General features: G+C 44.6%; 115 protein-coding genes and 1 pseudogene. 49 read left to right on the top strand and 67 right to left on the bottom strand.

All coding sequences use genetic code 11. From position 1 onward, the window contains the following. Positions 1–79: 79 nt before the first annotated feature. The 4 genes from Q0307_RS03065 to Q0307_RS03050 form a co-directional block, all read right to left on the bottom strand. The gene (locus Q0307_RS03065; RefSeq protein ID WP_298656341.1) at positions 80–361 is read right to left on the bottom strand and encodes a hypothetical protein; all 282 of its coding nucleotides are present in this window, start codon (positions 359–361) and stop codon (positions 80–82) included. A gap of 191 nt (positions 362–552) precedes the next feature. Beyond that, the gene (locus Q0307_RS03060; RefSeq protein WP_298656338.1) at positions 553–918 is read right to left on the bottom strand and encodes a hypothetical protein; all 366 of its coding nucleotides are present in this window, start codon (positions 916–918) and stop codon (positions 553–555) included. Between the two features lie 410 nt (positions 919–1328). Continuing rightward, positions 1329–1937 (bottom strand): hypothetical protein, encoded by a 609-nt coding sequence (locus tag Q0307_RS03055; protein ID WP_298656310.1) that lies wholly within the window; start codon positions 1935–1937, stop codon positions 1329–1331. A 167-nt stretch (positions 1938–2104) separates the two neighbouring features. Continuing rightward, positions 2105–2734 (bottom strand): hypothetical protein, encoded by a 630-nt coding sequence (locus tag Q0307_RS03050; protein WP_298656307.1) that lies wholly within the window; start codon positions 2732–2734, stop codon positions 2105–2107. Between the two features lie 172 nt (positions 2735–2906). On the opposite strand from Q0307_RS03050, the gene Q0307_RS03045 reads away from it, so the two are divergent. Then, positions 2907–5663, top strand: coding sequence for an AAA family ATPase (locus Q0307_RS03045; protein ID WP_298656305.1), 2757 nt, complete (start codon positions 2907–2909; stop codon positions 5661–5663). A 54-nt stretch (positions 5664–5717) separates the two neighbouring features. Here the strand turns inward: Q0307_RS03045 and Q0307_RS03040 are convergent, their stop codons facing one another. Then, complete coding sequence (locus Q0307_RS03040; protein ID WP_298656302.1) at positions 5718–6500, bottom strand: hypothetical protein; 783 nt, start codon at positions 6498–6500, stop codon at positions 5718–5720. A gap of 163 nt (positions 6501–6663) precedes the next feature. On the opposite strand from Q0307_RS03040, the gene Q0307_RS03035 reads away from it, so the two are divergent. Continuing rightward, positions 6664–6927: a hypothetical protein gene (locus Q0307_RS03035; protein WP_298656300.1), complete on the top strand. Its 264-nt coding sequence runs from the start codon at positions 6664–6666 to the stop codon at positions 6925–6927. A 39-nt stretch (positions 6928–6966) separates the two neighbouring features. Here the strand turns inward: Q0307_RS03035 and Q0307_RS03030 are convergent. Together Q0307_RS03030 and Q0307_RS19015 are read right to left on the bottom strand one after the other, a co-directional pair. Further along, a pseudogene (locus Q0307_RS03030) lies at positions 6967–7122 on the bottom strand (LuxR C-terminal-related transcriptional regulator); the annotation flags it as partial. 39 nt (positions 7123–7161) lie between these two features. Then, positions 7162–7461: a response regulator gene (locus Q0307_RS19015; RefSeq protein ID WP_366936739.1), complete on the bottom strand. Its 300-nt coding sequence runs from the start codon at positions 7459–7461 to the stop codon at positions 7162–7164. A gap of 224 nt (positions 7462–7685) precedes the next feature. Here Q0307_RS19015 and Q0307_RS03025 point away from each other — a divergent pair, with 224 nt between their 5' ends. From Q0307_RS03025 to Q0307_RS03005, 5 genes are all read left to right on the top strand, one after another. Next, the gene (locus tag Q0307_RS03025) at positions 7686–8159 is read left to right on the top strand and encodes a DsrE family protein (RefSeq protein WP_298656297.1); all 474 of its coding nucleotides are present in this window, start codon (positions 7686–7688) and stop codon (positions 8157–8159) included. A 12-nt stretch (positions 8160–8171) separates the two neighbouring features. Then, complete coding sequence (locus Q0307_RS03020) at positions 8172–8426, top strand: hypothetical protein (protein WP_298656294.1); 255 nt, start codon at positions 8172–8174, stop codon at positions 8424–8426. Positions 8427–8480: 54 nt separating this feature from the next. Continuing rightward, a complete protein-coding gene (gene lpxL / locus Q0307_RS03015; protein WP_298656291.1) occupies positions 8481–9425 on the top strand; it encodes an LpxL/LpxP family Kdo(2)-lipid IV(A) lauroyl/palmitoleoyl acyltransferase in 945 nt (314 codons plus the stop codon). Between the two features lie 11 nt (positions 9426–9436). Beyond that, positions 9437–9928, top strand: a complete 492-nt coding sequence (locus Q0307_RS03010) for a peptidylprolyl isomerase (protein WP_298656288.1) — start codon at positions 9437–9439, stop codon at positions 9926–9928. Between the two features lie 166 nt (positions 9929–10094). Next, entirely contained in the window at positions 10095–10703 is a 609-nt protein-coding gene (locus Q0307_RS03005; protein WP_298656285.1) for a hypothetical protein, read from the top strand. 53 nt (positions 10704–10756) lie between these two features. Here Q0307_RS03005 and Q0307_RS03000 read toward each other — a convergent pair whose 3' ends face one another. Further along, complete coding sequence (locus Q0307_RS03000) at positions 10757–11779, bottom strand: hypothetical protein (RefSeq protein WP_298656282.1); 1023 nt, start codon at positions 11777–11779, stop codon at positions 10757–10759. Positions 11780–12082: 303 nt separating this feature from the next. On the opposite strand from Q0307_RS03000, the gene Q0307_RS02995 reads away from it, so the two are divergent. Next, positions 12083–13276, top strand: a complete 1194-nt coding sequence (locus Q0307_RS02995; RefSeq protein WP_298656279.1) for an ammonium transporter — start codon at positions 12083–12085, stop codon at positions 13274–13276. A gap of 57 nt (positions 13277–13333) precedes the next feature. Here Q0307_RS02995 and Q0307_RS02990 read toward each other — a convergent pair whose 3' ends face one another. The 3 genes from Q0307_RS02990 to rmuC form a co-directional block, all read right to left on the bottom strand. After that, positions 13334–14299: a hypothetical protein gene (locus tag Q0307_RS02990; RefSeq protein WP_298656277.1), complete on the bottom strand. Its 966-nt coding sequence runs from the start codon at positions 14297–14299 to the stop codon at positions 13334–13336. Positions 14300–14306: 7 nt separating this feature from the next. Continuing rightward, positions 14307–15299 (bottom strand): hypothetical protein, encoded by a 993-nt coding sequence (locus Q0307_RS02985; RefSeq protein ID WP_298656274.1) that lies wholly within the window; start codon positions 15297–15299, stop codon positions 14307–14309. A gap of 88 nt (positions 15300–15387) precedes the next feature. After that, complete coding sequence (gene rmuC, locus Q0307_RS02980; protein WP_298656271.1) at positions 15388–16707, bottom strand: DNA recombination protein RmuC; 1320 nt, start codon at positions 16705–16707, stop codon at positions 15388–15390. Between the two features lie 96 nt (positions 16708–16803). Here rmuC and Q0307_RS02975 point away from each other — a divergent pair, with 96 nt between their 5' ends. After that, positions 16804–17301 (top strand): TlpA disulfide reductase family protein, encoded by a 498-nt coding sequence (locus tag Q0307_RS02975; RefSeq protein WP_298656268.1) that lies wholly within the window; start codon positions 16804–16806, stop codon positions 17299–17301. A gap of 8 nt (positions 17302–17309) precedes the next feature. After that, a complete protein-coding gene (locus tag Q0307_RS02970; RefSeq protein WP_298656265.1) occupies positions 17310–17819 on the top strand; it encodes a TlpA disulfide reductase family protein in 510 nt (169 codons plus the stop codon). 22 nt (positions 17820–17841) lie between these two features. On the opposite strand, the gene minE is transcribed toward Q0307_RS02970, so the two are convergent. From minE to minC, 3 genes are all read right to left on the bottom strand, one after another. Further along, entirely contained in the window at positions 17842–18102 is a 261-nt protein-coding gene (gene minE, locus Q0307_RS02965; protein WP_298656262.1) for a cell division topological specificity factor MinE, read from the bottom strand. Between the two features lie 6 nt (positions 18103–18108). Then, positions 18109–18918, bottom strand: coding sequence for a septum site-determining protein MinD (minD, locus tag Q0307_RS02960; RefSeq protein ID WP_298656260.1), 810 nt, complete (start codon positions 18916–18918; stop codon positions 18109–18111). Between the two features lie 66 nt (positions 18919–18984). Further along, on the bottom strand, positions 18985–19692 hold the full coding sequence (minC, locus tag Q0307_RS02955; protein WP_298656257.1) for a septum site-determining protein MinC: 708 nt from the start codon (positions 19690–19692) through the stop codon (positions 18985–18987). A gap of 238 nt (positions 19693–19930) precedes the next feature. Here minC and Q0307_RS02950 point away from each other — a divergent pair, with 238 nt between their 5' ends. The 6 genes from Q0307_RS02950 to Q0307_RS02925 all read left to right on the top strand — a co-directional run bounded on the left by Q0307_RS02950 (position 19931) and on the right by Q0307_RS02925 (position 27728). Next, positions 19931–21196, top strand: a complete 1266-nt coding sequence (locus Q0307_RS02950) for a tetratricopeptide repeat protein (RefSeq protein ID WP_298656255.1) — start codon at positions 19931–19933, stop codon at positions 21194–21196. A 160-nt stretch (positions 21197–21356) separates the two neighbouring features. Then, positions 21357–24812: a transcription-repair coupling factor gene (mfd, locus tag Q0307_RS02945; RefSeq protein WP_298656252.1), complete on the top strand. Its 3456-nt coding sequence runs from the start codon at positions 21357–21359 to the stop codon at positions 24810–24812. Further along, entirely contained in the window at positions 24812–25099 is a 288-nt protein-coding gene (locus Q0307_RS02940; RefSeq protein WP_298656250.1) for a hypothetical protein, read from the top strand. The genes mfd and Q0307_RS02940 overlap by 1 nt, the downstream gene beginning before the upstream one ends. Before the next feature lie 145 nt (positions 25100–25244). Beyond that, positions 25245–26267: a hypothetical protein gene (locus Q0307_RS02935; RefSeq protein WP_298656247.1), complete on the top strand. Its 1023-nt coding sequence runs from the start codon at positions 25245–25247 to the stop codon at positions 26265–26267. Positions 26268–26312: 45 nt separating this feature from the next. Further along, positions 26313–27368, top strand: a complete 1056-nt coding sequence (locus Q0307_RS02930) for a hypothetical protein (RefSeq protein WP_298656244.1) — start codon at positions 26313–26315, stop codon at positions 27366–27368. A gap of 21 nt (positions 27369–27389) precedes the next feature. Then, positions 27390–27728, top strand: a complete 339-nt coding sequence (locus Q0307_RS02925) for an ATP-binding domain-containing protein (protein ID WP_298656241.1) — start codon at positions 27390–27392, stop codon at positions 27726–27728. A 138-nt stretch (positions 27729–27866) separates the two neighbouring features. On the opposite strand, the gene Q0307_RS02920 is transcribed toward Q0307_RS02925, so the two are convergent. Then, positions 27867–28709 (bottom strand): Rpn family recombination-promoting nuclease/putative transposase, encoded by an 843-nt coding sequence (locus Q0307_RS02920; RefSeq protein WP_298656239.1) that lies wholly within the window; start codon positions 28707–28709, stop codon positions 27867–27869. Between the two features lie 161 nt (positions 28710–28870). Continuing rightward, on the bottom strand, positions 28871–28999 hold the full coding sequence (locus Q0307_RS02915; protein WP_298656237.1) for a hypothetical protein: 129 nt from the start codon (positions 28997–28999) through the stop codon (positions 28871–28873). Positions 29000–29139: 140 nt separating this feature from the next. On the opposite strand from Q0307_RS02915, the gene Q0307_RS02910 reads away from it, so the two are divergent. Further along, positions 29140–29385 carry a DUF2281 domain-containing protein gene (locus Q0307_RS02910; protein WP_298656234.1) on the top strand — a complete coding sequence of 82 codons (246 nt, stop codon included), beginning with the start codon at positions 29140–29142 and terminating at the stop codon, positions 29383–29385. After that, positions 29382–29777 carry a type II toxin-antitoxin system VapC family toxin gene (locus Q0307_RS02905; protein ID WP_298656231.1) on the top strand — a complete coding sequence of 132 codons (396 nt, stop codon included), beginning with the start codon at positions 29382–29384 and terminating at the stop codon, positions 29775–29777. The genes Q0307_RS02910 and Q0307_RS02905 overlap by 4 nt, the downstream gene beginning before the upstream one ends. Here the strand turns inward: Q0307_RS02905 and Q0307_RS02900 are convergent. Then, positions 29774–29899, bottom strand: a complete 126-nt coding sequence (locus Q0307_RS02900) for a hypothetical protein (protein WP_298656228.1) — start codon at positions 29897–29899, stop codon at positions 29774–29776. The two genes, Q0307_RS02905 and Q0307_RS02900, sit on opposite strands and share 4 nt — an antisense overlap. A 343-nt stretch (positions 29900–30242) precedes the next feature. Here Q0307_RS02900 and Q0307_RS02895 point away from each other — a divergent pair, with 343 nt between their 5' ends. After that, on the top strand, positions 30243–30521 hold the full coding sequence (locus Q0307_RS02895; protein ID WP_298656225.1) for a type II toxin-antitoxin system Phd/YefM family antitoxin: 279 nt from the start codon (positions 30243–30245) through the stop codon (positions 30519–30521). A gap of 122 nt (positions 30522–30643) precedes the next feature. On the opposite strand, the gene guaD is transcribed toward Q0307_RS02895, so the two are convergent. Continuing rightward, the gene (gene guaD, locus Q0307_RS02890; protein ID WP_298656222.1) at positions 30644–31945 is read right to left on the bottom strand and encodes a guanine deaminase; all 1302 of its coding nucleotides are present in this window, start codon (positions 31943–31945) and stop codon (positions 30644–30646) included. A 137-nt stretch (positions 31946–32082) separates the two neighbouring features. Here guaD and Q0307_RS02885 point away from each other — a divergent pair, with 137 nt between their 5' ends. The 3 genes from Q0307_RS02885 to Q0307_RS02875 all read left to right on the top strand — a co-directional run bounded on the left by Q0307_RS02885 (position 32083) and on the right by Q0307_RS02875 (position 36880). Next, the gene (locus tag Q0307_RS02885) at positions 32083–35082 is read left to right on the top strand and encodes an NAD-glutamate dehydrogenase domain-containing protein (RefSeq protein WP_298656219.1); all 3000 of its coding nucleotides are present in this window, start codon (positions 32083–32085) and stop codon (positions 35080–35082) included. 165 nt (positions 35083–35247) lie between these two features. Continuing rightward, complete coding sequence (locus Q0307_RS02880) at positions 35248–35883, top strand: hypothetical protein (RefSeq protein WP_298656214.1); 636 nt, start codon at positions 35248–35250, stop codon at positions 35881–35883. A gap of 70 nt (positions 35884–35953) precedes the next feature. After that, positions 35954–36880 (top strand): AEC family transporter, encoded by a 927-nt coding sequence (locus tag Q0307_RS02875; RefSeq protein WP_298656206.1) that lies wholly within the window; start codon positions 35954–35956, stop codon positions 36878–36880. On the opposite strand, the gene Q0307_RS02870 is transcribed toward Q0307_RS02875, so the two are convergent. After that, a complete protein-coding gene (locus tag Q0307_RS02870) occupies positions 36877–37539 on the bottom strand; it encodes an SH3 domain-containing protein (RefSeq protein WP_298656200.1) in 663 nt (220 codons plus the stop codon). The genes Q0307_RS02875 and Q0307_RS02870 overlap by 4 nt on opposite strands. A 259-nt stretch (positions 37540–37798) precedes the next feature. Between Q0307_RS02870 and Q0307_RS02865 the strand changes: the two genes are divergently transcribed. Then, a complete protein-coding gene (locus Q0307_RS02865; RefSeq protein WP_298656197.1) occupies positions 37799–38899 on the top strand; it encodes a ferritin-like domain-containing protein in 1101 nt (366 codons plus the stop codon). Here the strand turns inward: Q0307_RS02865 and Q0307_RS02860 are convergent. Further along, positions 38896–39333, bottom strand: a complete 438-nt coding sequence (locus Q0307_RS02860) for an LEA type 2 family protein (RefSeq protein WP_298656194.1) — start codon at positions 39331–39333, stop codon at positions 38896–38898. The genes Q0307_RS02865 and Q0307_RS02860 overlap by 4 nt on opposite strands. 201 nt (positions 39334–39534) lie before the next feature. Here Q0307_RS02860 and Q0307_RS02855 point away from each other — a divergent pair, with 201 nt between their 5' ends. Then, positions 39535–40368: a transglutaminase family protein gene (locus Q0307_RS02855; protein ID WP_298656191.1), complete on the top strand. Its 834-nt coding sequence runs from the start codon at positions 39535–39537 to the stop codon at positions 40366–40368. A gap of 33 nt (positions 40369–40401) precedes the next feature. Here Q0307_RS02855 and Q0307_RS02850 read toward each other — a convergent pair whose 3' ends face one another. The 3 genes from Q0307_RS02850 to Q0307_RS02840 are packed head-to-tail and all read right to left on the bottom strand — an operon-like array spanning position 40402 to position 42390. Beyond that, positions 40402–40764, bottom strand: coding sequence for a HopJ type III effector protein (locus Q0307_RS02850; RefSeq protein WP_298656188.1), 363 nt, complete (start codon positions 40762–40764; stop codon positions 40402–40404). Positions 40765–40767: 3 nt separating this feature from the next. After that, on the bottom strand, positions 40768–41331 hold the full coding sequence (locus Q0307_RS02845) for a YqiA/YcfP family alpha/beta fold hydrolase (RefSeq protein ID WP_298656185.1): 564 nt from the start codon (positions 41329–41331) through the stop codon (positions 40768–40770). 12 nt (positions 41332–41343) lie between these two features. Further along, positions 41344–42390: an NADP(H)-dependent aldo-keto reductase gene (locus tag Q0307_RS02840; RefSeq protein WP_298656182.1), complete on the bottom strand. Its 1047-nt coding sequence runs from the start codon at positions 42388–42390 to the stop codon at positions 41344–41346. A 134-nt stretch (positions 42391–42524) separates the two neighbouring features. Between Q0307_RS02840 and Q0307_RS02835 the strand changes: the two genes are divergently transcribed. After that, positions 42525–43313 (top strand): alpha/beta fold hydrolase, encoded by a 789-nt coding sequence (locus Q0307_RS02835; RefSeq protein ID WP_298656179.1) that lies wholly within the window; start codon positions 42525–42527, stop codon positions 43311–43313. 82 nt (positions 43314–43395) lie between these two features. Next, complete coding sequence (locus tag Q0307_RS02830; protein ID WP_298656176.1) at positions 43396–44169, top strand: inositol monophosphatase family protein; 774 nt, start codon at positions 43396–43398, stop codon at positions 44167–44169. On the opposite strand, the gene Q0307_RS02825 is transcribed toward Q0307_RS02830, so the two are convergent. The 3 genes from Q0307_RS02825 to Q0307_RS02815 are packed head-to-tail and all read right to left on the bottom strand — an operon-like array spanning position 44166 to position 48701. After that, entirely contained in the window at positions 44166–45458 is a 1293-nt protein-coding gene (locus Q0307_RS02825) for a replication-associated recombination protein A (RefSeq protein WP_298656173.1), read from the bottom strand. The two genes, Q0307_RS02830 and Q0307_RS02825, sit on opposite strands and share 4 nt — an antisense overlap. Positions 45459–45464: 6 nt before the next feature. Next, on the bottom strand, positions 45465–46139 hold the full coding sequence (gene lolA, locus Q0307_RS02820; protein WP_298656170.1) for an outer membrane lipoprotein chaperone LolA: 675 nt from the start codon (positions 46137–46139) through the stop codon (positions 45465–45467). A gap of 27 nt (positions 46140–46166) precedes the next feature. Then, on the bottom strand, positions 46167–48701 hold the full coding sequence (locus Q0307_RS02815; protein WP_298656167.1) for a DNA translocase FtsK: 2535 nt from the start codon (positions 48699–48701) through the stop codon (positions 46167–46169). A 176-nt stretch (positions 48702–48877) separates the two neighbouring features. On the opposite strand from Q0307_RS02815, the gene trxB reads away from it, so the two are divergent. Further along, complete coding sequence (trxB, locus tag Q0307_RS02810; RefSeq protein WP_298656164.1) at positions 48878–49843, top strand: thioredoxin-disulfide reductase; 966 nt, start codon at positions 48878–48880, stop codon at positions 49841–49843. Positions 49844–49855: 12 nt separating this feature from the next. Continuing rightward, positions 49856–50602: a leucyl/phenylalanyl-tRNA--protein transferase gene (aat, locus tag Q0307_RS02805; protein WP_298656161.1), complete on the top strand. Its 747-nt coding sequence runs from the start codon at positions 49856–49858 to the stop codon at positions 50600–50602. 24 nt (positions 50603–50626) lie between these two features. Here the strand turns inward: aat and Q0307_RS02800 are convergent, their stop codons facing one another. Together Q0307_RS02800 and Q0307_RS02795 are read right to left on the bottom strand one after the other, a co-directional pair. Further along, positions 50627–51286, bottom strand: coding sequence for an HAD-IA family hydrolase (locus Q0307_RS02800; RefSeq protein WP_298656158.1), 660 nt, complete (start codon positions 51284–51286; stop codon positions 50627–50629). Then, positions 51283–52224, bottom strand: coding sequence for an RluA family pseudouridine synthase (locus tag Q0307_RS02795; protein WP_298656156.1), 942 nt, complete (start codon positions 52222–52224; stop codon positions 51283–51285). The genes Q0307_RS02800 and Q0307_RS02795 overlap by 4 nt, the downstream gene beginning before the upstream one ends. Positions 52225–52893: 669 nt before the next feature. Between Q0307_RS02795 and rne the strand changes: the two genes are divergently transcribed. Then, positions 52894–56106 (top strand): ribonuclease E, encoded by a 3213-nt coding sequence (gene rne, locus Q0307_RS02790; protein ID WP_298656154.1) that lies wholly within the window; start codon positions 52894–52896, stop codon positions 56104–56106. 18 nt (positions 56107–56124) lie between these two features. Here rne and Q0307_RS02785 read toward each other — a convergent pair whose 3' ends face one another. After that, positions 56125–56622: a low molecular weight protein-tyrosine-phosphatase gene (locus Q0307_RS02785; protein WP_298656152.1), complete on the bottom strand. Its 498-nt coding sequence runs from the start codon at positions 56620–56622 to the stop codon at positions 56125–56127. Between the two features lie 164 nt (positions 56623–56786). Next, positions 56787–57026, bottom strand: a complete 240-nt coding sequence (locus tag Q0307_RS02780; protein WP_298656149.1) for an EamA family transporter — start codon at positions 57024–57026, stop codon at positions 56787–56789. Between the two features lie 222 nt (positions 57027–57248). Between Q0307_RS02780 and Q0307_RS02775 the strand changes: the two genes are divergently transcribed. Both Q0307_RS02775 and Q0307_RS02770 read left to right on the top strand, forming a co-directional pair. Beyond that, positions 57249–58286 carry a hypothetical protein gene (locus Q0307_RS02775; protein ID WP_298656146.1) on the top strand — a complete coding sequence of 346 codons (1038 nt, stop codon included), beginning with the start codon at positions 57249–57251 and terminating at the stop codon, positions 58284–58286. A gap of 180 nt (positions 58287–58466) precedes the next feature. After that, a complete protein-coding gene (locus Q0307_RS02770; protein WP_298656143.1) occupies positions 58467–59543 on the top strand; it encodes an acyltransferase in 1077 nt (358 codons plus the stop codon). Here the strand turns inward: Q0307_RS02770 and scpB are convergent. The 5 genes from scpB to Q0307_RS02745 all read right to left on the bottom strand — a co-directional run bounded on the left by scpB (position 59510) and on the right by Q0307_RS02745 (position 63388). Beyond that, positions 59510–60040: an SMC-Scp complex subunit ScpB gene (gene scpB / locus Q0307_RS02765; RefSeq protein ID WP_298656140.1), complete on the bottom strand. Its 531-nt coding sequence runs from the start codon at positions 60038–60040 to the stop codon at positions 59510–59512. The genes Q0307_RS02770 and scpB overlap by 34 nt on opposite strands. Next, the gene (locus Q0307_RS02760) at positions 60037–60786 is read right to left on the bottom strand and encodes a ScpA family protein (protein ID WP_298656138.1); all 750 of its coding nucleotides are present in this window, start codon (positions 60784–60786) and stop codon (positions 60037–60039) included. Before Q0307_RS02760 ends, scpB begins: the two co-directional genes overlap by 4 nt. A 66-nt stretch (positions 60787–60852) precedes the next feature. Then, positions 60853–62073, bottom strand: a complete 1221-nt coding sequence (locus Q0307_RS02755) for a tryptophan--tRNA ligase (RefSeq protein ID WP_298656135.1) — start codon at positions 62071–62073, stop codon at positions 60853–60855. Positions 62074–62085: 12 nt separating this feature from the next. Further along, positions 62086–62760 (bottom strand): site-2 protease family protein, encoded by a 675-nt coding sequence (locus Q0307_RS02750; protein ID WP_298656132.1) that lies wholly within the window; start codon positions 62758–62760, stop codon positions 62086–62088. A gap of 1 nt (position 62761) precedes the next feature. Next, a complete protein-coding gene (locus Q0307_RS02745; protein ID WP_298656129.1) occupies positions 62762–63388 on the bottom strand; it encodes an L-threonylcarbamoyladenylate synthase in 627 nt (208 codons plus the stop codon). Positions 63389–63535: 147 nt separating this feature from the next. On the opposite strand from Q0307_RS02745, the gene Q0307_RS02740 reads away from it, so the two are divergent. The 6 genes from Q0307_RS02740 (at position 63536) to Q0307_RS02715 (ending at position 67798) form a co-directional block, all read left to right on the top strand. After that, entirely contained in the window at positions 63536–64159 is a 624-nt protein-coding gene (locus tag Q0307_RS02740; RefSeq protein ID WP_298656124.1) for a septation protein A, read from the top strand. A 1-nt stretch (position 64160) separates the two neighbouring features. Beyond that, positions 64161–64460: a YciI family protein gene (locus Q0307_RS02735; RefSeq protein ID WP_298656119.1), complete on the top strand. Its 300-nt coding sequence runs from the start codon at positions 64161–64163 to the stop codon at positions 64458–64460. A gap of 29 nt (positions 64461–64489) precedes the next feature. Further along, complete coding sequence (locus tag Q0307_RS02730) at positions 64490–65467, top strand: peptidylprolyl isomerase (RefSeq protein WP_298656114.1); 978 nt, start codon at positions 64490–64492, stop codon at positions 65465–65467. A 113-nt stretch (positions 65468–65580) separates the two neighbouring features. Then, positions 65581–66621, top strand: coding sequence for a folate-binding protein (locus Q0307_RS02725; RefSeq protein ID WP_298656111.1), 1041 nt, complete (start codon positions 65581–65583; stop codon positions 66619–66621). A 197-nt stretch (positions 66622–66818) separates the two neighbouring features. Further along, positions 66819–67199 (top strand): hypothetical protein, encoded by a 381-nt coding sequence (locus tag Q0307_RS02720; protein WP_298656107.1) that lies wholly within the window; start codon positions 66819–66821, stop codon positions 67197–67199. After that, positions 67199–67798, top strand: a complete 600-nt coding sequence (locus tag Q0307_RS02715; protein ID WP_298656103.1) for a hypothetical protein — start codon at positions 67199–67201, stop codon at positions 67796–67798. The genes Q0307_RS02720 and Q0307_RS02715 overlap by 1 nt, the downstream gene beginning before the upstream one ends. A 52-nt stretch (positions 67799–67850) precedes the next feature. Here Q0307_RS02715 and Q0307_RS02710 read toward each other — a convergent pair whose 3' ends face one another. Beyond that, entirely contained in the window at positions 67851–68891 is a 1041-nt protein-coding gene (locus tag Q0307_RS02710) for an isocitrate/isopropylmalate family dehydrogenase (protein WP_298656100.1), read from the bottom strand. A 253-nt stretch (positions 68892–69144) separates the two neighbouring features. Here Q0307_RS02710 and aceK point away from each other — a divergent pair, with 253 nt between their 5' ends. The 3 genes from aceK to Q0307_RS02695 all read left to right on the top strand — a co-directional run bounded on the left by aceK (position 69145) and on the right by Q0307_RS02695 (position 72961). Next, the gene (gene aceK, locus Q0307_RS02705) at positions 69145–70887 is read left to right on the top strand and encodes a bifunctional isocitrate dehydrogenase kinase/phosphatase (RefSeq protein WP_298656098.1); all 1743 of its coding nucleotides are present in this window, start codon (positions 69145–69147) and stop codon (positions 70885–70887) included. Between the two features lie 253 nt (positions 70888–71140). Next, positions 71141–72040: an AbiJ-NTD4 domain-containing protein gene (locus Q0307_RS02700; protein WP_298656096.1), complete on the top strand. Its 900-nt coding sequence runs from the start codon at positions 71141–71143 to the stop codon at positions 72038–72040. Positions 72041–72349: 309 nt separating this feature from the next. After that, entirely contained in the window at positions 72350–72961 is a 612-nt protein-coding gene (locus tag Q0307_RS02695; RefSeq protein WP_298656094.1) for an FxLYD domain-containing protein, read from the top strand. Positions 72962–73053: 92 nt separating this feature from the next. Here the strand turns inward: Q0307_RS02695 and Q0307_RS02690 are convergent, their stop codons facing one another. Both Q0307_RS02690 and Q0307_RS02685 read right to left on the bottom strand, forming a co-directional pair. Next, complete coding sequence (locus tag Q0307_RS02690; protein ID WP_298656091.1) at positions 73054–75060, bottom strand: hypothetical protein; 2007 nt, start codon at positions 75058–75060, stop codon at positions 73054–73056. A gap of 470 nt (positions 75061–75530) precedes the next feature. After that, positions 75531–76664, bottom strand: coding sequence for a hypothetical protein (locus Q0307_RS02685; RefSeq protein WP_298656088.1), 1134 nt, complete (start codon positions 76662–76664; stop codon positions 75531–75533). Positions 76665–76883: 219 nt separating this feature from the next. Between Q0307_RS02685 and Q0307_RS02680 the strand changes: the two genes are divergently transcribed. Continuing rightward, the gene (locus Q0307_RS02680; RefSeq protein WP_298656085.1) at positions 76884–77234 is read left to right on the top strand and encodes a LuxR C-terminal-related transcriptional regulator; all 351 of its coding nucleotides are present in this window, start codon (positions 76884–76886) and stop codon (positions 77232–77234) included. Between the two features lie 113 nt (positions 77235–77347). Here Q0307_RS02680 and Q0307_RS02675 read toward each other — a convergent pair whose 3' ends face one another. From Q0307_RS02675 to ileS, 7 genes are all read right to left on the bottom strand, one after another. Continuing rightward, positions 77348–78535, bottom strand: a complete 1188-nt coding sequence (locus Q0307_RS02675; RefSeq protein WP_298656082.1) for an ABC transporter substrate-binding protein — start codon at positions 78533–78535, stop codon at positions 77348–77350. A gap of 27 nt (positions 78536–78562) precedes the next feature. Next, a complete protein-coding gene (locus Q0307_RS02670) occupies positions 78563–79954 on the bottom strand; it encodes a branched-chain amino acid ABC transporter permease (protein ID WP_298656079.1) in 1392 nt (463 codons plus the stop codon). After that, positions 79951–80964 (bottom strand): branched-chain amino acid ABC transporter permease, encoded by a 1014-nt coding sequence (locus Q0307_RS02665; protein WP_298656075.1) that lies wholly within the window; start codon positions 80962–80964, stop codon positions 79951–79953. Before Q0307_RS02665 ends, Q0307_RS02670 begins: the two co-directional genes overlap by 4 nt. Before the next feature lie 2 nt (positions 80965–80966). Next, entirely contained in the window at positions 80967–81674 is a 708-nt protein-coding gene (locus Q0307_RS02660) for an ABC transporter ATP-binding protein (protein WP_298656072.1), read from the bottom strand. Beyond that, positions 81671–82465 (bottom strand): ABC transporter ATP-binding protein, encoded by a 795-nt coding sequence (locus Q0307_RS02655; RefSeq protein ID WP_298656068.1) that lies wholly within the window; start codon positions 82463–82465, stop codon positions 81671–81673. The genes Q0307_RS02660 and Q0307_RS02655 overlap by 4 nt, the downstream gene beginning before the upstream one ends. 175 nt (positions 82466–82640) lie before the next feature. Further along, positions 82641–83171, bottom strand: a complete 531-nt coding sequence (gene lspA / locus Q0307_RS02650) for a signal peptidase II (RefSeq protein ID WP_298656400.1) — start codon at positions 83169–83171, stop codon at positions 82641–82643. Then, positions 83164–85971: an isoleucine--tRNA ligase gene (ileS, locus tag Q0307_RS02645; RefSeq protein ID WP_298656065.1), complete on the bottom strand. Its 2808-nt coding sequence runs from the start codon at positions 85969–85971 to the stop codon at positions 83164–83166. Before ileS ends, lspA begins: the two co-directional genes overlap by 8 nt. A 210-nt stretch (positions 85972–86181) precedes the next feature. Here ileS and Q0307_RS02640 point away from each other — a divergent pair, with 210 nt between their 5' ends. From Q0307_RS02640 to hflX, 5 genes are all read left to right on the top strand, one after another. Next, positions 86182–87882, top strand: a complete 1701-nt coding sequence (locus Q0307_RS02640; protein WP_298656062.1) for a S1C family serine protease — start codon at positions 86182–86184, stop codon at positions 87880–87882. Beyond that, positions 87882–89747 carry a DNA mismatch repair endonuclease MutL gene (gene mutL, locus Q0307_RS02635; RefSeq protein ID WP_298656058.1) on the top strand — a complete coding sequence of 622 codons (1866 nt, stop codon included), beginning with the start codon at positions 87882–87884 and terminating at the stop codon, positions 89745–89747. Before Q0307_RS02640 ends, mutL begins: the two co-directional genes overlap by 1 nt. Then, complete coding sequence (miaA, locus tag Q0307_RS02630; RefSeq protein WP_298656055.1) at positions 89748–90683, top strand: tRNA (adenosine(37)-N6)-dimethylallyltransferase MiaA; 936 nt, start codon at positions 89748–89750, stop codon at positions 90681–90683. 145 nt (positions 90684–90828) lie between these two features. Then, positions 90829–91056 (top strand): RNA chaperone Hfq, encoded by a 228-nt coding sequence (gene hfq, locus Q0307_RS02625; protein WP_298610930.1) that lies wholly within the window; start codon positions 90829–90831, stop codon positions 91054–91056. An 8-nt stretch (positions 91057–91064) separates the two neighbouring features. Then, entirely contained in the window at positions 91065–92351 is a 1287-nt protein-coding gene (hflX, locus tag Q0307_RS02620) for a ribosome rescue GTPase HflX (RefSeq protein WP_298656052.1), read from the top strand. Positions 92352–92374: 23 nt separating this feature from the next. Here hflX and rho read toward each other — a convergent pair whose 3' ends face one another. The 10 genes from rho to Q0307_RS02570 all read right to left on the bottom strand — a co-directional run bounded on the left by rho (position 92375) and on the right by Q0307_RS02570 (position 103671). Then, complete coding sequence (rho, locus tag Q0307_RS02615; protein WP_298610928.1) at positions 92375–93634, bottom strand: transcription termination factor Rho; 1260 nt, start codon at positions 93632–93634, stop codon at positions 92375–92377. Between the two features lie 277 nt (positions 93635–93911). Continuing rightward, a complete protein-coding gene (gene trxA / locus Q0307_RS02610) occupies positions 93912–94238 on the bottom strand; it encodes a thioredoxin TrxA (protein ID WP_298656049.1) in 327 nt (108 codons plus the stop codon). 193 nt (positions 94239–94431) lie between these two features. Then, positions 94432–96624 (bottom strand): class I poly(R)-hydroxyalkanoic acid synthase, encoded by a 2193-nt coding sequence (phaC, locus tag Q0307_RS02605; protein ID WP_298656045.1) that lies wholly within the window; start codon positions 96622–96624, stop codon positions 94432–94434. 112 nt (positions 96625–96736) lie between these two features. Beyond that, on the bottom strand, positions 96737–98425 hold the full coding sequence (locus Q0307_RS02600; RefSeq protein ID WP_298656042.1) for a sigma-54-dependent Fis family transcriptional regulator: 1689 nt from the start codon (positions 98423–98425) through the stop codon (positions 96737–96739). Positions 98426–98456: 31 nt separating this feature from the next. Further along, positions 98457–98666, bottom strand: coding sequence for a 2-hydroxymuconate tautomerase family protein (locus tag Q0307_RS02595; RefSeq protein ID WP_298656039.1), 210 nt, complete (start codon positions 98664–98666; stop codon positions 98457–98459). A gap of 9 nt (positions 98667–98675) precedes the next feature. Continuing rightward, positions 98676–99467 carry a 2-oxo-3-hexenedioate decarboxylase gene (gene dmpH / locus Q0307_RS02590; protein ID WP_298656036.1) on the bottom strand — a complete coding sequence of 264 codons (792 nt, stop codon included), beginning with the start codon at positions 99465–99467 and terminating at the stop codon, positions 98676–98678. Between the two features lie 2 nt (positions 99468–99469). After that, a complete protein-coding gene (gene dmpG / locus Q0307_RS02585; RefSeq protein ID WP_298656033.1) occupies positions 99470–100495 on the bottom strand; it encodes a 4-hydroxy-2-oxovalerate aldolase in 1026 nt (341 codons plus the stop codon). Positions 100496–100507: 12 nt separating this feature from the next. Continuing rightward, entirely contained in the window at positions 100508–101392 is an 885-nt protein-coding gene (locus tag Q0307_RS02580; RefSeq protein ID WP_298656030.1) for an acetaldehyde dehydrogenase (acetylating), read from the bottom strand. Between the two features lie 13 nt (positions 101393–101405). Further along, a complete protein-coding gene (gene dmpE, locus Q0307_RS02575; RefSeq protein ID WP_298656026.1) occupies positions 101406–102200 on the bottom strand; it encodes a 2-oxopent-4-enoate hydratase in 795 nt (264 codons plus the stop codon). Between the two features lie 10 nt (positions 102201–102210). Next, complete coding sequence (locus Q0307_RS02570; RefSeq protein ID WP_298656023.1) at positions 102211–103671, bottom strand: 2-hydroxymuconic semialdehyde dehydrogenase; 1461 nt, start codon at positions 103669–103671, stop codon at positions 102211–102213. A gap of 281 nt (positions 103672–103952) precedes the next feature. Here Q0307_RS02570 and Q0307_RS02565 point away from each other — a divergent pair, with 281 nt between their 5' ends. Both Q0307_RS02565 and Q0307_RS02560 read left to right on the top strand, forming a co-directional pair. After that, positions 103953–104705 (top strand): OmpA family protein, encoded by a 753-nt coding sequence (locus tag Q0307_RS02565; RefSeq protein WP_298656020.1) that lies wholly within the window; start codon positions 103953–103955, stop codon positions 104703–104705. Between the two features lie 115 nt (positions 104706–104820). Then, positions 104821–105507 (top strand): GntR family transcriptional regulator, encoded by a 687-nt coding sequence (locus Q0307_RS02560; protein ID WP_298656017.1) that lies wholly within the window; start codon positions 104821–104823, stop codon positions 105505–105507. A gap of 13 nt (positions 105508–105520) precedes the next feature. Here the strand turns inward: Q0307_RS02560 and Q0307_RS02555 are convergent, their stop codons facing one another. From Q0307_RS02555 to Q0307_RS02500, 12 genes are all read right to left on the bottom strand, one after another. Beyond that, entirely contained in the window at positions 105521–106513 is a 993-nt protein-coding gene (locus Q0307_RS02555) for a TIR domain-containing protein (RefSeq protein ID WP_298656014.1), read from the bottom strand. Positions 106514–106635: 122 nt separating this feature from the next. Further along, on the bottom strand, positions 106636–107127 hold the full coding sequence (locus tag Q0307_RS02550) for a GNAT family N-acetyltransferase (RefSeq protein ID WP_298656011.1): 492 nt from the start codon (positions 107125–107127) through the stop codon (positions 106636–106638). Next, a complete protein-coding gene (locus Q0307_RS02545) occupies positions 107115–107405 on the bottom strand; it encodes a DUF1778 domain-containing protein (RefSeq protein WP_298656009.1) in 291 nt (96 codons plus the stop codon). Before Q0307_RS02545 ends, Q0307_RS02550 begins: the two co-directional genes overlap by 13 nt. Positions 107406–107512: 107 nt before the next feature. Continuing rightward, on the bottom strand, positions 107513–108442 hold the full coding sequence (locus Q0307_RS02540; protein ID WP_298656006.1) for a catechol 2,3-dioxygenase: 930 nt from the start codon (positions 108440–108442) through the stop codon (positions 107513–107515). A 24-nt stretch (positions 108443–108466) separates the two neighbouring features. Then, entirely contained in the window at positions 108467–108793 is a 327-nt protein-coding gene (locus Q0307_RS02535; protein WP_298656004.1) for a 2Fe-2S iron-sulfur cluster binding domain-containing protein, read from the bottom strand. A gap of 36 nt (positions 108794–108829) precedes the next feature. Further along, on the bottom strand, positions 108830–109657 hold the full coding sequence (locus Q0307_RS02530; protein WP_298656001.1) for an alpha/beta hydrolase: 828 nt from the start codon (positions 109655–109657) through the stop codon (positions 108830–108832). Between the two features lie 9 nt (positions 109658–109666). After that, entirely contained in the window at positions 109667–110731 is a 1065-nt protein-coding gene (locus Q0307_RS02525) for an NADH:ubiquinone reductase (Na(+)-transporting) subunit F (protein WP_298655999.1), read from the bottom strand. A gap of 100 nt (positions 110732–110831) precedes the next feature. Beyond that, positions 110832–111194 (bottom strand): phenol hydroxylase subunit P4, encoded by a 363-nt coding sequence (locus Q0307_RS02520; protein ID WP_298655996.1) that lies wholly within the window; start codon positions 111192–111194, stop codon positions 110832–110834. 11 nt (positions 111195–111205) lie between these two features. Next, positions 111206–112753, bottom strand: a complete 1548-nt coding sequence (locus tag Q0307_RS02515; RefSeq protein ID WP_298655993.1) for an aromatic/alkene/methane monooxygenase hydroxylase/oxygenase subunit alpha — start codon at positions 112751–112753, stop codon at positions 111206–111208. A 12-nt stretch (positions 112754–112765) separates the two neighbouring features. Further along, a complete protein-coding gene (locus Q0307_RS02510; protein WP_298655990.1) occupies positions 112766–113038 on the bottom strand; it encodes an MmoB/DmpM family protein in 273 nt (90 codons plus the stop codon). Positions 113039–113048: 10 nt separating this feature from the next. Next, complete coding sequence (locus Q0307_RS02505) at positions 113049–114047, bottom strand: aromatic/alkene monooxygenase hydroxylase subunit beta (protein ID WP_298655987.1); 999 nt, start codon at positions 114045–114047, stop codon at positions 113049–113051. 30 nt (positions 114048–114077) lie between these two features. Continuing rightward, positions 114078–114332, bottom strand: a complete 255-nt coding sequence (locus Q0307_RS02500) for a phenol hydroxylase subunit (RefSeq protein WP_298655985.1) — start codon at positions 114330–114332, stop codon at positions 114078–114080. A gap of 299 nt (positions 114333–114631) precedes the next feature. On the opposite strand from Q0307_RS02500, the gene Q0307_RS02495 reads away from it, so the two are divergent. Beyond that, on the top strand, positions 114632–115285 hold the full coding sequence (locus tag Q0307_RS02495; protein ID WP_298655981.1) for a DUF4360 domain-containing protein: 654 nt from the start codon (positions 114632–114634) through the stop codon (positions 115283–115285). The last annotated feature ends 58 nt before the right edge of the window (positions 115286–115343 follow it).

Below are 115343 nucleotides of genomic sequence, written 5' to 3'. Positions count from 1 at the left end.
AACCCAGCTGGCTGGCTATTCAACAAGCAGAAAGAGTAAGCCATCCTGTGATAACTTACTCAAATGCAGGCTTATTAATCTAATAAGTTGAATAAGGGGGTCTGTAATGGTTACTAGGATAACTATAGCTTTGTTGCTTGGCTGCACAGCGCCATTGGTAATCATAATTGTAGTAACGTTTTTGGCATTCATAAACTACGCAAGCATAGCCATAATGGTTTTTACAACTAGTCACAGCCGCTTGCTCTGCTTCCCATTTAGTAGGATACCAAGCGCTCCAAGGATTCCATGCGACTGCACTACCTGCTGCCCCTAACACTAAAGAACCTAATAAAGCTGCCATTACTAATTTAGCTTTCATGATTTTACTCCCTCACAATTCATTGAAACTGATGATAGTTCATTGCCCTTTGGGGCCTAACTTAACTGGGCTTTAGTGAGTCACTGCTAGCCTTGTCTTGTTGGGATCAGTGTATGAAAACACCCCTTTGCAGTCATAAAGAAACGGTAAGATTTTGGTAAGTGTTTGGTAAGAAGGATTCTCACCAATCCTCACTCCCAAGCCTGAATAGGGAGACCACGTGCTAATAAACAACCAATTTTATGCGCATGAAAGCAGCTATACACGCCTAAGATAAACCAAACAACGCCCATAGTTCCGCCTCCTAAAATGATTGCTAAAACAAAAATCGTTAATCCCTTTTTAGACTGACCTAAATATAGCTCGCCCACACCAGGAAAAAAGAAACTCATCGCAGCAGCGAACTTAGGAGATTTAACAGCAGACTGTGCCATAGATCCCCCCAATGACTCCCCCATAGAAGTATCCCTTTCAGACACCTTCAACTTTGCTCTTAACCAAATACCAGCTAGACCAAATAAGCCACCGATAATCGCTACAATAACTTCACTTTCCATGACAAACTCCCTTGAATTTATTTCAACTTACTCATCTTCATGTTTGTTAGGGTTAGCTTAAGAAAATACGGCGAAGTAGTCATAAGGAGGGAGTAAAGCTTTGGTAAAATTAAGATAAATCTTTAGGAGGACACATCAAGCTATCTAGCTTTAACACATAGTAGCTGACAAGTAATTTTTCTTTTTCATATTTTTAAATGGTTGGTCATAAGAAATTTTAGATAGTGTTTCATTAAATTTGAAAGTGATAGCGATTAATGAGTAGTTTATTTAAAGATCCAAATCGTTTATTTGCTGCAGTCTTGAATGCAGTTTCAGATAAGATTTGGTAGTTTTTCCAAAAAAATGATTTTAACTTATTTAACATATCACTCTCACTTCATATCTTGTGAAACACTGCTCTGCAAACCTCACCCTTCAATAAGCCTTAATCTAATATTAAATATTAATAAGCCATCTTTATCCCCGACCCCATCCAACTCTGAATATATATAGATACCATTACTTAAATCTACACCTTCATTTAAATCACTTACACCAATTTTAATATTATACAAAAAGTAATTCGTAATCGCACCATCCTCTTTAAAAATTTTCAACGTTCCTGATGGTGCATTTAATGGCGGTAAAACCCTATTATCTCCTAGTATTAGTTCATATCTACCTTTTTCTATTCCACCCCCAAACTCCTCACCATATTCATAAAGTTTTCCTGATACTTTGATAAGCTGATTATCTGAACGAAGTGTATTCGCCATCTGATCTTTACTAGCAACACAATCAACTATCGAAGAACTAACAGAGTTATTTAGGTTAAAATCTGGTAAATGTAAAATCATATAACTCATGAAATAAGTCTGTGTGGGAATAAAGCAATCTTTTTCTTTAAAAACACTGTTGTTTATAAAACTATTAACCTCGTGTAAATTACTAAGATTACTTGCCTGACTTATAGAGCCTACACCTAAAACTGTCATAGCAAGACCACATAGAGCAACTTTCTTAATTAAACTTTTCATAAAACGCCTCTAAAGATTTTTATACAAAAAATTAATCAACATTATCGTCATTTTTAGTCAAACCCTCTATTTTTCAAAAATTAGAATAAGCTTTAATTTATTGCTCGGATCTATTTTCGCAAGAGATCTAATAACATAAATACTGCTAATTTACTTTAATACAACACCTACCCATTAGGGAAATAAGAAAATACTATTCTAATGAAAGATGTGCCACTATCAAAATCACCATAAAAAGTAGCATACTCATAAATACCACCATAACTAAAGGCATAATCCACCACCTCCACTCTATCAGGCAACCAGTATTTTCTCACAGTTCCATCTGGAGAGTAGATAGTTAAACTACCCATATCTGAAAAAAGATTAAATGGTGCTGGCTCCTCTCCTAAGTTTAATATAAATTTATAACCCATGACTGGATTGTTACTTAAACCATAATATGCATCCATACTTTCCACTTCTATATATTTATATGAGGCTAATTTCAAACCACTACTACTAACTATAGTTCTTGTTTTACATAATGGTGTACCAATAATTTTAAAATCATTTTTATAATTAGAATATTGTTTATTTGGACGCAAATTATTTATTAAAATTTTTACAAAGGGTGCCAAACTAGGCTTTTGCCCTAATAAGTCTCCAGAACATCTTTGTCCTTTTTTATTAATCATTTGATTTAAATAACTTTGCGCACTAACCCTTTCTACCGCATATACCTTTAAAGGATTTATGATAGATAATGCCAATGCACCAGCCACCACAGCATTTCTCAGATTAAAATTGATTTTCACTTCTCATTACTCCTTCTCTAAGACTCTTGCATTCACTCTAAATATCCACTAATTATCGTGTCTTGTTGGAACCAGTTTATGAAAATACTCTTTTTTGGTCATAAAAAAGCGGTAAAGTTTTGGTAAAATTGCTATAAAGCAATTTAAACCTGTACGATTAAAGTGAGCCTTGATGCCCGACTCGTTCCGTTTCGACCCTGCTAATCAATCCTTACATACCCCCAAAGGCACGATTCAACTCGCCCCCAAAGCCTTTGGCATCCTTGCATATCTACGCCAACACCCTCAGCAATTAGTCACCAAAGAAGAGTTACTAAAAGCTGTGTGGCCAGGCGTATTTGTTACTGACGCAGTCTTGAAGGTCACGATTGGTGAATTACGGAAAGCCTTAGCGGATGATGCGAAAGAGCCACATTTTATTGAAACAGTCCACCGGCGCGGCTACCGTTTTATTGGTAACTTGCCTGAGCTTGAAGTGGATCAAGCATCAATCTTGCTTGATACATGCGGTGTTCCTACTATTGAGTCCAAGCTAAATACTCAGTCTGCTTTATTAGGTCGAGCGCCTGAACTAGCTCACTTACACAAGGCTTGGGAATACAGCTTGGCAGGGCAGAAACAAAGTATTTTAGTACAGGCTGAGGCAGGCTTTGGCAAAACCACTTTGCTTAACTATTGGCTAGCCAGCCTCCCCAAGCATCAATTGGTGGTGAAAGTTCAATGTTTGGATCAATACGGGCAAACTGAAGCTTATCAGCCTTTTGTGGATGCCTTAGTGGAGTTAGTGACCAGTAGACAGGGCGAATTAGTACGCAGTTACCTAAAGCAATATGCGCCCATTTGGTTCACGCAATTACCATCAGCTTATCAAACTACTAATGAAGTAACACTCGCCGAACCCTTTGGAGCAACAACGGGGCGCATGTTGCGTGAATTTGCTGACTTCATTGAGCAGCTCAGCAAACAGTTGCCACTGATCTGGGTGATCGAAGATTTGCATTGGAGTGATGCAGCCTCAATCGAGTTATTAGCAACGCTAATTCAACGCCAACAACCTGCACGTCTACTAATCATCAGTAGCTTAAGACCCTCACACTTACAGCAACAAACCCGCTTAAAAAACCTCTTAGGGGAACTCGCCGCTACCCAAAAATGCCAGACCCTACACTTAACAGCACTAAACTCTGCTGATTTAACAGCTTACTTAATAGAACAATTGTCACCCACCTTAAACCCCGTTTGGGCTGTTGAGCTATTCCAACGCTATACCGAAGGCAATCCCTTATTCGTTTTTACTGCCTTGGAGCATATAAAAAAAAGCAGCGCTTACATCGAACTAGCAGAGATCACACCTGCTTGGTTAGAGCAAGCCATTTCTGGGGGCCTAAAAACTTTATTGGAATTCAAATTTGCCAGTTTGAGTCCTCAAGAAACGCATCTGTTACAAGCAGCCAGTATTGCTATTAGCCGCAGTACTTCAGAGGGTTGTGGCGCTATTCTTGAGCAAGATGTGTTAAGTTTAGAGGATGAGTATGCGCAACTGTTATTAAAGGAGTTTTGGCTAATTTCAAGTGGTGAATATGTCTGGCCGGATGGTTCGATTGGTGAAAGCTATCGCTTCCGCCATAAAATCTACCAAGAGTTTATTTATACAACGCTCTCAGCCGCACGTCGCCGACATTATCATTTGCGCCTAGCCAAGCGTTTACAGGCTGCTTATCAAGAGCGGCACGCTGAAATTGCTGCGAAATTGGCTTATCACTTTGAACAAGGCGGTGATCTCACCCAAGCGATCCACTGCCTGCAACAAGCCAGCCGTGTGGCTAGTCAACGCTTTGCTTATCACGAAGCCTTGCAACAGCTTGAGCACATTATCGAGTTGCACAGTCAAACCAAAGATAGCTTGGCTACGCTCGATTGGCTGGAGCAGCGGTGCAATCTCTTGTTGGCTAGCGGTCAATTAGGACTCGCTTTACCTGCATATCAGGAGTTCATTGCAGCGAGTGAAGCCCAATCCAATCAACATACTGTACGTGGTTTATTAGGCTTAGCGGGTGCACTATTTTGGGTGAATCGCCAGCAATGTCTAGTCACTGGACAACGTGCAGTTGCCTTAAGTGAAATGTTAGGTGATGCCGCACTGACTACGCATGCACGTGGCAAGTTAGCCCATTGGCGAAGTATTATCGAAGGTTATCGCCCCGAATACCGCGAAGATTATGAGTCTGCTATGCAACTGACACGGCAAACCACTGATCCTACCCTGAAATGTACGCACTCCCTAATGTATATTTATTATTTAATTATTACCTCACACTACCAGCAAGCGACTGAGATTGCTATTGAAACTCAGCAACTGGCTAAAGCAGCTGGTGATGCAAATAGTTATCTAGCTAGTATTTTCTTTCAGGCTTGGTCTTATTTCTATCTTCAGCAATGGCCGCAAATGGCATACCTGATTAAAGAAGCTTTAGCACTGGCAGAAAAAAATGCCCAAACGCATTGGATGACGCACTTTCAACTACAACAAGCATGGTTATTGATTCATACTCAGGATTATCAGTCAGCAGCTTTATTAGTAGAACCTATTTACCAACAGCACCAAACCATGCCTTTTAAAACCAGTGCTTATTTTTTTAGTTTGATTATTCTTATTCATCTTAAAATGAAACAAGCCGATTTTCAGCAAGCTCAAACCTATATTCATGAGATTAATACTTATCTGCTAACTGATACCCAAGCCATTGATTGGATTTTAAAATTACCCTTGTATCAAGGCATCGCTGAGTTTTACTTACAAACCAAACAAATTGAGCAAGCCCTACAAGCAGCCCAACAATTAGATACATTAGCTCAACAATCACAAGAGACTAGCTACATTCAATTAGCCAAGCATCTCAGTACACAATGCTTACAAGCACTCAACTAGCCACATTTTACACTGCTAGTTTACTAGTAATTTACCGTAGTCAAGCACACTGTCTTATAAACTGGTGCTTTTAAATGAGAGCCTCGATTGACGATGAATGAACAAATAGTAAATGGCTAAAACTGCACTATAAATTAAGACTGACAAATAAACCAACAAACTTAACTGATGCTCAGGTTTAACAGTATTCGTTAAATGCTGAATAAATGGCCAAATCAATAATAGATCATAGGCTAAGAACCCTGCTAACTGCCCTTTTACATTCCCCCAAACCGGATAAATCAAGCCGTAGAGAAAATAAATTGCAGCACCTAAGTAAATCCAACCAAACACAATCGAGGTCTGAGGTTTAAGCGGCCACGGAAAAATATGTGGCAAACGTAATACTAGGCTAATACCGACTATCACTAACGCAAGAAAAAATAGCCCAAAGGAAAAGCGCAGCAAAGCTGGAATCGGTTGATCATATTTAAAAGAAAATTTTCTCGACCAAATATATAAGCCTAAATTTAGTAGCAAGGAGGCAGTACATAAGCCTATTGCTAGAGATGGATCAACCCATTCTTGAACAGCAGGATAAGTAATAATTAAAGTTGCCAGCAAACCAACGTACATCAGTGCAAAATCTAAAGCACCAGCTTGAACGGCTGCATATTCTTCTGCCAGACCAATCCAGAGCACAGGCAGCGCAATTCCTGCACAAATCGACGCAATAAATAGATAAGAAAGCTTACCATCCTCCCAAGGCCACAGGCTTAAAGCCCAAGGCAAGTGGAAGGCAAAGCCAGCACATAACCCTAACAAACCAAGGCCGGTTACAATAAATATGAAGCGCATACTTTCCCCTCTTGATGTGGCTAGGACTCTCACTAGCTTAGCTCATTCTCCTAAAGAAGATGTCAGCAACTGATGTGTTGCTTTTAATCATACTTTAGTCTCAGTTACAAAACCCAAAAATAGGCGTAGACTGGTTCAGGCAAACTCAAACGAGGAGTGTGTCATGAAAAAGTTCAGTGTGTTTACTGCTTTATTGCTCTTAGCAGGAGCAGCGTTTGCTTGGAATCCTTGGAGTCCTTGGTATCCCACTAAATGGGAAGCAGAAAAATTTGCAGTTTCCAGTTGCAAATCACATTATGGCTATGCCTGTGCAGTGTATGAATGCCAGAAACGCTATTACAATTATGCTTATGAATGGCGCTGTGCTGCCAAACAGGCCTATACTCCACCTGCTCATTACAATACACCTTATCAACCTACTTACTAAGATTTAACTAGAGTCAGCAGCTAGTAAGTAGCTGCTGACCTATAACAACCCCAATCTCCTAGCCTCAATCACACAGCTAGTGCGATGATTAACTACTAAACTGGCCATTAATTTAGAAACGTGAGTTTTCACAGTTGACTCCGTAATTTCAAGCTCCCGAGCAATTTCTTTATTAGATAAACCAATAGCAACTAGTTTTAGCGTTTCTAACTAGCACTCACTAACTTTTAGAGCTTAAGCAAGAGTAAACGTAGAATCTATTTGTACTGATTGAACCAAATCATGAAAATAAATATTACCACTGAGCACTTGATGAACGTTATGCAATAGCCCCTTATGTACATAAGCACTCGCTCCCTGTTCTAAAGTCTGTATCATCAACTTAGGCTCGTTAGAAGCTGCAATCATGATTATAGGTATATTAACGAAGTGTTTTTGTAGTTGATGCAATAAACCGAAGCCATCTAGTCCCTGCAGATTAATGCCCACTACAATTAAATCGTAGTTGGAATTTTTCTCGATATTTCCCCTCATGATACAAAGGCACTCGCACAGGCATTCTTAACTTCACGATGACAGTCGAGGGCAGCACAGAAACGCCGACTAATGAGCAATAAACTAACTTCACTAAGCTCAAACAATCCGACCAACGGCTTACCACTCATACTTAAGTAGGAATAAACACTCAGCACACTCACCTATAATACGATGTACTCATACCAAACAAACTCCAAATTTTTTTAAAAAGGCTATCAATTATGTTGACTGCTCAACAAACAACACTTAATTCTAAAAACTTACCTTTACGGACCCCTATTCTGACCTCTTACTTACCTCAACCAAGTTTGCCGCAGCCGCCACGCAATTATGTCATTGTGTTGGCAACAGGTTTAGAAGACCAAGGCAAACGTGCTACCTTAGCCTTTTCAGCAGCCTGCTCTGCCCTCGCTTTAGATAAACCTACGCACTTATTTCTAGCGGGTGATGGCAGTCATTGGGCGTATGAAGGACATGCTGAGTTGATTCATCAGGCGGGTTTTCCGGCACTTGCCGAACTCATGGATACCTACTTAGAGCTGGAGGGCAAACTTTATCTCTGCTCAGCTTGTGATCAAGTCTGTAGTCTACCCTTGGTAGCGGGTGCCAATTTAGTGCGACGTGCGGGCGTGGAAATACGCGGTTTAGTGAGTATTCTCGATTACGCCGCTGATGCTACAACCATTACCTTTTGAGGAGTATTATGAATGAGCTGCTTATTACCTCCCATTTGTGCTTTTTGTGAGCATCTGCTGAACCTACCAGAGCAAGACTGTTTAGCCTTTCGTGAAATTCCTGACAGCCTTATGCTAGGGCAAAATGACCACTATGAAGCATTGCAAAATGATCAGGGCTATCGCTTTCAACTAGATCCAGAACAAATAACGACTTTAGAAGAAATCAATGAGCTTCGTCAGGTGATGGGCTTGCTGCCTTTTCGCTTCAACCATCAAGGCCACTAGCAAATTCCCTCAAACGGTTTAACATGCCAAGCTTTTAATTAAACAACCATAGGCATGAACCCAAGGATAACCCAGCAGTCTCTACTTCGCCCGCGCTATTGGCCTACTTGGCTTGGTTTAGGCTGTTTATGGCTGCTCGTACAACTGCCGTGGCAAGTACAGATGTGGCTGGGGAAGCAGCTCGGTTTGCTCCTGTTTAAAACTTTGAAGCGCCGCCGTTATATTTGCTGTGTAAATTTAGAGTTAGCGTTTCCTGAGTTAAGCCCTGAACAGCGGGCTGAGTTGAGCCTTCAGCATTTCATTTCAATGGGGCAGGGCTTATTTGAAACCGCCCTGAGCTGGTGGGGCAATGAAAAACGTCTATCCGAATTAGCTTTTTTAGAAGGTTTGGAACATCTAAAAAACGCGCACCAACAAGGTGGCGTTATCCTCTTAAGTGCGCATTTTACTAGTTTAGAATTAGGTGGACGCTTACTGGCTCCCTATTTACCTTTGCATGTGATCTATCGCCCGCATCAAAATCCGGTTATTGAACAGCAGATTGCTAAAATTCGTTCCAAGCGCTACGGGCAAGCGATTTCCCGCGATCAAATTCGCACGATGGTGCAAAGCTTGAAACAAGGCTTTCCAGTTTGGTATGCCCAAGATCAGCACTTTGAGCAGAAAAGTAGTCTACTTACTCCCTTTTTTGGGGTCGAAGCTGCTACCAATACTGCAACTAGCCGCTTAGCCTCGTTAGGACACGCTAAAATCGTACCCTTTTTCACCGTGCGCCAAGCCAATGGCTATCTACTGCGTTTTTTACCCCCTTTACAAGACTTTCCGAGCGAATCCGTTCATACTGACACCGCCCGAATCAATCAGATCATCGAGCAACAGGTACGCGAGTTCCCTGAACAGTATCTGTGGACACACCGGCGCTTTAAAACCAGCCCGGATGGTAGTAATCGCTACCTGAATCATCGCCGCGACCACCCTGAAAGTCGCTGCCAACCCTAAAGGAAACTTGCATGCAAATTGCTCCGAATACCGTGGCCAGCTTGGCTTATGTGTTAACTAATACTCAGGGCGAAACCCTTGACCAAGCTGATGTACACCATCCGTTTGTGTACCTCCATGGCGCTCATAATATTATTCCGGGCTTAGAAAATGCCTTAACCGGCAAACAAAAAGGTGATGAGTTGGATGTGACGATTCCACCTGAAGATGCCTATGGCCTAAAAGATGAAGCTTTACAACAACAAGTGCCACGCTCTATGTTTGCGGGTGCTGATGAAGAGCATATTGTTCCCGGTGCTCAATTCCATGCTCAGACTAATGCCGGTATGCAAACGATTGTGATCACTGCTGTTGAGGGCGATACAATTACGATTGATGGCAACCATCCGTTAGCAGGCGAAACTTTGAACTTCAAAGTCACTGTGCTAGATGTACGGGCTGCGACTAAAGATGAACTCAGCCACGGCCATGCTCATGGGCCAGGCGGTCACCATCACCATTAATGGATTGGGCTGCTAACCAGTTTTTATTCAGAACGAGCAGCCCAAAAACTGCACAAAATCTACTCTCCTGCTGGTTCAAGCAGGCATAATGCCGCTCTATCTGTTAAACTTCTGCCAATTTATAGCGTCAAAAACCCTACGAACCCCCAACCGAAAGGAATCTGACATGCGTTTCCAAACCTCGCTTGGCCTGACTGCTTTAGTCGGTGCATTGTTAGCTAGCCCTGTGTATGCAGAAAACTGCAGCATCTCTTACTATTGCTATCGCAGCATGACCCCAGGCCCTGCGCCAGTAGCTCCCGTTGCTACCACTCGTCCTGTACCTGCAGGCAGTACTCGTCCTGCTAACCTGCAACGAGCCCGCCCTGTGACAACTACACCAGTGGTCAATCGCCCTCAAACCCCCGTCGCAACAGTGACTACTCGTCCAGCCATGCCTGCACCAGCTCAGCCAGCTATTAATCAGCGCTTGATTGCACAACAACGCGCACAGACACTCGCTGATCAACAGCGCCTTGCTGCTCTACGCCGCACACCAGCTCCAGCAACTACCAGTACCCGCATGACTACGCCCCCCGTACAAACACCAGTACGAGTGAATCCACCATCAACGACGAGCAACCAGTCCTGCAATACCTTAGCTTTAAAAATTAAAGTGTTAGAGAGCCAAGCAACGAGTCAGGCACGCAGTCAACAACAAAGCAAAGCACAAGAGCTATTTAAAATAGCGGCTGATTTGCGCAAGGAAGCACAAGCTAAATCCTGCACGATTTAAGCCTGTTTTAGTAACTGATCCTGTGTTCATATGCAGACAGGATCAGTTAGCAACTAAGTGCGCCATGGGTCGAAAAAACCTGTCGTAGTTTGTACAGGTGCACCAGTTGCCGAGGTTGATAACCCTTCAATTTTGGGTTTAACAGTATCCTTGGCCTGCTCTGTCACCTCTGGTAACTCATTATCCAAATGGCGTTCGGTAGTAAAAGGATCTGGCTTCACTACTAAGCTCATCTTTGGTGGCCAATCTTCAGCTAGGTGTTCGGTATAAACTGGTTTAAGCGCAACTTTATCAGGTAACTGGAGATACTCTTGCTCATTCGCTGCGGTAAACTCGGGTACATCAGGCTCAGGTACCACAGCAAACGGAGGGGATGTCGTATCTAGTTCGGCTGTTGCTGCGTTCATAGATACAGAGACTAACTCCTGCTCCACGACACTAACGACACTAGAATTAGCTAAAGGCTCTGATTGCAAAATCACAGGTTCATACGCTTCTGCGGTAGCAAGGTGCTTAGTTCCATGTAATTCTGGCACTAAAGCGACAGGCATCGTCATGACAGCTAAAGTTGCTGGCTGTGGTGGAAACTTTTTAAGTTTCAAATCAAGCTCGCTAACGTGTTGATTTTTCGTAGTCTGATTTTTTTCAGCTTCAGTTTGCTCTGAACCTAAAAATACTCCAAGCCCGAGCAAAGTAATGCTCCCATACCAACACCAAAACCCCTGCCCTAACTGTATAATCGGTATATCCACCTCACCTGTAGGAATCGAGTTAAACCAGAAGGCTTGCGTCGCCACTAACACCGCAAGGCTAGACAAAATGGAACCCCATAAAGGCGAGCTATACATCAGGGTAATACCAAGGAGCATGAGCAAGTTTGCATACCAAGCAAATTGAAAAATCGTAAACCCCATCCAGCCAGTGGCAAACACCCAATAGCCCTCGACCGGTCCTTGACTGGTATAAAAGCTCGGAAACCAAAAAGCAGCAATCCACGCCAAGCCACCAATAAATAGTGCTAACGCAGCAATAGACTCACGCAACGAGCGACGCGCAGCGGAAGTAGCGATATCCATATTTCATACCTATGCGAGGATGACACTCAACTAATATATTATAGGCATTTTGCCCCGAAAAATGTCTTCCCCTACTCAGATAAATACCACCTTTTAACGATGCACTTAAATAATGCATAAATTTATAAAAATAGTGCATCAAGGTAATTAAGCACCAAAATAATTCAATATTTTACTCACTTTGACGACAGATTTAATTTTTTTCGCAAAATCACTATCTTTGTGCGTTAGGCTACTAGTCAAGACGACTGTGCTGCATAAGATTAGGGCGAATTCCGCATCTAGCTCAAGAGGTCATTTCGCATGGAGCAGTTAGTTCCCGCTCTAGATACGCTCTTTGTATTAATTGGTGCTGTCATGGTTTTAGCCATGCATGCAGGTTTTGCCTTTTTAGAAGTCGGTACCGTCCGGCATAAAAACCAAGTCAATGCTTTAGTCAAGATTATTGCTGACTTTGCAATGTCAACGATTGCTTACTTCTTCATCGGCTACTATGTCGCGTATCAGACAGGCTTTTTCCATAGTGCGCATGAACTAGCCACCAACAATGGCTTTGGTTTAGTTAAATTCTTTTTTCTACTGACGTTCGCCGCAGCTATTCCAGCGATTATCTCAGGTGGTATTGCAGAGCGTGCTAAGTTTCATCCCCAACTCGCAGCGACGTTCATTTTAGTGGCTTTGGTTTATCCTTTCTTTGAAGGTATTGCTTGGAATGGTAATTTTGGAATCCAAGCGGCGTTTGAGTCTCTGTTTGGCGCTAAATTCCATGATTTTGCAGGCTCTGTGGTAGTCCATGCGATGGGTGGTTGGATTGCGTTAGGGGCTGTTGTTTTATTAGGTGCACGCTATGGCCGTTATAATAAGCAAGGCAAACCGATGTCTGCGCATCCGCCGTCCAATATTCCTTTTTTAGCCTTAGGTGCTTGGACACTAACTGTGGGTTGGTTCGGCTTTAATGTCATGTCGGCTCAAGCTGTTCAAGGTATCAGTGGTTTAGTGGCAATCAATTCGTTAATGGCAATGGTAGGCGGAATTTTAGCAGCGATTGTTTTAGGTAAAAATGACCCCGGCTTCGTACATAATGGCCCTTTGGCAGGCTTAGTAGCGGTTTGTGCAGGTTCCGACATTATGCATCCCTTAGGCGCGCTCTTCGTGGGTGTAATCGCTGCTGCGATTTTCGTTTGGGCTTTCACTGCCGCACAAAACAAATGGCGGATTGATGATGTACTAGGGGTTTGGCCTTTGCACGGTTTATGTGGTGCTTGGGGTGGTATCGCTGCAGGCATCTTCGGTTTAGAAGCTTTCGGCGGTATGGGTGGTGTCAGCTTTATGAGCCAACTGGCTGGCACTTTATTAGGCATTGCTATTGCTACTATTGCAGGCTTTGCAGTGTATGGCATTTTAAGAAAAACCGTCGGCTTACGTTTGACTCAAGAAGAAGAGTACAACGGTGCTGACCTATCAATTCACAAGATCAAGGCAAACCCTGAACTCTAACCCCGTCCTAAGTTTTGCAGCCTCAGTGAGGCTGCATCCTGCAAGTTTTAAGATTAACTATTCTTCTTCAGCCTCTGCCGCAGGCACACTTTTATCTTCCTGATAATAATAATCGTATTTAGCCAAGGTATCGCGAGTGAATGCCCACGCTTGGTTATAAGACAAGCCACTATTGGATGGAATTACAATTTTTACATACAAATCATTACCATGATTGAGCTTTAAATCATTTAAAGCACTATTCAACTGGCTTAAGCCTACACTTTGATAGTTAGAGTCCCCGGGTTTGCGAATACTATAGCCCGCGCTGGTATACATGACCTCTACGACTTTTTTGCCCTTGCTAGAACGCGAAGGTTTAAGCAGTTTTTGATATTTTTGATCTAACTGCGAATAATCGCCTTCTAAGCTTTCAAGCTCTTTGCGGTTTTCTTCAATTTGAGTACGTAAGCTGCTTAAGGTAGTTTCTTTTTCAATATTTTCGGCTTGCGACTGAGAGAGATTCTCTTGAACTTGTTTCAGTTCATTGCGTAATTGTGTGGTTTCAACTTCTTGCGCCCGTTTCGTTTGTGTCAACTCCGCTTGTAAGCGTTCACTAGTAGCAGTCGCCGTGCTTAGATTCGTTTGTACCGCTTTCAACTCAGTCGTGCGCGCCGCTAATTTGCTAGCTTGGGTGGCTGCTAAGTTTTTAGTTTCTTTCAACTCCGTGCGCGTTTTTTCTATTAACGCTTCGCTACGCATTAACTCAGTCTCAGTAGAATTCAATTGGCGGCGATAATAATCAAGCTGTTCTTCTAAAGTGGCATTTTCTTTTAGGGTACTCGCTACCTCTTGGCGTGCTTGATCTTTAGCAGCGATATTTGAGCGCAAATCTTGCAGTAAACGGGTATTCGATAAAAGTACTGCCACCGTGACCAGCAAAAAGGTCATTAGAATAACCATCATCACATCGCTAAACGAAGGCCAGAAATTTTCCTCATGAGCATCCTGAATCTGCAAGAGCGCATTGTTTTGCTGATGCATAACTCACCTAACGACTCATTAAAGAAGTTTTGGGTAAACTGGGTGTACTGTGACGTTCATCCAAACGGAAACCTTCGCGAATTGACTCACGAATTACCCGCAAATCTTCGCTATTGGTTTCCACGGTGCGCGCTAAGGCATGCCCAATCGTACTAATTTGCCCTTGTAAATCATCCACTGCTAATTGCAAACGATCACCTGCTTGTAAAAAGCGCTCTTGAATTTTAGCCACCGCCTCTGCTGCTTGACGCAATTCGGTAGTTAAAATAGACACATCATTCAGGATACTAACCTCTGTAGTACGGAAATGGGGCATCACATATAACGTGGTGGTTTGCTCCAAATTTGCAAGTAATTGGGTGCGAATATCTTGCAAGCGCAAATGAAAATAAGAAAAGGCGGCATAGGACAAAATTGCAGTGATGGTTGTTTTTAGTGCAGTCGACATTCCACCTAAAATCGCGCCCATTTTTTGTAAATCATCCGGTGTATTGAGTAAGCCCTCAGCATTGAAGAGCGCGACTGAAAGCGAAACGACTGTGCCGAAGACCCCGGAAATAATCAATATATTGTGTACAAAACGCACTAAGGTAAACCGCGCTGATTCACCCGCCGCTACAATCGCGGCTAAAGAGCCTTGATTGATTTCTGCATTTTGATCATAGAGTACTTGCAGGGCATTAACCCGCTGGACGATCAAGGCTTTGCTATCTAATTTATGCAATGGATTGGCGGCATTATCCTTCACTCGCTCAACAAACCGTTCGAGCACCTCTTCTTCATGCGCATAACTCACAAACAACATCATCATGCGCATTAAGCCCATGAGGAATAGAACGACAATGGCTAGATTCAGAATGATACCCAAAGTGCCTAATTGTTTAGAATAGAAAAATGGAGTAAGCACATCTTTGAACAGAAAAATTAAAATACTAGTCAGCAGCAAGAGGCCAACCATCAAGAATAAGGAGTTATAAGCGCGTGCTTTTACGGGTTTCAAGGTCGTTTCCTACTGAGATTAAAGATAATAGACCATTTAATTTTAAATTATGAAGCGCTACTGACCGTCTTTTTGATTGTATGTGGTTTCAAGGTTGGTCTAGTAAGTCTTCAGTTAAATCTAAAGCTGCCTGCATGGGGGTGCGTGGGCTAGTTTCTAATGAAGCAATCTCAGGTAAAGACCGCCCTGATTCAATACCCAATTCGGCTAGGCGCTTCGCACTCGGCATTACGCTCCGCTCCATCGACCCTAAGAAGCGATTATAACTATCCACACTAGCTTCTAAATGCTTGCCTAGCCGTTCAGCATGGCTGCTTAGAATCGATAAACGTTTATGGAGTTCTATCCCCACATCACGAATCCGCGTGGCATTTTCGGTTAAGACCGCTTGTTGCCAGCCAAACGCTACTGCCCGCAACAAAGCCATCAGTGTAGCAGGTGTGGAGAGTATAACTTTAGCTTCCAACGCATCGTTCATTAAGGTTTTGTCATGTTCTAAGGCAGCACCTAAGAATTGCTCACCGGGCATAAACAAAACCACAAAATCCGGTGCTCCCTCAAACTGCTCCCAATAGCGCTTAGCGGACAAGAGCCTTACATGCTCACGCACATGCCGCGCATAGCGCTGTAAATGCTGAGTCCGATCTTGGTCGCTTTCAGTTTGCGCCGCATCCATATATGCATCCATCGGTGTTTTCGCATCAATTACCAGTTCGCGCTTATCAGGCATACGAATGATCATATCGGGGCGAATCGTGCGTTCTTCATTACTGCGTTGGACTTGTTCCATAAAATCGCAATATTCCACCATTCCAGCCATTTCGACGATACGTTTTAAGGTTAATTCGCCCCACTCTCCACGCATGCCCGGATTACGCAGTGCGGTTGATAATTTATTGGCCTCCTGACGTAAAGCCAATTGATCTAAACTTAAATTGCGCAACTGCTCCCCCAAAGCACCAAAGGAAGCATGGCGGTCTTTTTCAATGGTTTGGATTTGCTGTTCAGTTTTCTCCAACGCGGAACGAATCGGCTCGAGCAAGTATTGGATTGACTGCTTACGCTGATCTAAATCGGCTTGAGATTCCGCTTGAAAACGGCGCATGCTTTCTTGTGCGAGTTGCAAGAATTGCTGATTATTTTCCCGCAAAGCACGTTGAGAGGCTGCTGCAAAGGTATTGTGCAGCTTATCTTGAGCATCTTCGAGCAGACGTAAACGCTCTTCATGCAATTGCTCTTCTGATTGCAATTGCAACTTTAAACGCTCAATTTCTTGGCGTGCCTGTTGCAGCGGGCGGTTATAAATCAGAAAAGCGACTCCAATGCCGAGCAGAAACATGCACAGTGCTACGATCAAGAGTATATTGGCATCCACTAACTGACCAAGGCTGGAGGCAGAACTGGTCATAAACTCACCTTAAGTACTAAACGCAAGCATCTAGTTAGCAACTGCTTACGTATTAGTGATCTGTAAACTTGAAGATCTTTAAGATAGGTATTGTGCATGAACAAACGGCTCGCCACTCAAATGCTAAGTATTATCACACTTCTCTGTACTTGGCTGCTAATCACCTCGCCTGCCACTGCGATGACAGATCTGCAAGGCCAGCCTGTGAAGCTAGAAACTATTGTCGGTAAGGGCAAATGGACGGTCATGAAAATCTGGGCTGCGGATTGCCATGTTTGCCGCCAAACGATCCATTATTTGACTGATTTTGAAGTGAGTTTTCCGGAAGCTGCTGTGTATGGGATCTCCATTGACGGCCAAGCCGGCAAAGCAGAGGCACAAGCTTTTGTAAAACAATACAATTTAGATTTTCCTAATTTACTCAGTGATTTAAGCGAAATGAATGCTTATTTGAATAAAACAGCCGGTGAAAGTTTATATGGCACGCCGACGATGCTGGTTTTTAATCCGCAAGGTAAATTAATTGCCGTGCAACCAGGGCCTGTCACAGCAGATGAGCTAATAGCATTTATTAAGAAAGAGCAGCAATCTTGAGGGTAGTCATGCTTAAAGCTTTAACTAAACGGATTACTGCCCTCAGTTTTATCGGATTAGTAAGCCTAAGTGCTAACCTACAAGCTTTTACCGATTTACAAGGCAAATCGGTACAGCTCTTAGATCACGTGGGTAAAGGTAAATGGACAGTGTTTGAAGTGTGGTCATCGGATTGCCCCTACTGCCCTGATGGCGTATTTTACATGAAGGATTTTAAAACCCGCTATCCGCACGCTGCCCTGTATGGGATTTCGTTGGATGGCGATAATGGGCAAGCAGCAGGACGACAGCTAGCACAAGGCTTTATTAAGAAACATCAAATTAATTTCCCGACCTTAGTGAGCAGTACGCTTGAGTTGGACAATTTCCTCATAGCGCAGGGAGAACAAGCTTTAGTCGGCACACCTGCGTTACTTATCTACAATCCTAAAGGTGAACTAAAAGGCGTAGAATCTGGGGCGATTATTGCTCAGGATGTGATTGATTTTATTCAAAGTGAACAATCTAAAAGAAACTAGCTAAGCAGTGAGCCAATCGCAGCTATTGGGAGCTGCGATCCGGTAAAGCGATATTTAACTCTAAAACTTCACAATCATTGACGCGTTCTAGGTGCACATTCACATCTTTATCGTCGATAGGCACATACTTACGAATCACATTCATAATGTCATTCCGTAGTTGTGGCAAAAAATCGGGACCATTGCGATCAATGCGCTCATGTGCAATCAAAATCTGCAAGCGCTCTTTAGCTACCTGAGCCGTTTTAGGTTTCGGGGTACGAAAATAATCTAAAATACCCATAAATGTTTAACCTCCGAATAGTCGTTTGAAAAGTCCTTTTTTCTCAACTTCGAGGAAACGATGCGGCACAGTCTCGCCTAAGAAACGTCTAACGAAATCATCATAAGCTTGGCCAGCGGTACTTTCCTTGTCTAAAATCACTGGCACACCGCTATTTGAAGCTTGTAATACAGATACCGACTCAGGAATTACGCCAATTAAAGGCACCGCCAAAATCTCTAGAATATCTTCCATCGCTAACATATCACCACTCGCTACTCGCGCTGGCGAATAACGAGTGATTAATAAGTGTTCGTGAATATTCTCACCACGCTCCGCTTTACGTGTGCGACTTTGTAATAAACCTAAAATTCGATCCGAATCACGGACAGAAGAAACTTCAGGATTCGTGACAATGATTGCATCGTCCGCAAAATACATCGCTAAAGCAGCACCACGCTCAATGCCTGCAGGTGAATCACAGACAATAAAATCAAAGCCATCATCGGTTAAATCTTTTAAAACCTTCTCTACACCGTCTTGAGTCAGTGCATCTTTATCCCGAGTTTGGGAGGCTGGCAGAATAAATAAATTATCACTACGCTTATCTTTAATTAGAGCTTGCTTAATATTCGCTTCGCCACTAATTACATTAATGAAATCATAGACTACACGCCGCTCACAGCCCATAATTAAATCAAGATTACGTAAACCCACGTCGAAATCGATTACCGCTGTTTTGTAACCCTTCAATGCAAGCCCAGTTGCAAATGCAGCACTAGTCGTAGTCTTACCGACTCCGCCTTTGCCAGAAGTTACGACAACAATCCTGCTCAATTTCTTACTCCTTGATTCAGCCGTGCAGCACAGCCGGACTATAAAGCTAAACCCAAGCCGTGCCAATCAAATCGGCACTATTTTCAACTTCTCTTGATCCAAATAGATCATGACCGATTGCCCTTTAAGATTAGACTCAATTTCATCTAATAAACGGTAACGTCCTGCAATAGCGATTAATTCTGCTTCTAAGCGTTCACAAAAAATTCTTGCCTGTATATCACCTTGAATACCGGCTAAGACACGCCCACGTAAAGCACCATAGACATGCACTGAGCCACCTGCGAGCAATTCAGAACCTGCACTAGTATGCTGCAGTACCACAATATCCCCATAGGGACAATACACTTGCTGACCAGAACGCACAGGTCGATCTAAAACTAATAGACGCTGTACAGCTTCAGGGTATTCTGGAGTTAAATTGACTTCAGTGACAGGTGGTATATTAGCAGTAGGCTGCTGTTTGCTAGGGCGTAACAAGGCCCAACCCGCAGCTAGCGCTTTAGCTTCAGCTTCTTCCCACAAATTGCGTAAACCAACAGGCACCAACCCAAGCTTGCTGACTTGAAGTTTAAGCTCTACAAAATCAAGCTCAAGACCGGTCTCACCCAAGAGCTGACAATCAATGATAATCGGGCTACGCTCTAAAAATTGACTGGCTTGTTGGCATTTGGTTTCAAGAGCTGTACTAATAGAGTGCATATTCCCAGAGTGTAGAACCAGCACGGTTAAAAGAGACATTTCCCCTTTTAAATCAATTATCTGCTCCTTCACGCTGTTCTATCTCCTTACTACAAAGCTTAATGGTAACTTGCCAAGCCCGTTACCTTATTGTGTACATTTATCAAATTGACTTATGATATGCTGCGTATAAGTTTGCTTACAGGGTATTTGCTTCACTTTTTAGATACTTATATGCCCAGTGCACTGCCACTTGGATTCTCAAACTCAGGGCCTGACTATGTACAATAAAAAACCTCATAAATACGTTATCACTCTAGGCTTTGCCTGTATGAGTGCATTAATTATGCATTCCGCAAAAGCCAGCAACACTCCAGATCTAGGATCACTATACAACCCAGCCGAGCAATTTAAAACCGCAATTAACCTCATTGAAGGACAAAATACTAAAGCTGATTTCTCCACTGGGCTAAAATGGTTGAAATTAGCAGCGGCACAACAATATCCTCAAGCGCTCTATCAACTGGGTTTTTATTATGAATATGGGATTGATGAGGTTGAGCGTGATTATTTTAAGGCAGTGGATTTCTACGAAAAAGCTGCCAAACAAGGGCATTTAGAATCACAATTTAATCTCAGTGCTTTGCTCTTGAGAGAGAGCACTCCTGCTTATAATCCTAAACAAGGCTTCTATTGGTTAGAGCAAGCTGCCAAACAAGATGATGGCGAAGCCCAATACAGTCTTGCCATGCTCTTAGATCAAGAGGCCAAAACTGATCCTAGTTTAACTGAACCAAGCTTTAATTGGCTAATTAAAGCCGCGCAAAATGGTCACCGTGGTTCTGAGTACATTTTGGGCGTGAAGTATTTACAAGGTGAAGGGGTCAAAACGGACTATCAACAAGCCTTTAATTGGTTCCAAAAAGCGGCTCAACAAGGTGATGCGGCGGCTCAATTCAATACAGGACTCATGTATGAACAGGGCACTGGTGTTGGGCAAGATCTGCAGTTGGCGGTTGAATGGTATCAAAAAGCTGCCCAACAAGGTGAAGCTGGTGCGCAATTTAACTTAGGTAATAAGTATTTATTTGGCTCTGGGGTCGCGCAAAATACTACTAAAGGTGTTGAACTGATTCAAACCTCAGCTAAGCGCGGTAATCCGGCGGCCCAAACCATGTTGGGGAACATGCTCACGACTGGTAAATTTTTAGGGATTGACTATACCAAAGCTTATCATCTGTATTTAGGAGCAGCTGAAAATGATTACCCAGAAGCACAATATCAATTGTCGTTAATGTTCGCGAAAGGTCAAGGCGTGGAAATGAGCCATGAAAGATCCGTGCATTGGATTAAAAAAGCGGCTCAATCTAACCATGCTTTAGCTCAATATGGCCTTGGTGCTTATTTAGCCAATGGTGTAGGTGTTGAGAAAAACTTGATGGAAGCAGCTTATTGGTTATCGTTAGCGGCTGCTCAAGGTCAAAAACATGCAATCGAGTCGCGAGATTCTGTGATGGAGCTACTCACGCGTGAGCAAATCGATACTTTAAAGCAACGTATCAACAGCAATTCCCGTTCAACTCTTCCTGCATCCTAATGCTGAAACTATTCCAGTGAAGAATTTGCACCGTGATGCGGTTTTGATAGCGAGATATTAAATAAGCAGGTCAAAACCCAACTGGCAATAGCATCACTATGCAAGCTATTGCTAGTTTCAGGTACAATGCCTGCGTTTTTGATTACCCCACAAGCGTATTATGGCCGTAGCAAGCACAGCCTCGTCTCTTCCAAGCTTACAAGCAGCTTACCCCCCGCCCAAGCAAGGTAGTATTCGCTGGGGGCAGCTTTATGGGAATGCTGCCGAAGCACTCATCGCCCAAACGGCTAGTGAATTTAAAGGCTTAGTGTTACTAGTCACTAGTGATACGCATCATGCTTATCGGATGGAAGAAGCCCTACGCTTTTTCGCCCTTGAATTATCGGTGCATATTTTTCCTGATTGGGAAACCTTACCCTATGACATTTTCTCGCCACACGAAGATATTATTTCTGAGCGCTTAAAAATTCTGGCGCGTTTGCCCACCTTACAACAGGGTATCTTAATTGTCCCCGTGGCTACGCTGCTGCAGCGCTTAGCACCGCTTAATTATGTGCAAGGCCATAGCCTATTGCTAAAAGCGGGTATGAAATTAGCCATTGATAGCTTTCGCAAGCACTTAGATAAAGCGGGCTATCAACATGTCAGCCAAGTCATGCAACATGGCGAATATGCAACCCGTGGTGCGTTGGTCGATCTCTTCCCGATGGGCAGCACAATCCCTTATCGAATTGACTTATTCGATGATGAAATTGACTCGATCCGTAGTTTTTCTACCGAAACCCAACGTACTGAAGATAATTTTAAGGAAGTCGAACTCTTACCGGCTCGTGAATTTCCATTAGATGAAGCAGGTATTAAATTATTCCGCACGAATTATCGTCAACAAGTGGAAGGCGATTTACAACGTAGTCGCATTTATGAAGCCGTCAGTCACGGTAAACCACCTGCAGGCATTGAGTATTACCTGCCACTATTTTTTGAAAGTACCGCGACTTTATTTGATTATCTACCTGCGAAGACTCTGCTGATTCTTGAAGAGGGGATTCCCACAGCGGTTGAACAGTTTTGGCAGTCTTTGCAAAATCGCTATGAACAGCGTCGCCATGACATTGAGCGTCCACTCTTGGTCCCCGATAAACTCTTTCTTAATGCAGAGCTACTCAAAAGTTTCCTGCGTGACTATCGCAGCATTGAGGTTCAAAGTTTTAAATTAGAAGCAGAGGGTCACAACTATAATACGGCTGCCCTGCCCTCATTATTAATCCATCCACGCCATGAGCAACCTTTATTTCTATTGCTGCAATTTCTGAAAGACTTAAAAGGCCGAGTCTTATTTACCGCTGAATCGGCCGGGCGGCGTGAAGCTTTAATTGAGTTATTACGTGAGCAAATGCTTGCTGTCCAAACCCTAGAGACTTGGCAAGCATTTGTAACCAGTAAAGCAGAAATGGCGGTAACAGTAGCGCCATTAGAACAAGGTTTTTGGCTGCCGGATGCTCGCCTTGCTGTTATTCCAGAAAACTTATTGCATGGCGTACAAATTCAGCAACAGCGCCGCCGTAAAAAAGCAACCCGCGATGCTGATGCGATTATTCGTAATCTCACCGATCTGAATGAAGGCGCTCCAGTTGTACATGAAGAACATGGAGTAGGGCGCTATTTAGGCTTGCAGATGGTGACGACTGGGGGGGTAGAGGCTGAGTACTTACTGATCGAATATGCGAATAAAGATCGCTTGTATGTACCAGTTGCCTCTTTGCATTTAGTGAGTCGTTACACGGGTTCTGACCCTGACCATGCGCCTTTGCATAAATTAGGTACGGATCAATGGGAAAAAGCCCGCAGCAAAGCGGCAGAGAAAGCTCGTGATGTGGCCGCTGAACTTTTAGATATTCATGCACGTCGTGCCGCCCAACAAGGCCATAGCTTCCCCTTTGATGAAAATGACTATCGATTGTTTGCAGGGGCTTTCCCATTTGAAGAAACTCCCGATCAAGCTCTAGCAATCGAAAACGTGATTAAGGATATGCGCTCAGCGCAACCGATGGATCGGGTCGTGTGTGGGGATGTGGGATTTGGTAAAACGGAAGTTGCCATGCGTGCCGCTTTTGTTGCAGCCAATGCGGGCAAGCAAGTGGTGATGATTGCCCCCACAACCCTGTTGGTTGAACAGCATTTAAACAATTTCCGTGACCGCTTTGCGGATTGGCCGTTTCGGATTGAATCCTTATCACGTTTTAAAACAAGCAAAGAAAGTTCCAAAGCCCTTGATGCTTTGGCCGCTGGCACAATTGATATTGTGATCGGCACGCATAAACTTTTGCAGGATGATGTGGTTTTTAAGAACCTAGGCTTAGTCATTATCGATGAAGAACATCGCTTCGGGGTGCGCGACAAAGAGCAGATGAAAAAACTGCGCGCTAATGTGGATATGCTCACCCTAACCGCGACGCCGATTCCACGCACTTTGAATATGTCGCTGTCGGGTCTACGGGATTTATCGATTATTGCCACCCCACCTACCCAACGACATGCCATCAAAACTTTTGTCACCGAATGGAACAAGATCACTATTCAAGAAGCTTGTGCACGTGAATTAGCCCGTGGTGGACAAGCTTATGTGCTGCATAATGAAGTTAAAACCATTGGGCGCATCACTGAAGAATTAAGTGAGTTGTTGCCTCATGTAGAAGTCCGTTTTGCGCATGGGCAAATGCGCGAGCGAGAACTCGAAAGCATCATGAGTGACTTCTATCACCAGCGCTTCCAAATTCTAGTCGCCACCACCATTATTGAAAGTGGCATCGATGTTCCGACTGCGAACACGATTATTATCAATCGGGCGGATAAACTCGGCTTAGCCCAGCTCCATCAACTACGTGGTCGGGTCGGGCGCTCGCATCATCGCGCTTATGCGTATTTAATTACTCCACCAAAAAAGCTCCTCACCCAAGATGCGGTCAAGCGTTTGGAAGCGATTGAATCACTAGAAGAATTAGGCGTGGGCTTTACCTTAGCCACGCATGATTTAGAGATTCGCGGTGCAGGTGAATTACTCGGAGAAGATCAAAGCGGGCAAATTCAAGAAATCGGCTTCAATCTCTACAACGATTTATTAGAGCGCGCGGTTAAAGCTCTGAAATCGGGTAAAACGCCCGATCTTGATCCCCGCACCCAAAGCCGCACGACGGTTGAATTAGGTGCCCCAGCTCTGATTCCTGATGATTATCTACCTGATGTGCATAGCCGCCTGATTCTGTATAAGCGGATTGCCAGTGCTGCGAATCAAGCCGCTTTAGACGAATTAAGGGTGGAAATGATCGACCGTTTCGGCTTATTACCTGACCCCGTCAAAACCTTATTTAGCGTCACGCGAGTTAAATTAGTTGCCCAAGACTTAGGTATGCGCAAACTGGATATGACCGCTAAAGGTGGGCGGATTATTTTCGATACTAAACCGAATATTGACCCGCTGAAAGTGATTCAACTTATTCAAAAACGTCCTTGGATGTTTAAACTCGATGGACAGGATAAGTTGCGGTTTGAAATCGAACTCCCGACCGTGGAGGAGCGGGAGGAGTGGTTTATTAAGTTGATGGGGGAGATTGGGTAATGGATAAAATCGAAAAAAAGACACGGGTAAAAGAAGAACTTGATGTTCTCGAAGGAGTCATCAACTACGCTGACAAGATGATCTATGAAGATGGTAAGCGTGGAGAATATAGCCCTCTCCGTCGCCATGCATACGGCAAAACAGTCATCATTAAAACAGAAAATGAAGGGGTGCTGACCTTCCGTCTTAGTTCGACATCGGCAGTCTATCCAAAACACAGCTCAGGTTACGCAACGCCATACTCGCCGGTCGGGCGCATGTGTTCATTCCTTTCAGGAGGGCAATGAAGGAGAAACGCCACGCTGGGGCGAGTACACAGTCTTGGAAGTACGTTTGTTTGACCGTTTTGACGGCGCACAATTTGAACCCAATGTGCGCAATTTTTTGCGCATGGATGTCAGGCAGGACAGTAAGCGGGATTCCGTCAGCAATTTGCGTGCATTCCTGACAGGGACGACTACCATACCCCGACAGATAGAGGTTCAACCAGCCAAGTCAATTCCAGAACTAAAATTACCAGAGCCAATTGAGTTACCACCGCCTCCTCCACCTGTTGTGGAAGAAATTGTTCCGCCACCCTTACCGGAAATCCATCTGACAGAATATGCAGTGATTGAAGATGACGAAACAGATGAATGGATTCCACCCGAACAGGAGGATGGTAACGAGGATGAAGATACCAAACAGACTGTCGTTGATGAATATTTTGGTCTGAGCGAAACCTTTTACCTCAATCGTACCCGTGAGCAGGATGCAGTAGTTGCCCGTTCTCCGATTGGGGCTATGTATGTGGAAGGGGTTGCCGGTTCGGGTAAAACCTCTGCTGCATTAGGGCGCACCAAAATGCTGTGTGACTTTAATGCCCAAAACGTTTATGACGAAGCAGAATTCCGCGACATCGTGGGTGACAACGGTGACTACTGGGCAGGGAGATTTGCCGGGCAGTTTTCCCAAGAAAGCAGTGTCGGTTTTGTACGTACCGGTGAGCTGATCCAGTATCTCAAGGAAACCTGTCGACGGCTGGATTTGCCTAATCTCCCAGTGCAGGAATACCCCGAATTACGCAGTCGCTTGCGCCAATCTCGACAAGTCGAGCGTAGCGCAGGTTCACGCTGGGCGGGACTGAATGAACCACGCGGAACCCATGTTGATATCACCATGGTATGGCTACGCACCGCCGACCGGGCTATCGCCAGTTACTGGGCGGATGCCTTTCTCCATCAGTTTCCGACAGCGGAAGATGTCGCCAATTCCTTTGTGCCAGAAGCAAAGAATCGGACGTTGAACATTGTGCGTCCTGCCATGGAGCGCCTGTGCAAGGAAATCACTTCACTCTATCAGGAGTTGGCAAAGCCAAGAGTCACTGAGCGTTTTGCCCTGGATGGTTTGGCCAAACGCGTTTATGACTGTATCCAGCCTATTCGATTAGAGGTTCTGGGCAGCAACACCCTGTGAATCACGATTGGGGAGCGTTTCTGGAGCGCCCAAACGGAGCGGGAGTTGGCGCAAGCACTCATTGCCGACAAAACAGCGCTGTACCTGAAATCCCTTGCCAGATTGGTATTCTTCGATGCAAAAGGCATGATTGATGATGACTTGAGTATTCTCTCGAAGGCTGGTCAGGAATTGCCGAGTGATCAGATAACCCGAGAGTTACTAGCCAGCACACAATGCCTTGTGCGTGATAATGTTAGTGGCGAGATATTATCGGCTGTTGTGTCGGATGCTGAGGATTTGTATATCCGCCTGCTGCCGGAATCAGCCCAAGGGCTTTATATCCAGCAAGGCGGCAACTTGAAGCGCCTGCGGGTACAAAGAGGCTTGGGCAGGTTACAACTGCCTACTATCACTGCTGCCGCGAAAAATATTGAGAACGAGAACGAAAACGATGAAGAGCAGCCAGTAGAAGTAGCAAAAGCACAGCAGCGGCGATCTGTTCAGGCTGCTTTTACCTCGGTGGTACGGCGGATGCTTTTACAGCCGTTGGCTTTTGTGGCTGATGCGTATGCTGTTGCCTTGGCGGTGAATGTCTCCTTGTTCCCCGACACCGGCCTAACGTCACAGATTGTGGAGCAGTTGAACCACAAAAAACTGGCAGATGAAGATATTGATCTGCTGCTATGCCTGTACCACCTTATTGGAAGGGGGTTTGATGGCAACCCTGAACAACTCAGGACTCCCTTCTTTTATCAATCCGTGTTTGTGGATGAAGTGCAGGACTTCACCGAACAGCAGATTTACCTGATGGTGGAGCAGGCTCGACCTGAATACTTTGCAGTAACCGTAGTCGGGGATATTGCTCAGAAACTCCATAACGGCAGCAGTATTGATGTCCGCGCCTGTTTCCCCGGCAAGCGCCTCCAAAATGTACAATTGAGCAAAAACATGCGGCAAGCGGAAGTACCCGGTATTGCCTGGTTCAGCGCACGCTTCCGGGCAGAATTGCAGGATGGTCATTTAGGGGAAATACCCGATGATGAGTTACTCAACTGCTTGCTCGAAAACCCGGCTGAACTGTATAGACCAGAACTGGAAACCTATAGTGATGAAACCTAACTGGTGGAACAGGTGGTTAAGTTGTTACAGACCACCCACCCCAAACAAACGGCTGCGGTAATTTTGCCCAGTACGGAAATGGCAAACCACTGTCATGCTGCTTGCAAATCTGCCTTGGCAGAACGTATGGTAGATGCGGAAGTTTCGGAACGAATTGATTTGTCGCGGCGGCATGTGCGTCATTTTACAGCCATCACCAACGCCAAGGGGTTAGAATTTGATCTGGTGATCTTGCCCTATTTTGAGCAGTATGACTTGACGGATACCCAGCATCTGAACCGTATGTATGTAGCATTGACCCGCGCAAGGCAGCGTTTGGTATTAATTGGCCACGTGGATCCGCCCAGCGTCTGTATTTGACCGTGTTTGGCAGCAGTATCAAGATATTTTGGCAATGATTGAGGCATGATGACTATACTATTGCATCATACACAACAAGACTTTTGGCGTTGGTTTATGTCAGCATCGGTAGCACTCAAGGCAAAGAACACCTACCCCTCAGTTTTGCTGTCGCAGCACTAGCACATCCTCCAATGACAATCCCGTTTTCTGTGCAATCGTTTCATCATCCAACACATCCAACAAATTGCGGGCAATTTCCACTGCCTTCTTTTGCTCGCCCTCATCCCGCGCCGTATCAGTCACATTCTTCAAATCACGATAATATTTCAAGCTATCTTCGTAGGCTTGACGCTCGGCAGGATTAAAACAGGCGATTTGTGCTGCCTCAAATAACTTGAGGAATATCGCTTCGTGCAAAACAGGTGGTATCTCCTGCATTTCGTGCAAATGTCTGAATATATACAGCCATTTGTCTTGTGTCGTATGCAGTTCATCCAGCGACTTCTTAAAATGGGGCAACGTCAGGTAGATAAACGTCAGCTTGTCGTAAAACACATGCCCATTCTGGTTTTTAAGCTGGATGGTGTGCATCACTTCCTTATCGTGACTCTCCCGGTCTTCCTCAAATACGAAATCGAGGATACCAATCGTATAAACCGCCGCCAACTTATAATCCCAATCGCCGCGCTGTGCCTGCTCCTGAATCGGAAATGTGGCGTAATACAGGCTACGATCCTTGAAAAAATTCTGCTTGGCTTTTTGCAACTCGACAATGAAGCGTTCACCCGTCGGGCTGATGCAGTTCAGGTCAAAAATGGCTTTGCGGTCAAGCGCGGTGTAGCCCTGATGTTCATTGCGGGTGTACTGCAAGTCCTGAACCCGATGTTTTTCTGGCAGCAGCGTATTTAGGAAGCTGATCAGTAATTCCTTGTGCGGTTCTTCCCCAAACAGCTTTTTAAAACCGAAATCAGTGAAGGGGTTGATGTACTTGTCCTGCATAGTGCCGACCTACCGAAGTTGTGGACTGTAGGATTGTGATTCTAGCATAAAGCCAACCTACTGCGACGCGAGTTGTGGGCTGTTTCCCCCTCAACACACTCCCTATGCTATCCTACCTCCAACAAGACTTTTGGCCTTGGTTTATGTCCATATCAGTAGCACTACCCCCATCCCCCAGCACGGTCGGGTGCGGCAAAGCTGTCACACTCGACAGCCTTCCCACCCACACGCATTGGACGGGCGGGTAAGTCAGCCTCCACCTTGGCAACAGCCTCGACTATTACGCCCAATGGGACACCCCCACCGTGATCGTTTCGGACAGCGTGTAGGCATCCTCGGCTTTGAAGGCGACTCGGTATAGCAGCATTTTGGCAATACGCTCAAAACACCTTATACTGAACCCCAACGCAGCTTACAGGACGACAACACTATGCAAACCTTGGAGCAACAAATTACCCAACAAGCGCACGGCTTGCCTGAAAGCGCCCAGCGCGAAGTGTTGCACTACATCGAATTTATCCGCAGCCGCTACCCTGCCATCAAACCAGCCACCAAAAACGCTAGTAAACGCAAAACCCGTTGGAGCGACACGCCACTTTACGGCTTATGGCAAGACCGCACAGACATGGCAGACCCCGCCGCTTACGTCCGTCATCTGCGGAGGTCACGCTTTTGATTCTGGTTGATACCGACGTATTGATTTGGGTAACGCGCAAAGATTCTCACGCTAGTGCATTTCTGGACAGTTTCGATGACCTCGCCATATCTGACGTGACCTACATGGAACTGATTCAAGGCGCAAAAAACAAGCGCGAAGTCCAAACCATCGACAAAACCTTCAAAAACATGGAAGTGTTACGCCTACCGATCACGAGCAACATTTCAGAGAATGCCGTGTCACTGGTATGCCGCTACTTCCACAGCCATGCCATGCAACTTGCTGATGCACTGATTGCAGCAACTGCATTGGAACATGGGCTTGGGTTGGCTACGGGTAACGTCAAACATTTTGAGGTAGTAGAAGGGTTACGCTTGCACAAATACACTCCACAACCAAAAGCAACTTAAAATATGTCCGCATCGGTAGCACTCAAGGCAAAGAACACCCCCCATCCCCCGGCACAGTCGGGCGCGGCAAAGCTGTCACCCTCGACAGCCTTCCCACCCACACGTACTGGACAGATGGGCAAGTCAGTCTCCATCTCGGCGACAGCCTCGACCATTACGCCCAATGGGACACGCCCACCGCCATCGTTTCAGACAGCGCGTATGGCATCCTCGGTTTTGAAGGCGACACCTCCGACCACCTCGGCATCGCCGACTGGTACGAACCGCATATTCAGGTATGGAGCCAACAGGCAACCGCGCAAACCACCTTTTGGTTTTGGAACTCAGAAATCGGCTGGACAACCGTTGGCAACAGTAGAAGAGCGGGAGGACTGGGTAGTGAAGTTGATGGGAGAGATTGGGTAACAATCTTAACCAAGTCACTAGTCAGCACGACTACTTGTAGCTACAAATGAGCCAACACTTATGCATGTCGCTGTCCACAAACTGAAAAATCGCTTTTCCGAATACCTCAAATATGCCCAAGCAGGTGAAGAAATCATTGTCACGACCCACGGCAATCCAGTGGCACGTTTGATGCGATTAGCACCCAACCTGCAACTTCGCACGTCACAACCACTGGATAAATTAGCGGGGGTACGGCATGGGCAAGGTAGCAAAAAACTGGGATTGCCTGCCGCGCAGCGTATCCGCTTAACCGAAGGTGTGTCGTTGAGTGATTTGCTCTTGGAGAACCATGCATGAGCACTCCCCTACTCTATAACCGCTAATATTCGCCTGCTTTGATAACAAGTTGAATGATGCTGCCAAAACCTTGGGAATAGTCAATTTATTATGATGGTATTGAAATAGTTGGGGTACAAGAATTATAAAGCAGCCTGCCCCATCACATAGCTGGCAGTCACTGAGCGGTCATCACCCAGCATTAAAATGGCAAAGAGCTTATCGTGCAAGCTCTGGCAATGTTGCAAACGCCGCTCTATTAAAGGTGTACCCTTAAAATTTAGCACGATAAAATCGGCTTCTTTTCCCACTGCAAAATTACCAATTTTATCGTCCAGATAGAGTGCTTTCGCTCCCCCTAAAGTCGCTAAATACAAAGCTTGAAAAGCCGATAATTTTTTACTGAGTAATTGAGTAACCTTGTAAGCATCATTGATCCCACGCAACAGGCTGAAATAATTACCGCCGCCTACATCCGTACCTAAACCGACGCGCACCCCACTCGCTTTAGTTGCATGCAGATCAAACAAACCGCTGCCAATAAATAAATTGGAGGATGGACAAAAGGCAGCCGCCGAACCGGTACTCGCCATACACTCATGATCGGCTGCATCTAAATGAATGCAATGCGCCAATACAGCCCGTGGACGTAACAAACCGTACTGCTGATAAACGTCTAAATAACTGCGACTTTCTGGAAATAATTCAGCGACCCAAGCGACCTCATCACGATTTTCTGCCACATGCGTATGCAGATACACATCCGGATAGTCCGCTAGCAACTCCCCTGCTTTAGCTAATTGCTCCCGACTGGATGTAGGGGCAAAACGTGGAGTGACCGCATAAGATAAGCGCCCGCGTCCATGCCACTTTTCGATGAGTGCTTTGCTTTCGGTATAAGCGGTTTCTGGTGTGTCTTGAAGATAAGCAGGGCAATTGCGATCCATCAACACCTTACCCGCAATCATCCGTAAATTCCGCGCTTCAGCCGCTGCAAAGAAAGCCTCCACCGACTCAGGATGGACTGTACCGAACACTAATGCGGTAGTCGTACCATTGCGGAGTAATTCATCTAAAAAGAACTCAGCCACTTCACGCGCATGCTCTTGATCGGCAAATTGGCGCTCGGTGGGAAAAGTATAAGTTTCTAACCATTGCAGGAGTTGTTCGCCATAGGCTGCAATCATATCGGTTTGGGGATAATGAATATGCGTATCGATTAAACCGGGAATAATTAACTGCTCAGGATAATGAATCAGCTCACAATCAGCGGGGAGACTATTTATTAATTCATGCGCAGAGCCAATTTTTTCTACATAACCATCCTTGATCAATAAAATTCCATCAGGAAAATACTCGGTATGCAAGGGTTCAAGCTCATTCTCAGGGTCATCTAAAAAATGCAGCAGTGCAGCACGAAAAGCTTGATAAATCGGTAGCTTCATAGGAACCCTCACAAATTAAGTAAACAATAAAGCATTAGCTTTCGCTAGATTTAATCAGTATAAGCCCTGCCATTGGGCACTAAATAGGCGTATGTTTAGAAAAAAACAAAGCATCACAACACACAGGAGGAGTTACCATGGACAAAGATCCAGGACAACAAGTTATTGACCAAATTCAAGCCATCATTCAGGAAAGTTGTAGTAGAACGGATAGTAACCTAGCTTGGCTACAACAAGCCATGCACCCCTTCTTTTTTAGTTTTAACCGTGCCGAACCCGATGCTTTAGCCGTTTTAGTTGAATCGCTGTATCGCATTCACCGCCTACCCTATATTCGCCTGGCTGACCGCCCCAAGCACATGTTAATTGCCCAAAATGGCGTCCCCAACTCAATTTATAATACGCTCAGCTCTTTACCAAAACGCGATAATTTATCTTATTCTGAAATCAATACCTCGTTATTGCGCTTACCCAATAGTGATTATTTTTTAGAAGTCCTGCGTTTTGACTACAATGCGGTGTCCGATGCTGAGGTAGCTGCCGCTTTGGCCAAAGATGATCAGTCGCCGCCTGTGGGCATTAAAGAAAAAATCGAAGATAATCTGCGTATTCACGCCCCTAATTTTGATACTAGCCAAACCGACCAACTAGTGAAGCTCTTGTGGATTAACAATCCAGATTATGTGCATGTTTCCCATCCTGAGCGCTTAGCCCGAGTACTTGATCTCTATCAAAAAACTCAAGCCCACGGTGGTATCCACCTAGATATTGATCCGATTGACAATGCAGTCAATGGTGAAACCAATCGTGTGCTATTTGGCGTTAGCAACCCGCCCCAGCGCGATTTTCTATTACAAGTCTTTGAAGTGTTTAAACGCCTGAAAATTGGGGTGAAACGTACTTATACCATCACCTTAAGTAATGGAATTTTTCCAACCTTTTTAGCGAGCTTTTATGTACAACCCCGCCATGGTGCGGTGCTAGAAAATGGCAATGAACTTTTCCAAGCTTTACAGGATGAACTGTATAACACGCAAATTATTTCTTCCGACTCTACTAGTTTTAATGCTCTAGTCGCCACAGGTATCATGAGTGGGATGGACGCGACTTTAATTAAAGCCTTAATCACTTTCTGTCATACCAATCTCGCGCACAATAAACCTGATCAATTTGATCCTGAAGTAGTGCAACGTGCTTTCATTGCTCAACCTGAACTCAGCCAGCAATTGGTCAAGCTCTTCCATGCACGTTTTAAACCAAATCTAGTGAATCGCGAATCCATCTATGCCGAACTATTGCAAGCGACCAAAAACAAAATTGATAACTTCAATACCGGTCGCCGCTTCTTGGATGAGACGCGCCGTGTTATTTTCCGCTGTGCGATGAGTTTTATTACCCACTGCTTAAAGACCAATTTCTTCGTAGACGAGAAACATGCGCTGGCCTTCCGCCTTGATCCGGCTTACCTAGAAGAGCTAGGAGAAGATTTTACCGCTGACTTACCCAAAGAACGTCCCTTCCGGATTACCTTCTTCGCAGGCCGCAGTGGTTCTGGTTATCACATTGGTTTCTCCGATATTGCACGCGGCGGCTGGCGGACACTCATGACTCAAGGCCATGATGATTATACCAATAGCGCCAATACCCTATTCCGCGAAAACTATGTACTGGCACATACTCAACATTTGAAGAATAAAGACATTTACGAGGGCGGCTCAAAGATGGTTTCCATCCTCAATACTCGCCCCGGCACACCACAAGCCACTGTCCTGCAATATTTATATAAACTGCAATATGGCTTTGCCAATGCCTTCCTCGACTTGTATGTCACTGAGAACGGTAAGGCGAAAGATCCGCGCGTAGTGGATTATTACGGTGAGGACGAGCCGATCGAACTCGGCCCCGATGAAAATATGCATGACGTGATGATTGAGTTAATTGCTCAGTTAGCGGTGCAACGCGGCTATTTGCTCGGTGCTGGTATTATGTCCAGCAAAAAGGTAGGGATTAATCATAAAGAATATGGGGTCACTTCCATCGGTGTGATTCGCTTTGCTGAAGTGACCATGCAAGAAACCCTTGGCATTAATATGCACACTGATCCATTCAGCATCAAAATTACTGGTGGTCCGAATGGTGATGTGGCAGGCAATAGCATGCGCCTTTTGCTGGAACGCTGTGAGCAGGTACAAATTCGCATGATTGTAGATGGTACGGCTGCAGCTTTTGATCCCGAAGGCTTAGACCATGATTCCCTGTGCAAAGTGATTCTTAAAGCGGATTTGGATGCTTTCGATGCCAATGCTTTGCATGAAGGTGCTTTCATTATCTATCGCAGCCAGAAAAAGCATGATGGCATGCGCGACCTGTATAAACAGTTGAAGAAAACCTCTTTAGGTTTAGAAGAAGATTGGATTTCGACCGATGAATTCAACAAGATTTTCAATCAACTGACCTTCACAGTAGAAACTGACTTGTTCATTCCTGCCGGTGGTCGCCCTGAAACGATTGCCATGCATAATGTGGATCAATTTTTCAAAGAAGAGGGTGAACCCAGTGCCCGTGTGATTGTGGAAGGCGCTAACTCTTTTATCACGCCTGATGCACGCCGTGTGCTGCAACAACGTGGCGTAGTAATTATGCGCGATGCTTCAGCGAATAAATGTGGAGTTATTTCCTCTTCTTATGAAATTATCGCCAATCTGACTTTAAGCGAAGCAGAGTTTCTCGCGCATAAACAGCAGTATGTGAATGATGTCATCGCGATTCTGAACCAGATGGCTGAGCAAGAAGCACGTGTGGTGATTAAGCGTCAGCGTGAGGCGGGTGGAAAAATCACCTATACCGATATTTCTACGCAGGTTAGCCAAGAAATTAATGCGCATTACGCGCGCATGTTTGCTTACTTCCAAGCCAATCCGCACTTGGTACATGAAGCAGCTTACAAGCAGGCGATGCTTGCACATATGCCAGCTTTGATTCAAACCGAGCAATTTAAGGAACGAATTGAACGCTTACCTGAAAAGGTAAAATACGCGATTCTTGCCAGTAAACTAGCTTCTTCAATGGTGTATTTTGGCGACGATAACACGGTATATGGCGATATTATTGAAGCTCAAGTCAAGCGCTTAGCTTAAATAAAACTAATAGCAATGCTCGGCAAACAAGCTGGGCATTGTTCAAAAAAACAGCTTAACTACCGTTCATTTCGACAATTTATCCAATTATCCCCAGCAAGCTTTCATCAGGCATTAATTTAGTTAATAAATGACTGAAATTATAAAATACTGGAATAGTCCTTCATGATTTCCTCTAGCACTCTAGCCCCTAGTAAAGCTATTGATCTAAAAACTGTACGTAGTCTACCTTTGACTAATACGCCCAGCATAGAATTTGGGAAATCCACTAAACAGTACTTGTCGCTGCCCCAGTCAAACTCCGAAGAAAATGCTAAACAACAAGCACTTAACCAGCAGGTTGGGCAAGTGGTTGAGCAGCAAATCAACCAAATCACAGACACTCCTACAGAAGCTCAGCCTCAACGACCTTTAGCACTCAATACCCCGCAAACTGATCCGCTGATTGAGCTACTTGATTTTGTAGATGAAACCAATTCTGATACTAAACTGCCTCAACGTAATCCCTTAGAATTAGGCAAAAGCCCTAGTAATACTGCAAGTGAGCTACATGGATACAAACCCTTAGAGTTAAACGATAAACTGAGTAGCTTAGATATTCAGTTGCTGACTGAAAATAGCAGTGCACTCTTAATCAATCCAAATCAGCAATTCCTCACTATCCTGCAAAATCTTTTACACACCAATAACCAAAAAACACCCCTTTATTGGATTGAACACAATTTACCAGCTAACGCCACCCAAGTAGCTACTGAGGGGGGTAAACCTAATTTAGCATGGCAAGAGAGCTTATGGTTTTAAGATAAACTGACTGCACTCCAAGCAGTTTTCACTATAATAGCCGCGTTTCAAACCTGACTCGGATGTTACTGTGACTGCAAGCCTGCTCGCGATTATTCCTTTATTTACCTTGATTGGCCTAGGCTATCTCGCTCGCAGAACCATCCTTGATGTCAAAATGCTGCCAGCCTTGAATCTGTTCGTATATTACTTTGCAGTACCTGCGCTTTTATTTAATGCAGCCCGCCGACAAACTTTAGATAATTTATTCAATTGGCCTGCGCTAGCTGCTTTTGTGCTAGGTATTATTTTAACTTCCCTTATTGCAGTATTAAGCAGTCGCTATCTTTTCCACTGTAAATCACCACCTGAGTTGGTGATGCGTGGGTTAAATAGTGTATTTGCGAATTTTGCTTATATGGGCATTCCACTGACTTTTAGCTTGCTAGGAGCATCCGCAGCAACGATTAGTATCATTCTGGCTGGGAATTTATTTATTATTGGTGGCGCACAACTGTGGATTGAGGCTTTGCGCCAACACAGCATGAGCTTAAAGCAAATTTGGACGACTTTGGATCGTTCTCTCCTGCGCAACCCGATTTTTTTATCGACTGTACTTGGCTTACTTGCCTCAGGCTTTAATCTAGCGCTGCCCAAAGTCGTTAATACTACCTTGGATATGCTCGCGCCCGCTGCTATTCCAGTGGCGCTGTTTTGCTTGGGGGCAAGTCTCCAGTTTCGGCAGATTCAAACCAGCTTGGGTGAACTAAGCTGGTTAATTACGCTTAAACTGTTAGTACATCCTGCACTGACTTATTTCGCTTTTTATCTCCTAGGGGTGACCGATCCCATTTGGCTGGTAACGACTGTACTCCTGACTGCGTTGCCGACAGGAGCTTTAGTACATGTGGTCGCCATGCGCTACAACTTATTTGAACAAGCCAGCTCACAGCTTGTGGTCTTCTCGACTTTAATCTCGCTACTCAGTGTCACATTTTGGGTTAACTTGATGATCTAATCGCCTGCGATAAATACCGTCATTTGCCAGAGCCCATTGATCTTTTCAAAAAAGGCGCGGTAATCCACCGAGCTACGAATATATTGGCTGGCAATATAGCCTTTTTTACCTTGAGCGAGCTTCACCGTCACCCATTGCTCATTTTCACTGAATTCAATCGGCAGGATTTCATAACTCACCTTTTTCAACACTGCGGCGCTCGTACTAGGCTTGGCACGAATATTCACATCTTTAGCAATCACCGCCCAATTTTCAAAAGCATCTTGACTTTCTGGCCACTCGCTAAACACATAAGGCGCAACAAATGTTGTTTTATTGCTAAAAGAACCACCCATTTTTAGCACTTTGCTAAGTTCACCCCACAACTGGCTAGTAGCTGGCTTGTTTAGCCCCCACATCTTTTTGAAGTCTTCAATACCATTTTCCATCCCGAAGGAAGCATGGATATTTTTATTGACCACCGCTAATAAAGCTTTGGCATCTTTGCGTTCAATGGTTTTCAAGAGCTGGCTGCGAAATGCTAAGAAACTTGGATCATTAGAGGCATTATCAACCGGTTTAAGCACCGTGGCCGCTTGAGTGGGCAAGCTTAAAACCAAGACTAACAGTAGCAAAGAGCTTTGCAGCCAAGCCAACTGGGTAGATTTGAAAAAATGCATAACCAACCTCGCTTTTGTCATGAAAAGGCTATTGTCTAGCGTCTGAGAGGCTTTAGCTATCACTAAATTAAAGGAGGTTTAGCTACTACTACGCACTGAGCATTGATCTATTAATGCTAAATTAAATGATTTTTAATCAAACGATCTTAAGTTTTAACTCTACTTAATCTCGCCTCTTTAAGCGTTACTCCAAAGCACTCGACCTATAAAATTGCTTATTTTTTGTATTATACTGTTTTCTTTTTTAGAAAAAATTGTTATGAATATTAATCAGTTTAAATTTGTATTACGTAATGCGGTGTTAGCAGCCTTGCCTTTAAGCACACAAGTTGCCTGTACTCATGAGCCAGCAGCTACTGTACCACCCGCCACTAATAAACCAGCATTGCCTGGAAAAACTACTACGCCTGATCCGTTTAGTGGATGTTTTGGCTCTGATACTCGTGAGTTTGGTCAAAAAACAGTTTCAGGACCAGCTCCTAGCAATAATCTTTCGGCTGAAGCTTGTATTGATCTGTGCAAACAACAATTAAGTCTACGTACTCGTGGAGTAATGGGCGGTAGTAGATTGGAAAATATTCAGGTGAACAACTGTACCGTTCAATCGACCCCTAACAATATGCCCCAAATGAATTGCTCAGCTAGTTATGAATTAGTCACTCGTAATTATCTACGTAAATCGGGCTGTCCTATTCCCGGACGTATACCAGACGAGTGCAATATTGCATTCGTTCAACCCAACAATTCTCAGCTATTAGGTAGCTACTTCACCAACATGGCTACTATGGAAACTGCGGCCATCACTGCTTTCCGTTATTTAGCTCAAGAGCTAAAAGCCTATGCAGCACCTCAGGTTCTAATTGATTTAGCAGAAGCAGCAATACTTGAGGAAACTGAACATGCGGAAATGGCCGGCTTACTCGCTGCTGCTTATGCAGAGCAAACAGCAACACTAGCGGTAGCTGATTTTAAATTGCGCTCTTTATACGAAATCGCTTTAGAGAATGCTTTAGAGGGTTGTATTTATGAAACTTTCGCGGCTGCTTGTGGTTGGTGGCAAGCTGAGCGTGCTACACATGCGATCTTTCGTACAGTGATTAGCCATATCACTGAAGAAGAAACGCGTCATGCTGCTCTCTCTTGGGCTATTCACGCTTGGGTGATGCCACAATTAAGCACCGCCCAACAAGCTCACATTCGGCAAGCTCAGCTTGAAGCGATTACAAATTTAGAAGCCAGCTTCCAACAAGAAACTGACTTGAGCCTACAGCATGAATTAGGTTTACCCAGCCCTGCAGAAGCTACGCAATTATTTAAACACTTACGCAAAGATTTTTGGGATATCCAGTTCTTTGGCTAATTGACTCCAATCGCACCCTGCCGTTGAAACGGAACACTAATAAACGGCAGGCGTACTGCACCATCTAATTGATATTGCGCCGCGCGATTTTGCCACAGCACCGGTGCTAGTTGCATGAGAGTAGCAAGCTGCAATTGCACTGGAATTTGCACGGGTGTGGGCTGATTAGGTTGCAAATACATAGATTGTCGCTGATCACCACTAGCGACCTGAGTGCCATTTAAACGCAGGTTGTATTGAATACCTTCCAGTGGAATCGGGAAAGCATTCGGATTAGTCACCTGCAAACCGACTAAAGCCATGCCTTGTGTTAGTGAGAGATTTTGTAAGCTTACATCCTGCACTGAAATGCTCGGCGGAGCGACCACATTGGGCACCGCGGCACAGCCAGATAATAAGCTGATAGCTCCTAATAGAATGAATTTAAGTTTCATATGATTTTTCTTATTTACTAGCATAAGTGCTTATTATAAGCCAAGTTTTACGCTATACAAACTTAGATTGCTCAATTTCTATAGCGGCATTCACATTTTTTGGGGAAATAGACTAGCCTATGAGGGTATACAGCAATTAATTGGCGCATGAATTGCTTCTTTAATTTGTGATTAACCGCTAACTTAACCCAAGGAATGCATATGAGTCTGATCCAAGTCGCCACCCAGCTAGATTACAAACTGGAATCAGCCGCAACTTTTATTTTCAGCATCATGCCTGCTTTAAATGCGTATCAAACTCTCCAACAAGAGAATTTAATCTTAAACCCTTATGTGCCCTATGAAACGTTTAATTATGGTCCCGAAGGCGGGCGTAGTATTCGCGTCACCGCGCAGCCCGGCTTATTCAGTATTGATTATGCAGCTAGTTTCGCCTTACAAGTTAATACATCTGATCCTAGTCAAGTAGCAGAAACCCCTTATGCACAATTGCCAGCGGAGGTTTTGCCTTATTTGAATCCAAGCCGCTATTGCGAAGCAGATCGCATCGGGCGCTTTGCGTATAAGACATTTGAAGGCATCCCAACAGGTTATACACGCGTCGCTGCGGTAGTTGATTGGGTCTATGAGAATATTGAGTATGTACCCGGTACAACTAATGCGTCTAGTGGTGCGAGTGAGGTCTTATTGCAACGTGCTGGCGTGTGTCGTGATTTTGCACATTTAAGCATTAGTTTGTGTCGTGCTCTAGGGATTCCTGCTCGTTATGTTTCGGCCTATGCGCCCGGCTTAGAGCCACCAGCTGATTTTCACGGCGTCTTCGAAGCCTACTTAGACGGTAAATGGTATTTCTTTGATGCAACTCGCATGGCTCCCACGAGCAGCTTTGTGCGCATTTCCACAGCGCGCGATGCTGCAGATGCCTCGTTTGCAACCATCGTGGGCAAAGCGACCATGACTCGAATGCAAATCGAAGCTACAAATATCACTCCCTTAAGCTCACCTAGTGAAAGCTTGGCGATTACGACGAGTTAGTTTAACTAAGGTCATGCTTTCATGGCCTTCAGTTTACTGGTACTTAAGCTTCAATGCAGGCTCATTCCCCAAAAACTCTATTCCTGCCCAGCCGTGGTGCATAAAGCTACGAATATTCCTATGATCAGTGCCTTCAGGGATCGCTAGTACTTTCCGATAATGCTCGCCAAAGCAGGCTAAAGTCTGTTCAGGGGAAAGCTGCTGCAATTGCCCAAACGCAAACACCTTGCAAGAGCCTTCATTCGTGCCCGCTGGATTCTGTACGCAATCCACCCCCAAACCATTCGTGAAACTTTGGGGCGTATACTCATAATGAGCCTCAAGCGTGGCGATTACTTCAGCGAAATTAAGTTTTTGCTGGCTTTTCAACTGCTCTAAAAGTTGTTCTAGGGTCATAAGTTAATCATTTAAAAAATGGTCAATTAAATGTAACACCGCTCGATAGCGCGTGAAACCATGATCCCCACCCGCAAACACGAGTTGGTGACAGTCCCGATAATAGGCTAGACCCGCTTGCCAATCCAAAACCTCATCGCCCCGCTCTTGCAGAAATAAGATATTGTCTGGGTGCAAGGGTGCTGGCAAATCCAAAGCATGCAACTCTTGCAAATGTTGCTCAGTAAACGAGTATTGCTCATCACCATAGAAACTCGTCATTAGCCCCACCGCCGGACGCAATACCAAGCCCGGATGCACCGCAGGATTCACCACCACCGCCTTTAAACCATAACGCGCGACCAAGACCGTTGCATAGAAACCACCGAGCGAGCTACCAATCAATCTTGGCGGCTCTTGGGAGGCCTGCACAATGTTTTCTAGCATCTGCATGGCTTCGAGCGGATAGAGCGGCAAGTCAGGGCAAATCCACTCCTGAGCGCGCCCTTGAGCCGCTAACCAGTGCTTGGTTTCCTGTGCCTTAGCCGACAGCGACGAAGAACGAAAGCCGTGAATATAGAGAATCACTGCCCACTCCGCTTAGGGGCAAGGATTGGGATGCATGTCATGAATCGCTTCAATGCCTTTTAATAGCTCATCAGACAGCACTAAGTCTGCACTAGCAATATTGCTGCGCAATTGCTCCATGCTAGTAGCACCAATAATATTGGCCGTTAAAAAGGGGCGCGAATTTACATAAGCCAAAGCCATTTGTGCCGGATTCAAGCCATGTTGCTCAGCCAACTCGACATATTGTTGTGTGACTTTTTGCGCATTTTCAGAAGTGTAACGGGTGAAGTATTGCCCCCAGCGTGTCAGACGCGTGCCTTCGGGGCGCTGGCCATTCAGATATTTGCCACTCAAAACTCCAAAAGCAAGCGGCGAATACGCCAATAAACCGACTGAACTTCGATGAGCAAACTCGGCTAAGCCCACTTCATAGCTACGATTTAATAAACTATAAGGGTTTTGGACTGTCACGACTCGGGGCAAATTCAACTCTTTCGCTAAACTCAAATACTCCGCTAGCCCCCAAGGTGTTTCATTGGATAGACCAATCTGGCGCACTTTACCTGCTGCCACTAACTCACCTAACGCACCTAAAGTTTCTGCAATCGTTTCGGGGTGATGATCTTTGCCATAGCGATAGCCCAGTTGCCCAAAATAATTAGTACTCCGGCTCGGCCAATGAATTTGATAGAGGTCGATATAATCCGTTTGTAAGCGTTGGAGGCTAGCATCACAAGCTTGTAATACCTGCTCACGGCTCAAACGCGGGCCATCGCGTAAATGACCGAGTGCTTCTTTGCGCCCTGGCCCTGCGACTTTGCTGGCGAGAATGATTTGATCACGATCCGAACGTTTTTTTAACCAACTGCCTATATACTGCTCTGTACGACCTTGTGTGGCGGCATTAATCGGCACGGGATACATTTCAGCGGCATCAATGAAGTTAATGCCCTGCGCGACGGCATAATCAAGCTGTTCATGTGCTTCTGCTTCGGTATTTTGTTCACCGAAGGTCATCGTACCTAAGCAAATTTTGCTGACTTTGATATCAGTCTTTCCTAATCGGCGATACTCCATCAACGGCTCCTGTGTGCTGGTTATTTTAACCCATCAGTATAACTCAATTCGACCAACTCGCTTGGAAACCCTTGACACTCACAGGTATTCCTGTTGAATTGCAGCCTACTTCTGTAGCCAGCGGACGATTCAAGATGGATTTAGAAATCATTCAGCGCTCTACTCAGCCTCAAGGCCAGCCGCTTTTATTTGTGCACGGTATTTTAAGTGCAGCTTGGATTTGGGATGTGTATTTTTTAAACTGGTTCGCGGCGCAAGGTTATCAAGCTTATGCCTTGAGTTTGCGCGGGCATGGCCATTCACCCAGCGATAAGCCGATTAATCGGATTGGGTTAGTTGATTTTGTCGAGGATTTACGCCAAACCGTCCTGCATATTCAAACTCAAACCGGTAAAGAACCCGTACTCGTTGGACATTCAATGGGCGGGATGGTGGTGCAGCGTTATTTATCAGAATATCGCGCCCCTGCTGCTCTCTTAGCCTGTAGCGTCCCCCCACAAGGCATGATGCCAGTTTCCATGATTAGCACTTGGACGAATCCACTGTTGGCGATGAAAATGGCACGGATTTATAGTCAACCAGAGCAAACTGATCTGCAATTTACCCGCGATGTACTGTTTTACCATCCTGTCAGCGATGAGAATCTACAAACTTGGTTTAAACATACCCACCCTGAGTCGATGCGCTTGCTCTGGGATATGAATGTAAACTTGCCGTTTGTCTCACGGATTAAGCAAACGCCACTCGCTGTGCTTGGAGCACGCCATGATCGTTTAGTGCCTGCCAGTGTAGTGCATTGGACGGCAGGTACGTATTGCTGCCCCTTAACTTGGGTCAATGCCGGTCATGCCATCATGCTCGAGCAAAATTGGGCAGCAACGGCACAATGCATGCATGAACATATTCAAAAGCTCTTAACTTGAGGCGTGAGACTTGACTCGTGCTGGTTAATCCTGCTGAATGACGCCCTCTTTTGACTAAATGAAAACGAAACCAAATTAACTTATGAGCCCGTTCCTCCAAACTGCCTTAGAAGCCGCGTATGCTGCCCAAGAAATCATTCTGCATTATTATCATGGCAAATTTGCCGTTGAGATCAAAGCAGACCAATCACCCGTCACGATTGCTGATCTTGAAGCAGAACAAGCGATTAAGAAAATTATTCTAGAACGCTTTCCAGAACATGGCTTTTTTGGTGAGGAAACCGGCAAAACCAATCCTGATGCGGAATATACTTGGCTGATCGACCCGATTGATGGCACGAAAAGCTTTGTGCGCCGCTATCCGATGTTTTCTACACAAATTGCTTTAATGAAAGGTTCGGAGCTGATTTTAGGCGTATCGAATGCTCCCGCCTTTAACGAAATGGCTTATGCCGAACAGGGGCAAGGTGCTTATCTCAATCAACAACCGATTAAAGTCAGTGGCTATACTGAAATCAATCAGTCAGCTTTGTCTTTAGGCAATATAGCTTCTTTAGCGGCTAGCGCTAGTTGGGGAAATTTAGGTAAGCTTATCACACAAGTGCAACGCATTCGGGGTTACGGTGATTTCCTACATTACCATCTACTAGCCAGTGGTAAAGTGGATATGATTGTCGAATCCGATGTGAATGTACTAGATATAGCTGCTTTGTCAGTCATTGTGAATGAAGCAGGTGGTGTGTTTACGGACTTACAGGGTAAACCATTGAGTTTAAGTAGTACTACTGTCTTAGCAGCCGCGAGTAAAGAGCTGCATCAGCAATTGTTGCAGAGCTTAAACTACCAAACAGCTTAAATTTTACCTCGTAGGCTTGCTAATTTCTGGCGAATTTTTAACTCTAAGCCGCGCTCAACAGGTTGGTAGTAACGCTGACCTTGGAGTGCTTCAGGGAAATAATTTTCACCACTAGCATAGGCATTCGCTTCATCATGGGCATAGCGATAGCCTTTGCCGTAGTCCATGGATTTCATCAGCTTAGTGGGTGCATTACGCAAATGCATGGGTACTTCTAATGAGCCCGACTGCTTAGCATCCTGCATCGCTTGCTTAAAAGCACTATAAGTCGCATTACTTTTGGGCGCACAAGCTAAATAAACCACCGCTTGCGCCAGCATCAACTCCCCTTCAGGGCTGCCTAAGCGCTCATACGCATCCCAAGCATTAAGTGCTAGCTGCAAACCACGCGGATCAGCATTGCCAATATCCTCTGAAGCCATACGCACGATCCGCCGCGCTATATACAAAGGATCACAGCCCCCATCAAGCATCCGACAAAACCAATACAAAGCCGCATCAGGATCAGTACCACGTACCGCTTTATGCAAAGCTGAAATCTGCTCGTAAAATAAATCCCCTCCTTTATCGAAGCGCCGCAAAGAACCACTAGCTACCTCTTGCACAGTAGCATCGCTAATCACTAAACCTTGCTCAGTTTCTTCGGCCAAATCAGCAGCCATTTCCAGCCAGCCTAAAGCCCGCCGCGCATCACCATCGGCCATTAAGACCAGTTGTTCTAAAGCTGTGGTACTTAAACTTAAATCACGTGCACCCAAACCCTGCTTCTGATCATGCAAAGCCTGCTGCAAAATAGCGCGAATATCATCAGTACTTAAACTGCGTAACACATAAGTCCGCACCCGCGAAAGCAGCGCATTATTTAGCTCAAAGGAAGGATTTTCGGTGGTAGCACCAATAAAGATCAGCACGCCCGACTCAATATGTGGCAAGAACGCATCTTGTTGCGCTTTATTAAAACGATGCACTTCATCCACGAATAGTACCGTGGCTTTACCCAGTTGCTCACGATTGTCTTGGGCCACTTCGACTGCCGCCCGAATCTCTTTTACACCCGACAAGACAGCCGACAACGTTAAAAACTCTGCTTGCCAGTAATGAGCAATTAAGCGCGCTAGGGTAGTTTTGCCCGTTCCGGGTGGCCCCCAGAACAGCATCGAATGCAGATAACCCTCTTCAAGGGCACGACGTAAAGGCTTGCCCTTAGCGAGTAAATGCGCCTGCCCCACGTAAGTTGCGAGCGTTTGCGGACGCATCCGCTCCGCTAAAGGAGTGAAGGCAGTCGTCATCAAAGTTTAGGAGGGTTTGCCAATCACATCCACATTGGCAGGTGGTGTGAATTTAAAGCGTGAGGTATCAATATTCACATCCAATTTCATGCCTTGGAAATGGATATAAGTTTGTTGGCCGAACTTATCACCTAACACCATTTCTTGAATACCCTGATCACTCATACCCAAATCCATCGTAGTGAAATCAGAGTCTTTCTTATGCGGCTTTAAGCGGAACCAAGATAATTTGCTGTTTTCAGCTTCCATCGGCTCAACCGCAAATTGCTGCTCGACGGGCTGCTTATTTAACAGCATTCCTACGGGTGCGGCGGATAAGGCTTGCGTCATGGGTTTTACGGTCACTTGATCCAGCTCCACATCATAAACCCAGACATTTTTGCCATCTGCCACAATTTGATGCGACTCAGGGGCAGCATATTCCCAACGAAATTTACCGGGACGTGAGAGATAAACAGTCCCTTTCGAGTTTTGCTTCAGTTTCCCTTTATCGTCGTAAACTTCTTGCACAAAACCAGACTGCATGGAGTTAACCGTGGTAAAAAATTGGTTTAAGCGAGAACGGCCATCGCTCACTGTCGCAGCTTGCCCACCGGTAGCAGGTACTGCATCCGACTCAGCCTGTACACCTTGGATTAAACCAGCTACCAAAAATACGGTTGCTACTAATTTTTTCATCATAAACTTCAACAAAATCCTAATTTTAATTTAATAATCATCAACCGGTGGTGGCGCTAACACATCACGAGTTCCATTCGGCAGGACAGCACTGACGACACCAGCAATCTCCATGTCTTCAATCATGCGCGCCGCACGGTTATAGCCCACTTTTAAACGTCGTTGTAAATAAGAAATCGAAGCCCGCCGCGACTCAGTGACGACCTTTACCGCCTCATCATAGAGGGGATCCGCTTCCTCGCCACTATCTAGAGGCTCTAAGCCCGGAATAGCTGCATCCATTCCACCGTCTGTATCAGCTAGGACACCAACAATGTAGTCAGGTTCCCGCTGCTGTTTGAGATAAGTGGCGACATCCTCTACTTCTTGGTCAGTGACTAAAGCGCCATGCACGCGCTGTGGAATCGAAGTACCGGGCGGCATATACAACATATCCCCATACCCCAGTAATTGATCCGCACCGCCCTGATCTAAAATCGTCCGCGAATCAATTTTAGTAGAAACTTGGAACGCAATCCGTGAAGGAATATTCGCTTTAATTAAGCCAGTAATCACATCCACTGATGGGCGTTGCGTGGCTAGAATCAAATGAACACCCGCCGCACGAGCTTTTTGCGCCAAACGTGCAATCAACTCCTCCACCTTTTTACCCACCACCATCATCATGTCTGCGAACTCGTCGATGACAATCACGATATAAGGTAAGGGCTGCAAAGGCTCTGGCTTCATTTCTAAAGATTTGGACGGATCAAACAGCGGATCCGCAATCTGTTCACCGCGTGCTTGTGCTTCTTCAATTTTCGTATTAAAGCCGTTGATATTGCGCACTTTAAGCTTCGACATCAGCAGATAGCGGCGCTCCATCTCCGCCACACACCAACGCAAGGCGTTTGCCGCATCCTTCATGTCAGTCACAACGGGTGCTAACAAATGTGGAATATTCTCATAACTACTCAATTCCAGCATTTTTGGGTCAATCAGAATCAAGCGCACCTGCTCCGGCGTAGCCTTATACAGCAAGCTTAAGAGCATCGCATTCACGGCCACCGACTTACCAGAACCCGTTGTACCAGCCACCAATAAATGCGGCATCCGTGCTAAATCCGCGACCACTGAATTACCCGCAATGTCTTTACCCAAGGCCAAAGTAAGCGGTGAAACGCTTTTTTGATAGACTCGCGACTCAATCAATTCGCTAATCGTGACTACATCACGCTTATCATTGGGGACTTCCACACCGATGGTTGGCCGCCCCGGAATAACTTCGACCACCCGCACGCTAGATACACACATATTGCGCGCGAGGTCATTGGCTAAACCTGAAATTTTACTAGCCTTAGTGCCATCCGGTAATTGCAGCTCAAAACGAGTGATCACAGGCCCCGGCTCGCAAGCAACGACTGTAGTATCCCTGACTCCATAATGTCCTAAAGACTCGACTAAGCGTGAGGATAGCAAATCTAAGGCTTCTTTAGATTGACGTACCCGATCTTTAGGCGAAGGTGGTGGATTTAATAAAGACAAGCGCGGCAAAGTTACCGAACTTTCAGGATTCAATGTATAAGCAGCATCGGCTAATACATTATCTCGTACAGTGGTCTCAGCCGCGACAGTGCGTACTCGTGGAGCTTTTTCCTCAATCACTTCATTCGCAGGTGTAATGAGAGGTGTATCTAAAACTTTACTGACTTTCTCAGTATTAGCAGAAAATGCCTCCTGCTTATCCACCTTTTCCTCATTAAAAAGTGGATCATGGGTATACAGATCATTGTCTAAAGGCGTGCGTTTGCCAGTCACCTGTTCTTTTATGCCCTGCAAAGCAGAGACCTTGCCGAGCAGCCCACCTATTTTACTAACGGACTCGCCGCTCGACTTTAATAAATCTTTGCCCACACTTAAGGTCGTACCAGAGGCGGTTACCATCGTCGAGCCATGTTTATCTTTAATTCCTTGGGCTTTTTCAAAGATATTTAGCATGAAATCGCCGACTTTTTCAGTCACCTCCCCCCAAGAAATATCTGCAACAACGGTCAACCCCCCTAAAAATAGGGATAAAAGCACTAACAAAGTTCCAAAGAAACCAAGGAAAGTACCTAATAGGCCACTGGCAACAACTGAGCCAAGAATACCGCCGCCAATCCCATACGGATAAGGAGTAAAGAGCATGTGCGCTAAGCCACTACCTGCGACTAAAGTGAGCACTGCACCCACGATCGTAATCACATCATTCAAGCCACCAATGGGATTGGCTGGAGTACGCAAATGCTTAGGATAACGGAAAGCCGTTAAACCCATCGCGACCAGCACAACGGGAACTGCATAAGCGAAATAACCCAATAAACCATAAAGAAAATTGGCTAACCATGCGCCCTTACAGCCGGCGAGGTTTTTGCACATGCCGACACTAATCCCGCTATTATTGTGGACAAAAGGTCCGGGATCTTTAGCATCATATGAAACCAAGGCCAGCAGCAATACTGCTGCGATCCCCATAAAGACGATTATTGAGGCCTGCTGCAAACTGACACGCTTGCGCTGGTTGAGTTTAATTTTATCCTTGCTCAAGTCACCTGCTTCCTTAATTCTTTTCAACAGCTTAGCCAGCTAAAAGTATAGCCCGTTCTGTCTGGCTTGAAAGATACAAATTGGTTTACTACTTTACCCTATACTCGGCCTGCCTTAGGATTAGGCTAATTATTTCGGCAGCCCTCGGCTAGCCTATAAAAAAATGAGGATTATACATGAACACTAAACATTGCCGACTATTGATCCTAGGTTCAGGGCCTGCCGGCTACACCGCGGCAGTTTATGCAGCACGCGCTAATCTAACCCCTGTTTTGATCACGGGTATGGCACAAGGCGGGCAATTAATGACCACTACAGAAGTCGATAATTGGCCGGGCGATCATTCAGGCGTGATGGGGCCTGATTTAATGACTCGTATGCAACAGCATGCAGAACGCTTCAACACTGAGATTATCTTTGATCACATCCACACTGTCGATTTAAAACAACGCCCTTTTAGCTTAAAAGGCGATTCAGGTAGTTATACCTGTGATGCCTTGATCATTGCAACCGGTGCTTCGGCGATGTATCTAGGCTTAGAATCTGAAGAAAACTTCAAAGGTAAAGGGGTTTCGGCTTGTGCAACTTGTGATGGCTTCTTTTATCGCAAAAAACGCGTCGCGGTGATTGGTGGGGGGAATACAGCGGTGGAAGAAGCACTCTATCTCTCGAATATTGCCTCTGAAGTCGTGCTTGTTCACCGTCGCGATAGTCTGCGTGCAGAAAAAATCATGCAAGATCATCTATTGGATAAAGCTAAAAATGGCAATGTGCGGATTTTATGGAATCACACTTTAGATGAGGTCTTAGGTGATAAAAGTGGTGTCACTGGTATTCGCGTAAAAAGTACCCAAACTGGTGCAACCGAAGCTATTGAGTTGATGGGTGTATTCATAGCAATTGGGCACAGACCAAACACTGATATTTTTGCAGGCCAACTCGAAATGAACGGCGGCTATATCACTGTGAGCAGCGGCTTAGAAGGCAATGCTACTGCAACTAGCGTCGAAGGCGTATTCGCGGCTGGCGATGTAATGGATCATATTTATCGCCAAGCGATTACTTCCGCTGGTACGGGCTGTATGGCTGCTTTGGATGCTGAGCGTTATCTGGATAGGCTGGCTAAAACACCTAAAGCCTAATTAACTAAACCTATGACGCGTCAACTGCGCTTACACCTTTTGAATCCTAACCGACCGGAAGAAGCGTTTCCTCCGGTCGATCAAGCGTGGGATGAGCCGAATGGCTTATTAGCCGTCGGTGGAGATTTAAGTTTAAAACGCTTGGTAAATGCTTATCAGCATGGCATTTTCCCATGGTTTGGTCCGCGTGAACCGATCTATTGGTGGAGTCCTAACCCCCGTGCAGTGCTCTACCCACACAAAATCCGCATTACCCGTAGCCTACGCAAATCCATACGCAATAAAGGCTATCAAGTACACTTCGACCGCAACTTTTCTGCCGTCGTCCGTGCTTGCTCTGCGCCACGCAATTATACTAATAGCACTTGGATTACCGATGATATGCATGCTGCCTATTGTCGCTTGCATTTAGCAGGTTGGGCGCATTCAGTAGAAATCTATGACACCAGTGGTAAGGAATTACTGGGTGGCTTATACGGAGTTGCCAGTGGTGGGGTATTTTGCGGGGAATCGATGTTTAGTCGCGCCCCCGATACGTCCAAAATGGCCTTAGTCGCTCTTGCCTATCATTTAAAAACTTGGGGTTTTACCTTGATTGATTGCCAAATGGCAAATCCCTATCTCATGAGCATGGGAGCGGAAACTATTAGCCGCACTCAGTTTGTACGTATTTTGGAAAGTCATTTGTACACTCCGTTTACGGCTACTTGGCAAGCTGATCCCAATATTGACTTATCGCGTTGGGAACCGGAAGCTTGAAGCCGGTCGTCTTAGCCTATCAATCTATAAAGACGCTAACCAAGCAGGCAACTCACGAATATCCTCTAGACAAACACGCGGATTCAAAGCTACTAAACGCTCACGCCCATGTACACCGTAACTCACACCCGCTGCATGCATTTGAATCGTATGCGCCATCTGTAGATCATATTCCGTATCCCCAATCATTAAGGCTGCTGATGCGGGCAGATTATATTCAGCCAAAATCTCTTCCAGCATCAGAGGGTGTGGTTTAGAGCGTGTCTCATCGGCACAACGAGTAATAGGGAAAAGAGCTTTTAATTGAGTTTCAGCTAACACCTGATTTAAGCCTTGACGCGATTTACCAGTGGCAATTGCTAATAAATAGCCTTGGCGCTCCAGTGCATCTAAAGTCTCACGGGCGCCTGCAAATAGCTCACTGACTTGGCGATTATGCAAAAAGAATTGCTGTTTATATTCATGTGCCGCCGCTTGAATCTGCGTATATGCTGCTTGCGGATGCAAAGTCTGAAAAGACTCTTCTAAGCCAAGGCCAATAATATTACGGATTTCAAGATCACTGCGTACGTCTAAGCCTACTTTGTTATGCACTAAGTGAATACAGTTGACGATATGCGCTGCTGAATCAATCAGCGTTCCATCCCAATCAAAGATCAACAGCTCATAAGGTTTGGTTTTCATTTTTGCCCCTTTAAAGCTTTTAATACCTGATTAATATCTTCAGGCAACGGTGCTTCAAACTGCAGCTTCTGACCACTCAATTCAAAATAGCAGGCTAGGCTGGCTGCATGTAAACATAAACGCTTCACACCCACCTCACGATATTCACGATTTAATTTGAAATCACCATAACGCTCATCACCCAAAATCGGATAACCCAAATGCGCGAGTTGTACGCGAATTTGATGCATACGCCCCGTGAGGATTTGCACATCCATCAACGTACAATCGCCATAGGCAGAGATGGGCTTAAAAATACTTTCTGCAGTCTGCCCTTCTTCATCCTCTTCAGCCACTTGCATCTTTTGGTAAGAATTATTTTCACGCTTTAAGTCCAAGGTGATATGGCGCTTACCACCTTGCCAACGCCCGTGGACTAAAGCTTTATAATGCTTTTCGATTGCGCCGTCTTTGAGCATTTGATGTAAAGCAGTTAATGCAGGACGCGACTTAGCCAACATCACCAGACCACTGGTATCTTTATCCAAGCGATGCACTAATTCCACGAAGGGCAAATTTGGGCGCAATTGCCGAAAGGCTTCAATCAGACCAAATGGAACACCACTGCCACCGTGCACGGGCAAACCTGCTGGCTTATTCACCACAATAATATGCGTATCTTCGTGCAAAATAGCTTGATCAATCCGCTCAAGAAGCTGTTCTGAAGCCTCACTAGCGCGGGGTTGCTCTAACTCAGTACGCACTGGCGGAATGCGAATTTGCTCACCTTCAGCGAGTTTGTATTCGGGTTTAACGCGCTTTTTATCAACGCGCACTTCTCCTTTACGAACAATACGATAGATGACACTTTTAGGAACTTTCTTAAAATATTTTAACAGAAAGTTATCAATCCGCTGTCCTGCTTCATTAGCAGTCACGGTATAGTATTCAACTGACATGTGAGAAAAGCCTTATTCAGTATGCTAATTGTCGGGAATCCGATTGAATGCAATTAGCCAACTTGCTATATTCAGGCTAGGTTACTGGACAGATGGATTTAAAAGTCTGACCGTTGAGCCTAGTGGTTTCTGCCTACCGACAGACGGGTTTATTTATAAGCCAATGCTGGTACGCATGATAGGACTCAAAACCGGATGATTCAATCAAATTCCAAGTGGAATTTGTGTAAGTAAAGTCGCAACTAAAGACGACTTTACCTGAGAGCAGCGCCTTCAGTAGGGTTTACTGAAAGTAAATTAACATAGCAGTTACCTGTTATCATCGCTGCCTGTTTTTAGAGAAGGAAACTAACACTGAGTTAAGTCATCGCTTTGATAGACTTAACTAAGAATAACCTAGTCTCATCTGAATTTATTTCAGATTAGGGCAATTGCCAGCGGGACGGGACATTAACTGGACAACCAAGCAACAGGATGCATTCAACTAAGAGGTAATAAAAGCACACTGGGATGATCTAAACCTTACTTTCCCCATGTTTACACCTAAGAATCCGAACTTAAAGTCTTCGGATGGGTGCTAATAGCTTTTATCTTCAGGCTTATTGTTGCCGGCTACTTCTTCATGAATAGGAAAAGCTGAGCGGGTACTGCACATTTGTGGTGTAGTACATGAAAAGAATTTTAATTAATGCGACACAAGCCGAGGAAATTCGGGTCGCAATGGTAGACGGCCAGCGTCTCTACGATTTGGATATCGAGCATCCATTTCGGGCACAGAAAAAGTCCAATATCTATAAAGGGGTCATTACTCGGATCGAACCGAGCCTTGAAGCAGCCTTTGTTAACTACGGCGCACAGCGTCATGGTTTCTTATCTTTCCGCGAAATTGCGCCGGAATGTTATCATCCTGAAGCAGTCAGAAAATACGGCAATGGTAGCAAAGTCAATATCAAAGACATGCTGCGTGAAGGCCAAGAAATCCTTATTCAAGTCGATAAAGAAGAACGTGGCAATAAAGGGGCGGCACTCACCACCTATATTAGCCTAGCTGGTCGCTATTTAGTTTTAATGCCAAATAACCCCAAAGCAGGGGGTGTATCACGGCGGATTGAGGGCGAAGATCGCCAGCAAATTAAACAGACCTTAAGCGACCTAGAAATCCCTGAAGGTATGGGTGCTATCGTGCGCACTGCGGGGGTTGACCGTGAGCTAGAAGAGCTCAGTTGGGATTTGGATTACCTTAAAACTTTATGGGAGGCGATTACCTCCGCAGCCAATCAGCACAAAGCACCCGTACTCTTATACCAAGAAAGCAATGTCATCATTCGTGCCTTACGCGACTATTTCCGGCGTGATATTGGCGAAATTGTCATCGATGACCCCAAAGTCTTTCGGCAAGCACAAGATTTCATGCAGGCCGTGATGCCGCATAATTTGCGTAAACTGAAACTCTATCAAGATAATACACCCTTATTCAGCCGCTATCAGGTTGAATATCAGATTGAAACGGCCTTCCAGCGCACCGTAAATCTGCCTTCTGGTGGTGCGATTGTGATCGACCATACTGAAGCGCTAGTTTCCATCGATATTAACTCCGCACGTGCGACCAAAGGCCAAGATATTGAAGAAACAGCACTCAATACTAACCTTGAGGCTGCCGATGAAATTGCCCGTCAATTACGCTTGCGCGATTTGGGTGGCCTAATCGTTATCGATTTCATCGATATGCTCCCGAGCAAGCACCAACGGGATGTTGAACGTCGCTTGAAAGAAGCCTTAAAAATTGACCGTGCGCGCGTCCAAGTCGGACGAATTTCGCGGTTTGGTCTTCTAGAAATGTCCCGCCAGCGCCTACGTCCTTCTTTAGGGGAATCTAGTCAGCTCGTTTGCCCACGTTGCGAAGGTCAAGGCCATATTCGTAACACCGACTCCTTAGCACTTTCTATCCTGCGCTTGATGGAAGAAGAGTCAATGAAAGAGCTAACTGGCCGTGTTATTGCACAAGTGCCTGTACCTGTTGCTGCCTATCTCTTGAATGAAAAGCGTGATTCTATCGTTAACATTCAAAAGCGGCGCAATATTGAGCTAACAGTTATTCCCAATCCACACATGGACACCCCGCATTTTGAAATCATGCGGGTGCGTGCCGATGATCTGGAAACCGTGGGTGCAAGCTATACACAAATCAGTGAACCCGAAGACACTGATGCAGATTTAATGGCTGAGCGCTTAGCGAACCCCGTACAAATCCAACCAGAAGCCGTGGTTGGTAATGTAATTCCAAGCCAACCTGCACCACAAATTGACCGCTCTGAACGTGAGCGTCGCCCTACTCCTATAACAGAACCTGAAGTCTTGGATGTGCAGAAGAATCCGGGCTTAATTCGGCGGATTCTCAATGGCTTATTTGGTAGCAGTGCCAAAGTTGAACCTACGATGGCGCAAATCAAGGCCAAAGCGGACGAACAAGCATCTGCTCAAGCCGCCCCCGCTAATGCTCAACCCGCACGTGCTGAAAACTCGACTGTTGAAGAACGCCGCCCTAATCATAATCGGCGTAATAACAGCAATAATCCGCAAAATCGCCGTAATGGTGAAGAGCGTAAACGGGGTGATGATCGTCGGCGGCAGAATCAGCCAGCCAACGAAGAGTTGCCAACCAGCGAAGCTAACGAGGCGGCTGAAAATCAGGTCTCACCGCGTACCGAACGTCAGGAGCGTCGCCAACAGCGTCCTGAGCGCCGTCAACCTGAGCAGCAGGCTCAGCTTGAGACAGTTTCGGCAGAGGCTAACACTCAGGCAACGATTGCTACTGACGATAATGAAACCACACCCAATCAAAATCGCAATGAGCGGCGTGAACGTAATCGTAATCGTCAAGAACGTGAGCGGGACAATCGCCAACAAAACCGGCGCAATCGTGACCGCCCTGAGCTAGCACCAGAAGCGTTAGCTGCCGAACCCGAAACGGTTATCCTCACCACCACGACTGAAGTAATCGCTGTTGAAGAGATGCTGGTTGATACCCCTGCTCAGACTGCAGCGGATGGTACTCAACGTCGCGATAATCGTGATAACCGTCGTCAGCGTAATCGTGGGCGGCGCGAACGTAATCAGCGCATCAGCTTCGAAGCCGAAACCATCACGAGTTATGAGCTACAAACGACCGAAATCTGCTTTGAACAATTAAGTGCTGACATTAACAGGTCTAGCGCTCCTGCTGAGCCTGTCACTGAAATAGCGGTAGAAACAACGAATCGTCCGATTCAAATGGAGCGTCGTGTCCCACCGCCCGAAACTCTAGAGCCGCTAATCATTGATCTGATTCCGAAAAAGCAATCACGTCAGGAACGGCGGCAACGTCAACCGGGACAAGGCTCACAGCGCCGAACAGCACAAGTTGCGGCCGAAACTCCGGAAACTATCAATGCTCACATGTCCGAGTCTACATCGGAGTCTGTAACTGAAACTGGAGTGGTGACTAAAAACCCTGCAGCCTCTGTAGAAGCTGTTACAACTTCCGATAGGCTTGAAGTTACTAATGAAGCACCTGCTCAAATCGTGGTGAACTCTACGCTAGAAGCCTCCACTGCTCAAGATGGCGTAACTCCAATAGCAGCTCAAAATAGTCTTATGCATCAGTCTACTGATGTAGTTACCGAGCAACGTATTCAATCTGAGCCTACTACAATTGTGACTGAAACGACAACAGTACAGCCACCGGAAACGAGTGCTGAAGCCATGGTTGATTCAAGGCCAAATGGAGTAACCGAGCATCAATCAAACTCTAACGCAACCACTGTTACTAACGCACCTGATCAACCTATATCTGAAACGGCTACACCGGTTAAAAAACGCCCGATTTGGATGCATGCTGATTAGATAAAGTCTATAGAGCGGTTAGTTAACTGGCCGCTCTAATTGATGGGTACGGATTAAGTGCTCTAGCAAACCCTCTGAGGCGTCTTCAATCATATCCAATACACGCTCGAATCCTTGCGATCCGCCATAATAAGGATCAGGTACTTCGCGTTCCCGCCAACGACTGGCAAACTCCATGAAAAGCTGCAAGTTCTTTGCCTGTTGGGCTTGTGCAAAGCGCTGTAAAGCTTGCAGATTATGCAAATCCATTGCTAAAAAATAATCGAAATCGCTGAAATCAGTCGTTTGTACTTGGCGCGCCCGTTGTTTAGACAGATCAACACCCCGTCCTAAGGCAGCTTGCTGGGAGCGGCTATCGGGCTGATGACCAATGTGATAAGCATGCGTACCTGCTGAATCTATGCGAATCACTTCAGCCAAACCTGAGCGCTGCACTAGGCTTTCAAATACACCCTGCGCAGTAGGCGAGCGGCAGATATTCCCCATGCAAACAAACAACACACTGACTTGTTTCATTCGATCACTCCTTGCTAGGGCTTGCTTAAACTGCAAGCGTCAACACCTCAGTGTAGAATACTAACAAAAACTATCCGACTTCGGCGAAAACCCTCAATGTTGATGATGAGCATCCGGATAGTGTGCGTGCGTATGGGTAAGCGGTTCGTTAAGCAACACAATAGCTAAGACAGCGCCAAAAAACGGGGGCGACTGCAAAATAAGCCCCCGTGCGTGCGCTGCCTAAATGCCTTAAGCCCACAATAAATCAATAAACCCAAGCCTGAACCTAAATACAACAGACCCGCCAATAACCAAGGATTGAGCACGCCTAGTAAAAGTTTAGCTAAAGGTGTACTCGCACCAAATAAGATTGCCGCAGTTAAAGCCGCCAGAACCCCGGGAACTTTGTGAGAATTTACCAATATGCTTTGCCTGCTTTATCTTGAACGCTTGGCCTTAAAGTTTAGCATTATCCCTGCCTAACAGACCAAACGCTTAAATCTGCTTATTTTTGGAGCAAAAAAACTAGCTTCTTCTATTGATTATATAAATTTATTTTGTATAAAAATTATTTGCTATAAGACCTAAAAAGAGAACTGTATTATCATAGAAAATATTAATCACAATAAAGTATGGGCTAAAAAATGAAAAATCTAAGTGTGCTAGCTGCGCTGTTCGTGCTGACTGGTTGTACGGTTGTGCCTATTCCCCTCAATACGGCCTTATTACCCGGTTTAGTACCTCAATCACCACCGACTCATCGATTTTTACAGACTGAAGTTGGTATGCCAGTTTTACCTGACCCTGATGTTAGAACCACCATTGTACCGCCACAACTTAACCCAACGGCTACCATCAGTAATACCTTACCAACAATAACGCCTCCCATTCCAGATAACACCAACAACTTACCTCCAATTACCACTAATCTAAATGCTCCTGCTCAGGAGATGAGCGCGATTGGTGAGCGCATTTTCCGCAATGAAACTAATGGCGATGCTGCCAAATTATTACGCTGGAACTCCAAAGGTAACTTCGCCGATTTAGGCATTGGTCATCTCGTTTGGTACCCAGTCAATCAACGTGGCAACTACGCTGAAACCTTCCCCAGTTATTTAAAGTATGTACAAAGTAAAAATGTACCTGTACCAACTTGGTTAGCGAATCGCCCGAGTGAAGGTGGGCCTTGGGCAAATAAAGCAGCATTTGAGCGTGCTAAAGGTGATCCACAAATGCGCGAGTTAGCTAAATTCTTAGAGAAAACCGTAGGCTTACAAGCTGCTTTTATGACTGAACAACTACGCAGAAATATGCCTGCGATGGCACAAACTTTGCCACCACCCTATCGTCAAGCAGCCTTAAATAATTTCCAAGTTATGGAAAAAACTCCCGGTGGCCTATATCCAGTCTTGGACTATATGATCTTTCAAGGTGCTGGCACCGGCAGCACTGAACGCTATAACGGTCACGGTTGGGGTTTATTGCAAGTGCTCTTAAATATGGAAAATGTGCAACCGGGAGCAAATGCTTTAGCTGAATTCATGCGCTCTGCCGGTGACTCCATTACCCATCGCGTTGCGGCAGCACCTGCTGACAGACATGAGGCACGGATGCTTGCGGATTGGCAAACCCGCGTGCGTACTTACAAAGTACCAACACGGCTTGGAGTAGCTAGCCAATAAGAATTCAGCCTCTTACACTCTTTAACTTTTCTATTTGAGGTCAAATAAAGGTTGACCTCCTCCTCCAAGACTCTAATTTCACACCGCTCACAAGCTAATCTGAGCCTTTAATAGCTAAAAACCCAATTGAGGCTGAAAACTTAACTAAGTTAATTCCATAGGCTCGGCTGAGGACTTAGCGTGCAACAGCGTGTAAATGAAATTGATCTATTGCGCTTCATAGCTGCACTAGCAGTAGTCTTTTTCCATTATGCCTTTCGTGGTTATGCGGCTGATGATTTAAGTCTTCTTCCCTATCCGCTCCTTGCATCTTGGGCTAAGTATGGCTACTTAGGGGTGGAGCTATTTTTTATGATTAGCGGCTTCGTAATTTTAATGACTGCGACTCACTCGAATGTGCAGCACTTTATTATTTCCCGTGCTACCCGCCTTTACCCTGCTTTTTGGGTCGCTTGTACTTTTACCTTCTTAACAACTCTTTGGCTAGGTGCGCCACGTTTTATGACTAGCTTTAGTGAATACTTGGGAAATCTGACCCTACTCGGCGAGTTTTTAGGCTTTACTGCTATGGACGGCTCTTATTGGTCGCTGTTTATTGAATTACGCTTTTACTTATTAGTCTTTTTGCTCTTGCTAATCGGGAAACTGAAATACGTACAAATGCTATTAGTTGCTTGGTTAACGGTGAGTTTCTTCCTAGAAATCAGACCTATTAGCAGCTTGCGCTATGTATTCATCACTGATTATGCAGCATTTTTTATCGCTGGGGCGACCTGCTTTCTGATTTGGTCTGAATCACTTTCCTTACACACAGGACTGCTCTTACTCAGCGCTTGGGCTTTGTCCGAATATGAAACCTTGCACCTGCTACCTAGCATGGAAGAACACTATAAAACCTCATTCAATCGTCTTACTATTATTGGTATCATTACTGGCTTTTTTATAGTTGTATTTTTAATCGCTCAACGCTGGACAGGATTTTTTACAAATAAGCACTGGTTAAGACTAGGTGCACTCACTTATCCCCTCTATCTCATTCATCAAAATATCGGTTACATGATTTTTAATAAGCTCTATGCAAGCATTAATTCTCATCTGTTATTTTGGGGTACTATAGCCTTGATGCTGCTAGTGGCTTATGGAATGCATATATTGTTTGAGAAGAAAATGGCTAAGAACTTGCGTAATTTTCTTGAGCTTCTATTAGTCCACAAGTCAAATACTTACATCCCTAACTCCTTTAACTCCCCTAACTGAGGTAGGTCTTCTAGTGATTTTAAATTGAAATAATCCAAAAACTGCTTAGTGGTTCCCAGTAGTTCAGGTCGACCGGGGACCTCTTTATGCCCCAATACCCGAACCCATTCGCGCTCAAGCAAAGCTCTCAGCACATTAGCATTGACGGCTACCCCACGAATCTCTTCGATTTCTGCGCGTGTAATCGGTTGACGCCAAGCAATTAAAGCCAAGGTTTCTAGGAATACCCGCGAGTATTTGGATACTTTCTCTTCCTGATGCCTGCTAACCCATGGGCTATAAACTAGCTTAGTTTGTAAACGGTAACCACTGGCGGTTTCAATTAGCTCAAAACTACGTCCTTGAGTTTGCTCAGCTAATTGCTTTAACCCCTGCTTGAGGCTTGCCTTATCAATCACTTGCTCTTCAGCAAAAAAGGTGGCGAGCTGCTCTAAGCTGAGTGGTTTATTAGCAGTAAGCAAAATGGCTTCTAGAATCAAAGCTAGCTCAGTACTCATGCAGACTCCGCTGCTGCCAAACGAATCCATAAAGGTGCATAAACCTCATCCGTTTGAGTCACTTCAATGAGCTGCGCTTTCAATAACTCCAAAATCGCCATTAGACTCACTACCACTCCACGCCTCCCCTCCTCAAGCGTAAATAGCTCACTCAATGCGACTATAGGTTTAGACTGTAATGCCAGCAAGACCTTAGTCATACGCTCCCGAATAGATAAAGGCTCACGCTGAACTTGATGACTTTTGAATTGAGCAGCACGTTTAAGGACTGTTTGGAAAGCGAGGAGTAACTCCTTTAACTCCACTTCAGGCAAGGGCTTATCCTGCTTAGCTAGCTCTACCGCCGTTTGTACTTGCCAATGCTCGCGCTCTAAACGTGGGAGTTGATCTAAGGCTTCTGCTGCTTGTTTACATTGCTCATAGTCTTGCAAACGTTTAACTAATTCAGCTCGCGGATCATCTTCTTCCAGTCTTTGATTGAAGCATGGTAATAACAAGCGTGATTTGATTTCCGCTAGCAAGGCTGCCATCACTAAATATTCTGCCGCTAAATCTAGACGAAACTCTTTCATCAGCTCCACATAATCCATGTATTGGCGCGTGATTTCGGCAATGGGAATATCACGAATATCTAGATTTTGCCGTTTAATTAAATACAGCAATAGATCCAATGGCCCTTCAAATGCATCCAGAATGATTTCCAAAGCATCGGGGGGGATATAGAGATCATCAGGAAAATGATGCACGGGTTCCCCTCGCACTAAGGCAAGGGGCAACTGATGGAGCAAAGGAATCAAGCCGTTAAGCCAGCCTTAATTGTGGTGAGTGAAGTGAATCGCTGCAAACACATCGCGCATAGTTTCACGTGCGACTTCACGTGCCGCCTCTGATCCTTCGCGCAGCACTTTACGCACGCGCTCACGATCATTTTCGTATTCAGCCGCCCGCTCTTGAATCGGCTTCAGCTCTTCTTGTACACCCATAATCACCGGACGTTTGCAATCAATACAGCCAATCCCAGCAGAGCGACAACCTTCTTGCACCCACTGACGAGTAGATTCATCGGAATACACCTGATGCAATTGCCAGACAGGACAGTGCTCAGGATTCCCCGGATCAGTACGGCGCACTCGTGCTGGATCCGTTGGCATAGTACGGATTTTTTTCTCTACATCTTCAGGGGCTTCACGCAAAGAGATTGTATTGTGATAAGACTTCGACATCTTCTGCCCATCTAAACCGGGCATTTTCGACTCTTTGGTTAAAGCCGCTTGTGGTTCGGGCAGAATAATCTTGCCAGTCCCTTCTAAATAACCAAACAAACGCTCACGATCACCTAAAGAAATATTTTGTTGCCCTTCTAACAAGGCACGTGCTTTCTCTAAGGATTCAGCATCCCCGCGCTCTTGATAGGCTTTACGTAAGTCACGATATAGTTTAGCGTTTTTCTTACCCATTTTATCGGCCGCTTGCTCGGCTTTTTCTTCAAAGCCCGGCTCACGTCCATATAAATGATTAAAGCGTCGCGCAACCTCACGCGTCAGCTCAATATGCGCCACTTGATCCTCACCCACTGGCACTAAATCAGCTTTGTAGATCAAAATATCCGCCGATTGCAGGAGTGGATAACCCAAAAAGCCATAAGTTGCCAAATCTAAATCACGCAACTTTTCTTGCTGATCTTTATAGGTCGGAACTCGCTCCAACCAACCTAAAGGCGTAATCATCGAGAGCATTAAATGCAATTCGGCATGCTCAGGCACATGGGATTGCACAAACATAGTCGCGGCACTTGGACTAATTCCGGCTGCGAGCCAATCAATTGCCATATCTTCAACGTTGCGCGCAACTTCATAGGGGGATGCGTAATGGGTGGTTAAAGCATGCCAATCCGCCACGAAGAAAAAGCACTCGTGATTAAGTTGCATATCCACCCAATTTTTCAGCACACCATGATAATGCCCAAGATGTAACTTACCTGTGGGGCGCATCCCCGAAACGATTCGCTGATTCTGCAATGGCGTTGTATTCACGTCCGCAATCCTTTAAAGAAAAATACCTGCAATGAAAGAGTACAGTGCACCAATGATAGGCCCAATCACTTTATCCAGCACACCGAAGTATAACAAGGCAATCACTAGCAAAAAGCCATAAGGCTCTACACGATCTAAAGCATTGGCTAGATTTCTAGGTACAAAACCGCTTAAGACTCGCCCACCATCTAAGGGAGGAATGGGCACTAAATTCAGTACCATCAAAATCAAATTAAACACTAAGCCAATTTGCGCCATTGTCAAAAAGCCTGAAGCAATCGCCTCATCAGGGATGACCGCCGCAAACATCGTAAACATGATCGCCCAGAAGATGGCCATGAGGAAGTTCGCCAAGGGTCCACCTACCGCAATAATCGCCATATCACGGCGTGGCTGTTTGAGATTACGCGTATTCACAGGGATTGGCTTAGCCCATCCAAAGGCAAAAGGAGTACCTGTGGTAGCAAGAGAAAAAACCAACATGCCAATGGGTAATACGACCGTACCTATGGGGTCAATATGCTTGAGCGGATTCATCGTTAAGCGCCCCAGCATTTTTGCCGTACTATCGCCTAATTTATTGGCAATCCAACCATGTGCCACTTCATGTAAAGTGATTGCAAATAATACAGGAATCGCGCCTGCTGCAATCAAAAAGATAATGCGCTCAAAATCCATGCCTTCCATATTAATGCTCCACTAGCCAATCAATGTCCCCTTTGCCTTGGCGAAGAATAGCTGGACGTTCACCGGTTAAATCAATCACCGTGGTGGGATCATGCCCGCAAAACCCACCATCCATGACTAAATCCACTTGATGTTCGAGATAGACCCGAATTTGATAGGGGTCTGTCATTGGTAAGTCTTCATCCGGAAGAATCAAGGTACTAGAAACTAAAGGCGCATTCAGTTCTTGTAGGAAAGCTTGCGCGACGACATGATCTGGAATGCGAATCCCAATCGTTTTACGTTTAGGATTTTGTAAGCGACGCGGAACCTCACGCGTGGCTTTTAAAATAAAGGTATACGCACCCGGTGTTAAGGTTTTTAAGAGACGGTAATTAATATTATCTACTTGCGCATAATGCGAGATTTCGGATAAATCGCGACAGAGCAGTGTGAAATTATGCTTATCATTCAGCTGACGAATCCGCTGGATGCGCTCCATCGCTGTTTTGTCGTCTAACAAACAACCGATAGCATAACTAGAGTCAGTCGGGTAAACTACCACCCCACCATCGCGTACAATATCAACAGCCTGCCGAAGTAGACGCTTTTGCGGATTTTCCGGGTGAATTTGAAAATATTGGCTCATGTGGGCAGTGTTGTTATCGTTTAAAAAAGCAGGATTTTACAGGTTAATGCTAAGAAATACAGTGCAAGCCGTGGCTTAAGCCTCCTCTGCATTCAATAAAATGATGGTTATGACCTTAAAACTGCATCCAGTAAAGATTCAAGCATTATGAAGTTTTTCTTTGATTTTTTCCCTGTTTTGCTATTTTTTTTAGCCTACAAGTTTTTTGGCGATATGCCACCCGCTTTGATTGCGGCTGCGAATCAAATTCCGTTTGTGGATTTATCCCAAACTGAACCTAAACACGCGATTTTATTTGCAACCTTAGTGATTATCCTAGCTACCATCGTGCAAAACATTATGCACTATGTGTTTTATAAGCGCTTCGAGCGCATGCACTTGATTTCTTTAGGGATTCTTCTGGCTTTTGGTAGCTTAACTCTAGTCCTGAAAGATTCTGCTTTTATCCAATGGAAAGTGACGGTTTTCAATTGGATTTTTGCTCTAGTCTTCATTGGTAGTGAATACGTGGGTAACCGTAAGCCACTCGTAGAGCGGATGATGTCTAGCGCTATGCAAGTCCCCTCACAAATATGGACAAAAGTTAATTGGATGTGGGCTGGATTTTTTGTTTTTATTGGTGTGCTGAATCTAGTAGTTGCTTATAATTTCAGCGAAGCGATTTGGGTGGACTTTAAACTATTTGGGATTCTAGGGCTGACTTTGGTCTTTGTGATCGCGCAAGCCTTCTATCTGCAACGGCATGTGATTGAAACCAGCAAGGAACCCTAAAATGTTATATGTGATTATTGGCGAAGATCATCCATACAGCTTAGCGAAACGTTTAGCTGCACGGCCTGCTCATCTTGAGCGTCTACAAGCCCTACAAGCTCAAGGACGTTTAATCCTCGCAGGCCCTAATCCTGCGATTGATAGTAATGATCCGGGCGAAGCGGGTTTTACGGGCAGCATCATTATTGCTGAATTTGAATCATTAACTGCAGCACAAGCTTGGGCCGATGCCGACCCCTATATAGCTGCAAGCGTTTACCAACAGGTAAGCGTTAAACCTTTTAAAAAAGTTTTACCATAAGAGCCTATTGTTTAAGGAAATTGATAAAGATGCGAATCATAACTAACACATTAATCGCAAGCAGTTTAATTGGGCTGGTGCTGGGTCTAAATACAGTCAGTGCGGAAGATACTAAACCAGCGGCGGCAGCAACTACGACGGCTGCACCTGCCATGGCAGCGCCGGCTGCTAGCACTGAAGCTAAACCAGCCGGTGCTGATGAAATTGTTGCGATTGTGAATGGTGTGGATATTAAGCGTGATACCCTCAACACCTTAATGGATATGGCCAAGCGCTCTGGCGCTGGTGACCAAGTTGACGAAAAAACCATGCTCGAAGACTTAGTGGTTACCGAGTTGGCTCGTCAAGAAGCGAACAAATCGGGTTTAGCTGAGCGTGAAGATGTTCAAGAAAAATTGAATAATTTCAAAGACAAATTAGTACTGAACACTTGGATGCAAGAAAAAGCGGCTGCTTTAAACATCAGTGATGATGAACTTAAAGCAGCTTATGATAAAGCCACTTCGCAAATGTCTAAAAGCGAATATAAAGCGCGTCATATCCTAGTGAAAACTAAAGACGAAGCTAAAGCTGTTTTAGATGAACTCAAAGCGGGCAAGGATTTCGCTGATTTAGCTAAAGCTAAATCCACTGATACGTCTGCGCAAATGGGTGGCGATTTAGGCTGGTTCAAAACTGATAGCATGGTAAAACCTTTTGCTGAAGCCGTTGCTGCGATGGAACCCGGTCAAACCAGCACTGAACCCGTTGAAACTCAATTTGGTTGGCATGTCATCAAATTGGAAGAAAAGCGGGATGTGAAACTGCCTGAGTTAGAAAACATGAAGCCACAGCTCAAACGTCAAATTGAGCAAGAAAAAATGATGGCTTATATGAAAGACTTGCGTGCTAAAGCAGATGTTAAAGTTTTATTGAAAGAGGAAGCTAAACCAACTGCTGAAGCACCTAAAGAAGAAGCTAAAGAGGCAACTCCAGCCGCTGCTGCTGAACCTGCTAAAACTCAGTAATTACTTTGAGTTCTACTCCCTGATCTGATCCCTTGTTAGATCGGGGAGTTCTCGACATTTTTTGCTAGCCGCGCTACCGTTTTAAGCATGAACAATAACGAGAGGCCGCGCATATGAAGCCAGAATGGAAAAGCTTTCTGATTGAACAAGGTGCCGAATTCGACGGCTCTACCCTCCTACATTTCGGCAACCCCGAACGTGAACGCCGAATTCCTCCTCAAGGTGCGGTGCTTTGTGATCTGTCCCATCAAGGTTTGCTTAGAGCTAGCGGCTCCGATGTGACTGCTTTTCTGCAAGGCCAACTGAGTAATGATATTAATCAAGTTACCGAAACTCGGGCGCAACTTAGCTCTTATAGCTCACCTAAAGGCCGTGCCTATACCACCTTCCAAATTATGCAGCGCCAAGGGGTTTATTATTTAGCACTCTCTAGCGATGTTTTAGAGGCGGTACTCAAACGTTTACGCATGTTTATAATGCGCTCCAAAGTCTCTTTAGAAGATGCGCGCGAAAGTGTGGTGCATTTTGGCTATGCCGATCCACAAGGGGAACAACGCTTAAAAGCAGCATTAGGTAAGTTTCCCGAACAGAACTTAGATGTGGTACAAGTGGGTAACCTGACGATTGTACGCCAAGCCGCTAGCGTGCCACGGTTTGAAATTTATGGTGAATTAGATGATGCCCGCCAACTGTGGAACCGCTTGAATGTCCATGCGGCTGCAGTTGGCTCTGCGGCTTGGGATTATTTTGATATTGAAGCAGGTATTCCTAAAGTCACTGCAGCGAGTATGGAAGCTTGGGTTCCACAGATGATTAATCTGCATTTGATTGATGGGATTAACTTCAAAAAAGGCTGTTTCCCCGGTCAAGAAGTGGTAGCACGCTTAAAGTACTTAGGCAAGAACAAACGCCAAATGTATCGAGTTGCGATTGATGGGGTAAATCAACCAGCAGTTGGGGCAAAGATCCACGATGCTCATGGTGAAGAAGCCGGTGAAATTTTAAACTCCGTGCTTAGCCCTAGTGGAGATCATATTGAGGCTTTAGTCGTTCTGAAAATCGCTTCGGCGGAACAAGCTTTGAATTTGGCTAGAGCAAAAGTGCGCTTATTGCCCTTGCCTTATAACTTAGAGAGCGGGGTTGATCACTTATAAAAGGAAATAACCATGAACAGCCCAATCACTTTACCTCTCAGTGGTCTGAATTGGAAAATTCCGTTTATAGACTAAATTCACGTTCATCCATAAACAGCATCCACTCATCCTTTTAAGCAAATTAATAAGTAATTATCGACTTTTACTTTTTAAAAAAAATTCAAAGGTACTTATCAAACCAGATTGGATAATTAATCATGGGTGAATCAATCGGCTTTATTGGGACGTGTAAACCAAATTTAAATAAATCACCATCATACATCAATGGCGAAAAACATTGTTATTATGATTGTAATCTTAAGTTTGGAAAGGAAGATGATTTTAATCAATGGAATTCAGAAAATAGAAAAGCCATCTTATTAAGTAATTTCTTTGATATTGGAACTAAATCTTCTAGCATTGCTGATTTTGGGCAACCTGCTTGCTTTGGTCAAATTACAGAGCTGAATAACAGCTTCACTCCCGCATTACCAGAAGCAAAATCAATTGCGTTCACTGTTGACTCTCGAGATTTAAAAGAAAATCCAGAAAGGCCCGTTACTTGTGTAATAAATAAACTACTTAATGGAATAAACTAATGAAGCCCATTATTTGCTTTTTATTACTTCTTAGTATTCAAAATTCAAGTTCTGCTAACTCCATAGAATGCAAAGGTAAACTAGCCAAAAACCTAGCTCTTGAAATATATAGATTTGACACGATAAAAAGTGATCCCTCAGCAAAAGAGCTATTAGCTAGTCATGATCATTACTCCGATCCAACTTCGCTCTCTTGTGAGGTCACTCAAGTGAATGAAAACAATACCCTGCTTTCATTGAAATGGGATCAGGGAGAAATTCAAATAAATAGCTACGATCCTAATTTTTCATTTATTAGTTTTGGAAGCCATAATCAAGCTAATACTAAAAGCACTCTTACACAAGATCAAAAAATTTTGATTTATACAAAACCAGAACCTAATACTAGCTATCAAAAACTAATCACTGCCACAATTAGCTCAAGAGAAAATATAAGTCGTTTTTTTATGACTCGATATACTTATCCATCTAAAAAAAATGAATCTCAAAACATTATTATCATTTGGAATGAGCTTAATGATACTAAAAACAATCCAACTCAATATCTTTTAGGCTTTAAGTATATCAATCCTTTTTTTACTCATTTAGAGAATAAATAAAAAAACGCACTCAAGAGGTGCGTTTGTTCTATCTCTCAAGCAATGCAAAGCATTACAGGAAAGACTTCATCCGGTCGATAACGACTTGGGTGAATTCATCCGTATTCAACTTACCTTTCAGATCACGTGTACACTCGCCCGCTTCAATCGCACTTAACAAACCTAAGCGTAAAGCATGACCTAAGTCATAGCGATCAACATGGTCTAATAACATACCGAAGGCTAATAAAACTGCTGATGGATTCGCAACATTTTTACCAGCGATATCCGGTGCAGTACCGCCTGCAGGATCAAACATCGCAATATCAACGCTATAGTCATCATTGAACGAATAGTTACCGCTTGCGCCAGTACCTAAACTACCCACTAGACCACTCGCCATATCCGATAAGAAATCACCGTACTCGTTCAGAGTCACAATCACTTCATAATCTTGTGGCTTCATAATGATTTTCGCGAGCAGTGCGTCAAACAACTCAACATTATGGGGCACATCAGCGTAATCACCACTCACTTTCTTGACGATTTCTTCAAACAGTCCATCAGTAACTTTTTGAATGGTGTGTTTAGAAGAGGAAGTCACTTTGTAGTTGTGCCCACCATAGGTTTGACCTTTTTTACGAGCGAGTTCAAACGCAAAATGGGCTGCTTGCATACAAGGGCGTGTTTCTACCATACGCACAGAGATCGCACTATCTAAGCCAATGCGTTGACCCGGATCATCGTAAGTACCACCGGTAGCAACGCGGATAATGTGCAGATTAACGTTTTCCTTAAAGTTTGAATTGATACCTTTAATGGAAATAACTGGGCGATAAATAACACTGAAGTTTAAGCGGCGACGAATCAGAGCATTCGGGCTACGAGTACGTGTTTCAGTCGGATACTTTAAAGCCAATTTAGTCGCACGCATGGACTCTTCAGCTTCATCAATGGCTGCCATACCCTTTGCTTCACGAGTGGCTACTGACCAATCCACTGGCTTAAAACTAATATTAGCAGGTAAAGCTTCAGCGACTTGATGAATGGATGCTGCGATTTCTGGGCCGATACCATCCCCTAATAATTCGGTGATTTCGATTGTTTTGCTCATTAAAGCTCCTCCTTTGGTGGTAATAACTGAAGACATTGATGAGTGATTTCTGCAGTGCAATATTATACGTGAAACTACAAATTGTCGACAATTGATTCATTTTATATGACTTATTTGGCCTAAAACTCTCAATTTGTCGACAAAAATGCACCGAAACCAATCAATCCATCCTTAAATGCTTCCTAATGAGTAATTGTTGCGGCGCATAGGGTGCTGCTATACCATTTCCGGCAATCTATTTAGGGCAGGCATTATGGAAGCATCTACCGGTCTCAGCCGCAATATCGCCAATACTATTCTCGAAGGCTTTAATCGCCACTTTAGTATCTTTCAACAAATTACCGCCGGTGCACGTGAGCGCTTTGAAAAAGCCGACTGGCATGCGGTGCACGCCTCCTCTCGCGAACGGATTACGCTCTATGATCAACGAATTAGAGAAACGATTACTAAAGTACGCGAACTCTATCGCATTGAAGAGCTAGATGCTGAGCTTTGGAAAGATACCAAACTCTGCTATATGCGCTTACTGTCTTATCACAAACAACCTGAATTAGCCGAAACCTTCTATAATTCGGTGTTCTGCCATCAATTCGATCGCGTTTATTACACGAATGAATTTATCTTTGTGCGCAATGCAATTTCTACCGATTACATCGAATCGACTGATTCAGAGCGAGTGAGCTATCAATGCTACTACCCGAATGAAATTGGCTTAATAGCAGCTATTCGCCAAGTCATTCAACAGGCTGGTTTCACCGCACCGTTTGAAAATCTTGAACGTGATATGCGTAGTATTCGCAAAGCGATTATGAAACGCTTTCGTGGTAAGCTGGCACGTAAAACCCATTTAAACTTTCAACTCAGTGTAATTTGCAGCCCCTTCTTTCGGAATAAAGCGGCTTATATTGTCGGCCACTATATTAATGGGCGCGAAGATGAAGGTTTTGCCTTAGCAGTTCTGAATAATGAACAAGGTCAACTCTATATTGATACTTTGCTTATTGGCGAAAAGCAGTTGTCAATTGTGTTTAGCTATTCACAAGCCTATTTCATGATTGAGCACCAAGTACCGTCTGCCATTGTAGATTTCCTACAAAAGATTCTCCCCGAACGTACTCGCTCAGAACTTTATTCTTCCATTGGTTTACACAAGCAAGGTAAATCTGATTTCTATCGGCATTTTCTGCATCACATGCGCCACTCCAGCGATAAATTTGTGATTGCGCCGGGGATTCGTGGGATGGTGATGATGGTGTTTACCCTGCCCTCTTATCGCTATGTATTTAAAATTATTAAGGACAAGTTCGCCCCCCAAAAAGAATTCACTCGCAAAGTGGTTGCTGAAAAATACCAACTGGTTAAACGCCATGATCGAGTAGGAAGGATGGCAGATATGCTGGAATATTCTGATGTATCTATCCCACAAGATCGGATTCATCCTGATTTACTCAAAGAACTACTCGATACTTGTGCCAGCAGCATGGCGATTGTTGACGGCAAAGTCATCTTCAAACATCTATACATTGAGCGCCGGATGATTCCGCTTAATATGTATTTAGAAACCGCGACCGAAGCACAATTAGAGCGCGTCATTCGTGACTATGGCGATGCGATTAAACAATTAGCCGCAGCAAATATTTTCCCCGGTGACTTTTTATATAAAAACTTCGGTGTCACTCAACTGGGGCGGGTCGTTTTCTATGACTATGATGAAATTAGTTATATGACGGAATGTAATTTCCGCAAAATTCCGCCTCCACGCTTCCCCGAAGATGAATTTAGCTCAGAGCCTTGGTATTCGATTGAACCGAATGATGTTTTCCCTGAAGAATTTGGTACTTTCCTCTTAACTAATCCAAAAATTCGCAAAATCTTTATGAAATACCACAAAGACCTACTCAGCGCTGCCTATTGGCAGAAGAAGAAAGATAATATCCTCAATGGGATTTATGAGGATGTGTTTCCTTATCCTGAGGGGTTGCGGTTTAGGCGGTAATGTTTACAAATTGATATATCCGCTTAGTGAGGCTGACCGGATCGAGTAATCTGTAGAGAGTAAACTGCTTTTACTAAGCCTGTACTAGTAGCTAGAACACTTTAAAAGAGTTTTGGTAGGCCTTTAGGCGCAGTTTGTATAACTATTAATCTTAAATTAACACTAAGTCCAGTATAATGTTGGCAATTGTCATGTCAAATGCAGAGGCATCTACGCAATAAGATAGAGCATCCAAATCAAGAGTTATTATACTATGACATTTGAATATTTTAGTGATAGAGAAAATGGAAAAACTGAAAATACTATTGAGGTTATCTCAGAAAGTGTTTGGAATGGTATTGTCTCAGTTTATAAAAAATTGATTCACAATAATAATCTTTCCTATAACTTTCCCTATCAGTGTAATGATGGTTTAGGAATTTATGCTTGTAATGAAAAAGCACTAGAGCATTCAATTAAAGCAGAGATACCTAATCTACTAATACCTATACAAGAGTTTCAATACTACTCTGACAAATACCCAGATACCTATGATGTTCTGGATTTTTTGGAATTTCTATACAAAAACATTACAGATGTTACGCAAAATAATTATCATAGTTTTTTTAAGCATTACCACTTATCATTTCATGAAAATGGTTTAAGCAAAAAACAATTTATTGAAAACATAAATCTTTTATTAAATAGAAATAGAATTATTTTTTATCTTGATATAAATGGAAAAATACAACGAACTATACCAAGTAGTTTAAAAATAATAGTAGATGGTATCAGACAAAAATCAGAAGACCATAGACTAAATGAATTATTTGAGATGGCATACTCAAAAATAATATTACCAAGACCTTTGCAACGACTAGAAGGATTAGAGAGGCTATGGGACTGTTTCGAGAGACTTAAAACATATTACAATGAGATCAATAAAAAAAAATCAGCAGAAGCCTTGATTGATCATATATGTGGAAATAATATTTTATTTAAAAAATACATGAACTCTGAATTTACTACCCTTACTGAAATTGGAAACAACTTTCAAATTCGTCACTTTGAGAGAGACAAGACACAGATAACTGAAAACCATCATATTGATTATTTATTTTACAGAATGAGTTGCCTTATAAACTTATGTTTAAATAAAATAAACAAATCATAATTAAGAATACCACATTGAGACCCCTTAATAAAATAAATTGATTAAAAACCAACTCCCCCGAAATCATTGAAAAATAAAGACTTAAACTAGCTAAACAATCTAAAAAAGATTAAATATTTTATCTATTATTTACTAAAAATATTTCTATAAATAGAAGGTAAAATTCACAAGTATATAGATAAACTTAAATACTTATAATGCTCTATCCAATTAAAAATTGATAAGTTATTTATCGACGAATGCGATACAGCTTTATCCCCTGTGTTAGCTAATTCAGACATTGAACATCAAACAATAAGGATTTTTTTTATGCTAATCAAGTGCCCTGAATGTACAAAGGACATTTCCGATACAGTCGCAGCTTGCCCACATTGTGGATATACTTTTAAGAGTATACCCCTGATAAATCAATCTAATCCAAAGAAAAAAGTGGCCATCTTCCAGTACGTAGCGATATGCGCTTTGGTGGTAGCTCTTTTTACACCGAAAATACTTATTTCAATTCCATGTTTGGTTTTAATTACTACAGGAATAATTTCTCTTGTCAGAAAAGAACCAAGGTGGTGGCTGTCGTTAATAAGTGTTATCTTTGGACTAGCTATCATCGGCTCTACATCTTCTATTGCAAAGACTGATACAAGCTATATAGACAAGATGCATATCCAAGATTGGCGTTGGGAAAAAGAGGGAAACTACACCTACGTGAGAGGTCGTGTGAAGAATATTGGTGATAGTACAGTCTCATATTTCAAGATCACATCATACTACAAAAATGTATCAGGAGATATTATTGATACTGACTTCACGAACAGTGGTGAACAATTGCAACCTGGAATGGCAAAAGAGTTTGAGATAATGCATAAAGAATCATCAGAATACAAAACAGTCTCTATCGCAATAGATACAGTGCGCACACAATAAATAAAATAGACAAAACAATCCAGAAGAGATAACGCTTAGCTTTCAATCAATAGCAAGGCAGGCCGATAGCCTTGCTAAAACTCGACACAAACTTAAACCTGCGTAACAGCTACCACAAAAACCTTACGATTTTCCTCAGACTGACTCGCTAACACACCTAACAAACTTAAACAGTCTCGTCGTATAGCCTCAGATAGCATGGCATTGCTTGTAATGTTCATAGTATGCAAATAAGTGGCTAACTTATTTGAAAACAGGGATTCATGTGCAGGAAAACTAGCGAGATAAGCCTCTAAAATAGGTGTTTTTCTACGTAAATCATTCAGCAGCCCTTGCGCTAAACCGCTTGCGACTTGAACGAAACTGGGGCGTTTTAAAGGCTGCTTCAAACTCGCTAGTGCCAGACTAAATTTCGGCTCAACAGGTAAGATGACACAAGCACCTAAAGGCAGTTGACCTAAGCTCAACTCACCCTGCGCATTCGTGGTGGCTATATAGTAATTAGCAGTATCAAAAAACAAATTAAAGCTAAGATTCGCACCCACTTTATTTATTCCAGTCACCACTACGCGTGCATCGAAATAAGCTGTTTTAACCAGATTACTCAACGGCTGTGGTTCTAACAAAAACTTCAAGGCTAATTCGCGGCGCTGATTAGCTAAGCCTAAATGCACTAAAGGCTGGACTTGGGCATGCATAATTGCTAAGCGCTTCATCGCAAAGCTGCGAATGGGTGAATGCTCCAAATCGACTAGGCGCATATTCTCAGCAGAACGCGCTTGCCAGGCTTGCAAAGCAGGCTGCAAAAACTTCTCGCCAATAGTTTTTTGTTCAGTACCAACTGCGCCTAAGGGATGATTTTCGGGGCGGCCTTGCATAAATTCTTGCACACGAGTTTTTAGCCAGCTTTCAAGTTGCTGTGCCCCGAAGGGATCAAATTCGCGATATTGCCCAAGCGTTAAACCTGAATAACTAGCCAGATAAGCATGATACCGAAATTCCGTTAAGCCAATACCCAAGCGCCTAAAACTCTCAGGAATTGAGCAGCGCATATCATGGATACCTGCTTCAGTTTGTGTTCCATCTAGGCGCTTAACTTGATTCGGACGCTGCACCGTGATCGGCGCATAGTCTAAAGAGCACTGTTTAGGTTCATGGGCAAAACCTAAAATACACACCACCCCATCATCCGCAATATTGCCGCCAATCCGCGCAGGATACAGATTGATTTTCGGCAGCTCTCCACCCGCTACCTCTTGTAAAATATTGCCCGAAATTTCACAAGCCTCTAACACACCGGCTAAGGAAATCGAATGCGCGCCCTTGGTCGCAATTAGATTGTCGCGAATACAGAGTTGGCGCTGCATCCCGTCGCTGGCAAAAATACCTTGTAAGGGGCCATTCGGAGCACTGATCTGGCAGTTTTGGATGGTGACATTTTCCATAATAGTACCAGCCATTTGATCCGCTAAACGCACATACTGATCACCTTCACGCCGCCCCAAAGCGGGTGGAATCAGTTGAATTGCATCACGATGAGCCTCGGTGTAACTACGTTGATCACTAATTACTAAGCCATCCACCACTACATTATTCGTCCACACCCGCACTGCATCGGTTTGCTCAGGAGTAGTTAGTTGAATGTTGTCTTTGCCTTTGAAAATAGCCAATTGCCCGCTGAATAAGAGTGTTTGTGGAGCGGCAGCAAACTCATCCCAATTGATGCAACTGGCTTGGCTACTTTCCTCATCCAGCATGTATAAATAGTCGCTTTGCTTATCACTAGGGGCAAGGAATAACTCATTGGCAGTCGCTAAAGCTTGTAATTTAGCAGGATATTCAGCCAAGACTTGTTGAGCCTTAGCAGCGCGTTGTTGATAAGCGGCTAAATTAGCCTGCATCGTTGTGATTTTATGCTCAATGTCTGCGGGTGGCTGTGCGGAGTTTTTTAGAGCGTGCAGATTTTGAATATACGCTGGTAAATAATTCGGTGATTGGGGATCAAGATATTTAGCAGTCTGCGCTAAATCCTCATTCGCTTTTTTGAGCTGGCGCATATAATCGGACGCGAGCGTATGCCCTTGAATTGTTTCACTCATCCCCTGCTCCCCCTGTTTAACACTACTTAGCGCTTGAACTTAACCCCTGAGTTGTGGCGACCCCATATTCTCGCGCACACTCAAACAAAGTTCCTCATTTGGATTTACTACCCCTAGTTGCTTTCGCCGTGCGTTAATTGGCAAATAAGATTAGCAGCCCACTAATCTCTAAGCAGTATATCCAATTTACCAGCTATCACTAACTTACCTACAAAGTAAGTAGTAGGTGTCACCTATCCATCTGTTGCGTCATAGAATAAACCAAATTGCATGCCATGAGAGAATAATCTATAGGTCGTTGCTAAAACTTGGCAAGAACCCCCATCTCAGTAGAGGAGCGAGGCGGGACTTATCATTTGTCTGGTAGTACCGCCTTGTAGTTTATCAGTCGCCCACAGCACACCTTTCACCTGTTGCATAAACTAAGTTATACGCCTCACAGGCTGAGTAATCTTTTAGGTTAGCCCAGTTTAAGGGCCACAAATCGGCTTGTTAAACGCATTCACCACCCCTAAGACACCCGTGGGATCAAAATCAGCCACCGAGGGAACTAACTGAGTAAAGTCAAACTCACCTTTCTCGTAAACATCCAGCATATTGTTAGCATACATATCGATATTTGCGGGCTGCTCTAACCAAGAGGCCATGTCTTGAGCCTTTCTGACATTCTTTTGTCGTTGTAACCATTGGCGAGTTTTTAGAACCTGCTGTTTAGCTTGGTCACGTAACTGATTCTTGGCTTGCGTCGTGAGGTTTTTTTGTACCGATTTACCCCCCAATTTAGCGGCTTTAATACCCGAATTACCGGCCCCTGCAGTGGTTACCAATAAAGCCACATTTAAAGCCACCTCAGTACTTGACTGAACCTGCTCTAGAATAGCCAAAGCACAAGCCGCCTCGTCCACACCACAAGCCGCACCACAGTTGACTGGAAAATCTTTCGGGCAGCTCGACCAACACACTGGGCCTACACCCGCTGAGCCTTGTTGACACTGGGGGTAGCACAAACCGCCACTCATGTCTTGCTCCATCCCTACCGGACAATTAGCACCCTTACCAACACCCCGTCCAGAGGATTGCTTAACACAAGAAACACCTGTATCCGTCATACCTGCCGGACAAGTTGGGCTACAGACACAACAACCTACATTACGAAAACCAGTCTTACATTTTGGATAAACAATCGCTCCATTTTTTTCGCAATTTCCACGCCCATTAGCCGCCTCACAACGCTTAAACATGCCCGCATCATTGAGTGGATCACCAAACTCCCAAGGAAAGCCCGCTCCTCGTCCATACGCAGCCGGTTTAGCACACATAGCACCATCATTGCGGAAATTAGTGGGGCAATCTTGCCAGCAAACCGGCCCTACCCCTGTAAAACCTGCTTTACATTTGGGATAACAGAGTAAATTAGCTCCTGTCCGCTCCCAACCACTCGGGCAGGCGGTAGGCACCTGCCCTACACCACGCCCATAGCTATCTTTCCAACAAATGTCTGGCTCAGTATTAGCACCTAAAATTTGGGCAGCAGTAGGACTCATCACCGGATCAGTTGCCCAGCTTAGATTCATCCCGAAGCTGATGAGTAAGCAAATTAGCATAAAGCTAAATCTGCTCTTAATTTGACCTAAGCAGTTGTTATCACGAATGATTGTTGCACTATACATATCAGTTTCCCTCGCTATTTTTAGATTTTTCTACATCTTTCAAGTTAGCAGTCAATCACTCAGCGAACATGATGTTTGTGTACTATGTTTTGAGTATTAACTAGTCTGCTTAAGTAAGCAGGGTGGATAACCATCAGCGAGGGATCCATGAAGATGACAGCAACTCAGACTGGGTGTGATATTGACACTGCTTTTGCACAGATCAGTGGTAGCCCCCTGCATTATGACTCTATACTGAGTAGCAACCTTGGTCTGCAGCAAGCCCTACAGCTTTTATCAGATCGGGTGAAACTGACTGAGGCAGAACTTAATGTCTTGGAATGTTTTGCTTGTGGTGCTGGATTAAGGCAGATTGCCGCGAGTCGACAGCGTTCGTACACCACGATTCGCAATCAATTTCAGGCCATTTTAGAAAAAACGGGCTGCCAAAGCCAAACAGACTTGCTGCGTATGCTTTTAGGTTTATCTTATTTACTTACAGCAAACGCTTGTAACTCTGCCTAGTTTTTCTAGCACACTTAGTAGATCAAAACCGTTCCAGAATTTTCTAACTAAAAAACTGAGCATAAAAAAGGGCGAGACTAGCTCACCCTTTTTAACATCAAATTCGTAGCAGTTTAGTGAATCTTAATAGACTCGAACTTACCACCTTTGATTTCCATTTCACGATAGGAGCCGGGTACATCACCCGCATCATCAAACTCCACATTGGTTGCACCGACGTAATCGACATCTTTGCCTTCAGCAATCAGTTTTAAGCCTTTCGCTAATTCACCAGGAAGGACTTTCTCGCCCGGAGCATTGGCCACGTCTTTAATCTTCGCTTGAATCGCAGCACGATCCGTTGATTTAGCAGCTTGCATGGCTAAAGAAATCAGCGCCGCTGCATCATAAGATTCGCCACGATAAGGGCCACCTTTTGGATCGATTTTTGCACCTTCCGCAATTTTGTTCCAAGCATCAGCGCCTTCGTATTCACCGCCTGCCATCGTACCAAAAGAGCCTTCAATCTTTGCACCTAAATCAGCGGCAAACTTCTCACCTACCATGCCGTCCGCTAAGATAAAGCGCTTGTAAGCACCGGTATCTAAAGCATTTTGGACGATGCCTTTACCACCTTGATCCAGATAACCAAACACGACTAAATCTTTTGCACCTGAAGCGGCTAAAGCAGCCACTTCGGCTGCATAGTCGGCTTTACCATCTTCATGCGCCGCGTTAATGGCAATTTTGCCACCTAGCTTTTCATAAGATTTAGAGAAGGATTCGCTCAGACCTTTACCGTAGTCGTTATTCGTATAGGTAATAGCGACTTCATTGATACCGCGATCCTTAACGATTTGTGCTAAGACTTCACCTTGCCGAGCATCCGATGGGGCGGTACGGAAGAAGAAACCTTTATCAGCAATCGTAGTTAAAGCGGGAGAAGTAGCCGAAGGAGAAATCGCTAATACGCCATTCGGTGCAGCCACATTATTCACCACTGCGGTGGTTTCACCTGAGCAAGAAGCACCTACCAGCGCAACGACTTTCTCAGAGGTCACTAAGCGCTCAGCCGCCGCAGTAGCAGCCGCAGCATCGACGCAAGATGAGTCAGAACGAGTAACAACGATTTTTTTACCGTCTAATAAAGCGCCAGAGTCAGATACTTCTTTGAAGGCTAACTCAGCAGAAGCAGCCATATTCGGGGTTAAAGATTCGATGGGACCCGTGAAGCCCATTAAAACGCCAACTTTTACATCATCAGCGACCGCAACACCCGTCAGGCTTGCCATAATCGCAGTTGCTAACAGTAATTTTTTCATGTGTGTTCTCCTCATTATCAATCAAGCTTACCTGTTTTGCTCAGGCAAAAGTCCCCATGGGCTAAAGCGCATCACCAACAGTAATACCGCCCCCATAATAATCACCCGCATGTATTGCGCGCTATCTAATAAATGCTTGCGCAATCCACTGCCATCTCCCATCCATGAGGTTAAAGCATCCATTAACCAAAAACCAACTGGCTCCGCCTCGACCCAAATCAACCAAACTAAGAAACCACCTAAAACTGCACCCAAATTATTACCAGAACCCCCAACAATCACCATTACCCAAATCAAAAAGGTAAAACGTAAGGGACTATAAGAACCCGGCGTAAATTGTCCATCTAAAGTCGCGAGCATTGCACCTGCAATCCCGACCACTGCAGAACCTAAAATAAAGATCTGCAAATGCCGCCCAGTAACATCCTTACCCATGGCACCAGCAGCGACTTCATTATCCCGAATCGCACGTACCATCCGCCCCCAAGGCGAATCTAAGGCCAAGACACACAATTGCAAGATAATAATTAGCACTAAAGCAAATAGGCCGGTGTAGCAGAGCTTGACGAAAATACTGGCACTGTCCACCACTAGTGTCTGTAAGACCGCAGCTTGGTCAGTCGAGTTCAATCCCATTAAACTACCTGAGTTTAAACGCTCCACTAAATTGATAAACCAAGGAGCTTGCTGTAGTTCTAATTCATAAGGTACCGGGCGCGGTAAGCCCGTGACGTTCTTCACCCCACGAGTCAGCCAGTCTTCATTACGCATCACTGCCACTAAAATCTCAGAAATACCTAAAGTAGCAATCGCTAAATAATCCGAGCGCAGACCTAAGGCAATTTTACCAATTAACCACGCAGCCCCGGCTGCCAGTAAACCGCCTACGATCCAAGCGAAGACTACGGGTAAACCCAACCCCCCTAAATAACCCGTACTAGCTGGATTCACCGCTTCAATCGCAGCAACCCCCGGGTCAAGAACATAACGGCTAATCACGACGCCAACAAGGATGACTAAAGCAATCAACCAACCATGGAGACGTTTACCTTGTAATAATTTATGTACGAAAAGAGCCGCACTAATAGTGATCAGCATCGCTATTAATGCTAATAAAACACGCACTCCTCCTGCTTGCCACGCTTCTTTAACCGGTGGCATAGATACAATGATCATTGCTAAGCCACCTAAAGCCGCAAAGCCCATGATCCCGACATTAAACAATCCGGCATAACCCCATTGGATATTTACGCCAAGCGCCATAATCGCGGAAATAATGCATAAGTTCAGAATAGTAAGCGCTAAAGCCCAAGATTGGCTAACACCAATCAAAATTAATAAGCCTGCCATCACTAAAAAAGCGAGGCTGGCGCGAATCGTATTATTGTGAAGGGGCGCATTAGATGGACGCTGACTCATAGCACTTTCCCCTTAAAAATACCGGTTGGTTTAACCAATAGAACAATTACCAAAATCACAAACGACACCGCAAACTTATACTCCGTCGATAGAAGCTGGACTAAACCATCTGGTGCCATATCGGTAGGTAACACATAGGTGAGTACCTTTTTATAAGCATAAGTCACGATCACTTCAGAGAAAGCGATAATAAAACCACCGACAATCGCTCCAATCGGTTTACCAATTCCCCCGACAATGACTGCCGCAAAAATAGGCAAGAGCAAGTTGTAATAAGATAACGGTTTGTAGCCTTTGTCTAAGCCATATAAAACCCCCGCTACCGTGGCGAGGGCTGCCGTAATGATCCAAGTAATGCGTACAATTCGATCAGGATTAATCCCCGATAACAGGGCGAGATTTTCATTATCCGCATAAGCACGCATGGCTTTACCCGTCTTAGTACGTTGCAAGAACCAGAACAATCCCACGACAAGAATCACAGCAAGAATAATGGTGAGTGCCTGAGAAGTACGAATGACCAGTACCTCATCTAAACCCGACCAAGCCCGAAAAGCATCGGCAGTCAGAAAGAAACGCTCCCCATCTGCAAAGTTCTGATCATTCGGTCCAAGCAGTAAACGTACTAAGCCATTCATAATAAACATTACGCCTAGCGAAGCCATCACAAAGGTGATCGATTTACTACGCTTCGTTCGGTAATAGCGATACACATATCTATCTGTAGCCAATAGCAAAAGCGCAGTTACCAAAATCCCAATGGGCAAAGCTAATAAAGCGGTTGGCAAAAAGCCTAAAGAAACGCCCCACGACTGTAGTAGCCACGTGATCATAATCGTGATTACCGTACCAAAGGCCATCGTTTCGCCTTGGGCAAAATTGGAAAAGCGCAGCACACTATAAATCATGGTCACACCCAATGACCCCAAGGCTAATTGGCAACCATAAGTCAAGGCCGGCACAAACACGAAATTGGCGAAAACCACTAAAGCATTTAAGTAGTCCGTCATGCTTAGCCTCCTAAGAACGATTTGCGAACGATTGGATCAGCCAATAAAGTCTGCCCCGAGCCAGTATGCTTATTTTCGCCCATGACCAACACATAGCCACGATCAGCAATTTCTAAAGCTTGGCGCGCATTTTGTTCAACCATCAATACGGCCATGCCGGTCGATTTTACTTCTAGAATCCGGTCAAATAACTCATCCATAACAATGGGTGATACACCTGCAGTTGGCTCATCCAGCAGTAAGACCGTTGGTTTAGTCATCATGGCACGCCCAACAGCGACTTGTTGGCGTTGACCACCAGAAAGTTGACCTGCGAGCTGAAAACGTTTTTCTTTTAAAATCGGAAAGAGTTCGTAAATTTGATCGCGGGTATCGGTGAAATCATCATCGCGCAGAAAAGCCCCCATTTCTAAGTTTTCTTCTACGGTCATACTCACAAACACATTGTCAGTTTGTGGTACAAAAGCAATACCTTCACTAATTCGCGCTTGGGGTGCTAATTTAGTAATATCCCTGCCATCTAAAGTAACCTTGCCTTCCTTCAAATTGAGCAAGCCTAAAAATGACTTCATCGCAGTGGATTTACCCGCACCATTCGGGCCAACGATGACGGCTATTTCGCCCCTGTCGACACTAATATTGCAGCCATTGAGAATGCTGGGGCCACTACCATAACCACCAGTTAAGCCCTCCCCTACTAGATAAGTCATGCTGCCTCTCCGCTTTTCATCAAGCCCTTATTTTTCAAGCCGCGACCTAAATAGGCTTCAATGACCTTTTCATCATTTTTAACTTGCTCAGCCGTGCCCTGCATCAACACAGATCCCTCTGCAAGTACCACGACTGGATTGCACAAACGCGAGATAAAATCCATATCATGCTCAATCATGCAGAAGGTATAACCGCGGTCTTGATTCAAGCGCAGAATAGCATCACCAATCTCACCTAATAGGGTACGATTTACACCCGCACCGACTTCATCTAGCAAGACCACTCGTGCATCCACCATCATGGTGCGTCCAATTTCAATTAGCTTTTTCTGCCCACCGGAGAGATTCCCTGCTTTTTCGTGCATTACATGTGAAATCTTCAAGAAGCGAATCACGTCCTCGGCGCGTTCACGAACCTGCTCTTCTTGCTCGCGGATTTTTTTGCGATGAAACCAAGTATTCCAAATATTTTCACCCAATTGCCCTGAAGGAACCATCATGAGATTCTCCAGAACACTCATACTGGAAAATTCGTGAGCAATTTGGAAAGTTCTAAGTAAACCCTTATGAAACAGTTGGTGCGGCTTTAAACCTGTAACATCATTACCATCAAGGAAAATTTGCCCAGAAGTGGGCGGATATAGACCAGCAATTAGATTAAATAAGGTAGATTTTCCCGCTCCATTCGGGCCAATCAAGCCTGTAATAGACCCTGCCTCTATCGTAAGAGTCGCATGATTGACAGCCTTCAAGCCACCAAAATGCTTAGATACATCTCGAACCTCAATCACACTTTACTCCTCCGCTTTTAAGTCGGTGAAGAACCTGAGCTTTCTTCACCAACAACACTCAATTGCTCAATCTTGTGCTCTCCCCACAAGATTTAATATATTTCAAATTTCAAATATTTAACTCTAAAACACTTTCTTAGACTAGTCAAAAACTTAAAAAATCGAAACTAGAGATCTATTCCATTCGATCCGAAGCAAATAAGCTCATCAAAACCAAAATAGCAGCGCCTAAAGTAATCGCAATATCTGCTACGTTGAAAGTAGCAAAACGATAATTCTCCATTACAAAAGGAATGTCAAAATAAATATCAATGAAATCAATTACTTTTCCATAAAGCAGCCGATCAATTAAATTACCAACTGCCCCACCCACTACTAAAACCAAACCTAATGCTGTCCAATTACGTCCCTTCGACAGTTTGCGTAACCAATTGATAATAAATAGCACTACCACAATGGCTAAGCCCGCAAAAAACCAACGCTGCCAGCCGCCTTGTCCACCTAAAAAGCTAAAGGCAGCACCATAGTTGTAAGCTAGGGTAAAATTAAAATGCGGGAAAATTTGATAAGGCACACCGAACTCTAGATTGGCTTCCGCCATCCATTTAGTTAGCTGATCGATTGCGACCACAACTGCTGCAATCCATAACCAAGACAACATGCCACGGCGCTCATCAATACGCGATAAAGATCGAAAACTACGCATACTCACGGCGCTCACCTGTGCCATCGACATTTTCAATACAACGCCCGCATAATTCTGGATGCTCTGCATGTGTGCCTACATCGGCTACATGATGCCAGCAACGGGTACATTTGAGCGCACTAGAAGCACTCGCTGAACCTGCCAAACCCTCCAGCCAAGACTCAGCTATATCTGCAGCAGCTCCCTGATGCAAACGCGCCGCTGAAGTCAGCAGCACAAACTTCAACTCATCACCGAGTTTCACCAAAGATTTCACCTGATCATTGTCTGCAGCATAATACAAATCGACTTCTGCTTCTAAGCTAGAACCAATCTTGCCTGCCACACGCAAATTTTCGAGCTGCTTGCTCACGGCCTCACGCACTGCAAAAATATGTTCCCAATCACTCGCAGAGACTTTATCACTCGCATCTAGAGGAAATAAGCCATCGTACCACTGCATGAACAGCACATATTTTTCGGTTTCACCGGGTAGATATTGCAGGATTTCTTCCGCAGTAAAACTCAAAATTGGGCACATCCAACGCAACATGGCACGCAAAATGTGCCACGCTGCAGTTTGTGCTGAGCGCCGCCCAAGGCTATTCGCCTGCATAGTATACTGGCGATCTTTAGTGATATGCAGAAATAGACTACTCATTTCCACCGCGCAGAAACGTTGAATCTCCTGCGATACTAAATGGAATTGGTAACGGTCATATGCTGCAATAATGCGCTGCTGCGACTGATGAGCCTGATCTACCGCCCAACGATCTAAAGCCAGCATCTCCTGTGGAGCCACCACATCTTTAGCCGGATCAAAATCCCCCAAATTCGCCAATAAGAAGCGCGCAGTATTGCGAATGCGCCGATAAGCTTCTGTATTACGCTTAAGGATTTCATCTGAGAGCGTCATTTCACGGCTGTAATCGGCAGAAGCAATCCACAGACGTAAAATATCCGCACCCAGCTTATTCATAATATCCTGCGGCTCGATGCCATTGCCTTTCGACTTGGACATCTTTTCGCCTTTCGCATCCACGGTAAAGCCGTGGGTCAAGACGGCCTTATACGGAGCAAAGCCATGCATCGCAACCGAGGTTAGAATTGAGGAATGAAACCAGCCTCGATGTTGATCTGAACCTTCTAAATACATATCAGCCGGAAACTGTAAATCGGCACGCGTCTCTAGCACTGAAAAGTGGGTCGTTCCTGAGTCAAACCACACATCAAGGGTATCGGGTACTTTGGTATAATGCTCCGCCTCTGCACCTAGCACTTCAGCTTTATCTAAAGCAAACCATGCATCAATCCCGCCTTTTTCAATCCGTTGCGCAACTTCTTCAATGAGCGCTTCGGTATTCGGATGCAATTCACCAGTTTCTCTATGAATAAACAATGCAATCGGCACGCCCCAAGTACGTTGGCGTGAGATACACCAATCAGGGCGATTCGCAATCATGCCTTCAATCCGTGCTTGCCCCCAATCAGGAACCCATTGTACTTTTTGGATAGAATCTAAAGTTTGCTGACGTAAACCCAACTTATCCATACTCACAAACCATTGCGGAGTAGCGCGGAAAATCAAGGGGGTTTTATGCCGCCAACAATGCGGATAGCTGTGCTTGAATTTGCTAGACGCTAATAAGCTGCCATGCTCTTTCAGCACTTCAATCACATGCGGATTAACCTTGTGTACCGACTCACCCGCAAAATATTGAATACTGGGCTGGAAACTACCGTCATCTAATAAAGGATTGCCGACTGGCAAACCATAACGCTGCCCCACTACAAAGTCTTCCTGACCATGTGCAGGCGCAGTATGCACAGCACCTGTACCTGCATCGAGTGTTACATGCTCACCCAAAATGATAGGTACTTGTTTATCCAAGAAAGGATGTTGCAGCATGAAGCCTTCTAGCTCAGCACCTTTTGCGGTGGCTAGAATTTGGTGATTTTCAATGCTCGCACGTTTCACCACATCGGCTAATAAACCCTCTGCCACGATGATACGTTCAACACCTGCTTGCACCACTACATAATCTAGCTCAGCATTTAAGGCGACCGCTTCATTGGAAGGTAGAGTCCACGGTGTAGTCGTCCAGATAATAACGCTCGCTTTACCCTCACCTTTCGCATTAGGTAATTTAGCCAGCAAAGTAGGCTCGTCTACTACAGAAAAACGTACATCAATTGAGTAGGATTGCTTGTCCTCGTATTCAACTTCTGCCTCTGCTAAAGCTGAACCACAGTCAGTACACCAATGCACTGGCTTTGCGCCCTTGTACATATGCCCACTGAGAGCAATCTTACCTAAGGCACGCACAATTCCCGCTTCGGTATGGAAATTCATGGTGAGATAGGGATTTTCCCAATCACCAAGTACACCCAAGCGCTTAAAATCGCGGCGCTGAATCTCGATTTGCTCCGTTGCAAATTGGCGGCAAGTTTTACGGAATTCAGCGGCATCTACCTTCACACCTACACGCCCGATCATGTCTTCAACTTTCTTCTCAATCGGCAAACCGTGGCAATCCCAGCCCGGTACATAAGGGGCATCAAAACCAGCCATCGTGCGACTTTTTACAATAATATCTTTAAGGATTTTATTGACCGCATGGCCTAAATGAATCGATCCATTCGCATACGGAGGGCCATCGTGCAGAATGAATTTAGGTCTACCGAGTGCTTTTTGGCGTAGTTGGTGGTACAGGTCAGCTTGTTCCCACTGCTTTAGCATCTCAGGCTCACGCTTGGCCAAATCCCCCCGCATTGGAAACTCGGTGGTTGGCAAATTGAGCGTATGCTTATAATCCGTCATCGTGCAATCCTATTGATGTTGTTGACTCTGCAGGCATAATCGGCGAAGAATACCAAGTTTTTACATAAAAACCGATAGGGTTAATGCATGGCAAGCTCTTTCCATGCAAAATGCTCCAGGGGCAATGGATCATTAACCTTTTTACTCAGTATTACAACGAATTACCAAGGGCTATTTATCTTGGTAGAAAACCTCTCAGGAATTACTCTAATGAACTACATAACCAATACCTTGGGTTTGATGCTATTAACAATGGGGCTTAGCGTTTCTACTCAAGTCTTAGCAGAAAAAGTGGGTGAGCCAGTAGCACCTGTGATCACTAACAAAAAAACAGACACCGCCGAAACAGTACCTGAGACAGAACGGCCTGAAGTGGCGGCTGGTACTAATTTCATTACACGTACAGCGCCATTACCTTCTAATGAAGGCCGCGATGCGATTAAAGATGCGGTAGTACATGTGTATGTGGTCAAGCATAGTTACAATGCACTAGCACCTTGGAATTCAGATACCCAGAAAGGCTCTGGATCTGGCTTAATTATCAAAGGGGGGTTAGTGCTAACTAACGCACATGTGGCTGCAGACTCCACCTTCCTTGAAGTGCAACGCCACGGTGAAACAAAGCGCTATGAAGCTGAAGTGGTTTATATTTCTCATGAAGCCGATTTAGCCTTACTACGCACCAAAGAAGTAAATATTTTCAATGAGGTTAAGCCCTTAGAATTAGGCGATTTACCACAAACTCAACAAGAAGTTGAAGTTTATGGCTTTCCGATTGGTGGAACCACCTTGAGTATTACCCGTGGGGTCGTATCACGAATTGAAAAGCAAAACTATGCGCATACGGATGAAAACTTAATTGCGGTACAAATCGATGCAGCGATCAACTTTGGGAATAGCGGCGGCCCAGTGATTTCTAATGGCAAAGTCGTGGGTGTAGCGATGCAATCCGGCTTCTTCACGGAAAACATTGGTTATATGATCCCAACACCGATCATTCAGCACTTTTTGAAAGATGTTGAGGATGGCAAAACCCAAGGCTTTGGTTTTCCGGGCTTTTTAGTGCAATCGATGGAAAATCCAGCCATGCGCCGTAAATACAGTGTGGATGATAACCAAACTGGTGTACTCGCTCATAAGATTTACCCTGACTCACCCGCAGATGGCATTATGAAAGTAGGCGATATTATCACCAAGATTGATGGTCATCAGATTCAAAATAACGGTACAGTTGAATTCCGCCCTGGTGAATACTTGAACTACACCCATTGGGTTGATCTACATCAGCTTGGTGATGAAATTAAGTTCAACATTATTCGTGATGACAAGCCGATGGAAGTTTCTCTAAGGCTAGATCGTCCGGGTAAAGAGTTCTTATTAGTTCAACCAAATCAGTATGATAAACAGCCTACCTATTATATTTATGGTGGCTTTGTATTCATGCCATTGAATCAGAACATTTTAGGAGGTATGGATCCTGTACCACCCACACTAGCTGCTCTAGCTCAAGAAGCACCCAGTGCAGAACGTAAAGAAGTGATTCTGATGACCCAAGTACTACCGGCAGATATTAATAAAGACTACCACCACGACAACAATTTGATTATTCAGAAAGTCAATGGCGAAGCAGTGTCAAATTTCAAAACCTTCTATCAAAAAATGCAAACGGCGAGCAGCCCTTTTATTGTGTTAGAAACGGATGATGGCTACCAAGTAGTGATTGATCGTACTGAAGCAACAACTAAACAACCGAGCATTTTGGCGCGTTATGGAATTAGTACTGATCGTTCTAAAGACTTATTACCAGATGCTCTGAATGCTACTCCCACGGTTGCAGGCTCTGCACCAGCAGAAGCTGAAACTAGTGTGCCAACTTCTCCACCTACGACTGTAAAGGTATCGCCGATCTAATGCCCATCCGCCTGTTGCCCGATCACCTCATCAATCAAATCGCCGCTGGTGAGGTGGTCGAGCGGCCAGCGTCCGTGGTAAAAGAATTACTCGAAAATGCGATTGATGCTGGTGCTTCACGCATTGACATTGATTTAGAACTTGGCGGGATTAAGCGAATTCGGATTCGGGATAACGGTTGCGGCATTCCTAAAGAAGAATTAGTCTTAGCCCTTAGTCGCCATGCCACTAGCAAAATCAGTAGTCTCGAAGATTTAGAGCAAGTCCGTAGCCTTGGCTTTCGCGGTGAAGCACTACCCAGTATCGGATCAGTCGCACGCCTCACCTTGAGTTCCTGCCATCAAGAAGCCGAACAGGCTTGGAGTTTACAAGCTAATCCGTTTCAGCAAGCACCTGAACCGATTGCACACCCCACAGGCACTACAGTAGATGTACGGGATTTATTCTTTAATGTGCCTGCACGCCGCAAATTTCTAAAAACCGAAAAAACTGAATTAAGCCATGTTGAAGAAACAGTACGCAAAATTGCGCTCAGTCGCTTTGATATTAGTTTCTACCTGCGGCATAACCAAAAGCCTGTATTTCAACTCAATAGCGCTCAAAACCGTGTTGCTTCGGAACGACGTTTGGCTGAAATTTGTGGCGAACCCTTTATTCAACAAAGTCATTATCTGGAATATGAAGCTTCCGGTTTACGTCTATGGGGTTGGGTTGCTTTACCGACTTTTTCGCGCTCTCAAGCAGATTTACAGTATTTCTATGTCAATAATCGTGCGGTGCGTGACCGCTTAATTGCGCATGCAGTACGGCAAGCCTACCAAGATGTGCTTTATCATGGTCGTCACCCTGCGTTTGTGCTCTATCTAGACATGGATCCGCAATTAGTGGATGTGAATGCACATCCCGCTAAGCATGAAGTGCGCTTCCGTGAAGGCCGCTTAATTCATGATTTTATATTCCACACACTCCATCAAGCCCTAGCTGAAGTTCGCCCGAGCACCGAAACCGCCAGTCCTGCACATTTTCCGACTTATGTGCAGCCTTTAGCTCGCCCAGATATGTTTGAAGCACCTGCAAGCTCAGTAGAGAATAGTTTTGATACAAGTTTTAATAAAGCTGCTTTTCCAGCCAATTACAGCTATCAACAGCCTCGCCTAGGCCTACCCGTACGTGAAAGCCTACCGATTTATGCCAAACTTTATGGGCAAACTGAAGATAATACTAAAAATATTACTACCCCTTTAGTGCCTACTGCTTCGGATGAAATAAGCCACGAAGATATTCCCCCTTTGGGCTATGCTCTTGCTCAACTGCATGGCGTCTACGTACTAGCGCAAAATGTGCACGGTTTAGTATTAGTTGATATGCATGCAGCGCATGAGCGAATTACTTATGAGCAGTTAAAAATTAGCATGCAATCCGACTCGATTCGCTCACAACCTTTACTAGTGCCACAGGCTATACACGTCAGTCGACGTGAAGCAGATCAAGCGGAAGCTCAAGCACATGTGTTTCAAGCACTCGGCTTTGAATTAAGCCGGATAGGTTTAGAGCAACTGGCGATTCGCGCTGTACCCAGTTTATTAAAAGATTCCAATACAGAAAACTTAGTGCGCGATGTGCTGGCTGATCTCATTACTTATGGCAGCAGCCAGCGGATTCAAAATGCTATGAATGAAATTTTGGGAACAATGGCTTGTCATGGGTCAGTGCGTGCCAATCGTCACCTAACGATTCCAGAGATGAATGCTTTATTACGCGCTATGGAGCGCACGGAGCGTAGCGGACAATGTAATCATGGTCGGCCTACTTGGCTGCAAATGAGTATGGAGCAGATCGACAAACTATTTATGCGCGGACAATAAATGCAGCAGCAACCCAAAGCGATTTTTTTAATGGGGCCAACAGGTACAGGCAAAACTGATTTAGCCGTTGCTATTCGTCAACAGTTGCCCGTTGAAATTATTAGTGTCGACTCTGCGCTCGTTTATAAAAGCATGGATATCGGTACTGCTAAACCCGATGCTGAAACTTTAAAACAAGCGCCTCATCGCTTAATTGATTTTCTCGACCCTAAACAAGCTTATTCTGCTGCGGATTTTCGTGAAGATGCTTTGCGTGAAATGGCTGAAATTACTGCCAGTGGACGTATTCCCCTATTAGTCGGTGGAACCATGCTTTATTTTCGAGCGCTAGAGCTGGGTTTGTCCGAACTGCCATCTGCCGACCCTACTATTCGTGCACGCTTAGTGCAAGAAGCCGCTGAACTAGGTTGGACAGCTTTGCATCAACGCTTACAACATATTGACCCTGAAGCTGCAGCAAGAATTCATCCTAATGATCCGCAACGCTTACAACGTGCTTTAGAGGTTTATGAATTAACTGGGCAAAATTTGACTACACTTCAAGCCAGTCTGCGTTTTGAAACCTGCCCTTATCAGCTCTTAAAAATAGCCTTAGTTCCAGAACATCGAACTTGGTTGCACGAGCGCCTTGAGCAACGTTTTGATAAAATGTTGGATTTAGGCTTAGTGCTGGAGGTTGAACAACTTTATGCACGTCCTGAGCTAAATAATAGTTTACCGGCGATTCGTGCGGTCGGTTATCGGCAGGTTTGGGACTATTTAGATGGAAAAATAGACTATAATCTAATGCGTAATCGTGCTATCGTGGCAACGAGGCAGCTTGCGAAGCGTCAGATGACGTGGCTCCGCTCGGATCAGGGTTTGAGCCTTTATAATGCTGAGAATTACCACCTTTCATCGGTCATCATGAACATTTCGACGTTTATTAGCGGATAAACGGAGATGTCCGATAAATAGGTGTTTTTACAAATGTGTGAAGCTGGTAGGCTCTTAACCTGTCGATCAAAGAATCGGCGGGGCTGCGTGAATTCCAGACCACTAATAACCACAAACCCAAAATATACTTTTTAGGAGAAACCCAATGTCGAAAGGGCACACTTTACAAGAACCCTTCCTCAACGCACTGAGAAAGGAACGGATTCCAGTCTCTATTTATTTGGTTAATGGCATCAAGCTGCAAGGCCATGTGGAGTCTTTTGACCAATTTGTTGTTTTATTGGGTAATACAGTCAGCCAACTAGTTTATAAACATGCTATTTCAACGATTGTTCCAGCACGCCCCATTAAACTCAACTTAGCTGCTGAATAAATTTTATCTTGGAATTATTTGAACGCCCAACCGCAGGCGAGAATGCGGTTCTGGTTCAGATAAATTTTAAGACTGACGACATCCCGCACGATGAACAAGAGTTCAAAGAGCTAGTTCGTTCGGCTGGTGCCCAGATCGTGCATCTGGTCACTGGTTCTAGACAGCGTCCTGACTCACGTTATTTTGTGGGTGAAGGCAAAGCGGAAGAAATTCGTGATTATGTACGCGATTTACAAGCTAATTTAGTTGTTTTTGACCATTCCCTAACCCCTGCGCAAGAGCGTAATTTAGAGCGCTTATTTGAGTGTCGCGTGGTAGATCGCACTGGATTAATCCTCGATATCTTCGCCCAGCGTGCTCGCAGCCATGATGGCAAGTTGCAGGTTGAACTTGCACAACTAAAACACATGTCAACTCGCCTCGTGCGTGGTTGGACTCACCTTGAACGGCAAAAAGGTGGAATTGGTTTGCGCGGCCCGGGTGAAACACAATTAGAAACCGACCGCCGCTTACTCGCTGTACGTATCAAGCAAATTAATAAGAAGCTCGAAAAAGTTCAAAACCAGCGTGAGCAAGGTCGTCAATCACGTAAGAAAGCAGAAATCCCCACGGTTTCCTTAGTTGGTTATACTAATGCTGGTAAATCCACTTTATTCAATGCCTTAACTCAAGCGGGGGTATATGCGGCTGATCAGTTGTTCGCAACCCTTGACCCTACGCTACGCAGTATTACCCTCCCCAATCAACAAGAAATTATCCTAGTTGATACAGTTGGATTTATTAGACATTTACCGCATGATTTAGTTGCTGCCTTTCGCTCCACCTTACAGGAAACGGCTGAGGCTGATTTACTCCTGCATGTCATCGATAGTCATGATGAGCAGCGCGATTTATATCGCGAGCAAGTCAATAATGTCATTGCAGAAATTGGCGCAGAAACCGTACCGCAGATCGAAATCATGAATAAAATCGACCTCACCCAACATTCACCCGGAGTTCAGGAAGGTAATGGTTTACATGCAACGACTGCTTGGGTCTCTGCACAAACCGGTGCTGGCTTAGAGCAGCTACTAGAATATCTAGGCAATTATTTCGCCCAACAAACCTTTCGTGGCACATTACGTTTATTACCTAGTCAAGGTCGTTTGCGTGCCCAACTCTATGCGGATAAAGCGATCCAAACTGAAAGCATTGGAGAAGAAGGTGAGTATTTGCTAGATTTAGTGATTGACCAGCGGAAATTGAAAAGTTATTTAAATGAGGCTGGTTTAGTATTAGAAGCAGTAGCCGTTTAACAACTACCGCTTCGCCTCACACTTTAGCCGCGCTTCATCACATCAAAAAACTCATTATTTGTTTTGGTTTTTGAAAGCTTATCAAAGAGCAATTCCATTGCATCCAGTTCATCCATGCTGTGCAGGAACTTACGCAAGATCCATAAGGACTGCAGTTCTTCTGGCGTCGTCAGCAATTCTTCACGACGTGTACCAGAGCGATTGATATTGATTGCAGGGAATACGCGCTTTTCAGCGATACGTCGATCCAAGTGAATCTCCATATTGCCCGTGCCCTTGAATTCTTCATAGATCACATCATCCATTTTCGAGCCAGTATCGATCAGAGCTGTGGCAATAATTGTTAAACTACCACCCTCCTCGATGTTCCGAGCAGCCCCGAAGAAACGCTTCGGACGATGCAAAGCACTGGCATCCACACCGCCAGTTAAAACCTTTCCAGAAGATGGAACCACGGTGTTATAAGCGCGTGCCAAGCGTGTGATTGAATCCAGCAGAATGACCACATCACGCTTATGCTCAACTAAGCGTTTGGCTTTTTCAATTACCATATCAGCCAATTGCACATGCCGAGTAGCAGGTTCGTCAAAGGTAGAAGAAACCACTTCACCTTGTACCATGCGCGCCATCTCGGTTACTTCCTCAGGGCGCTCATCGACTAGCATGACGATTAAATAGCACTCTGGATAGTTGGAGGTAATACTTTGCGCAATATTTTGCAGCATTAAAGTTTTACCACCTTTGGGTGGAGCAATGATCAGACCACGCTGTCCTTTACCAAACGGAGCCACTAAATCAATAACACGCGCAGTGATATCTTCACGGCTACCATTACCACGCTCCATACGCATACGAGAATCGGGATGGAGCGGTGTAAGATTTTCAAAAAGAATTTTATTACGGGCTTGTTCAGGTGATTCGTAGTTGATCGTATCTACTTTGAGGAGAGCAAAGTAACGCTCATTATCCTTTGGTGGGCGAATTTTACCGGTAATGGTGTCACCCGTGCGTAAGCCGAAGCGGCGAATTTGGCTAGGCGACACATAAATATCGTCTGCACCCGCCACATAACTTGAATCTTGTGAGCGCAGGAAACCGAAACCATCTTGGAGGATTTCAAGTACCCCGTCGCCGTAAATATCTTCCCCGCTTTGCGCGTGGGTTTTGAGCATGGCGAAAATAATGTCTTGCTTGCGCACCCGGGAGATACTTTCCACTCCCATCGCGAGCGCTTGCTCATATAGTTCAGCAGTTGGTTTTTTCTTTAATTCAGATAGGTTCATAGGAAGGTTAATTCACCAGCGGAAGATTAAATTGATGGAAATAATGTCCTCGACTTGCATGCGTCAAGATGACTGAATCGATTCAATGACTAAGCAATGATTTCTTCGGGAGTTTTAACTCGAGAATAAAATACGACCAAGGCTTTAAGGAAATGAAACCAGAGTTGGATTCACTACAAATAAAATTAGCACGGAGTTTAAACTTAGTCCAGCAAAAAAATGAGATTTTGTGAGGCGATTGCGAATTTTTACAATCGCACTCCATCTAGCGTTTAGCTTAGAGATTTTGGTCAATAAAGGCAGCCAATTGGGACTTAGACAAAGCTCCCACTTTGGTTGCGGCTACTTCACCATTTTGAAATAACATTAAGGTCGGAATACCACGAATACCGTACTTCGGTGGGATGGACTGATTCTTATCAATATCCAATTTGGCTACTTTTAAGCGTCCTTGATATTCAGTAGCAACCTCTTCTAATAAAGGCGCAATCATTTTGCAGGGTCCGCACCACTCTGCCCAATAATCAACTAGAACAGGAAGGTCTGACTTCAGCACATCCTGTTCAAATGAAGCATCTGACAGGGATACAATATTTTCACTCACAGAACTTGTCTCCAATTTTTGGGATCGGGTTATAACATTATGACGCGACACTCAAGATCGCTATAAGTTGTTATAGCCCATGATTATAGTATGCGTCTAATTTATAGAAATTCAAGATTCAGGGATATTAGGAAGTTTTTTAAGCGATTAGAGCAGACTAGCTGCTCTAATCAAAAGAGTCACCTAAATAGATTTAGGCTTGAGGCGGTATTTTATTAACGGCTGGTTTGCTTGTTTCAGTCGCAGGTTTTTCACTAGTTTCTGGTGTTGTAGCAGGCTCAGCCTTTAAATCTGGTTTAGCAATCTCAGTCTTAACTTCAGGTTTAGCATCTGCCTTGGGAATCTCAGCTTTTACCTCAGCATTAGCCGCTTTAGGCTGGTCAGCTTTTGGTGCTGCCTTAGTTTCAGCCTTAGTAGCTTTAGGCTTTGCTGCTTTTGGCGTAGCTACTTTTTCAACCTTAGGAGCAGTCTCTTTAGCTTCGGCCTTTTTCACTTCTTTAGGAGCAGCCTCTGCTTTAGGTACGGCTTTTTTTGGCTCAGCTTTAGCCTCAATCACTGGCGTTGCATCAAGCTTAGGTAATACAGTCATCGTCACTTTAGGCACTGGCTCACCCAATTTAACTTTGACATAAGTACCGGGGGCGTCTTCGATTGGCGTCAACTTAGCACCCGGTGTGCGAGCAGCCACTTCTGCTGGATTTAAAGTACGCACCCATTTATCCCATTCTGGCCACCAAGAGCCTTCAGAAACAGGGGTTGTAGCCATCCATTCATCTGCATTCTCAACTAATTGATCACTCACGCGATAACCGTATTTCTTCGCTGCTGGTGGATTAATGATACCTGCAATATGCCCTGAACCACCTAAAATGAAGCGGGTTGGACCTGAAAACAAGCGAGCGCCCATGTAAGTCGATTTCCAAGGCGCAATATGGTCTTCCACTGCAGAAATGAAACAAGCTGGCACATCAATCGAGGTCACATCTAAGGGCACACCATCAACGCTTAGTGCTTTTGGTTTACATAAATCATTTTGTAGGTACAGATTACGCAAATACCAGCTATGCATTTTTGCAGGCATGCGCGTCGAGTCACCATTCCAATATAATAAATCGAATGGACGTGGATCGTTGCCTAGTAAATAGTTATTAACGTAGAAAGACCAAATTAGGTCATTTGCACGCAATAAGTTGAAAGCACCAGCCATTTGACTGCCATCTAAATAGCCTGTCTTTTCCATGGTCGACTCAAGACCGGAAACTTGTGCATCATCAATGAACAAGCCTAACTCCCCCGGCTCGGAGAAGTTAATCATGGTGGTGAAGAAAGTTGCACTCTTAATGCGACTGTCACCGGTCGCTTTCATATAAGCTAAAGCAGAAGTCAGCAAGGTACCGCCGATACAATACCCAATCGCATTGATTTCCGTCTCACCAGTTTCTGCTTGGACAGCATCAACCGCAGTTAATACACCTTCTTTAATGTAAGCGTCGAAACCAGTATCCGCATAAGTCTCATCTGGATTAACCCAAGAAATTACGAATACTGTGTGACCTTGATCGACTAACCATTTCAGCAAAGAATTCTTAGGCTGCAAGTCCATGATATAGAACTTGTTGATCCAAGGTGGAACAACCAGTAACGGACGCTTTAAAGCTTTTTCCGTGCTAGGCGTATATTGGATCAGCTGAAACATGCGGTTTTGGAAAATAACCTTACCCGGTGTAACCGCTACGTTTTTGCCTAACTCAAACGCCTTGGTGTCCGTCATGCGAATCCGTAATTCGCCTTTGCCGGTTTCCAAATCTTCCAGCATATTTTTCAGACCATGAACTAGATTTGCACCTTTAGTTTCTTTGATCTTTTCTAAAACAGCAGGATTCGTGAGCGCAAAGTTAGTGGGTGACATCGCATCCATGAAACGCTCAGTGAAGAATTTCACTCGCTCTGAAGTATGGTCATCCAAACCCTCTACATCAGAAACTAGAGTCCGCATCCATTGAGAAGTCAGTAAGTAGGACTGCTTGATCACATCAAAAATCGGTTTCTCTGACCAATCTTCATGACTAAAACGACGATCACCTTTTGCTGGAATGACGACTGGATCAGGCTTTTGCCCCATTAAAGCCATCATTGCCTGTTGACCTAATTCAAGGGACTTTTGCCAATATTCGATATTTTTTTGCATGAAGGCTTGGGGATCAGAACTCACCGCTTTCCACCAGTCGCCATAAGCTTGGGTCAGATTAAAGGGATCAAGCTTCATATTTTCATAAGACTTGGCAAAACCAGCCATAATCTCTTCAACTTGCTTAAAGTTATCCCTCAGCTCTTTGGCAGCAGCAAAACCTAAGGTATTGACTTCATTCTGGGCGTTTTCGGACATTAATCACTTCTCCTTGCTAATACTGAGCAGAGTCTGCACTATTTCGATGTGCTATGCAGCATTTTTTACAAAAAACCAATGGCTAGCATGGTGCAACCCTGCAAACTAATCGCTAAATGAGTCCACACTTTTTTAAACGGTAGCGACATTGTGGGCCACTAATACCTAAAATTCGTGCAGCTTCAAGCACATTTCCCTGTGCTCGTTTGAGCGCCTGCCCTAAAATTAATTGCTCTAAGTGTTCAAAATCTAACTTGCTCGCATGCATCTGATCAAGGACTTGATCGACTAATTCTGGCTTGGCACTTTTTTCTAATAAACCATTTTGCCCAATCACCATAAATGTATCCTCCGGAGCAGGCATGCCTAAACAAATATGGGTCGACTCAATCCGTGTATCACTTTCGGTTAAAATGACACCGCGCTCAATCACATTTTCTAGCTCACGAATATTCCCCGGCCATTGATAGGCCATGAAACGCCGTAAAGCTTGATCAGAAATGCCTTGAACCTGTTTGCCATATTTAGCGTTATAGCGCTCAATAAACTTACGTATCAGTCCCGGCAAATCGGCTAAACGTTCACGCAAAGGTGGAATCGAAATCGGAAAAACATTTAAGCGATAGTAAAGATCTGCTCGAAATGTGCCTTGCTTAACACGCTCTTGCAAATTGGCGTTGGTAGCTGCAATTAAACGTACGTCGACTTTTATTTTTTCAGTACCACCCACACGCTCAAACTCTCCAGTTTGAATCGCCCGCAATAACTTAGCTTGAGCACGCTCATTCAGCTCGCCCAACTCATCAAGAAATAAAGATCCACCGTTAGCACGTTCAAAGCGTCCGGGACGCGACTTATCCGCACCCGTATACCCGCCCTTTTCCACCCCAAATAGTTCAGACTCGACTAGGTCGCGTGGTAAAGCCGCACAGTTCACGGCAATGAAGGGGCCATCTTTGCGCTTCCCTAATTGATGCAAAGCTTGCGAAAATACCTCTTTCCCGACACCTGTTTCTCCCAGCATCAGCACCGTCACATCAGTGGCGGCAGCCTTATCCAAGAGATACATAATTTCTTTAATCGGCGCTGATTCGGCAATGATATGTTCAGGGCGGGCACGTGAGGTGATTTCTGTACGTAAGAAACGAACTTCTTCTTCGAGTGAGGAGAGCTTAGCCGCCATGGATTCGAGTGAGTACAGCTCCTTGAGTTCCTGCGCATCCTCCCATTCATCTAGAGGCTTACCAACAATCCGGCATTGCTTATCACCACAACCGACACATTCAAGCTCTTTAAAATAAATCGGTCGTCCCATAAAGGTAGTGGTATAGCCGGTCGCATAACCCAATAAATTCCAACAAACTGGCTGAGTAGCCAAACCATAGAGACGCAAATGTTCAGCAGCTTCAAAGGAGTTGCGCCACGTGAATTCCCCATAAAATTGCCCCGTGTCTACCTCAATCTCTAGCTTAACTGGCTCAACACTGACTACACCCTCTAAGGCATGCAGTTGTGGCCCTACCAAAAACATAGACATCATATCTGCGGAACTACGAATTTTACGGGCAAGCTGTGCATCGGATTGAGCAGCCGTATAGCCCATGCGCAGCAAAACACCTCGCGCATAATCTTCGCCGAAGGATTCGATGAGTTCGCTACGCATAGAACCAAAAGCCGAAGCATGCAGCAAAATCATGCGCTGCTGTCCTAGCCATATGCTACCATTTTCACCCTCAAAACGGATCATCGACTTTAAGTCTTGATCAGTCGGATAAACCGGTTTTTTCGGGTGTCGGCTCATGCAGTCCTCCTCTACAGACTCATACGCTAGCTTAGCCTTTCTCCGCCGCGCGCTTATCAATTTCAGCCTTACTTAAGCCACCAATACACCAATGCTCAGGTGCAACTTCATGGATGACAACGCGGACTTGCTCAGGCTTCACATTTAGAGTTTCCACCGCCACTTGCGTAACCCGTGCAAAGAACTCATTCTTCTGCTCAACGCTGCGGCCTTGCAAAATCGTTGCTTGAATTAAAGGCATGATTGCTCCTTATACAAATGTCATGCTTACCGTGCCTAAATCTTGATAGCGTACACACACACTATCCCCCGCTTTAACAGCAATGGCTTCAGTAATGCCGCCCGTCATAATGAAAGTACCTGCTGGAATCACCTCACCACGTTCGGCGAGCATATTGGCAAGCATCGCCACACTCGCGGCTGGATGTCCCAGTACCGCAGCACCCGCACCTGTAGTGACTACTTTGCCATTAATTTCCATCACGACACCCAGCGTTTTCATATCCACTTGATCGGCACGTTTGACATTGCCCCCCGTGACAAAACGGGCAGAGGAGGCATTGTCGGCAATCACGCTTTTTAAGTCGAAACGGAAATTTTCATATCGTGAATCAATCACTTCGACCGCAGGCAATACCGATTCAGTAGCCGCTAATACATCTGCTACCGAACAACCGGGACCTTTGAGTTCCTTATTAGTAATAATCGCAATTTCGGCTTCAACTTTGGGGTGAATCAACTCAGATACTTTAACAGTGCCAGCATCAGGCACATTAAAATAATCCACTAGAAAGGCATAAACCGGATTCTCTACGCCCATTTGTTTCATTTTTGCGTAGGAGGTTAAACCCATCTTTAAGCCTACGACTCGATTGCCACGGGCTTCTTTGCGACGACGAATTTCCCATTGAATATCATAGGCATCTTCCCAATCCATATCAGGGTAGTCGTCAGTAATCTTTTTCACATCATGGGCTTGCAGCTCAGCATTTTCGAGATGTTCAGCAAGCTCATTAATAGTAGAACGACTTAAAGTAGACATGCTTAACCTCGCGCTCTAATCATTTCTAAAGCGACATCTTCGATCATATCTTCTTGACCTCCCACTGTACCGCGCCGACCTAATTCCAAGAGAATTTCTCGCGCGGGAATACCATATTTTTGCTCAGCACGACGCGCATGGAGTAAGAAGGAGGAGTACACACCTGCATACCCCAAAGTCAACGCATCACGATTAATACGTGGTAATTGATCACCCATGATTGGGACAGCTACATCTTCAGCCGCATCCATGAGCTTGCTAACATCCACGCCTGTCTCAATGCCATACATATCACACACAGCATTAAATACTTCGAGTGGAGTATTACCCGCGCCTGCTCCAAAGCCTGCCACCGAGCCATCAATCCGCGTAGCACCAGCCTCAATGGCTGCTAAAGAATTAGCAATCGCCATCCCTAAATTATGATGACCGTGAAAGCCAATTTCGATAGTGTCAGGGAAGTACTCGCGTAAAATAGTCACTTTAGCTTTCACGTCTTCTGGCAGCATATGACCAGCCGAATCTGTCATATAGAGGCAGTTTGCCCCAAAGCCATACATGAGTTTGGCTTGTTCCAGAATCTTTTCGGGTGTAACCATATGGCTCATCATTAAAAAGCCTACGGTGTCAAACCCATGTTTAGCGCAGTACTTAATATGCTGCTCGGAGACATCTGCTTCGGTGCAATGCGTCGCTACACGAATAGTGTGCACACCTAAATCTTGCACCATTTTCAAGTCTTCAATTGTACCAATGCCGGGGAGCATGAGGATAGATACTTTAGCTTGGGTGAGTTTGGGAATAACGGCTTCCAAGTACTCTTTATCGGTATGCAGACCAAAGCCATAGTTTACGGATGAACCTGATATACCGTCCCCATGCGTGACTTCAATTAAAGGTACGCCCGCTCGATCGAGTGCTTGCGACAAATCGACCATGTTTTGCAAGGTGAACTGATGTCTGATCGAATGCATGCCATCGCGTAAGGACATATCGTGCAAACGAATTTTTTTACCTTTTAGATTCATTGTGGATACTCCTTAGGCTTTTAGCATTTGTTCAGCGAACATTTCAGCCGTGCGTGCAGCAGCAGCGGTCATAATATCGAGATTGCCTGCATATTCCGGTAGATAGTCACCTCGTCCACGGACTTCAACATACACACTCACGCGATTACCATCAAACACGGGGCCTTCTTTGACACGATAACCAGGTACATATTTTTGTACCTCGGCTTCCATGGCTTTGACTGACTCTATAATTGCATCTTGATTCGGTTCGGTTTCGGTAATGCAGTGAATGGTGTCACGCATCATCAATGGCGGCTCAGCCGGATTGAGGATAATAATGGCTTTACCTTTTTTGGCTTGACCGACTTTTTCAATCGCACCCGATGTGGTTTGGGTAAACTCATCAATATTTTTACGCGTACCAGGGCCTGCTGATTTAGAGGCAACGGTTGCTACGATTTCGCCATAACGCACAGGCTGCACCCGACTCACCGCAAATACCATTGGGATAGTGGCTTGACCGCCACACGTCACCATATTGACGTTTTCTTCGCCTTTATTGAGGTGATCCAATAGATTCACGGGAGGCACGCAGAAAGGGCCAATTGCGGCTGGGGTAAGGTCAATGACCTTCACGCCTTTTTCAGTCAATTTACGTGAGGTTTCCGCATGGGCATAGGCAGATGTGGCATCGAAGGCAATTTGAATATTGTCTGCTTCAATATGAGAAATTAGACCATCAATACCTTCATGCGTGGTTTTTAGACCCATATCGCGAGCACGAGCTAAACCATCGGAAGTGGGGTCAATACCTACCATCCACACAGGTTCTAGTACTTCACTACGCTTTAATTTATACAATAAGTCCGTGCCGATATTGCCCGGTCCAATCAGTGCACAACGAATTTTTGCCATTTATCCTATCCTCCTATTCAAAGCGCACTGCGGTGCGACCGATTCCACCAATACTGACACTCATATAATCCCCCGCTTTGACGGGTTGGAGTGGCACTAGAGCGCCCGATAAAATCACTTCACCTGCTTTTAAAGGCACACCAAAACGACCTAAGGTATTCGCCAGCCACACCACACAGCTAATGGGTGAGGAACCTAGAGCCGCCGCACCTGCACCGGTTGCGACCACTTGACCATTCATTTCCATCACCATGCCACAAGTGGATAAGTCCACTTTGCGTGGATCAGCTGCTTGTGAGCCTAAGAGGAAATAACCACAGGAAGCGTTATCAGCAACGGTGTCTTGGATTTTGATTTTCCAGTCTTTAATACGAGAGTCGACAATTTCAAAGCAGGGCACGACAAAATCAGTAGCCCGCAATACATCACTCGCCGTGACTCCGGGGCCGATTAAATCGCGTTTGAGTACAAAGGCGATTTCACCCTCAGCACGCGGTTGAATCATTTTGGTACTGACTGATAAAGCTTCGCTTTCATCCACCACCATGGCATCTGTGAGATAACCAAAATCGGGTTGATAGACATTGAGCATTTTCATGACGGCTTGGCTAGTCACACCGATTTTTTTGCCAATAACTTTTTCACCATCGAGCTGAATACGTTTGTCTAGGAGCAGGTTCGATACCGCATAGGCATCTTCCACCGTCATTTCGGGCGTGCGCTCTGAAAACGGCTGAACCATCTGCCGCTCACGTAAAGCAGTATAAAGCTCATCGGCATAAGCGCTAATTTGCGTAGTTTGTAGCATGAGTACTTCCTTATAATTTGACGCAAATATTTTGCAATTCAGTGTAGAACTCTAGCGAGTGCACGCCACCTTCGCGTCCAATGCCAGAATGCTTCATACCACCGAAGGGAGTACGCAAATCACGTAAGAACCAAGAATTTACCCATACAATACCGGCTTCCATTTGAGCAGCCACTCTGTGGGCACGAGTCACATTTTCTGTCCAAATCGCCGCCGCTAAACCGTATTTAGTGTCATTGGCAAGAGCTATCACTTCATCTTCGGAGTCAAAGGGGCGTACGTGGCAGCAGGGACCAAAGACTTCATCTTTAACGACCGAAGCCGTTTCAGGTAATCCTGTCCAAATGGTAGGCTGTACCCAATTACCATCAGCTAAAGCGCCTTGCATAGTAGGTATGCCGCCACCCGTGACTACAGTTGCACCCTCATCCACTGCTTTTTGGTAGTAAGACAACACTTTGCTTTGATGTTCTTTACTAATGAGTGGTCCCATTGACGTACACGCATCATCCCAAGCACCCAGTTGCATACTTTCAGCACCTGCTTTTAAGCGCTTGAGGAATTCATCAAAAATCGGACGTTCTACATACACGCGCTCAGTCCCTAAGCACACTTGACCGCAGTTAGCGAATACCGAGCGCATTGTGCCTTCAATCGCTTTATCCATATCGCAATCTGCAAAGACGACGGCTGGATTTTTACCACCGAGTTCAAATGACACATGGCGAATATGATCAGCGCTGGCTTTAACAATCGCAGCTCCGGTACGAGTTTCGCCTGTAAAGGTAATGCCATCTACATCAGGATGCGTCGTTAAAAATTCGCCCGCTGAATTAGGACCAAAACCATGTACGACGTTATAAACGCCTTTAGGTACACCTGCCGCATTCATTACTTCACCCAGTAAAGTGGTAGTGCGAGGGGTTTCTTCAGAGGGTTTAACGACAACCGTGTTACCACAGGCTAGTGCAGGACCTACTTTCCAAGTCATTAATAATAAAGGTAGATTCCAAGGGCTAATGACAGCAATAACGCCTTTAGGGCGACGCACCGCATAATTCAATGCGCCTTTACCATCCGGTGTATCAAGCATAAAGCTTTCGGTAGGAACATTTTTCACGAGATCTGCAAAGATTTTGAAATTAGCAGCACCGCGTGGAATATCAACGTGTGAAGCTAATGATTTAGGTTTGCCTGTGTCCAGACACTCAGCCTCAAGAAACTCATTAAAGCGTGCATTAATACCATCAGCGACTTTGTGTAGGATTGCCATACGTTCCGCAACAGGCATTTTGCCCCAAGGACCTTTGAGTGCGGCTTTGGCAGCGGCTACGGCTTGATCCACTTCGGATTTGCCCGCTTCGTATACTATACCGATTTGCTGATTGGTAGCTGGATTGATGTTGGCGAATGTTTTGCCGGATGCAGAGCCGACGTATTCGCCATTGATGAAATTTTTGAATTCTTGCATGGGCACAGTCCTCCGATTTGAATGGATTTAGCATACAAGAATTTTGTCGATATTCAATATTTTTGTCGATATTTTTAATATAACCTCAGGAAGTAGAAAATAATTGTTAATTTTTTTGTCAAAAAACAACTAACCACTACCCAAAGCCTATAAATTTTTTCTACACTCAGATACGGGTATCCACAATCTCCCTGAGTCTTTCGAGCAACAACCTAAACTGAGGTTGCTCACGTACGTATTGCATGTGTAACACCCCAAGCTAATCAAAATGGAAGGTGACTATGGCAGAAAACTCCCAAAGAACTAAGGGGCTGACCTCAACCCAAGAAGGTCTTATCGCTGGGTTAGTCTTACTCTCTTTTGGGCTAGTTTATTGGTATTTAAATCCTTGGCAGAGTGAGCAGCAGGCCATACCCATTTTAGCTAAGCACACTACCAACAGTACCCTTCAATCTAATAGTTTAGCCAGCACAGGCAATGCACAAGCTCTTGCCTCCACAATCGAAGCCACCCCTACTACTGCTAATACCCTTCCACCGCCTCCTGGCCTTGTGAAAGCTAACATTACACTTAGCACTACGACCACAGAAACAACTCAGCTAGCTCAGTCAACAACCCGTATTATCAATAAACTCGAATTAGCCCCGGGTAGCCCTGAAGCTAAACTGCAAACCTACTTAGAGAATAAAACCTTAGAAACACCCGTGGGGATCGATGGCATCAATTTTGAAGCCAAAACCACTAAGTTAACCAAAAACTCTGAGGCCAAAATGCTAATGCTGGCAGCTTTATTAGTACACTACTCAGAAGCGAACTTCTTGATCACTACTTACACCACTGAAACCAGTGCAAAGCATAAGAATAGCGATGACTTATCCTTAATGCGTGCTCAGGCTTTAGGTGAAAACCTTGTCAAAGCTGGTATAAACGGTAAACGGATCACCATTATGGGCATGGGCAAGCGTCCTTCTCCTGACAAAACAGTAGCTGCAGCTAAGAAGAGTCAGCGTATTGAAATTTCTGTGATTCAATAACCCTAGCTTCAACACCTAAAGCCACAGCCTTCGGATAAAACCCCAACTGACTGTCCCAGTCAGTTGGCTTGTTGCTATAATCGCGCCATTATCTTTGATGGCTCTTACACTTTTTATGACCAGCCTACAGCCTGTCGACTCTGTACCGAAGACGTTAACCGACTATGTCTATGGACAATTACGTGCCGATATTATCGACGGCAAACTCGCACCAGAGAGCAAACTAAAAATTGAACATCTGCGTGCCGAATATAATGTCGGGGCCACCCCGCTACGTGAAGCCTTAAGCCGCTTAAGCTCGGATGGTTTCGTGATTACCGAAGGCCAACGTGGCTTTCGCGTCTCGCCTATTTCACCGGAAGATTTGGATGATGTCACCGAACTGCGCGTGACCATGGAATTAAAAGCACTGCGTAATAGCATCCAGCACGGTAAAGATGATTGGGAATCACGAGTGGTTGCGACCTACTACCAACTCAGCAAAATCGAAGAATTAGATTTATTTGCCCATTTAGAAACTTGGGAGCAGCGTAATCATGATTTCCATTGGGCCTTAATCTCCGCTTGTACTTCCAAGTGGTTACTGCACTTTTACAATATTCTTTACGATCAACATAAGCGGTATCGGAATATTTCATTGGTAGCGAATTTAGGGATGCGCGATGTCCATTTGGAACATCAGCGGATTTATGAAGCGGCTCTAGCACGGGACGCGAATACGCTATGTAAGGAAACTGAGACGCATATTCGCCAAACTGCGGAGATTACGCAGCAGTTTTTAAAAGAGAAAGCGCTATATTAAAACTTATTCGCAATTAATGAGCTTTTGAATAGTTAATCAAACATGTAACACCTTGAATATATAAAATTTCAATTTTAACAATTGATCCTTCTGCATCTTCTAAAGTTATAGCTTCATTAAGTTTGAAATAAACTGGTTGTGTCAAACCTCCATTGATTGCAATATTATTTGCATATAAATATGTTCTATTAATACTATCTAATATAGGTTGAAGATAACCCTTAAGATTAGGCAATTGCCCATACTGATTAAATACCATAGAGCCTACTACATCTTTTTTATCCAAAGCCAAATCCAAAACTAAATCATCGTCAGGATCCCAGTCTTCATAAATAGCTCCCCGATAATCAGGATGAGCAAACAAGACTGTATACTTTCTTCTAACTGGCAAATCGAAGACTGCTAAGCCAGCAGATGAAGTATAAGCTTCTTTAGTCGTTTTATTGCTTGCAAGAACCATTAATTTAGCATTGCATATAGGATCACCATCAATATTCAGGACTCTTATTGTACTTTTGAACTGGCCCAACCTAGATATAGATGTGGCTAACAGACCCGTCCGATGCGATTCGGATGGAATACTACAATTATTTATAACTAGTTTTTTTTGAATAATTTTGACAAATTCAGCAGGTTTTAAATCAATTAGCGAAATATAACCAATGGTAGGAAGAACGCCGGGTATAGGCGTATCATCGAATCTTGCTGGAAGAATATACTCCTGGCTCTCACTAAAAGCGCTAGCTTGCATGGCTTGTCTTTCATGATTCGTCCACAACTTCTTAGCATAATGAGTGGAAATAAACATGATAGTATACTTAGTTTTACTTTTATAAATGTCTACAAGATAATCATATAAGTTTTTTCCCCATAGATTAGCTTCTTCAAAACGATCATAGAACACACTCACCCCAGAATCTCTAAGCAAAGTAGCTACTTGATCTACATATTGCCGATCCTCTCCAGCAAAAGAAAGGGCAATATCATATTTTAGATGACCAACCATAGAATAAAACACTCAAAGAATTTATCTATTCAATCGTCATAGTTTTAGACAAACTATTTTTCCTGAACACTTATTATACAAATCATGCTTACATAAAAAAACTATAGCAGGCAGTAAAAAAGTTAAGCTAGCTCACTCAGAACCAACATTAACACTCGATCATCAATCGGTGAGGTTCTAAACCCAAAATACTCATAGAAGGCTTTAGCTTTATCTGACAAGGCATGCACTAGAATAACTTTAGCACCAATGTAACCAGCAGCGGCTTGGCAACGCAGTAACCCATCCGGCAATAATGAATAACCTAAACCTTGGCCTTGACAGGATTGATCGACTGCTAATCTTGCTAGAATAATAGCAGGAATCGGATCAGGCATATTACGTTTTACTTTACTCACCACCTCAGTATGGTTAATAGAACCCGCCGCTAAAGCGTAGTATCCCACCACAGAAGCATTTTTACAGACGACAAAAGTCCGTGACGCGCCTAGTACCTCATTTTTTAAAGCACGTTGCCGCAACCACTCGTCTAACAAGACCTCACCACAATTAAACTTAGTTAAATCATGTTGAGTATTTAATGGTTCTGGCGTATACAGATTTATTTTCCCCATACAGGCTTACGTAGCATTAAATTGCGAAGACTTGCATTCTCTACAGGAGGGGTATTTAAAGCTTGATTAAATAACTCCCAAGCCTCTGACTCTAAATGAAAGTTTGTCCTGTCTAATAAGGTATTTTCTGCATCTCTTAGAGCAGCATCACGAACAAAATCTGAAACCGTTTTATCAAGAATACGCGCAGCCTTTTCAATCATATTACGCTGCTCTTGGCGAATACGGATATTTAAAGGGGCGGACTTAAGGTTGGGAACTGTTGATATATTTGGCATTACTAGAACTCCTATAGATTAATAGGAGTCTAGAATAGTGTGATGACATTGTAAATACAAAGCCACTTAGCGTCAGCTAAGCGGCTCTAAAACTCTTAGCCGAAATATTAAGTCACCACATTCAAGAAGCGCTCATTCAACTGCTGATCGTGGTAGAAAATCGCGCCACCCAACTCATCTTCTGTCCAAGTGATTTCTGGGCTATCCGGATACCAGTCATAGGAATCGCAGAAAGTTTCATTGCGATTGCCTGATGGGTCAAAGAAGTAAATAGTACGACCACGGGTAATCCCATGCCGTGTCGGGCCAATATCAATCGGGATTTTGTAACGTCCCATAATATCCGCCGCATGTAAAACCTCTTCCCAGCTTCTGAGTAAGAAGGAAGCATGATGCAGTTTGCCTTTCTCTGCGTGCCGAATCAGTGCCAAATCATGCGCTTTCATTCCACACGTTAAGAAACTAGCGATTTGTACTGATTGATCAGGGCCTACCATGACTTTTTCAGTTTGTTGGAAGCCTAAAACCTCAGTGAATAGTTTCACCGCACCATCCAAATCATCGCCATACAGTAAACAATGATCAAAACGATGCACCTTCATGCCTTTTAAATCTTCGCGCCAAGGATGTGGATTCTTATTACCTAAGCCATTACCGATATAGTCTTTTTGAGCAAATAGCTCAAACGTATGTCCCATTGGAGAGACGAAGCTCACGCGCTCGCCACAATGTTTGAGATCACCTGCGGGATGGCGAGTGGTTTCACAACCATAGTCTTTTAAAGCTTGTTCCAAGCGATTCAGTGTCTCAACACTATCCACTTTGAAACCCATGAAATCCATCCCCGGTGCATCGGCAGGGCGCAACACTACGGAAAACCAATCATGCTCATCCCAACCTTTTAAATACACCCGACCTTGCTCATCACGGTCAGTTTCTAATAAACCCATACGATCAACATAGTGAGTGATCGAAGCGTCCATATCTAGCACACGAATTTGCACGTGGCCCGGACGCAAAACTCCTGTCATTGGCATTTTTAGACTCTCCTCCAGAGTTAATTAAATTGAAGCATGTGTTGCCTTGCGCATCTGACCAATCACAGTAATCACCAAATCACTTTTGGGTTGACAGCGACAGGCCAAAACATAGCCAGCTTGCTCCTCTTGCTCGCTGACATGCACACGGCTCATTTTTCCAGTGGCATATTCACCTTGCTGGATCTGTATTTTGCAGACTCCGCAGCCACCACTACGACAGCCAACGGGTATACCGCGCTTACCTAAACGCACCATCCCAGCAAGCAGCATTTCCTGCGGGCGACACACAAACTGTTCCTCTATTTCGTTGATGTGGATGGTGTAACCTTGCTGTAGATAGCTCAACATTATCGCTAATTCCAATAATATCGATATTAATGTATATCAATAGGCTCTTTCTAAGAATTCTGCAACTAATTGATTAAAACTCGTGGCGTGTTCGATTTGCGTCCAATGGCCGCATTGACCAAACACATGCAGTTCTGAGCGCTCAATCAGATCCAATAAGTCATAGGCATTCTGTAGTGGAATTACTTGGTCATCGCGCCCATGAATAATCAGTGTGTGATGCGGCAAAGCCCAAATATCCGCAAGAGCACTCGTCATGGCATCCACCCACCGTTGGCGGGGTGCGGGGAACATCGCTGAAAAAGACTCTTGGAAACCGGGGCGAATACTCGCCTGATAACGTAGCTCTGCTAATTCATCCGTTACTAAAGCACGGTTATAAGCAAAAATATCCAGCAAACTTTTCATAGCTTGCAAAGAAGGCTCATAACCCCAAACCCGATCTAAACCCTCAGTGATTTTGAAAGGTACACCCACACTACCCATCAACACTAGCTTATTCACCCGCTCAGGATGGTGAATTGCTAGAGCCAGTGCTAAGGCTCCCCCAAAGGAATTACCTACTAAAGAAGCACGCTCAAGCCCTAAGGCATCTAATAAACCCACGGCTTGAGTAACCCAGTTTTCCATGCTGTATTGATAATTAGTAGGGCGTTCACTAAAACCAAAACCGGCCATATCCGGTGCTATCACCCGAAACTTAGTGCTCAAGGCAGGCAAACTTAAGCGCCAATTCGCCCATGCACTTACCCCAGGGCCAGAACCATGAATCAACAGCACTGGCTCACCGCTACCGACATCGTGGTAATTGGTTTGAATACCAGCCGCTTGAATCTGTTTAGCGATTTCTGGATTAGTAATCATCGCTACTCCTTAAATATTTTTAAACAAGGGGCTTTTTGGCGCGGTATTGCGACTCGCCTGTGTATAGAAATTCTCCATATACATATCGCGCTCAAATAAGCGGCCTTGCATGAGCGTGGTAATGCAGGCATCAATCATTGCCGGTGGCCCACACATATAAGCTTTGTGGCCTGCAAACTTTCCAGCAAAATGCTGTTTAGCCGCTTCATGCACAAAGCCACGTAGACCTTGCCAGTCTGAATCTTCTGGCTCAGCCGACAGTACCGGCAAATAAGTGAAATTAGGATAATCCCGAGTTAATTCTTCAAACAGATCGCGGTAATACAGTTCAGCTTGGTTACGCGCCCCATAAATAAACGTCACCGGACGCTGCTCACCCTGCTCAAATAGATGCAAAATCATGGATTTAGGGCTAGACAAACCCGAACCACCGGCGAGAAATAACATGGGTTCTTTAGCAGATTCACGCACATAAAAGCGCCCATATGGCCCATTGAAGCGCAATTCATCCCCAACTTTTAGTTCATGGTGTAGCCAATGCGTACCCTTACCACCCTCCACTAAAGCGACATTTAGCTCAATCAGATTTTTCTCGGAAGGAGGACTAGCAATCGAAAACGCACGGGGTTGATCTTCCATGCCTGGAATCAGCAAATTGATATAATGCCCTGCTTGAAACTCAATCCCGCCATTTTCAATTGCCAAGAAAACGCTTTTGATGCGTGGAGTGAGCGTGTCAATCTTAGAAACCACTCCAATATAATCGCGCACTAGGTAGTGCCGCGCATCTGGGTCTTCTTCAATATCCGCTTCAATCGTCACATCACCCGTGGCACGCGCGCAGCAAGCCAAGCATTTACCGTCCTCACGTTCCATATCCATCAGCGCAAAGGGGGAAGCTTCGCCGTGCTCAATCTCGCCATCGAGGACATCGACTTTACACGTTCCACATAAGCCATGCCCGCAGGCATGCGGCAGATAAATCCCTGCCCGCAAGGCTGCATCTAATAAGGTCTGGCCTGCTTCCACCTCAATGGTTTCCCCCAGCGGCTCAATGGTTAATTGATAGCTCATTGTGTAATCCTTTAAGAAACCCCGCCTGACCTTCCCTTTTCAGGGGAGGACATCACTATCTTTTCTCCCTCCCTTGATAAGGGGAGGGTTAGGGTGGGGTTTAGTTTCCTGTACCTTGATAGCCATTTAAGCCGGGGGTTTTGAAACGAATTAAGGACTTATGCCCTACTCCATTCTCTTTTAGACTTTTGCCCATATCCGGCGTAAAAGCTTGTCCATCCAAGATCCACTCGACTTTGCTCCAATCAATGTGGGCAAAATCAGGGTGCGGTGCTAACACACTGGGTAAAACAGCAGCCGTCAAAGCACCAAACGGCATCTCTGGCGGCAAGGGATAAGCATTCGCAGTACAGATGCTGGTGTGATGATCCCAGCCAACATAGACCAACTGATTACCATGAAAGCGGTCAACGCTATCCATATGGACGGATGGATAATCGCCTTGAATACATTTAACGGCCATGTACTGTTCTCCTAGGCTGCATCGGCTTGAATGGGTTTAGTGGTTTCTGTGGATTCTGTTGTGACTGCGCCTTTCATTGCTTTCCAACGAGCTTCGTCTGCAGAACCCGCATAATCGCCACCATCTTCTGGATGGAAGTGATACCAATTCAACACATCGGGCACTGCTGCCCCACCGCAATTGCCTTGGAAGATTTGGTGCACAGGCAACCAAGCATTCACATACTTTTCGGGTTCATGATCAAAAATATCTTTGCAACCATCGGAACAGGTATGGAACTTCTCACCTTTGAACTCGCTCACACGATAAGCCACTTGCATAGGATCACCTTTAGCAATCTCCGTGAAACCCATCGGGATTTGGCAAACCTGACAGAGCTGTGGCAAGCCCATATTGAAGAAGCGCTTACCGTCTTTCGCCATCTCCGCCCACATTTCCATACGGGGACGATAGTATTTATCGAAGGTGTCGGGGTATTTCTCAGAGAGCCAATTCATCTTCTGCTCAGAAGGTAAACCTAAATTGAAAGCCGCTGCATGAATATAGTTGTAGAAAATCCCAAAAACTTGATGACTAATATGATCCGCTTCAGCCGTGGCAATCTCATGGTACTTCGGCATTTTTAAGCCATAGCGCCCAAGGTCGTTAAAGAGCGCACCGGCATTTTCTACAAAGTAAATCTGCCAGCCTTCCTTCCAAGACATCGGGCTTTCTGGTAAGAAATAATCTTGCATCATCGCCACCAAACCAAGTAAGCGATACGCCCGCCAGAAGTGCTTATCAATCCAACCTTGTACAATCGGTAAATTATCTTCGTGCTGTTCTAGCAAGAATTTGATGATCTCTAAACCTAAAGTCATATGGCGCGACTCATCTGACTGTGCAGAGAAACCAAAGGTCACGGTCGCCATATCGCCGTTATAGGCAGCACCCGACATGAAGGGCACGAATAAGAGATTGGTCAGCAAGTACTCAAAGGAGAAGGAAACGGAAGTGATGTACTCAAATGGGCCTGCAGCGCTGGCATCATCGAAATAAGACTTGGGTACAGATAGATACCAAACCCGATCAAACATGTGGAAAGGGTCATGCATCCCATGAAAATGTTTATTGTAATGGCTGATGGTATGAATCTGGGTTTGTGCATGCCGCAGTTCATCAATCGACTGCATCTGGCAGGCGATTTGTGCACCTTCACCGCTGAATTGGCGAGCTAAACGCGCGAAATTACGATGCGCTGCATACTCCAGCGGACTCACGCCTTGAATAAATAATTTCAGCGCATTTACATAGCTAGCATCTGCTAAATTTAGATGTGCATTGTTCTGTGCGAAGCTATCCATCACCGCGTAGAGTTTTTTGTCTTTTTCCGCTTGGTATTTCCAATACGCATCCGCCGTTAAACGGAAAGGGTCTTCCCATTTGCTCCAATCGGTAATCTTGATGCCTTCATAGGCTTCTTGTGCAAACACCTTATCTTTAGACTGATAGCTTGGCTCCCACCCTAAACCACGGGTTAGCAGCTCATAACGCTTACGCATATTTAATTTTTTAGCCATGACTTGCTCCTGTTAGTGGCGGGTAATACGGAAATAGTCATCGTCTTCGTCAATATTGCCGGACAAGGAAATCAAGGTGAGATGCAACTCTTGCAAATTCACCTCACGTCCTGCTAATTCCGAGACAACTTCTTGAGTAATGCCAAGCTGACCCAAGCTTTCAATCCGCACCATACCGGGCTGGTAGTCTAAAGTTGCGGCTGGATTTTCTTGGGCAAAGGCAGAGATAAAGGGCTGCGCATCGGCAGTATTTTGAAAAATCATGAATACTTTATTTTCAGACATGCTTAGCTCCTTATACCTTTACGCCTTGCTTGGCTAAACGCGTGACTAGTTCAGCTTTTACCGCTGCTAATTGCTCAGCCCCTTGCTCACCAAAAGCCAATTGTGCAATCGGCGCTAAAGCAGCTTCAATGCGGGCGAGCCAAGCTTGTGTCCATTGCGCTAACAGGGCTGCATTTTCAGTCGATTCGCTGGCAGTGACTTTTAAGAGTTGATTCGTCCAGCGGGTATTTTCTTCGCTCCACTCATTCATAAACTGCGTGAGCATTAAGAAGGTACTCCCGCCTTGTGCCGCGACTTGGCTAATAAAACGCTCGTAAATCAACGGATAGAGCAAGCCATCCATGAGCACATCCTGCACTAGGAGAATTTCAAACCAGTCATCTAAGACAAAGCTGTCTTCCATCACGTGGCGCAAGCCTTGCCAAGCTGGATCATTCAACCAAGCCTGTTTAGCCACATTGAGTGAAGTTTCTTCATTGCCATCTAAGAGCAGCGCAATCCGTGATACATACTGCGCCATACCAATCCGGTCAAAACCATTAAAAGAAGCGAGGGAAGTAATCGTTGTGCCATAGCCACGATGGCAAATATCTTGATTATTCATATTTGCGCCGTATTCATAATGGCGCAGTGGAATCAGCACTTGGCGAATTTGATCTGCCAGTTCAGGCTGCAAACCTTGGAGCAAATTGCGCTTTTCTACTAGCTCAAAATTACTTTCCATAATCTCTTGCTGTTTAGCACGCGCGGCGACATAGCTGGTGTAATAGAACTGGCGCGGATCGGTGAAGCTATACCAATCCTGCATCACGATAGCCGTGCGAGCGGTATCGTATAATTGGCGACCTGGATCCCAACTCGGTGGATAATGGAAATTAGTAGTGGGCTGAACATCATAAACGGCTTCTTGATAGCGCGTGGCGGGCTTATGCTCACCAATCCGCCGTGCAATATGCCCATAATTTTGGCGTAGTGGTTTAATTTCTTTTGCAGCAATATTCAAAGACATGCAGGTTCTCCTCCAGTAACAAATTTGCCTCTAAAACTGAACACCGGGTTTTCCAAAGCGCCATTTCAGTTGGTCGTAATCAATTTGGGCGGCTTGCTCTGCACTCACCTCAACCACTTGATTACGTTTGCAAAACTGCTGAAACTGCTCGAAAGGCAATACCAATTCCACAAACAAACTGGGATCACCGATGGAAAAATCGAACTCCACGAAGCGCTTATCACGTACTCCCGTGACCCGTACATAACGCGGCTGGAAAAATGGCTCAGTTGGGTTGGCATCCATTGGTTGTGTTTCCTCCAAAACAATTAACCAAACGGGTTGCCTTTACTTAGCAAACAACGTGCCAATCAAATTAATTTAATAAATTCAATTATTTATAATAAAATTGATAATATTGAGTTTTATCTAGATTTGATCAAATGATCAGATGCTCAAATGCCATTTGATGAATTGGATTAATGCAGTGCAGCAATAACTCATTGAATTCTTAGAGAATATCCAGATATTAATAAGAGCTTTTAGCGAAGAGCGGCTAGTTGATCTACAGTTAAATTAAAGAATACTTAAAAGGATTTAAGCTTATGCGTTCTCATTCTGTTCTGCTGATTCTAAGCTGCTGTTTTTTAGCGAGTTGTGGCGATAAAGCCATAAATAATCAGGCAAGCTCACCCGAACTGCCTGCTAGCTCCAATCCGAATACGGGGAGTGTTAGCCTGCCAGTCCTTGCGGAAACGCCTGCTATTGCGGGTTCGGGTTGCCCAGCGGGCAGTGCACAGGTTGAGCTGCAGCCGCAATCAGCGAGCATCAAGCTCCGCTTCAATGACTTGGTTATCGGCACAGGGCAAGATCAGAATGGTAATATTACTTGTAATTTAGCCATCCCGGTGACTGTCCCGAATGGCTATCAAGTTTCCCTGATACCTCTGCATTTTACGGGTAATTTAAGTGGAAATGGCCTAACCATTGAACTCCGCCGTGCATACTTTTTCGCGGGTTCGATCGGAGCATCACAAGTCAGCAGCTTAGCCCTACCCACTGACAGCCAATTTTCTATTAGTGATAGTGTTAATCCTGAAGATACCCTGCAATGGTCGAATTGTGGGCAAGATACCAATATTCGCGTTAATCTGCGCTTGCGGATTAAAGGGGGTGAGGGTCAAGCAAACTTGAAAATTAGCTCGACCGATAAAGCTGAACCGACCTTATTTAAATTGAATTATCGAGTTTGTCAGTAATGGTTTTGGTCATGCACCAGAAGAGTTGAAAAACATCTGATTAATGAATTCGCCAATG

It is taken from the genome of uncultured Thiothrix sp., assembly GCF_937873765.1.
Lineage (GTDB): Bacteria > Pseudomonadota > Gammaproteobacteria > Thiotrichales > Thiotrichaceae > Thiolinea.
Note: the sequence above shows the minus strand (reverse complement) of the source record. Positions and strands in the feature narration are given on the sequence as shown.

Excerpts from the sequence above, each read along its gene's own strand:
- Q0307_RS02975 (WP_298656268.1), top strand. The coding sequence starts at position 16,804 with ATGAACAAACGGCTCGCCACTCAAATGCTAAGTATTATCACACTTCTC.
- Q0307_RS02545 (WP_298656009.1), bottom strand. The coding sequence starts at position 107,405 with ATGCCAAATATATCAACAGTTCCCAACCTTAAGTCCGCCCCTTTAAAT.
- mutL (WP_298656058.1), top strand. The coding sequence starts at position 87,882 with ATGCCCATCCGCCTGTTGCCCGATCACCTCATCAATCAAATCGCCGCT.
- Q0307_RS02740 (WP_298656124.1), top strand. The coding sequence starts at position 63,536 with ATGAAGTTTTTCTTTGATTTTTTCCCTGTTTTGCTATTTTTTTTAGCC.
- Q0307_RS02775 (WP_298656146.1), top strand. The coding sequence starts at position 57,249 with ATGAAAAATCTAAGTGTGCTAGCTGCGCTGTTCGTGCTGACTGGTTGT.
- Q0307_RS02510 (WP_298655990.1), bottom strand. The coding sequence starts at position 113,038 with ATGTCTGAAAATAAAGTATTCATGATTTTTCAAAATACTGCCGATGCG.
- Q0307_RS02940 (WP_298656250.1), top strand. The coding sequence starts at position 24,812 with ATGGATAAAATCGAAAAAAAGACACGGGTAAAAGAAGAACTTGATGTT.
- Q0307_RS03025 (WP_298656297.1), top strand. The coding sequence starts at position 7,686 with ATGTTGACTGCTCAACAAACAACACTTAATTCTAAAAACTTACCTTTA.
- Q0307_RS19015 (WP_366936739.1), bottom strand. The coding sequence starts at position 7,461 with ATGAGGGGAAATATCGAGAAAAATTCCAACTACGATTTAATTGTAGTG.
- guaD (WP_298656222.1), bottom strand. The coding sequence starts at position 31,945 with ATGAAGCTACCGATTTATCAAGCTTTTCGTGCTGCACTGCTGCATTTT.
- Q0307_RS02870 (WP_298656200.1), bottom strand. The coding sequence starts at position 37,539 with ATGCATTTTTTCAAATCTACCCAGTTGGCTTGGCTGCAAAGCTCTTTG.
- Q0307_RS02950 (WP_298656255.1), top strand. The coding sequence starts at position 19,931 with ATGAGTGCATTAATTATGCATTCCGCAAAAGCCAGCAACACTCCAGAT.
- Q0307_RS03020 (WP_298656294.1), top strand. The coding sequence starts at position 8,172 with ATGAGCTGCTTATTACCTCCCATTTGTGCTTTTTGTGAGCATCTGCTG.
- Q0307_RS02665 (WP_298656075.1), bottom strand. The coding sequence starts at position 80,964 with ATGACGGACTACTTAAATGCTTTAGTGGTTTTCGCCAATTTCGTGTTT.
- Q0307_RS02535 (WP_298656004.1), bottom strand. The coding sequence starts at position 108,793 with ATGTTGAGCTATCTACAGCAAGGTTACACCATCCACATCAACGAAATA.
- Q0307_RS02555 (WP_298656014.1), bottom strand. The coding sequence starts at position 106,513 with ATGGTTGGTCATCTAAAATATGATATTGCCCTTTCTTTTGCTGGAGAG.
- Q0307_RS02495 (WP_298655981.1), top strand. The coding sequence starts at position 114,632 with ATGCGTTCTCATTCTGTTCTGCTGATTCTAAGCTGCTGTTTTTTAGCG.
- Q0307_RS02570 (WP_298656023.1), bottom strand. The coding sequence starts at position 103,671 with ATGCAAGAATTCAAAAATTTCATCAATGGCGAATACGTCGGCTCTGCA.
- Q0307_RS03065 (WP_298656341.1), bottom strand. The coding sequence starts at position 361 with ATGAAAGCTAAATTAGTAATGGCAGCTTTATTAGGTTCTTTAGTGTTA.
- mfd (WP_298656252.1), top strand. The coding sequence starts at position 21,357 with ATGGCCGTAGCAAGCACAGCCTCGTCTCTTCCAAGCTTACAAGCAGCT.
- rne (WP_298656154.1), top strand. The coding sequence starts at position 52,894 with ATGAAAAGAATTTTAATTAATGCGACACAAGCCGAGGAAATTCGGGTC.
- Q0307_RS02835 (WP_298656179.1), top strand. The coding sequence starts at position 42,525 with ATGGATTTAGAAATCATTCAGCGCTCTACTCAGCCTCAAGGCCAGCCG.
- Q0307_RS02540 (WP_298656006.1), bottom strand. The coding sequence starts at position 108,442 with ATGCCAATGACAGGAGTTTTGCGTCCGGGCCACGTGCAAATTCGTGTG.
- Q0307_RS02715 (WP_298656103.1), top strand. The coding sequence starts at position 67,199 with ATGAAGCCCATTATTTGCTTTTTATTACTTCTTAGTATTCAAAATTCA.
- Q0307_RS02720 (WP_298656107.1), top strand. The coding sequence starts at position 66,819 with ATGGGTGAATCAATCGGCTTTATTGGGACGTGTAAACCAAATTTAAAT.
- rmuC (WP_298656271.1), bottom strand. The coding sequence starts at position 16,707 with ATGACCAGTTCTGCCTCCAGCCTTGGTCAGTTAGTGGATGCCAATATA.
- Q0307_RS02995 (WP_298656279.1), top strand. The coding sequence starts at position 12,083 with ATGGAGCAGTTAGTTCCCGCTCTAGATACGCTCTTTGTATTAATTGGT.
- Q0307_RS03040 (WP_298656302.1), bottom strand. The coding sequence starts at position 6,500 with ATGCGCTTCATATTTATTGTAACCGGCCTTGGTTTGTTAGGGTTATGT.
- Q0307_RS02710 (WP_298656100.1), bottom strand. The coding sequence starts at position 68,891 with ATGAGCAAAACAATCGAAATCACCGAATTATTAGGGGATGGTATCGGC.
- lspA (WP_298656400.1), bottom strand. The coding sequence starts at position 83,171 with ATGCGTAGTTTTCGATCTTTATCGCGTATTGATGAGCGCCGTGGCATG.
- Q0307_RS03035 (WP_298656300.1), top strand. The coding sequence starts at position 6,664 with ATGAAAAAGTTCAGTGTGTTTACTGCTTTATTGCTCTTAGCAGGAGCA.
- Q0307_RS02840 (WP_298656182.1), bottom strand. The coding sequence starts at position 42,390 with ATGGAGTATCGCCGATTAGGAAAGACTGATATCAAAGTCAGCAAAATT.
- Q0307_RS03010 (WP_298656288.1), top strand. The coding sequence starts at position 9,437 with ATGCAAATTGCTCCGAATACCGTGGCCAGCTTGGCTTATGTGTTAACT.
- Q0307_RS02795 (WP_298656156.1), bottom strand. The coding sequence starts at position 52,224 with ATGTCAGTTGAATACTATACCGTGACTGCTAATGAAGCAGGACAGCGG.
- Q0307_RS02730 (WP_298656114.1), top strand. The coding sequence starts at position 64,490 with ATGCGAATCATAACTAACACATTAATCGCAAGCAGTTTAATTGGGCTG.
- Q0307_RS02525 (WP_298655999.1), bottom strand. The coding sequence starts at position 110,731 with ATGAGCTATCAATTAACCATTGAGCCGCTGGGGGAAACCATTGAGGTG.
- Q0307_RS02865 (WP_298656197.1), top strand. The coding sequence starts at position 37,799 with ATGAATATTAATCAGTTTAAATTTGTATTACGTAATGCGGTGTTAGCA.
- Q0307_RS02565 (WP_298656020.1), top strand. The coding sequence starts at position 103,953 with ATGGCAGAAAACTCCCAAAGAACTAAGGGGCTGACCTCAACCCAAGAA.
- Q0307_RS02660 (WP_298656072.1), bottom strand. The coding sequence starts at position 81,674 with ATGACTTATCTAGTAGGGGAGGGCTTAACTGGTGGTTATGGTAGTGGC.
- Q0307_RS02920 (WP_298656239.1), bottom strand. The coding sequence starts at position 28,709 with ATGCAGGACAAGTACATCAACCCCTTCACTGATTTCGGTTTTAAAAAG.
- Q0307_RS02830 (WP_298656176.1), top strand. The coding sequence starts at position 43,396 with ATGAGCCCGTTCCTCCAAACTGCCTTAGAAGCCGCGTATGCTGCCCAA.
- Q0307_RS02785 (WP_298656152.1), bottom strand. The coding sequence starts at position 56,622 with ATGAAACAAGTCAGTGTGTTGTTTGTTTGCATGGGGAATATCTGCCGC.
- Q0307_RS02670 (WP_298656079.1), bottom strand. The coding sequence starts at position 79,954 with ATGAGTCAGCGTCCATCTAATGCGCCCCTTCACAATAATACGATTCGC.
- Q0307_RS03000 (WP_298656282.1), bottom strand. The coding sequence starts at position 11,779 with ATGGATATCGCTACTTCCGCTGCGCGTCGCTCGTTGCGTGAGTCTATT.
- aat (WP_298656161.1), top strand. The coding sequence starts at position 49,856 with ATGACGCGTCAACTGCGCTTACACCTTTTGAATCCTAACCGACCGGAA.
- Q0307_RS02580 (WP_298656030.1), bottom strand. The coding sequence starts at position 101,392 with ATGGCAAAAATTCGTTGTGCACTGATTGGACCGGGCAATATCGGCACG.
- dmpH (WP_298656036.1), bottom strand. The coding sequence starts at position 99,467 with ATGTCTACTTTAAGTCGTTCTACTATTAATGAGCTTGCTGAACATCTC.
- Q0307_RS02970 (WP_298656265.1), top strand. The coding sequence starts at position 17,310 with ATGCTTAAAGCTTTAACTAAACGGATTACTGCCCTCAGTTTTATCGGA.
- Q0307_RS02595 (WP_298656039.1), bottom strand. The coding sequence starts at position 98,666 with ATGCCTTTAATTCAAGCAACGATTTTGCAAGGCCGCAGCGTTGAGCAG.
- Q0307_RS02880 (WP_298656214.1), top strand. The coding sequence starts at position 35,248 with ATGATTTCCTCTAGCACTCTAGCCCCTAGTAAAGCTATTGATCTAAAA.
- scpB (WP_298656140.1), bottom strand. The coding sequence starts at position 60,040 with ATGAGTACTGAGCTAGCTTTGATTCTAGAAGCCATTTTGCTTACTGCT.
- Q0307_RS02500 (WP_298655985.1), bottom strand. The coding sequence starts at position 114,332 with ATGGATGCCAACCCAACTGAGCCATTTTTCCAGCCGCGTTATGTACGG.
- miaA (WP_298656055.1), top strand. The coding sequence starts at position 89,748 with ATGCAGCAGCAACCCAAAGCGATTTTTTTAATGGGGCCAACAGGTACA.
- Q0307_RS02685 (WP_298656088.1), bottom strand. The coding sequence starts at position 76,664 with ATGCTAATTTGCTTACTCATCAGCTTCGGGATGAATCTAAGCTGGGCA.
- Q0307_RS02885 (WP_298656219.1), top strand. The coding sequence starts at position 32,083 with ATGGACAAAGATCCAGGACAACAAGTTATTGACCAAATTCAAGCCATC.
- Q0307_RS02600 (WP_298656042.1), bottom strand. The coding sequence starts at position 98,425 with ATGAGCCGACACCCGAAAAAACCGGTTTATCCGACTGATCAAGACTTA.
- Q0307_RS03055 (WP_298656310.1), bottom strand. The coding sequence starts at position 1,937 with ATGAAAAGTTTAATTAAGAAAGTTGCTCTATGTGGTCTTGCTATGACA.
- Q0307_RS02745 (WP_298656129.1), bottom strand. The coding sequence starts at position 63,388 with ATGAGCCAATATTTTCAAATTCACCCGGAAAATCCGCAAAAGCGTCTA.
- minE (WP_298656262.1), bottom strand. The coding sequence starts at position 18,102 with ATGGGTATTTTAGATTATTTTCGTACCCCGAAACCTAAAACGGCTCAG.
- trxB (WP_298656164.1), top strand. The coding sequence starts at position 48,878 with ATGAACACTAAACATTGCCGACTATTGATCCTAGGTTCAGGGCCTGCC.
- Q0307_RS02800 (WP_298656158.1), bottom strand. The coding sequence starts at position 51,286 with ATGAAAACCAAACCTTATGAGCTGTTGATCTTTGATTGGGATGGAACG.
- Q0307_RS02690 (WP_298656091.1), bottom strand. The coding sequence starts at position 75,060 with ATGAGTGAAACAATTCAAGGGCATACGCTCGCGTCCGATTATATGCGC.
- dmpE (WP_298656026.1), bottom strand. The coding sequence starts at position 102,200 with ATGCTACAAACTACGCAAATTAGCGCTTATGCCGATGAGCTTTATACT.
- Q0307_RS02520 (WP_298655996.1), bottom strand. The coding sequence starts at position 111,194 with ATGGCCGTTAAATGTATTCAAGGCGATTATCCATCCGTCCATATGGAT.
- Q0307_RS02505 (WP_298655987.1), bottom strand. The coding sequence starts at position 114,047 with ATGTCTTTGAATATTGCTGCAAAAGAAATTAAACCACTACGCCAAAAT.
- lpxL (WP_298656291.1), top strand. The coding sequence starts at position 8,481 with ATGAACCCAAGGATAACCCAGCAGTCTCTACTTCGCCCGCGCTATTGG.
- Q0307_RS02530 (WP_298656001.1), bottom strand. The coding sequence starts at position 109,657 with ATGATTACTAATCCAGAAATCGCTAAACAGATTCAAGCGGCTGGTATT.
- dmpG (WP_298656033.1), bottom strand. The coding sequence starts at position 100,495 with ATGAATCTAAAAGGTAAAAAAATTCGTTTGCACGATATGTCCTTACGC.
- Q0307_RS02860 (WP_298656194.1), bottom strand. The coding sequence starts at position 39,333 with ATGAAACTTAAATTCATTCTATTAGGAGCTATCAGCTTATTATCTGGC.
- Q0307_RS02750 (WP_298656132.1), bottom strand. The coding sequence starts at position 62,760 with ATGGAAGGCATGGATTTTGAGCGCATTATCTTTTTGATTGCAGCAGGC.
- aceK (WP_298656098.1), top strand. The coding sequence starts at position 69,145 with ATGGAAGCATCTACCGGTCTCAGCCGCAATATCGCCAATACTATTCTC.
- Q0307_RS02825 (WP_298656173.1), bottom strand. The coding sequence starts at position 45,458 with ATGACGACTGCCTTCACTCCTTTAGCGGAGCGGATGCGTCCGCAAACG.
- Q0307_RS02700 (WP_298656096.1), top strand. The coding sequence starts at position 71,141 with ATGACATTTGAATATTTTAGTGATAGAGAAAATGGAAAAACTGAAAAT.
- rho (WP_298610928.1), bottom strand. The coding sequence starts at position 93,634 with ATGAACCTATCTGAATTAAAGAAAAAACCAACTGCTGAACTATATGAG.
- Q0307_RS02725 (WP_298656111.1), top strand. The coding sequence starts at position 65,581 with ATGAAGCCAGAATGGAAAAGCTTTCTGATTGAACAAGGTGCCGAATTC.
- Q0307_RS02990 (WP_298656277.1), bottom strand. The coding sequence starts at position 14,299 with ATGCATCAGCAAAACAATGCGCTCTTGCAGATTCAGGATGCTCATGAG.
- Q0307_RS02855 (WP_298656191.1), top strand. The coding sequence starts at position 39,535 with ATGAGTCTGATCCAAGTCGCCACCCAGCTAGATTACAAACTGGAATCA.
- Q0307_RS02640 (WP_298656062.1), top strand. The coding sequence starts at position 86,182 with ATGAACTACATAACCAATACCTTGGGTTTGATGCTATTAACAATGGGG.
- Q0307_RS02735 (WP_298656119.1), top strand. The coding sequence starts at position 64,161 with ATGTTATATGTGATTATTGGCGAAGATCATCCATACAGCTTAGCGAAA.
- Q0307_RS03005 (WP_298656285.1), top strand. The coding sequence starts at position 10,095 with ATGCGTTTCCAAACCTCGCTTGGCCTGACTGCTTTAGTCGGTGCATTG.
- lolA (WP_298656170.1), bottom strand. The coding sequence starts at position 46,139 with ATGATGAAAAAATTAGTAGCAACCGTATTTTTGGTAGCTGGTTTAATC.
- Q0307_RS02695 (WP_298656094.1), top strand. The coding sequence starts at position 72,350 with ATGCTAATCAAGTGCCCTGAATGTACAAAGGACATTTCCGATACAGTC.
- Q0307_RS02680 (WP_298656085.1), top strand. The coding sequence starts at position 76,884 with ATGACAGCAACTCAGACTGGGTGTGATATTGACACTGCTTTTGCACAG.
- ileS (WP_298656065.1), bottom strand. The coding sequence starts at position 85,971 with ATGACGGATTATAAGCATACGCTCAATTTGCCAACCACCGAGTTTCCA.
- hfq (WP_298610930.1), top strand. The coding sequence starts at position 90,829 with ATGTCGAAAGGGCACACTTTACAAGAACCCTTCCTCAACGCACTGAGA.
- Q0307_RS02550 (WP_298656011.1), bottom strand. The coding sequence starts at position 107,127 with ATGGGGAAAATAAATCTGTATACGCCAGAACCATTAAATACTCAACAT.
- Q0307_RS02850 (WP_298656188.1), bottom strand. The coding sequence starts at position 40,764 with ATGACCCTAGAACAACTTTTAGAGCAGTTGAAAAGCCAGCAAAAACTT.
- Q0307_RS02675 (WP_298656082.1), bottom strand. The coding sequence starts at position 78,535 with ATGAAAAAATTACTGTTAGCAACTGCGATTATGGCAAGCCTGACGGGT.
- Q0307_RS02910 (WP_298656234.1), top strand. The coding sequence starts at position 29,140 with ATGCAAACCTTGGAGCAACAAATTACCCAACAAGCGCACGGCTTGCCT.
- Q0307_RS02515 (WP_298655993.1), bottom strand. The coding sequence starts at position 112,753 with ATGGCTAAAAAATTAAATATGCGTAAGCGTTATGAGCTGCTAACCCGT.
- Q0307_RS03060 (WP_298656338.1), bottom strand. The coding sequence starts at position 918 with ATGGAAAGTGAAGTTATTGTAGCGATTATCGGTGGCTTATTTGGTCTA.
- Q0307_RS02895 (WP_298656225.1), top strand. The coding sequence starts at position 30,243 with ATGCATGTCGCTGTCCACAAACTGAAAAATCGCTTTTCCGAATACCTC.
- phaC (WP_298656045.1), bottom strand. The coding sequence starts at position 96,624 with ATGTCCGAAAACGCCCAGAATGAAGTCAATACCTTAGGTTTTGCTGCT.
- Q0307_RS03045 (WP_298656305.1), top strand. The coding sequence starts at position 2,907 with ATGCCCGACTCGTTCCGTTTCGACCCTGCTAATCAATCCTTACATACC.
- Q0307_RS02560 (WP_298656017.1), top strand. The coding sequence starts at position 104,821 with ATGACCAGCCTACAGCCTGTCGACTCTGTACCGAAGACGTTAACCGAC.